The sequence below is a fragment of the Leptospira stimsonii genome, from assembly GCF_003545885.1.
Lineage (GTDB): Bacteria > Spirochaetota > Leptospiria > Leptospirales > Leptospiraceae > Leptospira > Leptospira stimsonii.
Genome location: NZ_QHCT01000002.1, coordinates 558014 through 646375, shown reverse-complemented (window position 1 = coordinate 646375; position 88362 = coordinate 558014). Strand labels below are relative to the sequence as shown.

The following is an 88362-nucleotide window of genomic DNA, read 5'->3' as shown; positions in this document are numbered from 1 at the left end:
TTGAACGTTCGCATCGTACTGATAAATCTGAGTTTTATCAGCTTTTTGAATATAAGGATGATGTTGATTTGAGTAAAAAATTATCGGAATGGGAAGACTATTACAATATGCTCAGGCCACACGGAGGACTTTTCGGAAAGACCCCTTATGAAGTTCTGAAAAATAAATTGCATTTAAAAGAAAAAGTAAAGATAGTTGGACGAGGTCGCTAGTAGTACAGCTCATGTAACAAAGGAATTCGTTTCTCCCGATCGCGTTCCTTATTCAACTCCTAAAAGGCCTTCTAAATTATCAAAATCACCTAAGCCTAAACCAAAATCACTTACTTCTAAAGATCGTTTTAATTCTAAGTTTCCTCATATTAACATTAATTATTATACTGATTTAACTAAATCACTTCTAAGCACTTTTTATCCTAAATATTGTCCTTCCTGTAATGTAGTTCTTACTAAAGAGATTTCTACCAGAGAGAATTCGATACGTTGTCCTAAGTGTAATTATCAGAGTTCAAGAACTGTAGGAACGCCGTATCACCAATTAAAAATCCCTTTGTGGACTGCTTCGTATATTTTAGTAGAAGCTATTCAAAGGTTTCCATTGGGATTATCCGCTTCTGAGATTTGTCGTAAGCTCTGTGTATCTAAGAACACCGGAACTTTATTGAAAAGAAGACTTCAAGTCTTTTTATCTGATATGATTCCTTCAGTAAAGGCTCTCATGGTAGAAGATATTAAGAAAGCCTGGAAAGGTGGTAATTTACCTGAATCAGGCGATTTAAGCGATTGTATTAAAGGTAAACCAGTAGTTCACGTGGATACCTTGGCTTTATTTTCCGCTACACAAAGAAGTAACGGTTTTTTAGCAAGAAGGAAGCACTCAGGTCAAACCTCTTCAATATATCTCATAGACAAGGTAGCAGAGAAGAAAGGTAAATATCAAATTGGAAGTTTATGTTTTACTGCAGCGAGTAAAGGAAAAGGTATATTACTTTTCTCTGTTCCAGATCAAAAACAAAGTACGATTCAACCTCTATTAGATTTTTTGCCTAAAAACACTCCCTTATTTAGTGATGAAGGATTTCCTTTCTTATCGCGGAGTTTCAAAAATCACAAAACCATCAATCATTCGGCTAGGGCCAAAAATGGTAAGAGGAACGTATGGGCTCGGGATCGATGGAGTAAAAATTCTGTTTCAAATGCCGCTTCGGACGGAACTCAGCGTTCTGTTAAATACTCTTTTTTAGCTTCTTACAATTATTTTAGACCGGAAAGTTCTCAGCTCTTTTTAAATGAATTCAGTGCTCTAAAGGCTATTAGGGTATATGGGCTTGAGAGACTTCTTAGTGTTTGGAAGGACCTTGAAGATAGTTCTAGAATTGGAAAAAAAGGGAAATTGGCAAATGTAGGAATTAAATAGAAACGACTACGGGGATCCTGTCCATTCGGTTTCGCACGGAATCGTCAAGTTTGCAAGAGAAGAAGGTCCGGGTTGGGGAAACGTGATCGTACTAACACATAAACTTCCCGATGGAAGATGGATCAATTCCCTCTACGCGCATCTTTCGAAGATGTCCGTAAAAAAAGGAGACCGATTTCGGAAGGGAGATAGAATCGGAAAAATCGGAGATGCAAATCGACGCTACGGACCCCATCTTCATTTTGAACTTCGAGAGGACTTTGATCTTCCCACCGGAGGGGGATACGGAAAGGAGCACGACGGTTATCTCAATCCGAAGGAATTCATCCGGGCAAACCGTCGTTTCGCAAAAGATCGCAAACGAAAGAACAACTAACTCTGATTTGGCGTTCTATCGTTTTTCCTCGGCTTGTTTTCGAAGACGATCCAAGGAGAATCTACCGGTGCCTGCAAGAAACAAATAGACGAAACTTAAAAGTTGTGAATATTCCGATCGAATTTCGTGAAGCACAGCCCAAATTCCTTGAATCGGAGGAGAGGCCGGTGGTGCGAGCGGTGAGGTTCCAAAATACAACGGAATCTTAGTCAGGATCATTGCGACGATCATCTCAAAAATAAATAGAAGGCTCCATTGTTTTGTGGCGAGTCCCAGGATCAAAGAAAGGCCGCCGATAATTTCCAGAACTCCGATATCCCGCACGAGTTCCGGTTGTGAGAAGCCGCGTTTTGTAAATCGCCAATGCCTTGGTTTCCGAAGGGGAATTTGATCACATCTTCCCGAAAACACCGCCGGCTAAAATTCTGATCAAGACACTCCATCGATTTTCCGTATCTTCGATTCTTAAGATGGTTTTAAGTGATTCATTGGATTCTCTCCTTCTTCTCATCGCAGTTTTCAAAGAACAGGAAGTAAATTCTTACCGACTGAGACCATGCCCCTCTCAGATTACGGGGATAAAGGATTCAGCACGGAATGAATTACAAAGAACCTTCTCCGGTTCAATTTTATATCCGTTCGCAATCATTTCATTGGAAGAAAATAATTTCCATTTTCGACAAGAGCACAATCCGTAGGATTCACCCGCTCGGCCGGTTTAACTCGCACCCACCGATTCTTCTCGTGAAAAAGGAATGCTTTGAGCAAAGATCCAACACGGTTGTATTCAAATCGAAATTCACGGCTCCTTTCTCAGAAATTCGAAAGTCGTATCGGCTCGTCGACTCTTCTCGATACAAAACGAAATACGTTTGAAATCGGAACGTCATAAGGGCAGAATCAGGACGCGTAAAATATTATACCGAATGTTATAAAAAAGGTCATTGAGACCCAAGATTTACTAACGTATTTCCAAATTCTTGGAAAAATCCTATTGACAGTATGCGCCTGAACAGTTTCCGTTTTGATCTGAAATATAGAAACAGGAACTCCATGAAGAATTTTCTGAAAATCGTAAGTATTGCAGTATGTTTGATCATTCTGCCCACGACGACGGGGATTGTGTACGGACAGGCTAAAGAGGACTGTTCAAAGCTCGCCTTTGTTGATTATAGTTCTCGCACACCGAGATCGGATTTGCCCTTTCCTATCTCGGAGATGAGACGACTCAGACCCGAAGACATCTGTAAAAAGAAGGAAGGCTGGTTTCCAACAGGTCTTCCTCTTTTGAACTCGGACCCGAACGTCGGAGTCGGTTATGGGATTCGAGTTTTCTTGATCAACAACGGAAAGAAATCCGATCCTTTTTTCGAATATACTCCGTATCGTTTTCGGATGTTTGCGCAGTATTTTAATACGACCAAGAATAGACAGTATCAAGATATAAGTTTTGACGCACCCTATGTGTTTGATACACAATGGAGAATGCGCGGGGATTTGATCTACGATACGAACCCGAACACGCTTTATTACGGGATTGGTGAGAAATCTCTCCAACCGCTTTCCTATCAGGAAAGAAATCAACCCGGTGGCGAAATAGTTAGAAACTCTACTTACCATTCTCGTGAGCAGAATATCTTTTTTACGAGACCGGGTGGTCCAGGAGATCCGGTGGATTTTCAAGGAACCAACTATTCTGGTTTTCCTGCAAACGATGCGTTTCGTGTAACGGATAGAATGTACAACCGTTATGATATTCGTTCCCCACAGGCAAACTTAAGCGGAGAAAGAAACTTTTTCGGCGGCCTCGTTCGTATGGTTGCCGGCGTGAGAGTTTCGCAAAACATCATTAAGACGTTTGACGGTCAGTTTGTTAAGAGCACGGACCCTCTTACGGAAGGAACTCCTTTTAGTAATACCGGCACGGTGCCAAACGCAAAAACGAAAGTTACGGAAGATGCAGAGGCAGGGAAGATCATTGGAGCGAATGGAGGAAATGTAAACTCTGTACGTTTTGGTCTCGTTTTGGACACAAGGGATTTGGAGCCGGATCCGAACCGGGGGATTTTCTTGGAAGCAACCTACGAGAAAGTTGCTAAGTCTTTGGGTTCGGACTTTCAATATTCCAAGTATTTTACGCAGATGAAATTCTTCTATAGCCCGTTTCCTAAAACCTTCGATAAACTGGTATTAGCCGGTCGCGGAGCTTTCGGTATGACGGACGGAGACGCTCCGTTTTTCGAATACAGGAACCTTTGGTCGACTGAAGGTGGTATTACGGGGCTCGGAGGGTTACGGACCCTTCGCGGTTACAAACAAGATCGTTTTTCGGGAAGAGCGATGGGTTGGGGTAACTTAGAAATACGGTGGAAGTTTTTTGATTTTAACGTAGCCGGACAACATTTCGCATTAAATTTGGTTCCGTTCGTTGACTTCGGTCGCGTTTGGGACGACGAACACAATGTGGGATTAAAGGATTATAAATACTCCCGAGGTTTGGGATTTCGAATCGCCTGGAACCAGAGTACGATCCTGATGTTGGACTACGCGGTCTCCAAAGAAGACAAACAAATATTTATGAACTTTAACCACATATTCTGAGGAAATCATGAAAAAATATAAGAATATTCTAATACTCAGTATTGCACTTTCCTTCTTTGCCAATTGCGAAGAAAAACCTGACGATACGACTCTCGGCTTTATCAACGAAGATTCGAAAGTCCTCCTGGCCGGGATGATATTTTTTAGTCCCTACGTTGCGGATACTGCATCCGGAACGGTCACGAATACGACGAGCGGTCTGATGTGGAAGATCTGTTCTCAAGGACAAGTATTGAGAGTCGGTGCAAACGGTACTTACGATTGTGAAGGAATTAACAATAGTTCTACGGTGATCGGAAGATTCGGAGCTACGTTGCACCAATATTGTTCCCTAAACCTAAACGATTGTAATACGATCTCACTTCCTGCCGTCTTGGTGGGTCAAACTCCGGGATTTACAGGGACGAGTGAGGCCTTTACTTCCTGCAATCAAGATCGCACTGGCGGTCATTCGGATTGGAGAGTTCCTTCTTTTCCAGAGCTAAAGGCGCTGACCGCTTCGGGAAGTTTAAACGCACTTCTGTTGAAATTTCCGAATACTGTGGAAGACAACTACTGGAGTTCCTGGGCGAAAGAGGGCACGGTCGATACGGCGCGTGCAGTGAATTTTACGGCGACTCATTTCGGTGATGAAACCGGTTTTGCGAAGACGAGTAGATACTTTGTCCGTTGTGTAAGGAGTCTTCCTTAATTCTCTAATTGTTTTCTTTCTCCCGAGAAAAAATAGACACTCGGGAGAAAATTCCATTCATTCTTTCTTTCCGTAAATGTGAGTATTCTCTCATATTCGGTTTGACATCCAAAAAGGGTTGGTTAGAAATTCGTAATCTTCTCGGTGTTATATGATGAAAAAAAGAACCCTTCTTCCGATCTTGATTCTTTCTACTCTAATCTTTTTTGTTTCCGAGGTTTCTTCTCAGGAAAACTTTACCGGATGTGATAAACCGGAGGAAAGAAAGGACCTTCCTTTTCGGATCGATCGAGTAAAACAGATGTGTAAAAAGGATTTGGAGAATAAGAAAGAGGGTTGGTATCCCACCGGTTTGCCTCTGATCAACTCGGATCCGAATGAAGGGATCGGTTACGGGGTTCGTGTTTACGGTTATAACAACGGAAAGAAGACGGATCCATTTTTCGAATATACTCCTTACCGACTTCGGTTTTTCGCGCAATATTTTAATACGACTAAGAATGCGCAGTATCATCAGCTGAGTTTGGATATGCCTTATATCGCGAACACACAGTGGCGATTGCGTGCGGACGCACTTCTTACGATCACTCCAACGACTCTATATTTCGGAGTGGGCGAATCCACTCTCAGACCTTTGAGTTACCAAGAAAGGAATCAACCGGGAGCTCCTCAGGTAAATAACGCGCAATACAGCGCACAAGAATCGACATTTATGTATCAAAGACCGGGTGGACCCGGAGATCCGATTGAACTCGGCGGAAGGATGTATTCCGGAGTTCCAGCCGGTCCCGCGTTTAACGTGACGGATCGTATGTACAACCGTTATACGATTCAAACCCCACAATTGAACTTCAGTTCGGAACGTTCGTATTTTCACGGAACCGTTAGACTCGTCGCCGGTTTTCGTTTTTCGAATAACATCGTTCAGGCGAATGACGGTAAGTTTGTCAAAGCAGTGGATCCGATCTTCGACGGAACACCTTTGAGCACTTCCGGAGAGGTTCCGAACGCAAAGACCCGATTGACCGAAGACGCGGAAGCGGGAAAGATCAAAGGATATCACGGCGGTTATGTGAACACCGCAAAGGTCGGTTTGGTGTACGATACAAGGGACTACGAACCCGATCCAAACTCCGGAGTTTTTTTAGAAGCAACGTATGAGAAGGCAACGAAGACGATCGGTTCTAATTTTGATTTTCAGAAATATTTCGGTCACGCTAAATTCTTCTATAGCCCCTTTCCAAAGACGTTTGAAAAGTTAGTCTTAGCCTCTCGTTTCGGTTTTGGAGTTTCCGACGGGGACGTTCCATTTTTCGAATATAGAAATTTATGGGGAACCGAGAACACCGTTTCCGGTTTAGGCGGTCTTCGAACTTTAAGAGGATACAAACAAGATCGATTTGTTGGACGCGCCATGGGTTTTGGAACTGTGGAAGTTCGTTGGAAGTTCTACGATTTCTCCGTGGGTGGGGAATACTTCGCGCTCAACTTGGTTCCTTTCTGGGACTTCGGTCGAGTCTGGAACGACGAGCATAAGGCCGGGCTTACGGATTACAAGTATTCCCAAGGGATGGGTTTGCGGATTGCTTGGAATCAGGCCACGATCATCATGATCGATTACGCGGTTTCAAGAGAAGATAAGCAGTTGTTCGTTAACTTCAGTCACGTTTTTTAATATTAGAATATTCTTAAATTATCCTTTCTTTGACGTTTTCTATCGCGTCGGTTTTATTTCCGAGGATGGAGTTGTTTTCGTTTCAGATTACGGGCTTTGTCTTAGAGTTTGTTTTCTCGGTTTGAAGCGTGCCGGATTGTTTTCATTCCTAAATCGATATTTTGCAAGATCAGAGGAATGTTCTCGTTTTTGCTTCGTTTCTCTCGAAGGAAGAATGAGATATATTCTTACATTCGAATATTGATATTTCCGACAAAGGGAGCACTCGTAAAATTTGCTTGCAATCGGACTGGAAGTCCGATTCGGATAAAGTGAGGGTTTGTGAAAAGCCGAAAGGACTCACCTTGCAATACGGAGTCCTTTGTTAGAAAATCGGGGAGTTCCCACATTTTCATTCTGAGCGTTTTCGAACCGACGGATTCTCGCTCCCTCCGTATGTGAGTTTACTCCATTCGGGGGAACTACTAGAAAGCGTAAAAATTCCTCTTGGACGGGAGACAGCAACGTCACAAAATCCGATCGAGTTACGGATTACAAAGGAACCTTATCGTTTCGGATTTCCGTATCGACTCTGGAAGGATTTCGGTTTTCGGGATAATCCGTGGAAAAGTGCAAACCTCTGCTTTCCTTTCTCGAAAGGGCAGAACGGATGATGAGTTCCGCCACGAGCACCAAGTTTCTGAGTTCGATCAAAGGATTTGTGATGACCGTACGGTTGTAGTAGTCTTTTACTTCTTCGTAGATCAAGTCCATTCTTCTCTTGGCTCTTTCCAGTCGCAGATTAGAACGAACGATTCCCACATAGTTGCTCATCGTACTTTTGATTTCGTTTAAGTCGTGTGAGATCAAAACCCATTCTTCCGTATTGACCATTCCCTCTTTGTTCCAAGACGGGATTTGGTCGTGGTCGGCTGTGAAGTCCGGTTTTTCCTTTTCGATTCTTTTTGCGATTCGATTGGAGAATACGAGACATTCCAAAAGACTGTTGGAAGCAAGGCGGTTCCCTCCGTGAACGCCGGTGCACGCGGTTTCCCCCGCTGTGGAAAGATTGGCGATCGTCGTTCTTCCTTCCAAATCCGAAGCGACTCCTCCACAGAGAAAATGCGCCACGGGAACAACGGGAATGAGATCCGTCGTGATGTCGATTCCGAGTTCTTTGCACTTTTCGTAGATCGAAGGAAAGGATTCTCGGATTTCCGTGGATGGGAGATGTGTGATGTCCAACCAGACGTGTTCTTCACCGCGCTTTTTCATCTCCGAATCGATCGCTCGCGCGACCACGTCTCTTGGCGCAAGATCCGCCATCGGATGATATCGCTTCATGAACGGTTCCTTGTCCAAGGAAAGAAGAATTCCACCTTTTCCTCGAACCGCTTCCGAAATCAAAAAAGAATCTCCATCTTCGTGATAGAGTGCGGTCGGATGGAATTGATAGAATTCCATATTCTTGATGAGCGCCCCGGCTCTGTAAGCGGAGGCGACCCCGTCTCCCGTCGCGATTTTAGGATTGGTCGTATGCGAGTAGACTTGTCCGGCTCCTCCCGTTGCGAGAATCGTTTCTTTGGCCAGGATCGGAAATACTTCTCCGCTTTGGTTCGAGAGAACATACGCTCCGTAACAAACGAGGCCTTTTCGTTTCAAATGATGGGGAGTGATGAGATCCACGAGCGTATGATATTCTAAAATCTGAATATTCGAATTCGATTTTACTACTTTGAGCAACGTTTTTTCGATTTCTCTTCCGGTTCTGTCGTGCGCGTGTACGATCCGATTCTTACCGTGTCCGCCTTCCCGGGAAAGGTCGAACTTTCCGGAAGCCTCTAGATTGAACGGGACCCCGTAGTTTAAGAGTTCTTTTACGAGAGGAGGGCCTTCTTCCACAAGGACCTGGACCGCGGCCGGATCGCAGAGCCAGGCTCCCGCTTCCAGAGTGTCCTTTATGTGGTCGGAAAGTTTATCACCTTCCGCAAAGACGGAAGCGATTCCGCCCTGCGCATAGTTTGTGTTGGATTCGTAGTCCGATTTTTTGGTTACGATGATGACGGAGCCGAAGGGAGCGAGCTTCAACGCGGCGAAAAGGCCGGTGATTCCGCTCCCTAAGACTAAAAAGTCCGTTTTGATACGGGGCATACTATTTCTTTTTTTGTGTGTTGATGAGAGCTTCGATATAATCCAAAGAGCGAATCAGTTGATAGTCCGGTTTGATCGGATCATTCTTATGTTCCGCGATAAAAGAAGCCGCCTTTCCGTTTTTCTGAACCCAAGATTCAAGCTTCTTTACGTCGAACGCACTTCTTTCTTCCGCCGCCGCGGGAAGCTCCGAAAGGTGATTCCACATATTCTCTTCTCTGAATCGGAACGGGAACGATCCGTCTTCTTCGGAAGAAATGTCGATATCCGGTTTTACACCCACGACCTGGATCGTGTTTCCGGATGGAGAATAGTAACGCGCCTGGGTAAGTTTGATCAGATAGTCGTTTCCGAGAGGCATCAGTTTTTGAACGGTCGCCTTACCGAAAGTTCTTTCTCCTAAGATCAATCCTCTTCCGTGGTGTTTGATCGCGCTTGCGACGATCTCCGATGCGGAAGCCGACTTCGCGTTGATGAGAACGGCTAACGGTAAATTGGTGATGTCCTTATTCTTCGCGTAGGCGTCTTCGGGACTTCTGTTCGGGCTTTTTGTGGAAACGATCAAACCCTTTTCGATGAACATATCTGCGATATCGATCGCAAGATCCAGATAACCGCCTGCGTTGCTTCGAAGATCCAGGATCACAGCCTTGAGTTTGGTTCCCTTTGCTTGGGCTTCCTTTTCGAGTTCCTTGTATTTATCCATCAACTCTCGGTCGACCGAAGGACCGTCTTCCGATTTTACGAAACCGGTGAGTTTGATATAACCGATGTGCTCGTGACCTTCTATGAGTTTGCTACTTAAGTTTTTGATTTCAATCGTGTCTCGTACGACTTCGATGTTCAGAGTTCCGGGAACTCCTTTTCTTTGGATCGTAAGCGCGACCTTGGAACCTTTTTTTCCTTTGATCTTTTCTACGACCTTATCCAGAAGAATTCCTTTGATCGATTTTCCGTCCACTGCGAGGATCACGTCCCCGGAGCGAATTCCTGCGTTGACGGCGGGTCTTCCTTCGAGAGGATTTTCCACCACAACTTCTCTGTTTCCTCCACCGGAAAGAATGGCTCCGATTCCTTCAAAACTTCCGTCTTGAATTTTTGCCATGGATTCTTCCCAAGCGGAACGAAGGAAAACGTTGCTGTGTGGATCGAGAGAGGAGAGATATCCGTTCGCCGCGGCGAGAAGGACGTCGTTCATCGTAAACGGTTCTTTGGATTTTTCTTCCGCTTCTCCGAACGGATCTTTGAGAGGAGAGTCCTTGTATTTGTCAATATTGGTTTCGATAAAGGCAAGAATTCGATCAAAGTCTTTTTTGCTAAAACCGGTTTGTTCCCATTTTGCAGAAAGGACGTTTTTACGAACCTTTTCTCTTTCTACGAGTTTTTTGACTTCGTCGTCGCTGACTTTGGTTTTGTTCGCGTCTTCTTTGAGTTTACGATCTCGGATTTTTTCCACTTCCGCGTAGTCGGGATCAAAGAGAACGAATGAATCATCCGTGGAAATTTTGAAAGTTTTCCCCGGAAACGTTTCGTCCTTTTCCTCATATTTCTCTCTTTCCTTGAAATAACTTTCCGGATAGAGATAGATGGAATGGGGAAGTGATAAGAGGGCGTAGATCGCGGCCTCTCGATAGGCTCGGTTTTTATCGATATTCTTATCGATGTAATACCGAGATACGGTGTTCACCACGTTATCAAAGTCTTTGAGGGTAAAGTCTGCCTTGACCGGGGACTTGCCGGATGTAGGCTCGCAGTACAGGATAAATATGGTCAAAAGAGTGGAAAGTAATAACGAAAGCGCGGCGGATCCTTTTTTCAAACTCGTGTCCCTCAGATTTCAGGAAATTTTCGGTTCATTCTCTATTCAAATCTCAAAGTGTCAATCCCTTTGGGGCGGAAGTTCAGTCTTCCTTCTCTTGATTTTACAATTCGTATTCTCTTGTTCGACGGTTTCTTTCCCCGGCTCGGGAAGATTCGCGCTCGAAATGATACAAGAACAGGCGATTTTAGAATTTTACGGAACCCCCGAAGAAAGAGAATCCGCGATCAAACTTTTAAAATCGAGCTGTCGTTCCTTGAGACCCGATCGAGCCCTTTCTTGTTACAATCTCTCCGTACTTTTTGCATCCACCAAAAATTATCCGGACGCTTTGGAATACGCGCTCCGAGCGAGAAAGGCCGACCAAGAAGATACACTCTACAGAGATCAGGTTTTTCAAATCGCGTATTCCTTAGAGTTGGAACAAGGGGAGGCGCTTGCGATCGACGAAGTGGAAAAAAGATATTTCCGAGCGATCAAAAACTGCAAAGAGGGAAAGAAGAATGAAACCCTCGCGGATCTGATGGTTCTCGCCGAAATGAAAGAGATCGGAAAAGAATCTCTCAAAAAAGGAATTTTTTCGGAATGTGTGGGAGAATCCGAATCCCTTCTCAATCTCAAACCGAATGCGGTGAATTATACGAAAGAATATTATAAATTTCTGGAAAATTCGCATCCATATAAGGAAGTCTGGGACGTGACCGGGGTGGTGCGAAAACAAACTCTGGAAAAGACGGAGAATCCGAACCAGGAGATCACGAAAGTTTGGAAAGAATTCCGTCAGTCCGTGAGATCGAAAAACAAACCGAAGGCTCTTGAACTGGTGAAAAAATTTAGAACGAGTTTAGAAGAGATTTCGAAGAAAAATACGAACTCGAAAATTCTTGCGCTTCATCTCAAAAAAGCGGCATTCTATCTAATCCAAGGAGATCCTACATTCGAAGGATTTCGAGAACTCACAAAAGAGCTCGAAGATACTCCTTGACGCTTTTTTCGATTCCGACTTCCAGAGCGTAGGAAATCAGGCGATGCCCGATCGAAACTTCCAGAAGACCGGGGAGTTTTGAAAAGAGGAAAAGATTGTTCTGATCCAGATCGTGTCCCGCGTTGATTCCCATCTTTTGCAAAAGAATTTCTTTTGCCGCGGGAACATACAACGTTTCAAAGGATTTTTTTCCTTCTTCGGGAGAACGATCAAATTCTTCCGCAAATGGTCCCGTGTAAAATTCCACACGGTCGGCTCCGGCAAAAGAGGCGAGTTTGAGATTTTCTAGATCGGTTTCCACAAAGAGTGCGGTTCTGATTTTTTCCTTCTTTAGAATTTTAGAATATTCTTGAATTGAATCCAGATCTTTTCGGAAATCGAAACCGTGATCCGATGTGATTTCCCCCGGAGTCACGGGAACCAAGGTCGCTTGATCCGGTTTTACCGCGAGGACCAATTCGATAAAACGGGAAGAAGGTTCTCCTTCGATATTGTATTCGATCGAGGTTCTGTTTTTTCGATTGTAGTCGGTAAGGAATTCCTTAAGGGAGAAGACGTCGTCTTTCCGGATATGTCTTTCGTCTTCTCTCGGATGGACCGTGATTCCCTCCGCGCCCGCTTTGAGAATCAATTCCGCAAAATGGATGAGATCGGGAATATTCCCACCTCGGGAATTTCGCAGAGTCGCGACTTTATTGATATTAACGCTCAGCTTGGTTTTCAACGGATTCTCCTAAGATAACGGGTTCTTTTGCTAAAAAGAGGATTCGCTCTCATTCTGGAAATTGAAAAAAAACCGAGTTTCAAAGGATTCTTTCCTTGCAATTCTTTTCAAAATCGGTTAGGGTTGCGCCCCGTCCGAGTTGGCAGATTCTTACCCGCCAATGGAGAATAAGAAGGAAAGGAAAATACTTTCGAGAGACGTTTTGAGGAGTTCCTACAGGCAGACTTTTGCTTGCAAAATTACGATTTTGTGATAGAGAAAAGTCCTCCGAAACTTCCACCACCCACCCCTCCACCCAAAGTCAGGGTGGGGCGCGCGAAGTTTCACGATGAGTCGTAGCTCCGACGGTTTTCTCTTGAGAATGGAGCGATTTGTGAACAAAGAAGATTTCTCTCTTGGACGGAGAATAATAATATTTCTGCTTGAACGTGAATACCTCTCGCAGAGCATGGTCAATTCCGATGGCAACCAGTAAGAAGACCCCTTCCAAAAAAACTGTCTCGGCCGCGGCTAAAAAAAAGGCTCCGGCTAAAAAAGCCGCGCCCAAAAAAGCTTCTGCTTCGACAAAGAAGAAAGAAGAAATTATCAAAAAGGCTCTTTCGAGTCCGGCATCCAAAGCCGCGGGAACTAAAAAGGCCTCGGGGTCCAAGGGCGTAGCTCTCAATCCCCTTGGAAAAAAATGGACCTGCCATACTTGTTCCACGAAATTTTACGACCTCAATAAAGAAGAAAAAATCTGTCCTAAATGCGGGGCAGATCAAAACAAACGTCCGGTCACCCGTACTCGAACCGTCCGTCCGAGAGTGGTCGAAGAGGAAGAAATCATCGACGACGACGCAATCGCCGAAGACGAGGATTTGGAATTCGTCGAAGAACCTCTCGAAGAGGCTTTGGAAGAAGAGGAAGAGGCGGAAGAAACCGAAGAGTAATCTTTCTTTCTTGTCTCATCCGATTCTCATCCTGTCTGCTCCCACGGGAGCGGGCAAAACTTCTCTCATCACGGAACTCGATCCGGAAAGGTTCGAAATTCTTTCCTTTGATTCCAGACAAATCTACCGCGAGATGCCGATCGGAACTGCGGCTCCTACAAAAGAGCAACAATCTATAATTCGCCACCATCTTGTCGAAGTCCTTTCCCCTTCGGAAAAGGTAGACGCCGGTCTTTACAATCGTCTCGCGGACGAGGCCTTACGTTCAGTCTTAAATCAAAACAAGATTCCCGTTTTTACGGCGGGAACCGGATTTTATCTAAAAGCGTTCTTGTTTGGAATGTTTGCCGTTCCCGAGATTTCGCAAGAAGTGAGAAACAAAGTTCTTTCGATGAGTCCGGAACAAAAGAGAAATCGTCTGCAAGAATTGGATCCGGATTCTTTGGAAAAGATTTTTCCAGGTGATGACTATCGTCTGGGTCGCGCTCTTGAGGTAAATCTGATGGGAGAACGTTGGTCTGCTTTGAAAATCGATCCCAAAACTTCTGCGATTCAAAAATACGATTTGAACATTTGTTTGGGCGTGTTCCTCGATCTGGATCGGAAAGAACTTTATGATCGGATCAACGTTCGCGCCAAAGAAATGATCGATCAAGGAATGGCCGATGAGGCTTGGAAGATTCAAGAACTCTACGGATCGAATTGTCCCGGACTCAAATCCCTCGGCTATAATTTTGCACTTGAAATTAAAAAAGGAAACTCCAATCTAGAGACATTCCTTATGGATTTGAGCCAATCTCATAGGAATTATGCCAAACGACAGATCACCTGGTTTCGAAAGGAAACATATCTCAAACCAATGGGTCGGACTGAGGCACTGGAAACAATAAAACATATAAAGTAACGGAAACAAAAAAAGATGTCTGCTAAAAACAACATACAAGACCAACTCTTAAACACTGCCCGGAAAGATAAATTGGATCTTACCATTTATCTATTAAACGGGGTTCCCTTGAAAGGTAAGGTAGTCAGCTTTGATAATTTTACGATCGTTCTGGAGCAGGAAAATAAACAGAGTCTTGTTTATAAACACGCGATCTCGACGATCATTCCCGCGAAGATCATCAAGCTTTATACCGAGGAAACCAAAGACGCAGCCCAAGGATAATGCGATTTTGGATGAAACTGTTCTGGATTCTTATTCCGGGACTATTTGCAACTCTTCTCTATTTTTGTCTGATCCCCCTCAAGGAGGGGGACGCCCTTCTCGTCGTGGACGGTTCCGAGGAAATCTTAGAATATACGGGCGGACCGGGCTATGTCTTTGAATGGAAGACCCTTTTTCCTTGGAAATTTCAGGTTCTTCGGTTTACCCTAAGCAATCGAGTTTCCAACGTCCATCTGAGTGTGGATCTTTCTTCCGGACTTTTTCCGGAATCTTCTCCCGAAGGAAAGATCAAGATCAAACTCGAAGTCAAGTATTCCCTCGACGGACAAGAGGCGACCGAATTTCTGGAAATCGCAGGAATTCGAGATGAAAAGATCAGCAATTATATTAGTAAATTATTGTATTCTATTCTTCGTAAGAAGATTGAAGAATATCAAATCAATCCGGCGCTTCTGAAAGCGAATCTGGAAAACTATATCAAAAACGAACTTTCTTCCGATCTTCTCAAAGAAGAAAAGCCGCTCAAAATGTTGAATTTAAGAATTTTGGATTTGCAGGTTCCGGACGCGACACTCGTAAACGGAATTTATCGAAATCAAAATCTTCTCTTACAAAGAAAACTTGAGCTCGTGGCGGCGCTCGGAAAAGCGGAAGCTCTCAAGATCGAAGAGGACGCCAAAACAAGCGCGCTCCTAAAACGTCTGGAAAAAACGAAAGACTTCGTAATGAAAAATCCGGACATGAAAGAATTCGTTCTCTATGAAACCTTATCCGATCACGTGGAAGTGATTCTTCTTCCATCGGAAATGATCTTGGGAGAAATCCCGACTTCGAAAAAGAAAAAGAACGGCGCAGTAAAAAGACCCAAAGAGGTAGAATGAAACAGGACAAACCCGTAGTATTGATTATGGCCGGAGGAAAAGGAGAACGTTTTTGGCCGCGTTCCAGAGTTTCCACACCGAAACAATTACAGAAAGTTTATTCCAACAAAACTCTTCTCAAGGAAACCTTGGAAAGAGCGCTTACGATCACGACGATCGATCGCATTTATATCGGAACCAACGCGAGTCTCAAAAAATCCATCCTTGCTCAGGAGAAAAATTTTCCTGAAAAGAATTTCATCATCGAACCCGAAGGCAAAAACACCGCTCCCATCATCGCACTTGCGTCTCTTTATTTCAAAGAACAATACGGAGATCCGATTCAGGTCGTCCTGTCCGCGGACGCATGGATCAATCCGGTAAAAGAATTTACAAAGACGATTTCCAAAGCCCTCGAACAGGCGGAGAATCATCTGGTTCTTCTCGGAATCAAACCGAATCGTCCCGAAGTCGGATACGGTTATATCGAAGCCGGAAAATCGACTGACGGTTGTTTTGCGGTAAAATCCTTTTATGAAAAGCCGGACGTCAAAACCGCGCTCAAATACATCAAAAAGAAGAATTTTTACTGGAACCCGGGAATCTTTCTCTGGAAGACTTCCACTATATTAGAAGAATTTAAAGCACATTCTCCGAAAATTCTCGGACCTCTCGAAGAAAGATTTCCGTTTAAAAAGGCGGGCGAGTTGGGCGCGGCGTTCAAAATTCTTCCTTCCGATCCGGTCGATATCGCGATCATGGAAAAGAGTTCCCGCATAAGAATGGTGGAAGCGAGTTTCGGTTGGGACGACGTGGGCTCCTGGACTTCTCTGGAAAGAGTGATGCCGGGAGATTCTTCCGGAAACAGACACATGGGGAACGCGATTTTATTTCATAAGTCATCCGGAAACATCACTCAAACAAGAAAAGAATTCACCGCCCTTCTCGGAGTTCAGGATCTGATAGTGGTTGAAGAGGAAGACGTCCTCTTTATCAGCACAAAAACGGGAGTAGGTGACATCAAAAACCTCGTCGCGGAACTCCGTAAAAATAAAACTTTACAAAAGTACACAGAATAGTTTTCTGACATGAGGAAATCTAAGGAGTTCTGAATGCCTTCAGGTAAGAAAAGAAAGCGCAGAAAGATCGCTACTCATAAAAGAAAGAAAAAGAGAAGAGCGAACAGACATAAGAAGAAAAAGTAATCCATAGATCCTCCTTCCTTCTCCGGGATTCCCGGAATCAAGCTAGAGATATCATAGGACTGTTAAGCCCATTTCCGAATCGACCGATACAATCGGTATGGGCTCATTTCAGGATTATTCAATTTTTCGCAGGTGGTGGAAGAAAGAGTCTCCCCCTGCGAGAGGTTACACAAAATCTTATTCCGCCACAACCCCATCCGGTGACATTCTTCAGGCGGATCTCAATTTTCACGAAAAGAAAGTTCGTATCACCTTAGAAATCGCGGGTGAGAGCGGGCGTATTTATATTGCAACGATCAAAGACGGAACCGTACTCCAGGAGAAAGATCTTTCCAGTGGTAGAATGGTTCCTATCTATCAGAAACTTGCGCCGTTTCAGGAAATATTCTCCTGTTTACCGGACCCGGATCTTTTAGCCACTCTCGGTGGACAATACGGAATTTCAAAATCTCCGCTCGGTCAAACCGAAACAAACATTCCACGACCTTGGGAAACTTCGACTCGATACGATCATATCTTCGGGATCCATCATCAGAAAACATTTTGGCAAAGAATTTTTTCGAGAGACCGCGAATACAAAGAACCTTGGATCGTTCGTGTTAAGAAAAGATTTTGGAGCGAATTTCAAGACCTTCTTCTCGGAGCTTGTTCGGCGCTCGGAATTTATTACGCGTACACCGATTTCTATCTCTTGGGTTTTTCTCTCGCCGTTTTCGGTTTGCTTTTTGGCGGATTAGACTGGATGCTGAGAAAAAGAAATCCGCTCTTCGTAAAAGTCCTCTTGTTCATGAGTCTGGGATCTTACTTTTACTACGTCGGATATACCCGGTATTGAGGTAAATCATGTCATCCGAAATCGACCACCAGTACATTCTATTCAGTTTGGGGGACGAGGAATACGCGATTCCCATTTCCTTGGTAGACGAGATCATCAAGATCGATAATTTAATCCGAATTCCCAAAGCGAAAGCGTACTTTGCCGGTATCATGGACATTCGGGGAAAGGTCGTAAAGATGGTGGATCTCGCGGTAAAACTTACCGTTCCAAGAGAAGGGGAACTTTCCTATGATCGAGCCATCGTGGTCAAGGTCGGAGGTCATTCGGTCGGAATTATCGTAGACAAGGTGTCTAACGTGGTTCTTTTTCCTCCGGAATCCATCAACCCTCCGCCTCCTTCCGTAAAAGGAATTTCCGGAAGATACATCACCGGAATCGGCAAAAAGGACGATCGATTTATCATCATCATCGACGTGGAAAAGATATTGGGAGCGGAAGAATTGGCCGAACTAGGAAGCAATGTCGGATGAACAAACTCAGTTTCGAAATCGGCAACGATTCTTTGTAGAACGCTCTGCCTTTCCCATAGAAAAAATTCTACTTATCATCGGCCTCGTTTTCTTCGGGGCGACTTCCATTCTTTCGGACGAGCAGGACAGAAGATACGATTCTAAAAATCTCTACGATCCTCCCTCGGTAAAAATCACAGAACAAGACCTCAAGAACGTAAGAGAGGCGGTCGCCGATCCTACAAAGGATCCCATTTCCGAAATCCAAAAAGTTCTCAACAACTATTACAGTCAGTTTATCGATTCGAGAAGAATCGAAGAGGAAAAACGTCTCGGAAAAATTTTCGACGAAAATACGAACCGAAATACGATCCGACTTTTGATTCTGAACATGTTCTCTAAACTTTCCCCCTCCGGAATGATGAGGGATTCTCCTATTTTATACGAATTGCATCTACTTCTCTCGAAAGTTTACAACGAAAAAAAACAGAACGCAAAAGCCATCGAGGCCGCTCTTGCCGCGATTCGTTACAGGGATTTCAGTCATACCGAAGAGGAGTTCCTCGACGAACGAAGATTAGTCGAAATCTTCGATCCCGAGGAGAAACAAGCGGCGGCTTCTCACAAACAAGCGTTGGAGAATTTGGAAAAATCCAAAAAACAAAACAAGGAAACCAAAGACTTCTTTCATCTCGTAGAATCGAACGTAATCCGTGGAAGGGAAACCAAGGCGACCGAAAAAAACGCAGACGGATCGAACGGTGAAAGAACCTATTTCGCAAAGGATCTTCCCGCTTTGAAGGAAAGAATCGTGTCTTCCGAGAACGACCTCAAAACGAAGGAAAAAGAATATTCCGATTCCAAGTCGTCTGCATATGAAAACTTCCGAAAGAAAAAATCAAAAGAAGACGCGGCCACCGTCTATTATCTTGCGAATCTGATCAAACAAGCGGAGAACGAAAACAAGGAACGACTGAAAGTTGTGAACAATCTTTCCGTGAGTGGAACGGGGATTTTTGTGCTCTTCGATTACAAACGAAACACGGATTTTTTTGCGACGGCAGGACTTTGGGAAATGGTGACCAAACTCGATCCGGAAGCCAAGGACGCATTCTTAGATTTGGCAAAGGAGCTCAAAGCCTCCGGTAAAAAAGCGAAAGCGATCGATTTCTTTCAGAAGTATCTCGAACTTGCTCGAAAGGATAAAACGGAAGAATCCAAACTCGCACCCGTATATATTTCGATCGCGTCCCTTTATACGGAACTCAAACAGAACGTCCTTGCTTCTTCCTACTACGAACTCTACTACAAAGCGGAAACCGATCCCAAAAAAAGAATCGCGTTCTCTTATGAACTCGGTTCGTTTTTTGAAAACAGAACCGGCGACTTGGAACGGGCGGCGTTGTATTACGGAATCTGGTTGAAGGAACGTCCCAATCCGGAAAATGCAAACCTTGCGTTTGCGGACTTCTGCGAATCGTATCGTCAGGATTTTCTCGCTCAATACGGTAGCGCCAAATTCTACGCGTATCAGAGAAAACCGAAGGAAGAAAAATCCTTTCTCCGTGACGGAGTGAAGTCCTACGAAAAACTCAAAGAGATCTATCAAATGGAAGAATCTAAAAATTCTGCTCTAAAAAAGGAAACGCTTGCGATCAAAAAAAGTCTCTTGGAAAAAACGGACGATTCTACGATGGCGCAGTATCGACTGAAGGATTTGGATTTTCAGGAATCCACGAGCCGCCTGGGTGTTATCCGCACCAAGCTGAATTCCACTCCTGTGACTTTGGCGATGAAGAGATGGTCCGTTCTTTTGGAAGAGGAAAAGGATTTTCTTTCCGCGCGAAAACTCTATGAGGATATCGTAAAGATAGGAAACTCGATCGAGATCAATCTTTCCCTGAAAAACATAGATCGGATCAATAAAATTTTGGAAGACGGGATCAAGAGAGAACCTCTTTAGTTCACTTCATCGCTTTTTCGATATCGTCATCCGCTTGCGAGGAAGCCTCTTCACTGTAAGAACCTTTCGGTGTTCGCACCAAAAATTCCACCTCGTCGATCACATCTCCTTCATACGCGACTTTCAAAAGATACTTTCCGGGTGTCAGCCCTTGGAACGATCCTTCGATCGTTTTCGAGATCGGATTCGGTCTTTTGCGAAGCACGTCGAGTTCGTTGTAACCCAATTGAAAGCGGCTCAAACTTACGTAGGTTTCCGCGGTCTCCGGAACAGCGCGCGAAAATCGATAGATGTAGTGAATGGTTTTGTCATCGGGAAAGATGAGATTCTCCCTCGTGATCGTGTATTCTCCAACGGTCATGATTTTTTTTTCGATCACGTTGAACTTTTCCTCATCCATAACGGCCCAACCGAATTCTCCCGTGGGCTTGAAACACGCGGTTAAAAAAAGAAGAATCGAGGATAAGAAGATTCTTACGATCAAAGAAGACAATCTCATTTTTCGTTGAGGGAAGCGGAGTCGATGACTCTCGCCTTTTCGGAAATATCTTTTTCGCGAGGAGGTTGATTCGAAGGTGGGACATTCGTATAAAACGTCTTCCATTGTGTGGAAGACGGATTTTCTTTCGGGTTGGTAAAAAAACGAGAAAGAAAACGATAAACCAAATAGGTCATTAGAATGAAAAGAATGAGTTTCATATTTCTACTTCTACTATGACCCGGCGTTTGTTTCCTGCAATCTGAAAAAAGAGAAAAAAAGAAAGAATCGGTTCAGATAAACCCGTTTTCGTTGTACATATATTGTTTTAGATTCTTATTTTCTTCTTCGGTTTTTTCGATCTTGGCTTTCACCGCGTCGCCGATCGAAATGATTCCGATCAAAAGTCCGTCTTCTAAAATAGGCATGTGCCGGATTCTTTTTTTGAGCATGATCGATAGCAGTTCGTCCACGTCGTCTTCCGGAGACATGGTGGTGAGTGTAGTCGACATTACCTCGGAAACGGATTTTTTAAAAAAATCCAATCCGAGTTCTGCGGAAAGATGAAGGACGTCTCTTTCCGTAAAAATGCCCTTCAGTTTGCCTTCTCCCAGAATCATTACCGAGCCGATATCGTATTTGGTCATAAATTTGACCGCATCCATAACCGAAGAATCCGGATCTACGGAAAGGAGTTTTCTGTCTTTTTTTGCAAGGATCTGTTTTACGTACATATCATCTCCATCTCTCTTTCGCCTCAGTCCCTCGAAATACTGAAAAGAAAACGTCTATTACTTCAGGAATTCTGGGAGGGAATTCTCCCAAGAAGTCGAACCACTTTCGGGAGGTTACCGTATGCTAGACGTTTTTTGTCTCAGGTTCAAGAATTTTTCCAAGGAAAACGGAATATCTTTTCCAAGAAATGGCTCTCTCCGGCAGAATTCTTTTCTCCGAGGTGAAAAAAGGTTTTCAATTCACGTATACTTTTAGATTTTTTTCGCCAAAGGCAACCCCGTTCCAGAATGAATCCAAATGACCCCATTTCCGCCCCTTCGATCCTGATTGTGGATGACGAATGGCTCATCGCCTTCAATCTTCAAGTCTCTCTCCAAAAATTGGGTTATAGCATCGCCGGAACGGCAAGAACCGCGGACGAGGCCCTCGAACTCGCCGAACGCACAAAGCCCGATTTGATTTTGATGGATATTCGAATCGAAGGAGAATTGGACGGAATTCAAGCGGCGGAAAGAATTCAGAAAAAGATGGACGTTCCCGTCATCTTTATGACCGCCTTTGCGGATGAAGAAACCTTCAATCGGGCGGTCGATCGGGCTTCGATGTTCGGTTATATTTCCAAACCCTTTCAACCCACGGCTCTCAAAAATTCGATCGAGATTGCGCTCAAACAACAACAGAGATTCGGAAAGGCGAGGGAAGAAGGAAAGGAAGCTCGTGATGTAATTCAAAACATCAGCGAAGGTGCGATTTCTTTGGATCGAGACGGTAAAATTCTTTTTATGAACCGTACTGCGGAATCGCTCACCGGCTGGCTTCTTTCCGATGTGCAAGGAGAATCCGGCGAGAAAGTCTTGAGTCTTTCCACCGACGAAGGCGTGAACATTCGAACCGGAGTCGGTTCTGTAAAACCCAGTCATCTCAAATACATTCCTTCTCTTCTCACGCGCAAGAATGGAACTCGGATTCAAGTCGCGTTTCGGGTTTCCCCGGTTCGAGATGAAGAAGGAAGTATCGCAGGTTCCATCATCACACTTTCCGAACTTGCGACTCTCACCGTTTCTGAGAAAGAAATTTCAGAAATGGAAAAGGTCATCCAATCGGAAAGAAGACTCGATTCCATCCAAAAGCTCGCGGCGGGTCTCGCGCACGAAATCAACAATCCTCTCATGGGAATCATCAATTACGGTCATATCATCCGAAATCATAAGGGCGGGGACGCGGATACAAAAAACTACGCGAGACTCGTCATAGAACAAGGGGAACGAATCGCTTCCATCATTCGGAATCTCGTTTTGTTTTCCAGACAGGACGCAGAACAACCGATCAGCACGAACGTAAGAAAGCTTGTGAGTTCCGTGGAAGGGATGATCTCCGAGATGTTGAAATCACATGAGATCCAACTGGAGATCGAAATTCCGCAAGACCTGGAAGTTCAACTCCGTCCCAATCAGATCCGAGAAGTTCTCTACAACATTCTCTACTATTATACGGAGAATCAGAAAAAGGCAAAGATTCAGATGAAGGCTACGTTAGACGGAACCGAAACGGCCCAATTGAAGATTCTCGTTTCCGGGAAACTCAATATCAACGTGGATGAAGAAAGCCGTTTTGAACCGTTCGAAAATTTTCGTTCGAATGATGCTCGGATTGGAATGGGGCTTTCGGTCTGTTACGGAATTCTTCAGGCCAATCGAGGACAACTCCTCCTCAAAAAGACCGGAGCCGGTTGGGATTTTATCATCCAAATCCCGGTCTGATCTCCTTTCTTGGGAGTATCGAACTCCAAATTGAGACAGAAAATCGATGGAAAATCCAAGAGGAGTGAAAAAACCTGTATCCAACATTCAAAACGAGCAAGGAACTTAGGAATGATTGATAAAATCAAAGCCGCCCTGGGCGGAGAAGCGGATTCTCTTTTAAACCATACCTGTAAGACGATTCCAAAAGAATCTTTGAGCCTCCCCGGAGCCAACTACGTAGACGAGATTCTGTCCAAGAGTGACAGAAACAATACCGTTCTTAGAAACTATCAGGCCATCTTAAACACAGGAAGATTGTCCGGTACCGGTTATACTTCCATTCTTCCCGTTGACCAAGGAATCGAACACAGCGCGGGTGCTTCCTTCGCTAAAAACCCTGCCTACTTTGATCCGGAGAATATCGTAAAACTCGCGATCGAAGGCGGTTGCAACGCGGTCGCTTCCACTTTGGGAGTGTTGGGTCTGGTTTCCAGAAAATACGCTCACAAGATTCCGTTTATCGTAAAGATCAATCACAATGAACTTCTCTCGTATCCGAATAAATTCGATCAGATTCTTTTTGCGAACGTGGAACAGGCTTTTGATATGGGCGCGGTTGCGGTCGGAGCGACGATCTATTTTGGATCCGATGAATCTTCCCGTCAAATTCAGGAAATCACCGAAGCATTCCACAGAGCTCACGAACTCGGAATGGTGACGATCCTTTGGGCTTACTTGAGAAACGACGCGTTCAAACCCGACAAAATCGACTATCATTTAGCGACCGATCTTACCGGTCAGGCAAACCATTTGGCGGCGACAATCCAAGCGGACATCGTAAAACAAAAACTTCCCGAAGTTTACGCGGGCGGTTTTAGAGATCTGAAGTTCGGTAAAAAAGACGACAGAATGTACACAACTCTTACCGCCGATAACCCGATCGATATGGCGCGCTACCAAGTCGCGAACTGTTATATGGGAAAAATCGGTCTGATCAATTCCGGAGGAGCTTCCGGAGAAAACGACCTCGGAGACGCGGTAAAAGCCGCCGTCGTCAACAAAAGAGCGGGGGGAATGGGAATGATTTCCGGAAGAAAGGCTTTCCAGAAACCTATGAAAGACGGGGTCGCACTTTTAAACGCGATCCAAGACGTTTATCTCGCGAAAGAAGTAACGATCGCTTAACAAAAAACAAAAAAAAGAATATCTCTTTTGGAGAATATTCCAAAAGAAGAATATGGAAAATACTCCGCCTGGTCGCGGAGTATTTTCGTTTCAGGGTCATGAGAGAAGATTAGAGCATTCTAATATACAAACGGAAGGCGCTATGAACGTTAAAAAAGATTTTTCAAACGCGGTGGGAAATACGCCGCTGATTCTACTTCGCAGTTTTAGCGAAGAAACGGGATGTAATATCTACGGGAAGGCCGAATTCTTAAATCCTGGGGGTTCCGTAAAAGACCGAGCCGCTCTTTTTATCGTGGAAGACGCGGAGAAAAAAGGACTTTTGAAACCCGGGGGAACCGTCGTAGAAGGAACTGCCGGAAACACCGGAATCGGTTTGACTCATATCTGTAATTCCAAGGGATACAAAACCCTGATCGTGATTCCGGATACACAATCCCAGGAAAAAATCGATCTCTTAAGAACGCTTGGTGCGGAAGTAAGAACGGTTCCCGCAGTTCCTTATAAAGATCCTAACAATTACGTGAAGGTTTCCGGGAGAATCGCGGAAGAACTCGGGAATGCCGTCTGGGCGAATCAGTTCGACAACGTCGCCAATCGAAATGCTCATTATGCGACTACCGGACCGGAAATCTGGGAACAAACCGACGGTAAAGTAGATGCTTGGATCACCTCTCTCGGAACGGGTGGAACGTTTGCGGGTGTTTCCCTTTTCTTGAAGGAAAAAAATTCTAAGATCAAAACCATCGTCGCGGATCCGTACGGTTCCGGGATTTATAATTTCGTAAAAAAAGGAGAAGTTCTCGCTGAAGGAAGCTCCTTCACGGAAGGAATCGGGAACGGAAGAATCACCGAAAATATGAAAGGTGCACCGATGGACGACGCGATCCGGGTGACGGATGAAGAATGTCTAAAAGTCGTTTATCAACTTCTGCACAAAGATGGTTTGTTTTTGGGCGGATCCTCGGGGATCAACGTGGGCGCGGCCGTCAAATTGGCGAAGGAGCTCGGCCCTGGTCACAATATCGTCACGATCCTCTGCGATTCCGGTGCTCGCTATCAATCTCGAATTTTCAATGAAGAATGGTTATCGTCCAAAGGACATTCTATTCCGAAATGATTTCGATTTTCATCCATTCTTCCGAAGTTGTTTTTGAGAATGAGGATATTCTAATATTCTTTCGTTTTTAAACGAGCGGTCTTTATCGAATTAAGAATCGCCTGTTCGAAATGCGATGGCGATCCGGAAGAATGGATTTCGGAGTGGTGGTGAGGAATTTTCTATTTGGTAAAATCCGGTTTTTCGAAAGAAAGATTGTCGTATTTCCGACCTTCTTTTCAGAGATTCGGCTTCTTGGGACGAAGATCTGCATCTTCAGGACCGAACTTTTAGTCCGATTGAGTTTTTTTAGCGAAGAAAAAAATCGGAATAAAACGTAATGTCGTTCTTCGAGTGTTTTTTTGAAAATTCGAATGGAACGTGAGAGTTCCCACACCTTTTCAAACCGGTTGATTTGTTGAAGTTGGAATCTTTCTTTCTGCTCAAAAGCGTGTGAGAGTTCCCACACTTTTTCAAACCGGTCGATTTATTACAGTTGGAATCTTTCTTTTCACTCAAAAGCGTGTGAGAGTTCCCACACCTTGCGATTTAAAAAAACTCAGTAAAACATGGAATAAAGAATTTGTCCACCCACGTCGATACTTCGAGTTCCGCTGGAGAGATCCTTGCTGACCAATGGATTTCCGCGAATTCCGAACCCTTCGGAAACGGTTTCTCCCGTAGGAGTTTGAAGGACGTTGTTCTGAGCCCAGGTTTTTCCGGAAAAATACGAATGGGTCAATTGGATCAGATAAATCCCCACGGCAACGATCGCCGCGGAATGTTTGGCGTGTTTGTAAGCCGATTCGTCCGAACGAATCGAATTCAGTGAATTCAAATTTTTGAATGTATTGATTTGATAGTATTGCTCCAAAATTCCCGTAGGAAGGCTCGAGCTGGAAACGAGGCTACTCGTAAACTGTTGTTCCAAAATCTTTTCGATCTTCTTATCGTAGGCTTTTGTTCTTTCTTTTTCGGCGGCGTCTAACCCGAAATAGGCGACCAAGGAAACGAAGAAGAGTGTGGAATACGTTGAACTCCAAGCTCCTTGTCTCATAAAACTGTGACCCCAACCCGGAAGTATCGCCGATTTCCAGACAGGTTCCCAAGGATTTCTTTTGGCGGAAATATACGATTCCCAATCACCGTCTCGTTCTTCTAAATACTTTTCCATCAGCGCCAGACGTTTTTGAACGATCTTATAACTGTTTTCTTTGATCATCTGCTCGAGATAGAGGGTATCGAGTTGCTCTTCCTTCTCGCTTTTTATTCCTTCTTTGTTGAACTTTTTCTTCTCTGCTTCGAAGATTCTCGCGATTTCCTGTTCGTCCTTGATTTCCTTAAAGATGATTTTAAGAATTTTTGATTTTCCGATTTTTTCTCTCTTTCCGTCTCGAATGATCGTAACCGAGTTTGAATCCTGATCGATCACGGTCGCGTATGTTCTTTCCCCAGTTTTAAAGAGGATCGTTTCTCCAAAAATCAAGGAAGGAAAAAGAAGAAGAATCAAATAGAGAGTGACGTTTTTTAGCTTTCGCATCGAGTGAATAGAGATTGAAAAATTCATACGTTTGGGATCCTATACAAACTAGATATTGTTTGAATCTGATTCCTGAATTCAAAAAAGCAAATGAATTTATCATTGGATTCGAATTTGTGATTCCGTTTGAAAAAACGATCTCTAGATGGAGAAGAAAAATTCTTCGAAAATTTCTTTACGAATCGTTTGTTTTCTTAGAAAAAACAATAGGAATGAAGATTTGGATTAATAAAATGCAATCTTACAAAACGGAAAGAGAAAAGACATTGTTTCTTCTGGTATTTCGAACCGAAAAAAGAGAAGAAACCTCGAAAGGAAATAACGATGAATGTATGGAAGTTGGTTTTAATACTTATTTTTGTCTCCGGTCTTTTGTTCGCGAAGGAAGAAAAAAAGAAATCGGAGAAGGGTGCGGATCCTACGAACAAAACTCCGGTATCAGGTTGTTGTAGAATCAAAACGGTCGGAGGCGGTTACGACTATTTTGTCGCAACGGAAGAAGAATGTGCTTCTCACAAGCAGTTTCATTCTTTTCTAAAAGAAAGGACTCTTTGTTTTGAGTCGTTTCCCGAGTAGTTCCGTTTTTGGATTCTTCAATCGAAAACGTTTTTTTTTTTTTGATTTGGATCGTTCTTAGGGAAAAAAACGAACTCTTACAAGAAAACCGTTCTTCTTTTCCACTTCCAATTCTCCCCGGAGTTGTTGACAAAGCGCTTCGATGAGACTCATTCCGAGAGAAGAACTTTCGGAGGATATCTTTTCCTCGGAAGCGTTTCCGACTCCATTGTCCGCCACTTCCAGAGTCAAAAATCCGGAATGCGATTTTTGGAATATTACGGAAACTGTACCTTTTGCACTTTCCGGAAACGCGTGTTTAAACGAATTGGATAAAAGTTCGTTGATAATCAGTCCGCAAGGTATCGCTTTTTCCATCGGAAGATAGATTTCCTCAATTTCACAAGTGGATTGAATTCTTCCATCGCTCGGACCGTAGGAAAGAAACAGATGACGAACCAAAGAATTGAGATAGTCTTTTGCGTGTATGACCTTATACGAGTCCTTAAAAAAAAGATAATCCTGAACCATTGCCATGGAATGAATTCGATTCATCGCCGAAGAGATCGCTTTTTTGGCCGGTTCCGATTTTGTTTTCTCTTGCTCCAAAGCCATCATCGAAAGAATCAGCTGAGTATTGTTTTTGACTCGATGTTGAATCTCTCGGAAAAGAGTTTCTTTGTCGTTCAGAGACTCCGTTAATTTCGCTTCGGCTTCCAATCGAATCGCGATTTCGTTTTGAAGTTCCGTGTTCGTTTTTCTATGAAGTAGAATGAGTTGTTTTTGTTTTCGAATACTCAGCGCAAGTCCTCTTAGAATTGCGATCACGGAAAAAGTGATAATTCCGCAAAGAAAGGAAAAGTTAGCGCCTACGACCAAAATCTGAAACGGAGTTTCGTTTCCGATCCAGATTCTATAATGAGCGAGAAGAGCTCCTCCGAAAACCGCAAACGTAGAAATCACCCATCCCCAAAATGCAAGAGTCGGATTGAGAAAGATTCCGCAAAAAACAGGAATCAAAAAGAACCAAAGAATTCCCGCGCCGGCAAGTCCGATCTTCGTATAAAGCAGAGCGGCCATCAGGGAAACGAGCGCGAGAAGAAAGTAGGACTTGGATTTATAATAACGGTTCGGAAGTAAAAGGAGAAACCAAATCAAAAGGAGCGCGAGCGTGTCGACGATCACGACTTCTCCCAAGCCTTGTTTTGCCGCAAGATAAACGCTCGGGATGTAGACGATCAGTCCGAATATCGAAGATACGATCAGAAGAATGTGAATGATATTTCGTTTCCAAGCGTTCGGGTGCGTAGAATTGGGAGAATGAACTCGAAATAATTCTTGAATGTTGGAAGTTAGGCTCATCTGTCCAATCGATCCCTAAACAATCCCCGTTCTTCTCTTAGAAAGATAACGAGTGTTCGAATATAATTCTGGAAAAATTTCTCTCATCAAATTTTTGTCTTGAGTTTTAAATAAATATGTGAGCAAATGCTCATTATTCTGAAGGTAGGTTTCGAAGCCAATTATAGATTGCGAATGGTCTATTTTTTTCTTTGCAACCACGAAGAATAGGGCTACAAATGAGCATTCCAATTCCTATCAAACTTCAGTATAAGTATACAATAAAATTCCGGAAAACCCGGGGGTTCAATCAAAAATGAAAAAACCAGGTTTCGAAATCAAAAAAGTTCTCTCTCTCTTCATTCTCCTTCTTGTAGGAGTTCTGTTTGGGATTTTCGTTTCGGCTTGTTCCGGCGAGAAAAAGGATGAGATCGAGGGTTTCGCTCATGTTCTTATGATCGATAACTCCTTTTCTCCTCCTATGCAGAGAATTCCTGTCGGAGGAATCGTTGAGTTCGTGAACTCGGGAAACAATCCGCACAACGCGATCGCAGTGGATAAGAATTGGTCCACGGAAAAAACCTTCGGCAATATCGCTATGCCTAGAGGAACAAAAACAAAAGTAACCTTTCCCAAGGAAGGTGTGTTTGCCTACTTCTGTTCTTTTCACGCAACCCCGGATGGGAAGAGCGGAATGGTCGGAGACGTTGTCGTCGGTGATGTTCCTTACAATCCCGCGGCAAAAGCGGGAAAATCCTGGAAGAATGTGGACAAGTTTTCGGGAACAATCCGTAAGGTGCCTTCTCAATATCCAACGATCCAAAATGCTGTGGACGCCGCGGCTCCCGGTGATCTCGTTTTGATCAGCGATGGAGTTTATTTTGAAGAAATCACCGTGACGACTCCTTCGATCACGATCCGCGGAACCAATCGAAACAAAGTGATTATCGACGGTCAGTTTCAGAGAGGAAACGGTATCATGGTGGTCGCGGCGGACGGGGTCGTGATCGAAAACATGACCGCAAGAAATGCAACCCTGAACGGTTTCTATTGGACCGGTGTAAAAGGTTTTCGCGGTTCTTACCTGACCGCGCATAACAACGGAGACTATGGAATCTACGCGTTTGATTCCATGAATGGAGTCATCGAACACAGTTACGCTTCCGGTTCTCCCGATTCCGGAATTTATATCGGACAGTGTTATCCTTGTAAGGCGATTCTCTACGACGTCGTTTCGGAACACAACGCTCTCGGTTATTCCGGAACCAACTCGGGTGGGGAGCTTTATCTTATCAGTTCCGTCTGGAAGAATAATATCGTCGGTCTCGCTCCAAATACTCTGGATCGCGAGCTCCTTCCGCCGGAAAGAGAAACAACGATCATCGGAAATCTTGTTTATAACAACAATAACCCGAAAGCCCCGATCGCGGCTCTGGAATATCCGTCCTTTGGAAATGGAATTCTAATCGCGGGCGGTCTTTCGAATATCATTCGTAAGAACGTCGTTGTCGATCACCAAAATAATGGAATCGTAATTCTTCCGAATCTGGACGAGAAATTTTGGATTTCGCATAACAACGTTGTGACGGATAATATCGTTTACAATTCCGGAAGAGCGGACTTGGCACTTGTCGGACCGATGAGCACCGGAAATTGTTTTTCGGGCAACGAATATAGAACGGAACTTCCGGCTTTCTTGGAAAAATGGAACGGTTGTAATTCGTTTATTCGTCTTCCGATGGGCGGGGATCTTTCCATGATGCTCGGAGCTCTCGGTTTGATGGTCCAGGCTTCCGGAGGAAGATTCCCTTCGGGAAATTACAAGGAACAACCGATTCCGGGACCTCAGCTCAATCTACCCGGTGGAAGTTCAGCTCCCGTAAAACCGGCTTTGACAGCATTCGAAGATTTCAATCTGGATGTGGATAAAATTCAACTTCCAAAAGAAGCCGAGGAAATCCTAAAATCGGTTCCGAGAAAACCGGCTCCTACCACCGGTGCGATCACCCTTGTAAAACCGGTGAGCCTCTTTCCATTCTTCTATCATTGGCTGGGATTTTTACTCCCGTTCGCGATTTATATCTGTTGGACTTCGATGTCTCTTTTCGATCTGAAAGATCGTTCCGATCTGGATGAAAAGAAAAAACTTTCTTGGATCGTTGCCATTACTCTGGTTCCGATCTTAAGTTCAGCGATCTATCTCCTCGGAGGAGGAAACAAATACCCGACTTGGTTCAAAAGGACCTTGGTTTGGGGAGGAATCGTCGCGTTCTTCTTATTACTTCTCTACACGGGAATCTCTTTGATGAACGGTGTGGGAACGAAAACAATTAGTTAATAAGTTTAGAATATTCAGAAATTATCATAGGAGAAAAAATATGGAACAAACTGTCATCGGCGGCCCCGGCTTCTTCGCTTTACTCTTCAACTTTTACGGATATTACTTTCCGTTTATACTTTACACTTTGCTTGCGCCCATCGCGCTTGCAGACCTCGTCAAAAGAGCGGACGTGGATCCGAAAACGGGCTCCATCTGGACGGGCGCGATTCTTCTTGTTCCGATCGTTGGAGCGGGAGCGTATTTGATTGCGGGCGGATCCAAGGTTCCGAATTGGCTGAAAAATTCCCTCGTTTACGGGGGAGTGGGGTTTTTGGCGTTGATCGTTTTGATCACATCGGTTGCCAAATTCTAAAAGATCTTGAATCGAAAGCAGTTTCTCAAATGGATCGGACTCGGCGGCGCGGGATTGGCCGCGGGTGCGGGACTCAGCACGATCGGAGATTCGGACGGAAACGGAGGAATTCTTTGTAAGGTCCGTCCGGGAATCGTCGGCGTCAACAAAGAGGCTACGATTCCGGGAAATCCGGGGAACAATTCTTATGGGAGTATGGTACATCCTCCCTTTCAGATCGATCCCGCTTTTCTTTCTCGGATGGATTTGAAGAATCATCAAGGAGCGTCTAACGGACCGATTCTCAAACAACACCTGAGCATCGTAGAGATGCCTTTGACGGTCGCACACAACACAGTCGTAAAGGCTTGGACTTTTAACGGAATCGTTCCGGGCCCCGTCGTGCGAGCCAAACTCGGTCAGAAGATGGAGATCACTCTGAGAAACGATTCGGAACATCCTCATTCGATTCACTTTCATGGAAGTCACGATCCAAACGAGGACGGTTGGGAACCGATCGTTACCGGTGGAGAAAAAACATACAAACTCACTGCGGGTCCGATCGGATTCCATCCGTATCACTGCCACGTTCCTCCTCTTGCGAGCCATATGGCGAAAGGTCTTTACGGTGGTCTGATCGTAGATCCTCCCGGAGGTCGTCCGCCGGCTCACGAGTTTATGCTGATTCTTTCCGGATGGGACTTGGGAGATAAGGGGAAGAATGATATCTATTCTTGGAACGGGATGGCCGGATTTTACGATCGTTATCCGATCAAGGTTCCCGTCGGTGAGAAGGTTCGATTCTACATCGCGAATATGTGCGAGTACGAACCCGTTGCTTCTTTTCACTTACACGCTCAGACGTTCGACGTTTTTCGGACCGGAACAAGATTGAATCCGGACGATCATACGGACGTCGTAACGCTCGGACAAACGGAAAGGGTCATCCTAGAGTTTACGCTTCCTAAAAGAGGAAGATATATGTTTCATCCTCACCAGACGAAGATGGCCGAGAACGGCGCGATGGGTTGGATTGTCGCGGTTTGATTCGATGACGTCTAACGTATTCTCGTTGTGATTCCTTAGGAGAAAGGTTTTGAAGGAAAAAATTCTTTTTATCGCAGTTTTGGTTCTCGGAGTCGGTCTCGGTTTTTTTGGTTGGAAAGAATGGAAGAGTCGTTCCAATATCGAACCTGTCTTCGTGGAAGAATGGTCCAAGGCTTCTCTGAGAGATACAAAAAATCGTGAAATTCTTCTCGGTTCCATTCCTGGAAAACTAAAGCTCGTTTACTTCGGCTTCTCTCATTGCCCGGATATGTGCCCGAGAGCTCTCTTGGATATGTCCGCGGCGGTGAACGAATTGGGGGAAGAAGGAAAAAATTTGACTCCGATTTTTATCAGCGTTGATCCGGAGAGAGATTCGCCAGAACTACTTGCAAAGTATGTAAAACAATTTTCAAATCAAAGTCTGGTCGCATTGACCGGAGACAAGCCTACGTTAGACGCTCTTCAGGGTGCCTTTGGGGCGATTTCAAAAAAGGTAAGCAATCCGTCGGTCGAAGGTGGTTATACCGTGGACCACACCGTGTTCTTGTATATCGTTGATGAGAAGAGCAGAATCCTCGCGACTTTCCCGGGAGGAATGGAAGGAAAGCTGATTGCAAAAGAAGTGAGGCGGTTTCTTTGATTTGCAGTTCAAAGTAGGAACTCACACTTTTTTAAGACTTCAGCGGGATCTTGTTTGATTTGCAGATCTAAGTAGGAACTCATACTTTTTTAGAACTTCAGCGGGATCTTGTTTGATTTACAGTTCAAAGTAGGAACTCATACTTTTTTAAACTTCTGGGGGATCTTGTTTGATTTACAGTTCAAAGTAGGAACTCATACTTTTTTAAGACATCAGCGGGATCTTGTTTGATTTACAGTTCAAAGTAGGAACTCATACTTTCTTAAAACTTCAGTGAGATCTTGTTTGATTTTCAGTTCAAAGTAGGAACTCATACTTTTTTAGAACTTCAGCGAGATCTTGTTTGTCAGAAATTCTAAAATTCGATCTCCACCAATCCTTCCTTCGTCAATTTCCTCGGACCGAGCGCTGATTCATCTTTTCATTCCATAAAAATTTCTAAACGACGGGCTTGATAACGAAGCATAGACTCCCAAGAATCCGGCCAAGCTTTAGAAATTCTTACTTTCCTTTCAGATGAGAATTGCAATCGTCGCGCCGATCTTTCGGCCTTTTTTGGCCCAGGAAAATACTACTTTCGGCCAGAAGCGACTTTCTTTTGCTTATTCTTCTTTGGGGATGATCCTCGATTCGTCTTTGGAAATCAGAGAAAGTAGTTATTTCTGAGAGGGGATATTCATTCCGTCTGAGACCCATTGCGAATTTTTTTATTTCAAAACTGCGCCAGTTTTACTTTCGTCTCGCCTAGGAACGAACGGTTTTCCCAGAGTTCACCAGAAATTTGATTGGTTTTTCTGGATTGTTTTCTCGGTTCTTTGAATGCCGGCTTTAAAAAAACGCTTCCCTTCTCCATCTCATTGAGAAGGGGCTTTGTCATAGAAGGCGAAGGCGACCGCTCCCAGGATGAACAAAAAGCTAACAACGTGATTCCACTTTACTTTTTCTTTTAGGACCAAGGAGGCAAAGACGATAAAAATCGAAATCGTGATTACTTCCTGTAAGATTTTTAATTGATAGGCGCTGTAACCTTCTTCTCCATATCCGATCCGATTTGCCGGGACCATAAGAATGTATTCGAAGAGCGCAATTCCCCAGCTTAGAAGAATGGTGAGAGGGAGACTCCATCCGTGAAAAAATTTCAAATGCCCGTACCAGGCGAAGGTCATAAAAAGATTAGAGCACAGGAGAAGAAAAAAAGTTTTCATAAGAATAGGTTTTTCCGATTGTAAGGGCGGTGACAATCGGAAATCCGCTTCTTAGGAAGGAAATCCTTTCAAATAGAATTTTTACAGAGCCGAGTTTTCAATACTTTTTTTTTAGATCTGTCCTCTCGATAAAAAATTCCCAATTTCGATTTCGCAAAGGGATAGAGAAAATTCAATTTTCCTTATGCACTTTAAAAACCTCTGGAAATCAAAAACGGATTCATACGGATTTTTTAGAAAAGAAAACCCCGTCTCCGGGGTGTAAAAGGGTATTAGACTTCAGGTAGTATAACAAAACCCCTGCGAAGAGGAGGCTTTCGAAATTCTATTTTAGACCGAGATTCCACCGGCGGATTCCGAAAAGAGAATCCAAACCGGTGGGAAGAAAAATCACTCGGAGCGAACTTCTATTTTTTTAACCTGAGGTTTTCTTTTCGGAAGAGTCAGGCTTAACACTCCATTCTTATAGACCGCGGAAATTTTATCTTCCTCAACGGCTTCCGTAACCGTGAAGGATCTTTTGTATTCTCCGGTTCTGTATTCGGAATAACGGAGTTCTCCGGGAATGCTTCTTTCTACGGTTTTTCCGGAAATCGTGAGCTGGTCCTTTTCCATTTGAACCTGAACGTCCTTTTCTTCCACTCCGGGAAGGTCGGCTAAGAGATAGATGTTCTCTTCGTCTGAATAAACGTCCACTCTCGGAGTCAGGATTCTTACTTTTTCTTTTTTCACTTCTTGGGAAGTGGGATGTTCGTGTTTTACGGTTTCCTTATTGAGCACTGCGTTGGTCATCTTTGCTTCTCCTTCGACTTAGATTTAGTTGGTCTGAATTTGGATCTTACGAGGTTTAACGCTCTCTCGGATCGGAAGAGTCAGAACCAAAATTCCATTCTTAAATTCTGCCGTTGTTTTTTCGGGATCGACTTCTGTCGGGAGTTCGAGAGTTCTCTGAAACTTTCCTTGAAATCGTTCCACACGATTTGCTCCAAAATTCGTCTTCGGTGCAAAAGTTGGGGCTTCTCCACTGAGCCGAAGCTGGTTTCCGCTTACCGTGATATCGAGCGAGTCCGGAGTAATTCCTGGGATCAGAGCGGTAATTGTCACCGATTCACTTCCTTTGTGAACGTTTAAGGAAGGATACGCGCTTCCTCCCGCGGACAGGAACGGGTCCCAGAGGCTCGAAAACTGATTTTGGAGTTTATGTAGGTCTTCAATCATTCTAAATTCGTGAATCATCTTACTTTCCTCTTTTTGGCAATCTGAAACTTAGAGTGCCAAAACTGAAAAAAAGTTCAAGAAAAAAATTTAAAAATTAGCACTCTTTTTTATTGAGTGCCAGGTTGTTGCTGAGGGAACTGGGAACGAATTCTCTTCGAAAGATCCTCTAAAACGGGGTTCGAAATGCCTAAAGTTAAAACCCGTGGATGTTTTGATTCGTAGCTCTTAACCAAATGGAAACGGACTTCGGAAAATATGTGGGAACTCTTACGAAATAAGTTGTTTCTCCGGGTAGATTCGTTTCCGAAATATTGACACACAACTTTAAACGTCAAGATTTCGGAGATCGCCTAAACTTCGATGTCTTCACAAATCGAGGAATCGAAGTAACTTATTAGCCAAGGAGTTTGCACGGATGAATCCAATGAAATCCGCCTATCACGATCTCAAACCGCAGAGAAAGGATTGGGTTTTGACAGGAATCTCACTGATATTTGTTATAATCGGAGTTTTTATTCTTCCGAAGAATGGGAACTTAGGAATTGTCACGATCGCGTTCTTCGGAGTTTGCTTTGGAACGTTTCTCGCGACGATCCTTCGGAAAATGCGTGAGAGTCAATTTCAAAGCCTTTCCATTGACGTCGTCGGAGGCGTGGACATTCAGCCTTCTCGAGCGCGAATTTGGGTGATGGCTTGTTTGTTGATTTTTCTCGGTTCGATTCTGATCGTTTTTGGAGGCAATGATCCATTCTTAATCAGATTGATTTCGTATTTTATCGCAGGTTCCGGATTCTTCTTAGCCGTTCTGGTTGCACTTGGAAAAATCCCTTCGGGGTTTCTTCGCTTTGATTCTGACGGGTTTCGTATCGGAAGGAAGAAGTGGACGGTCTTTCTCCCTTGGGACGAAATTGCGGAGGCGAGAGCAGGTGAATTCAATAGCAATGCGGCAGTCTTTCTCACGCTCCGATCATTCGACCTAATCAAAACCGAACCCGAAGAGTTCTATAAAAATGCGATCCAGGAGATTCTTTCCAGTGAAGCGTGGGTTGGAGCTCATTTTATGATTCTGACTTCAAATTACGGAATGTCCTCGCCGATGCTCGCGGAAGCGATCACACAATACACAACGCAACTGGAGGCTCGAGAAAAATTAAGTCGAGTGAGGATCGAAAAGGGAAGTTGATCGAAATTTCCTTGAAGCCGTTTTTGGATCGAAGACGGCGGCTTCAAGGAATTTGAAAGCGAAATGATAAACCGAAACTTGGTTATCTCTTTTTTGCTTTTTTCTTAAGCGTTTTCTTTTTCGCGGCTTTTTTCTTTGGGGCGGACTTGCGAGTTACCTTCTTCTTTGCCGCTTTCTTTTTGGGGGAGGCCTTTTTCTTTGCGGTTTTTTTCTTCTTCGCTACCGCTTTCTTTTTAGAAGCCTTCTTCTTGGCGACTTTCTTCTTCGCGGCTTTTTTTGTGGCCGCTTTCTTTGCAGACGCTTTTTTGACGACGACCTTGTCTTCCACATTGGCACGGAAGAATGTCTTTTCAAAATCCCGATTCTTAAAAGAAACAAGGGCGCGTCCGATCAACTCATCCACATCGCTCGTTTCCATACCTTCGTTTGAAGATTCGATAAAATCGTAAGAAAGATGAGCCAGCCCGCATCGGAGATAGCTCGTGAGTTTGTCTTGAGAGGCGCCTTGACGGGCAAGTCCATGCAACCATTCTCTGAGAATCTTTTCTCCGAGTTCGAAGTTCGCTTCCGGTTGAGCAGACCTTCCAGTCTTATGAAATTCCTCGTTTAGTTTTTGGTGAACGAGAGAGTAGTCTTCTAGGAAGGCGCTATCTAAGATACCATCTTCGATAAGCCTGAGGTCCAGTTTGCGGACAATAGCAGAGTCGGCCATAATGTTAGAATCTCCTGAAATCTATGGGGCAGAAATTGGATATACTTTGCTCGAAGAATTCTTAATGCAAGAAAAAACTGAATCGTCGATGAAAATGATCTTCTTATAATTTCTTCCGCTTCACTCAATACTTCTTCTTTAGAAAGAATGAATGAAGGAAATTCATTCTCTTTGTTCTGAGATGGAAAGTGGAATCAAATGGACTTCTTGGATTTTGGAAGAAGGTGATGAAAGGAATTTATCTTTTTCTCCATTCACTTTGTCTTTCGGGGATCGTTGCGTTCATAACGTTTCTCTTGATTCTTCTTCCTTGACGGAAAGGTTTTGTTCGAAATGGGATCTCTCTTGTTTTTGAAGGCAGACGATTCATCACCGTTTGGGTCGACTTGCGGAAGTTAGGTTCTGGAATCTCTTCGTTTTTTTTTTCGAAGAATTCTCCGCTTCGCGAAACTCTTCTCTTAAATTCTCGCCTTCTCGTTATTCTTGGGAGAATCCCGGAATTCTCCTCATTTGAGCCGGAATTTTTGTCTGTTCAAGAGTTGAACAAATTTTCTTGACAGGAGGTAAATATCACCTTTTTATGAGACCAGATTTTCCAATCCTGGGATTGACCCGGCGAAGCTACGTCCGGAGATCCTTTGCGAACCTTCGTTTTGTCGAACTTTTCCCTCTTTTTTGGCGGCTCTTATGGATGATGCACTAAGACACAAACTTCTGAGAATCCTTGAAGAAAACCCGGAAGTGAATCAAAGAGAAATCTCCGAAATCCTCGGGATCAGCTTGGGAAAGGTGAACTATTGTCTGAAGGCTCTTATGGATAAGGGTTGGGTCAAAGCGCGAAATTTTAAGAACAGTAAAAACAAATTGGCCTACGCCTATTTTTTAACTCCGATGGGCCTTGAAGAAAAGGCAAGGATTACCGTTCGCTACCTCAAAGTGAAGATGCAAGAATACGAACAGATTCAAAAAGAGATCGAAGAGTTAAAGAAGGAAGTCGAGGAACAGTGATGGAAAAGTCGGCAAAAATTTATATCGCCGGTCATAAGGGTCTTGTAAATTTCCAGTTTCTATTTAAGAGATAAAATCATTTATGAAAAAAATTCTTATCACTGGTGCCGATGGATTTATCGGGTCACATCTAACTGAATCTCTTGTTCGTCAAGGGTTCGATGTAAAGGCTTTCGTTCTTTATAATTCTTTTAACTCTTGGGGTTGGTTGGATTCTTGTCAATCTGACGTAAAAGGCAAATTTGAAATTTTTTCCGGCGATATTCGAGATCCGAATGGCGTTCGTACGGCGATGAAAGGTTGCGATGCAGTTCTACATCTTGCGGCTCTGATTGCGATTCCATACTCTTACCATTCCCCGGATACTTACGTCGATACGAACGTGAAGGGTACTCTGAATGTCGTCCAAGCCGCAAAAGATCTGAACATATCTAAAGTTGTTCATACCTCTACAAGCGAAGTTTATGGAACTGCTCGGTTTGTTCCGATCACGGAAGATCATCCTCTACAAGGCCAATCTCCTTATTCAGCTAGTAAGATTGGCGCTGACCAGATTGCGATGTCTTTTTATTCCTCTTTTGGTACCCCTGTTTCGGTAGTTAGGCCGTTTAATACCTATGGTCCTCGACAATCGGCTAGAGCAGTAATTCCTACTATCATTACGCAAATTGCAAATGGAAAACGTAAAATTAAGTTAGGCGCGATTCATCCAACGCGGGATTTTAATTTTGTAAAAGATACGGTTTCAGGCTTTATCTCCGCTTTGAACTCCGATTCTTCGATTGGAGAAGTCATTAATATCGGAAGTAATTTTGAAATTTCTATTGGAGATACGGTTAAGACTATCGCTGAAGTTATGAAGGCGACTATTGAGATTGAATCGGATGATCAACGCCTTCGTCCTGAGAAAAGCGAAGTAGAAAGACTCTGGGCATCCAACGAGAAGGCAAAAAAACTTTTAGCCTGGGAACCTCTCTATGGAGGTTTGACAGGGTTTCAGAAAGGGTTAAGTGAAACCGTCGAGTGGTTTCTCGATCCGAAAAATCTTTCTCAGTATAAAACCGATATTTATAATATTTAATGAAACAAAATTTCGATACATTGCCCAATCGGATCGTAGAAGCAATTCGTAAGGTGGTCGGAAGTTCGCCGGTCGCACTCCATGAACCTACGTTTTCCGGAAATGAATGGAAATATGTAAAGGAATGTATCGATACGAGTTTTGTTTCTTCTGTAGGGAAGTTTGTCGATCGATTCGAGTTGGAGCTTGCTCAATTCACCGGGGCAAAACACGCGATCGCAGTCGTCAATGGAACTGCGGCCCTTCATATTGCCCTGAAATTAGCCGGTGTCAATTCGGGGGAGGAAGTTTTGATTCCTTCCCTTACATTTGTAGCGACAGCGAACGCGGTCACTTATTGCGGCGCTATTCCTCACTTTGTGGATAGCGAAGAATCCACTCTCGGTCTTGATCCGATACGGATTCGAGAATATCTTTCTCTTATATCCGAGATTAGAAATAGTCAATGCGTCAATAAAGCTACGGGAAGAATTATTCGAGCGATCGTTCCTATGCATACTTTTGGTCACTCGAGTGATCTTGACGGAATCCTAAAGCTTGCAGAAGAATTTCATCTAAAGCTCATTGAGGACGCGGCCGAATCCTTAGGAAGTTATTATCACGACAGGCACACTGGAACTTTGGGATTATTTGGAACGATTAGCTTTAACGGAAATAAGACAATTACTACGGGCGGAGGCGGAGCGATTCTTACTGACAATTCTGAACTTGCTAAAAGGGCGAAACATATAACTACAACAGCGAAGGTTCCCCACCGCTGGGAATATGTTCACGATCAAATCGGTTATAATTTTAGAATGCCTAATATCAATGCGGCGCTTGGTTGTGCTCAATTGGAACAGATGCCGGAATTCTTAAAATTGAAACGAGAACTCTTTCTGAAATATAAAGACTCCTTTTCTTCGATTGAAGAAGTTTCTCTTTTCGAGGAACCAAATGGAACTCGCAGTAATTATTGGCTTCAGACCTTAGTCTTGGCGGATCACGTATCCCATAAAAGAGACGAGATCTTAACTGTAACAAACGACAACGGCGTTATGACCCGACCTTGCTGGGGGTTGATGCATAAGTTAATCCCTTTTTCCGAATACCCGCGGATGGATCTTTCCGTTGCTCTTTCTTTGGAAAAAAGGCTGATCAATATTCCGAGCGGATCAGGGCTTCTCGTTTCCAAAAGCGAATGAAAGAGAAAATTCTTTTGATTGGAGCGGGAGGGCATACTCGTTCCTGCATCGACGTAATCGAATCGGAAGATCGTTTTTCTATTTTAGGTTTGATTGCTTCTTCGGAAGAGATAGGTCAAACCGTTCTGGGTTACGAGGTAATCGGTACGGACAATGACTTAGGGAGATTTCGAAAAGAGTGTAAGAATGCCTTTGTTACCGTTGGGCAGATTTTAAACCCGGAACCGAGGAGGAAAATATTTGAACTTCTAAAAAGTTTGGGTTTTGAGATCCCTTTGATTGTTTCCCCGATCGCTTACGTTTCCAAACATTCTAAAATCGGAGAAGGTACCATCATAATGCATCACTCGATGGTAAACTCGAATGTGCAAGTCGGAAACAATTGTATCATTAATTCCAGAGTTTTATTGGAACACGATGTAAAAATCGGAAACCATACTCATATTTCCACTGGAGCGCTATTGAACGGTGAGGTTTCAGTAGGAGATTTTTCTTTTATAGGAAGCGGTTCTGTAGTAAGGGAAACCGTTCGTATCGGCTCCAATTGTATCGTAGCGATGTCGAGCAAGGTTTTCCGGGATCTTCCCGATCATTCCACGTATAAAATCTTAACTTGAAACATATGAAAACGCTTATCATTGCCGAAGCCGGTGTAAATCATAATGGCAATATGGAAATTGCACATAGATTGATCGACGTTGCGACGGACGCCGGAGTGGATATTGTAAAGTTTCAAACTTTCGAGGCGGCGAAACTAACAACGAAGTTTGCTAAAAAGGCTGACTACCAAAACGAGACGACAGATTCAACGGAGTCTCAATTGGAAATGTTAAAAAAGCTGGAGTTGTCGAAACAGGATCATTTTTCCTTGATTGAACATTGTAAAAAAAGAAGTATCGAATTTTTATCCACCGCTTTCGATCTTCAGAGTCTAGCGTTTTTAGAAGAACTTAATTTGAGCCGGTACAAAATCCCTTCCGGTGAAATTACAAATTATCCATATCTGAAAAAAATAGGAAGTTTTGGGAAACCCATTATACTTTCCACCGGAATGGCCACGTTAGGCGAAATCGAATCCGCAATTCTAATTTTAGAGAAAGCCGGTTCTAAAAGAGAGGATCTAACTGCTCTACACTGTAATACCGAATATCCGACACCGTTTTCAGACGTAAATTTACACGCGATGGAAACTATAAGACAGAGTTTTAAAGTTTCAGTCGGTTACTCCGATCATACTTCCGGTCTTGAGGTTTCGATAGCGGCAGTCGCTTTGGGGGCGTCTGTCATAGAAAAACATTTTACCTTAGACAAATCCTTACCCGGACCGGATCACAAAGCGAGTCTGGAGCCGGATGAGTTGAAGGCGCTGGTTCAATCGATACGAAACATAGAACAATCCTTAGGAGACGGAATCAAACGTCCGAGTTTAAGCGAATCAAAGAATCTCGGAATCGCACGTAAATCGATCGTAGCAAGTTCTGCTATTAAAAAGGGTGAAGCTTTTTCATCCGAGAATCTTGCCGTCAAGAGACCTGGAATTGGAATATCTCCTATGCGATTTGATGAGATCATCGGTTTAAAGGCGAAAAGAGATTTTGATGAAGACGAACTAATCGAATTATGAAAAGAAAAGTATCCGTCGTCACTGGAACACGCGCCGAATATGGTTTGCTTCGTCTCCTGATAAAAAAAATTCAGGATTCTAAACATCTGGAGTTACAGTTGGTCGTAACTGGTATGCATCTTTCTCCAGAGTTTGGATCCACATATCAAGAGATCGAGTCCGATGGTTTTTCTATCGATAAAAAAGTGGAAATGCTTATGAGCGCCGACACTTCCTCTTCGATTTCTAAATCCATCGGACTTGGAATGATCGGATTTGCGGATGTCTGGAGGGATCTTGAACCCGATTTAATTATCCTTTTAGGTGATCGATATGAAATTTTTGCGGCGGCTTCCTCCGCTATGGTTTCTAAAATTCCAATCGCACATATTCACGGCGGCGAAAAAACGGAAGGAGCGTTTGACGAATCGATTCGTCATTGTATTACGAAAATGTCTCATCTTCATTTTGTGGCTACGGAAGAATATAGAAAAAGAGTGATTCAATTGGGTGAAAGTCCGGAACACGTATTTAACGTGGGTGGATTCGGTGTGGATGCAATCCGTAGTTTAAAGCTCATGACCCGATCCGAACTTGAAACCTCTCTTAATTATAAATTCGGTGAGAAGAATCTTTTAGTTACCTTTCATCCAGTCACTTTAGAAAAATCTTCATCCAAAGTTCAAATGAAAGAATTGTTAGATGCATTAAAAGAACGCTCTGACGTGCATTACATTTTCACGATGCCCAATGCTGACACAGATAGTAGTGTCATCTTTACTATGATCGAAGAGTTCGTTAATTCTAATTCCAATGCGGTCTCGTTTTCATCCTTAGGCCAATTGAGGTATTTTTCAACTTTAGCACAAGTTGACGGAGTCGTCGGAAATTCTTCGAGTGGAATTCTGGAGGCACCTACTTTTCTTAAAGGAACGGTCAATATTGGAGACAGGCAAAAAGGACGTTTAAGAGCTGAAAGTGTAATCGATTGTGAACCGGAAAAAAAATCGATCCTCTCGGCCATTTCTCGATTGTATTCCCAAAATTTTCAAAATCAATTGGAATCAATCGTCAATCCTTACGGATTAGGTGGAGCAAGCGACCGAATGATTCAAATTTTAGAAAAAATGGATTGGAAGGATCTTTTAAAAAAAAGATTCTATGATATGAATTTCTAGAATACTCTTCGCGTTTAATTTTTTTTAATTAATTTCTTTCTGTTTATAAATATAGGTTCTTCTTCATTGGAAAATTGGAAAAATAGTAAACTTTCTTCCGGGCAAACTTTGCTCGAAGCGATTCGAAACATGGACGCCTCCGGAATTCAACTTATTCTGGTTTCGAACGAAGATAATATTTTGGAAGGAATTTTGACGGATGGTGACATTCGCAGAGCTATACTAAAAGGATCCGGATTAGACATTAAAATTCAAGAAGTAATGAATCCGAAACCAATGACGGTTCTTGCGGAAACTCCTCGTGAGGAAATGCTTTCCATCATGAGACGGTACATGTTACATCATTTGCCCGTTTTAGATCCTGCCGGAAAATTGGTAGAGATTGTAACGTTAGATGAATTGATCGGAGCCGTTGAACGACCCAATTGGGTCGTTCTTATGGCAGGGGGACTTGGTAAGCGTTTGCGTCCTCTTACCGATCAAATTCCAAAACCATTGTTATCCGTTGGTGGGAAGCCAATTCTAGAAAGTATCTTGAACGGTTTTTCGGAACAAGGGTTTAGAAAATTTTATATTTCTGTGAATTATAAGGCAGATATGATTCGAGACTATTTTGGAAACGGTGACAAATGGAAAGTCCGTATCGAATATTTGGATGAGGATAAAAGTTTGGGTACCGCCGGAGCGCTGGCTTCCATTCCGATCAAACATGAATTTCCACTCGTTGTCATGAATGGAGACTTGCTAACACGGGCTAATTTTTATTCTCTTTTAAAATTTCATGAACAAGAAAAATCATCTGCGACTATGTCAGTAAGAGAATATGATTTTCAGGTTCCTTACGGAGTGGTAAACGTCGAAAATCAAGAAATTCTAAGTATTGAAGAAAAACCGATTCATAAATTTCATGTCAATGCTGGGATCTATGTACTATCTCCGGACACTATCGAGCTGATTCCCAAGAATACTTTTTTTGACATGCCTACATTGTTTGAAAAATTGATTTCATTGAAAAGAAAAACGTCTGCCTATCTTTTGAAAGAGTATTGGTTGGATATCGGTAGATTGGAAGAATTTGAAAGAGCTCAGAAGGAGTGGGGGAATCATACCCGTTGATCTCAGGTCAAACAGTTTTAGGACTGATTACCGCCAGAGGGGGATCCAAGGGGGTTCCTGGTAAAAACATTCGTACTCTGAGCGGTAAACCATTAATCGCATGGACGATCGAGAGTGCAAAAGAATCCAAATACCTCGATCGTCTGATTCTATCGACCGATGATGAAGCAATCATTTCGGTGGCAGTACGCTTTTCTTGTGAAACCCCGTTCATAAGAGATGAGCATTTGGCAAGCGATTCTGCCTCGAGTTTGGAAGTTGTAGTAGACGCATTGGAAAAATGTCCGGGATATGATTGGATTGTTCTCTTACAACCGACGTCACCTTTTCGATCGGCATCCGATATCGATAACGCTCTTGAGCTCTGCATAGAAAAAAAAACAAATGCCTGCGTTTCCGTTAGTGAGGCGGAGGAAAGTCCTTACTGGATGTTTAATTTAGAAAATTCTAAATTGAGGCCTGTCATCGACTTACCTATAGCAAAAAGAAGACAGGATCTACCAAAAGTTTATTCTCTTAACGGCGCGATTTATATTTCTAGAGTGGACACGTTCCTACAACGTAGAGCTTTTCTTCACGGCGATACCGTGGCTTATGAAATGCCTCAACGCAGATCTATCGATATCGATACCGAGGCTGACTTTGAATTTGCGGAATATTTGTTACAAAAAAAAGATCATAAGTATTGATATCGTAACTACATTCGAAATTTACGTTGTCTGTTAAAGAGTCTATTTAATTTGATTTATTTCAAATTGGATAAGGTCTTTGATTTACAGATTTTTTTTTATTCTCAACAACGAACGAAGAACGATCAGATAAAATGGAAAAAAATAGTAAGATTTACATCGCGGGTATCTATGGAATGGTCGGTTCCGCTATCAAGCGAGTTCTCCTTGAAAAAGGTTTTGAAAATATCGTAGGGCATAGCTCGGAAGAGTTGAATCTTCTTCGCCAAGAAGAAGTAGAAAAGTTCTATAAAGGATATAGACCGGATTACGTTTTCATTGCTGCGGCCAAGGTTGGAGGTATTTATGCCAATAATACCTATCCCGCTGACTTTATCTATAATAACCTTCAAATTCAAAACAACTTGATTCATTCTTCTTACGTCTATCGAGTAAAAAAACTTCTGTTTCTCGGTTCCTCATGTATTTATCCTAAGTATGCGGAACAGCCGATTCGCGAAGACTCTTTGCTAACAGGTCTCTTGGAGCCAACCAATGAGGCCTATGCGATCGCTAAGATTGCCGGTGTAAAAATGTGCGAATTTTATAACAAACAGTTTCACACTCAGTTTATCTCTGCAATGCCTACGAATTTATATGGAATTGGGGATAGCTATAATGCAATGAATTCTCATGTTTTGCCTGCTTTAATTCGGCGTTTCCATGAAGCAAAGGTAGCAGAAAATAAAGACGTCGTCATGTGGGGCACCGGTACCCCACTTCGGGAATTCTTGTTTGTCGATGATTTGGCCGATGCTTGTGTCTTTCTTATGAATCACTACTTTGCAGATGAAACCATTAATGTTGGTAGCGGGGAAGAGGTCAGTATTCGCGAGTTAGCCGAAATCGTAAAAGAGGTGGTTGGTTTTGCTGGAGAGATCGTCTTGGACTCTTCTAAGCCGGATGGTACTCCGCGTAAGCTTTTGGATTCAACAAAGTTGCATTCGCTAGGTTGGAGAGCTAAAACATCCTTAAGTGAAGGAATTAAAGTTGCTTATGCTGATTTTTTGAGCGGAAACGTTAGGAAGTAGGCGATCATATTTATAAATTATAATATTACTTGCGACGATATTTAAAAACTTGATTTTATCTAAATTGAATGAAGAATGAAAATCTAAAAATCCTATTGTTCAGACTTTGGCAACACTTGACTCCGCGTCGGCATAAGCAATACGCATTTTTACTTGCGTTAGTCGTTTTTGCCTCGTTTGCGGAAGTGATGAGCATTGGAGCTATTATTCCTTTTTTAGGAATTTTGACTTCACCTGGACAAATCTTTCAATTGGCTTCGGTTCAAGCGGTCGCGAAGTACTTTCATCTTCAAAAACCTGAGGATTTAGTCCTACCTGTAACCGGAATTTTTGCGTTTGCGGCGATCGTAGCAGGGGGTACTCGTCTAATTTTGCTATGGGTTAGTACCCGTTTGTCGTATGCTACTGGCGCTGATTTGAGCATCAGCGTATATCATAAAACGCTGTTTCAGCCATATATTGCTCATGCTCAACGAAACAGTAGTGAAGTTATTAGTGGAATATTAGGAAAAGCGAACGGGTTGGTTTCTTATACAATTCTTCCGGTAGTAAATATTATCAGCGGATTATTCATTCTTGTTTCCATTTTAATTACTTTGATTGCTTTCGATCCATTGGTCTCCATTTCCGCGTTTATTGGAATGGGATTCATTTATGCCATAATCGGTTATACTGCGAAAGACAGGCTTGTTAAAAACGGTAAAGTATTATCGGAAGAATATTCGAAAGTTGTTAAGATACTGCAAGAAGGTCTAGGTGGAATTCGAGATGTCTTGATTGAAGGAAATCAACAAGCCTATTGTGATCTCTATCAAAGTTCGGAACAAAAATTAAGAAAAGCATATGCAGACAATAACTTTACCGCGTATGGTCCTCGGTTCTTAATGGAAGCGTTAGGGATGGTTCTTATCGCGGCGTTTGCCTGCTTTTTGTTTCGTTCAGAAAATGGTATTTCGGGCGCACTCCCTTTTTTGGGCTCGATGGCTCTTGGGGCGCAAAGATTGTTACCGGTCGTTCAGCTTGGTTATCAATCCTGGACCAGTTTGAGAAGTAGTAAGAGCCTTTTGACCGACGTATTGGATTTATTAGATCAAAAACTTCCGGATTACGCTTTTTTACCGAAACCGAACCCATTGCCATTTTCAAAATCGATATTGATTAAAGATTTAGAATTTCGTTATGAAGAGAATGGATCATTGGCTCTGAAAGAAATAAATCTTGAAATTCTGAAAGGACAGAGAATTGGGATCGTGGGTCATACGGGAAGCGGTAAGAGTACCTTCTTAGATATTTTTATGGGATTACTCGAACCGAACGCAGGTTTTATATCAGTGGACGGGCGAATCATTCAATCCGAATTAACTCGTTCCTGGCAAGCGAATATCGCTCATGTTCCGCAGAGCATTTTTTTAGCGGATACAAGCATCGCGGAAAATATAGCATTCGGTATCCCCTTAAAGGATATTGATATGGAGAAGGTTAAACTTGCGGCAGAACAAGCTCAAATCGCTGATCATATTGAAACCTTAAAGGAAGGTTATTTGTCATTTGTTGGCGAGCGGGGAATTCGACTTTCCGGCGGACAGCGACAGCGAATCGGGATTGCTCGAGCACTTTACAAAAATTCCTCGGTTATCGTTTTTGATGAAGCTACAAGTGCTCTCGATTCGGAAACAGAAAAGGCAGTGATGGATTCTATCGACGGGCTTAGAAAGGATCTAACGATTCTAATGATCGCGCATAGATTGACTACGGTTCAAAATTGCGATCTGATTGTTGAACTGAAAAACGGGAGTATCTATAGAAAGGGGACTTTTGCGGAACTGTATCAATCTGCTCCTACACAATGAAAGATGAATCTGTTTTAATCACCGGCGCAAGCGGTCTTTTGGGTCACTATCTTTGTTCTTTTTTTAAGGAAAGGAATTTTAAAGTCACTGGCATTTCATACGGACATTCGATCCAAATTTTAGGAATCACTGAAATACAATGCGATCTAAATGATCATGCAAACTTTACGAAAATTGTGGAATCGGTAAAACCAAAATATATTCTTCATTGTGCCGGTTTGACTAACGTGGATGAATGTGAGAAAAATGAGGTTTTGGCTACTCGTATTCACGTGGAAACGAGCGGACTTATTGCCGAACTTTCTCGCACTCTTTCAATAAAGATGATACATATTTCAACAGATCATCTTTGGGATGGTTCGATCGCGAACGTAACGGAAGACACTCCAGTGTCTCCCTTAAATGTATACGGAAGAACGAAATGGAACGCTGAAGTAGCAGTCCAGAAAAGGAACCCGGATGCTTTGATTGTTCGAACTAATTTTTTTGGGGTCGGGCTCCCATGGAGAAAATCATTTTCAGATTGGATTGTCGGAACTTTAGAAACCGGCAATGTTCTGAACGCTTTTCAGGATGTTTATTTTACTCCAATTTCGATCCCTCTTTTAGCTGAACTTCTTCTGGATTCAATTGAGAAGAACCTTTTCGGAATTTATCACATAGTAGGTCGAGATAGGATTTCAAAATTTGAGTTTGCATTCAAGTTAGCCAAAGTTTTCGGACTTTCACAAGAATTGATTCATCCAATTCCATATAAGAATGCAAACCTTGTTGCAAAAAGACCCATGGATATGTCCCTAAGTGTAGAAAAAATCGAGAGAGCATTACAGAAAAAAATGCCTTCCTTGGACCAAAGTCTTTTTAGTATTCGCGGTTAATCTTCGTATTCTTTTTAGTTTTTCCATTCATAAACGAGTAAGGTAAATTCAATGTACATTTTAGGTATTAAATCTAGCGGCCATGACACTGGAGCCGCATTGATAACGGATCGTTCTGGGTCGGTCGAACTTTCGGCAATTTCAGAAGCGAGGTTGAACCGTCGGAAACATTCTTATTCTTATCCACTTTTGTCTATTCGTTATGTGATGGATCATTTCGAATTAAAATCTCTGGATGAAATCGATTTGATTTGTATCGATAGACATGGTGAACTTTGGCCGGAAAAGAATTCTCAATTTGGACGGCTCTCGGCAAGAAATCAACGTCCTCATCAATATGACTTCGATGCTCGTTTTAACTATTTGATTGAACAATCTATTCGATTCCCGAAGGAAAAAGTGCTTTATATCAATCATATAGACGCGCACGCGGCAAGTACCTATTACGTATCGGGTTTTGAAGAGGCATCGATCTTAACGATTGAGGGTGGTATTGGAAACTATATCGGAAAAGGAAAAGATATTTCTATCATAGATAGAACTGGGTATGGAGGAGATGAATACCAAAATGGAAAGATTACTCACAGCACAAAAGTAAGTTGGCCTCCTCATAGACAAAATATATCAAATCTTTATGATTTAATCACGAGTAAGTTAGGTCTGGATAAATTTGCGGCGGGAAAGACGATGGCGCTTGCGGCCTTTCGCGATCGTTTTCCTCAGAAAAACTATCTGAACATTCCGAAAGATCGACATGATGGTTTCATGTCTGATTATACTGATTTAGTAAATAGACTGGGAGTGGAGGTTAGATCATTCGTCGCCACTTCAAAAGCAACAAAAGACGTCGAACTTCAGGACGAATATTGGGTGAATATTGCTAGAGAGGCTCAAGATGCGCTTGAGGAAGATGTCCTGTATCTTGCGAAACTCGCGGCAAATAAATCGAACTCGAGAAACCTTTGTTTGGCGGGCGGGGTTGCGCTTTCATGCGTTACCAATAGAAAAATACTGGATCTAGGTCTTTTTGATAACGTTTTCGTTCAGCCGGCGGCTTCAGATGAAGGAATCCCCTTGGGTTGTGCGTTATGGGGTTATTACAAAGTTATGCATGGAACGGCGCCAGCGAAAATGGAACACGCATATCTTGGATCGGCGAATCAATCCGAAACAATTCCTGCTCTTTTGGATAAGTATAAGTTTGTTGGTCGCAAGGTTAGTTCTGAGGATGTGGCGAAAGTTCTCGCAAATGGAAGCATTATCGGTAGAATTTCCGGCGCTTCCGAATACGGACCGAGGGCGTTAGGGAATAGAAGCATTCTCGCGGATCCTAGGATTGCGAATATGTTAGAAGTTGTTAATACCCAGATTAAGCATAGGGAAAGGTTTCGTCCTTTTGCGCCGTCTTGCCACGCCGATAAACAAAATCGATATTTTGATATTCCTTGCCCTAGTCCGTTTATGCTGATGGCTTGTGCCGTTTATCCGGATGCAAGGTCTAAGATTCCGGCAGTTATTCACGTAGATGGAAGTAGTCGGGTTCAATCAGTAACTCCTAGTCAAAATAAAGCATATTATGATTTAATTGAGGAGTTCGGAAAACTTTCCGGCGTATATACCCTCCTGAATACTTCTTTTAACGACGACGGGGAACCGATCGTAGAAAACTACGAGGATGCACTGCTTTCTTTTGTAAGAACTGGCCTTCATTTTCTTTATATGGAAGATTATCTTGTGGAGCGACCATCGCCTGAAGCTTGTGCAAAACTACGGGAGGAACTTTCGGTCCATATCAAAAGAAGAGTTGAAAACGAATATGCGATTGCAGTTTCAACTTTCTGCAATGAAGAACTCTATAAGAAACTTGATTCGTCTATAGATCATTTTACATTTAGCGACCTTCTTACCAACATGGTTCATTTTGTTAGACGATCAAAGAGATTAACGTTTAACACCTACGGCTCTAAAGGATTGAATCAATTGTTAAAAAAAGGAATCAATAGACTTAGTCGCGTGGCTCGTCACGGAAGGTCCGGAATCGTTTCCCGCTTAGCAACGCTTCCGATGTTAAGTTTATATTCTCTGTACAGATTATTTTTCATTAATAAGAATAAGGATTAGTTTTTCTTTATTTTAAAAGCTAAGAAAAATGGAAGAGAATTCGGTGAAAAAGCTTGCCCTTCTTGTTGCAATTCGTGCGCACTTTCCAGAGATGTTTCGAACTGCCAGTAGCATACTGAGAAATGGTAAGTTTGATCCGATTCTTGTTTTTTTGGGGGATGAGGATTTCACAGACGAATCGAATCGGTGCAAAAGGGTTGGTCTTCGTTATATTTCAAACGTGGTAGAAGAAAAGGAAAAAACAAATTCATTAAACAGTGGAAGCTCGATAGAATCTCCGTCGATTGTTGGCGTTGGCTGGAAACAACGAATCAAAGATATGCCGTTTTTCGGTTTTCTTTTTAAAAAGATATTGAAGATCTATGTTTCGATTTTTGTTACGAAATCGTCGTTATTTTCCTTTTTTTGGCACCTTTCCGTTATTCGAAGTCGAGGATTTATTGCGCAGAGGATTGTCGAAAAGATAAAGCCAGACGTATTCATTTTTCCCAATATTGAAATCAGGGGAATACTCGGCCAAATTTTTTGGACCGCTCGAAAGTTGGGAATTCCTACTGTAGTGGTTCCTTATGCTTGGATTATGCGTAGCGAGTTGCAAAGTGTAGTTACGGGTAAATCTGAATATCAGGTACGTGGAATCCTAAATCGGATTATTTCAAAATTGTATCCGCAATGGGTCTTCAAGAATTATCTGGGAGCTACAGCAGTGGAAATCCTTGCAATGGAGTGTTCCGGATTACCAACGAGTAATCCGTGGATGTCAGATGATCTCGCAGATGTTCTCGCATTAGAAAGCGAGGCGATGTTTTTATCCTATACACAGGATGGGGTGGATCCGAAAAAGTGTTATGTAACCGGTAGTGCCTCGCATGATATTCTTTACGCTTCTGATTTAGATAAGAATCCGAAAAAAGAACAATACATAGTCGCTTTCCTTCCGCCCGATCAGACAGGAAATCATTTAGTAGGCTTTGAGTTTTCTGACTATTGGGAAATGATTTGTTTTTTTGTTGGAACGTTAGTCTCCAAAAGTCAAAACCCTGTTTATTTCAGTATCCATCCTAGAATGAAATATATTAGGAACGCCTTGTTGACTAAGTTCCCTGAAATCAAAATTTATGATGGAGATGCCTGTGAAATCATTCCCGGCGCTCAATTTTGTATTGGGACACTGAGTGGAATGTTGCGGTATGTTCTATCTTGCGGAAAGCCTTTATTGTATTATGATGTTTTTAACTATCGTATGAGCGAATATGCTTCCGTTCCCTCCGTAATCACGGTGAATCAAAAAGTTGATTTTGAAAATTCAGCTTATAGGATGTGCAATGACTTTGAATACTTTTCCCAATTAAATTCAATTGCAAAAAAATATTCGAGCATCTGGGGAAAGGTCGACGGTCATGCAATGGAACGGATTGAAAGTTTGATTTATAGCAAATTTCTGAATACAAGTGCATCACCGGCTATTTGAAAATGCTTTTGTTTCTTTGAATTATTTCGAATAATTTATAGTTTTAACATGTAAGGAAATTACTATATTATGAATTTTGATAACTACGTTGAAAGGGGCGGCTTGAATTGAGGATTGGGATTATCGGTGTCGGACGTATGGGTCGTCGTCATATTCAAGCGGTTCGGCGATTGGGTTGGGACTTGGTTGGGCTTTACGATGTAAGTAAGGATTCTTTGAATATGGCTCAGTCTGAGTTTTTGATCGATTCAGATAAACTTTTTGATGATATCAATCTTTTTTTTGCTCATGCAAAACCGGAATGCCTGATCATTGCAACGACCGCAGATTCTCATTGTAAATTTACCTGCCTTGCGACGGAGAATGGTGTGAAGTTTATTCTCGTTGAAAAACCGATGGCTGTTTCTCTCGCGGAGTGTGATCGGATGATCGAAGCGTGTAAACGGTGCGGAGTCAAGTTGGCGGTCAATCATCAGATGCGTTTTATGGAACAGTATACCGAGCCAAAGCGTCTCTTTAAAACAAAAGAATATGATGGATTAATGAGTATGACCGTTGTCGCAGGGAATTTCGGTTTTGCGATGAACGGCAGTCATTACTTTGAAGCATTTCGTTTTTTAACCGAAGAGGACATTGCCGAGGTCACGGCATGGTTTTCGCCAGAAATCGTCGCTAATCCGAGGGGACCTCAGTTTCAAGACCGTGCAGGTAGTATTCGAGCTGTAACGACTGGTGGAAAAAGACTCTACATGGAGATCGGTTCCGATCAAGGTCACGGAATTCGAGTAGTCTATGCCTGCAGAAATGGAATGATCACCATTAACGAACTTGACGGAGACTTAATTGCGAACGTTAGGGAAGAGCAGTACCGAGACCTCCCGACTAGTCGATACGGAATGCCTTCGGTAGATTCTCGGATTAAGATTGCTCCTTGCGAAGTCGTGGATACGAGTGCGGCAGTGTTGCGTTCTTTAATCAACAACGAGAATGTAATTAGTGGGGAAGATGGGCGTCGCGTCATTGAAGTTTTAGTTGCCGCATATCAATCCGCTGGAAATGGAAACAAAGTCATTCATCTCAAAACAGGGGTGGATCGCAGTGTTGTCTTCCCGTGGGCATAAGATAATTCTAATATATCTGAAATTTAAAAGTGATTTTATTAGATTTCGGATTTCATTAGATTTGGCCGGTGATGGAAGTCATTGAGGACTAAGGAAAATCTATAAAATGAGTTCAAATTCTAAAGCAATATTTTGCAAGGTTGCTTTCGTCGGCGCCGGCTACATGGCTACCGAGCATATTAAGGCTTTTCGGGATATTTCAGGAGTGGAATTGTGCGGAATTTATAGCCGTACGAAAAGTCGTGCCGATATCCTTGCGAAAGAGTTTGGTATTCCTAAAGTCGTTGATTCGGTTGCTTCTCTCTATAAAGAAACGAATGCGGATATAGTCGTCGTTTCAGTTCCCGAGTTATCCGCGAAATCGGTCATTTTGGAATGCTTTCAATTCCCTTGGCTCTCTTTGATAGAAAAACCTGTAGGATATAATTATGGAGAGGCGAATGCTATTGTGAAGGTCGCACACGAATTAAAGAGAGAGGCTTACGTTGCTCTTAATCGAAGGCACTATTCGAGTACATACAATACTCTTCAGGAATTAAATCGAATAGATGAACCGAGATTTATTCACGTTCAAGATCAGGAAGATTTGATAGCGGCTAAAAATTTCGGTCAACCCGATTTAGTCCTAGAAAATTGGATGTATGCGAATTCAATTCATCTAATAGACTATTTTTCAATTTTTGGTCGGGGAAGAATTATTCAAATCGATCCTCTATTTCATTGGGATAAGGACAATCCCACTTTTGTTGCCGCAAAGATTTTATTTGATTCCGGCGATCTCGGAATCTATCAAGCGGTATGGAATGCTCCTGGGCCTTGGGCTGTTTCAGTAACCACTCATTCGAAACGATTTGAGTTGCGGCCGCTTGAACAGGCGTCGATACAGTTAAATGGTCAGAGAACTTTGGAATCAATTCCTATACACGAATGGGATGTACAATTTAAACCTGGATTGCGAAGACAGGCTGAGATGGTAGTCAAAGCGTTCAAAAACCAAGAACACTCTCTCCCATCTCTGGTGGATGCCTTGGAATCAATGCGAGTAGTCCATGAAATCTATGGAGTAGAATAGGAATATGCACATAATTCGTTTTTTGAAAGCAATCATTAGTTTCATTATGCAATCTAACTGTTGTTGAATTCGAAAAATGAATGTCGTTACACTTGCACAATCTTAGTCGCCGATTCGATTCCCTTTCATAAATTTATAGTGGGAATCAGATGAAATTATATCAAATAGAAAAAACTTAGGTTTAAAGAATGGAAAAGAAAGATTTAATAAAAAAATATAATTTACCTTCGGAAGTAAAATTTTGCGTAAAATGTACGGTTTCAAATCAACGTCCTAGAATTACGTTTGATGAGAAAGGAGTTTGTTCCGCATGTAATTACGCGGAATATAAAAGAAAGCACATCGATTGGAATCTCAGAGAGAAGGAATTGCATGAGCTTTGCAACCGGTACAGAAAAAATAATGGTGAGTATGATGTAATTGTACCTTGTAGCGGTGGGAAGGATGGCAGTTTTGTCGCGCATCAGCTGAAATATAAGTACAACATGAATCCGTTAACCGTCACATGGGCCCCACTAAAGGCGACAGAAATCGGTCGTAAAAACTTAGACGCATTTATTGCATCAGGATTTGATAATATTCTTGGTACACCGAACGGGAAGGTCACACGTAGATTAACCCACCTTGCTTTTCAGTTTTTAGGTGATCCTTTTCAGCCTTTTATTTATGGGCAAACAAATTTTCCATTACATATGGCAGTAAAGTATAGTGTTTCGTTGATCATGTATGGAGAGAATGGGGAAGTTGAATATGGCGGAGATATGAAGAATGCGTTTCGTCCGGACCGTGATATTCAGGATCACGATAAACATTATTTTTCCGGACTTCCTCCTGAGTTTTGGACTGAGCATGGCGTAAGCGAAGTCGATTTAAAGCCGTTCGTAGCGCCAAAATTTGATGATATCAAGAAGAATAATACTCAAATTCATTTCTTTGGTTATTATAAATTTTGGGATCCGCAGGAAAACTTTTACTATTGTAAGGAGCATACTGGTTTTTCTCCAAATACTGAGCGTTCGGAAGGAACTTATTCGAAATACGCTAGTTTAGATGATAGCATAGACGGCTTTCACTATTATTTGAGTTATATCAAATTTGGAATCGGCCGCGCCACATCTGATGCGGCGCATGAAATCAGAGACTCAAAGATTACCCGAGAAGAAGGAATTGCATTAGTTCAAAAATATGACGGTGAGTTTCCTAAAAAATATTTCAAGGACTTCCTTGAATATTGTTCTATTACCGAAGACGAATTCAATGAAGTCATTGATAGCTGGCGCTCCGATCACATTTGGAAAAAGCAGGATGGTGTTTGGAATTTGAAAAAACCCGTATGGGTTTAAAGATTCAATTTCGGCAAAAGAATGAGAAAGGTAAGATTAATCGCGCGCTTAGATATCAAAGGACCAAATTTGATAAAAGGGATTCACTTGGAAGGTCTTCGTGTGATTGGATCTCCGAGTGAATATGCTATACGTTACTATGAACAAGGTGCGGATGAACTAATCTATATGGATTGTGTGGCAAGTCTTTACGGTAGAAATAACTTGAGTGATATAGTAAAAAATGCCGCACACAATGTTTTTGTTCCGATTACCGTGGGTGGCGGAATTCGTTCAGTAGAGGACGTTACTCATCTACTTCGGTGTGGAGCGGATAAAGTCGCAATAAATACTGCGGCCGTTGCGAATCCAAATTTGATCAGTGATGTTGCGAGACGTTTTGGAAGTCAATGTATGGTACTATCCGTCGAGGCAAAAGAAGTAGGTGCCGGAAAGTGGGAAGTTTATACAGACAATGGCCGAGAGCGTTCCGGTCTTGATGTAATCGAATGGATCAAACGAGGTGTTTCACTGGGTGCAGGTGAAATTCTTTTGACTTCTATCGATCGGGAAGGAACTCGAAAAGGATTTGATATCCCACTTATAAGTGCGGTCACAAAAGACGTAACTGTTCCAGTAATCGCGAGCGGAGGAATGGGCAAGCCGGAAGATCTAATTGACGCGGTGAAACTTGGCGAAGCGGACGGCGTAGCAATGGCTGATATTCTTCATTATGATCGATCGACAATTGGCATTATTCGCAAAACGGCAGAGCAGGCAAATATAGAAGTGAGACATTATGAAAATACCTGATGTTTCCGTAATCGATTATGGCGTTGGAAATCTCCTCAGTGTTTGTAGAGCCTTTGAATACTTTGGAGCTAAGGTAGAGGCAACATCCGATCCTGAAATTATTCTTTCTTCTCCTCACGTTGTATTGCCTGGAGTGGGCGCGTTCGCTGACGGCATGAATGAATTAGAGCGTCAAGGTTTGGTTCCAATCGTTAAAAAAGTAGCTTCAAATGGGACGCCATTGTTAGGGATTTGTTTGGGAATGCAGATGTTATTGGAGGAAAGCGAGGAGTTTGGAATCACTGCCGGTCTTGGTTTGGTTGCTGGTAAAGTCGTCCCGGTTCCCGATAAAACGATCGATGGAAAAATGCAAAAAATTCCGCATATCGGTTGGAACGAATTAAAATTCGATATTGATAGCGATAATGAAAAACCGAATCTACTCAAGAACGTTCAGCCCGGTGATTCAGTTTACTTTGTTCATTCCTTTATGGCGATGCCGCAAGATCTGACGAACATAGTAGCTCATTGTAATTATGGAGGTCGAACGGTGACTGCGGTGATAAGAAATAAGAATGTTCACGGATGTCAGTTTCATCCCGAAAAAAGTGGGGCAGTGGGTCTTAATATCTTAAGAGGTTTTTTAACCTTATGATTAATTCTAAAAGAGTCGATTTTATATTTCTTTCTTCTTTTCAACGGAAAAATTGAAACTAAATAGTAATCATTGTAATCTTTCCTTCGACCAAGAAATCCAAAAAGTTTTCGAACAATTCCTTTCTCGATTACCTTCTTTTTTGGTGTATTCTTCTCAAGTATTGTCGGAGCGTCTAACGCAGAGAGTTATAGAGATCGGGCGTCTTCCGTTTACATTGACTTCTAAATACTTTTATGAGAAAGAGGAAAAATCGATTCCCATCGGATTCAAATTAGATTGTGGTCGAGCCGAAATCGAGATCGGTTCGGGAGTTGTTTCAGTTTCTTGGAAGCAATGGCTTTATAATCAAGCTGAATTTATTCTACATTGGGGGTATTGTTTTCTCAATATATTCAGAATTGGTTTCTATAAGAATTCTCCACCTGCAACCCTAATCTTTGGAATTGGGGAAGAGAGCCTTTTTATAGAAAAAAGTGATCAAAGATTCGTTGAATATTGTAGGTCAGGACAAATTCCGCCACTTAAGAATGGGAAGTGGTTCTTGATTCAATCTTTTTCAGGTAATATCTCATCCAACCCATCTGAATTTTCTTACGTTAAAAATCCTTTATTAAGTCTTCTTTCTGAAACCCGATTGGGGTTTTTAGGTCGAGTGGAGCTTCTTTTAAATCATAGTATTCTTATATTTTTGTATTCTTATTTAGTTTTTCGTTTTCGTTCTCTCTCCTTGATTGCAAAGGACTTTGCCTACATTGCCATTTTGGACTCTCTAGATAAACGTCAAAAAATTCAGGAAATTTATTTGACCTGTTCATCCTTCGGTATTCAGCCTCTTTGGATGAGGTCTCTGAAGAATGCCGAAACGAATATGATTTGGTATGCCCAGAACTGGCAACCGATTGTAAAGCTTCCAGAGAAGAAAAAATCTAATATTCCATTTTTGCGTTGGATTCGAGTGGATCGAAATTGGGTTTGGACTCACTCCTTTGCAGACTATTTAAAAACACTTTCTCCTAAAGCAAAGATTGAATCAGTCGGACCGATTGTTTGGTATTCTCCTAATGCTTCGGTAAAACCGCCCGTTGATGAAATACAGATTACCGTGTTTGATATATCACCTTATTCCGATGAAATTGCGCTTGAATACTGTGAATTTCCAAACTATAATCGCCCGGCTAATTTGAATCTATTTATAGAAGATATACTTTCTTTGAAGACGGATTTAGAAAAGAAGTATTCGTTACCCGTAAGAGTAAGACTTAAAACGAAACGAGGTTATCGATCATCGTATGACAGACAATATTTCGATACTTTGGAAAAATTAGATAGAAAAGGAGGAATAAACTTATTATATCATATGGCCGACGTTTTTAATGTGATTTCGGAAAGTCACTTCATTATCGTTTATCCTTTTTCATCTCCGGCTTATATTGCCGAACACCTAAAGATTCCTGCTATCTACTACGATCCAACGAGTTCGATTCTAAGATGGGATTTCGCAGATTCGGAATCCTGGATTCACTTTGCACATTCACGCAAAGAATTGGAATCTTTATCTGTTAGAGAACTCAATAAGTCATTTGCTGAAGATTTTTCATAAGATGAGCTCAATGAATCAATGAAGACAGAATCTACTTTTCCAAAAATAATCTCGTATCCGAATGATCAATGGATTGAGTCTGTATCGAGGGAAATCCAAAATACGATTCTTTCAACCATTGAAACGAAAGGAAGCTGTGATCTGATGCTAACCGGAGGTAGAACGGCTGGGTTACTTTATAAATATTGGAAGGACTCTGCTTCTTTACCGATCAAGAATATCCGATTTTGGTTTGGAGATGAACGTTGTGTGCCCCCTGACCATCCGGAAAGTAATTACGGCCTTGTGATAAGAACCCTATTGTCGGATTCTCCGGACGCAGTGATCGCAAGAATGGAAGGAGAAGATCCGGATATGGACGCCTCTGCCCTTCGTTATGAACGATTGCTACCTATTCAAATAGATGTTATGCTTTTAGGATTGGGCGAGGACGGCCACATAGCTTCGCTATTTCCAAATGACGACGCGTTAAATTCAAAGAATCGTTCTGTACTTCATGTTGTTGGTTCGAAACTGCCAAAAAATCGAATAACTGTTACGCCGCGGGTCATTCGGAATACTAAGTTTATATATGTCCTTGCTTTCGGCGAAGAAAAAGGAAAAGTTCTTTCAAAAGCTTTGGAGGATTTGGATGATTATCGATCTCTTCCAGTCAGATTAACTCGGAAAGGCACTTGGTTGTTGGACGAATTTGCAGCAAAAAGTATCCGAATAGAAAAATAAAGTTCGAATCCGCCTTCAAATCAAACAAATTCATTTCTTATAATATGTATTTAGGAGTCAAACTTTGAAAAAAGTTATCAAATCCGTACTAACCTTTGCGGTAAACTGTTTACTTGCTTTTTTTGAAAAGGGGAAGCTGGGCGGGTATATGCAGACTGAGATTCTTAGGAATTTGATGGATCGCAAAAAAGAAGTAAACTATGGAAGTTTAATTCTCAGTTTTGCTATTCCGAACGCCTTAAATCGTTATCGAGCCGATACGTTTGTCACAAAAGAACCTGAAACCTTAGAATGGATCGATAGCATTCCTAGTGGATCAATTTTTTGGGACATCGGAGCGAACGTTGGGTTATATTCTTGTTATGCGGCAAAAAAAAGAAACTGCAGAGTATTTTCTTTTGAACCGTCCGTATTCAACTTAGAATTATTAGCGAGAAATATTTATTTGAACGATCTTGGTGACCGGGTAACAATCATTCCGCTTCCACTTTCGGAGAAACTTTCGTTTAGCAAGCTCAATATGACTACGAAGGAATGGGGAGGTGCGCTTTCCACATACGATCAAAACTATGGACACGACGGAAAGCCTATGAGGACAGTTTTCAATTTTCCAACGATAGGTCTATCCATGGATGAATCCGCTAATTTACTTAAAATCCCTCAACCTACGTACATCAAAATGGATGTAGACGGAATCGAGCATTTAATACTAAAAGGCGGTAAAAAAGTTTTATCAAAGGTGAAAGGAATCTTAATCGAGATCAATGACAGTTTCGACGAGCAAACGAAAGAATCTCGTAAGTATTTAGAAAAAGCGGGATTTCAATTAAAAGAAAAACGCCATGCCGAGGAATTTAATACGGGTATGGCGCAATTTACCTTTAACCAGATATGGATTCGAAAAATGAAAACGAAGGCATAAATCTTTGAAAGAAAATTACAGCATAGAAAGCGAGATTTATCAAATGAAAAAATTGAGAGTTGGGATTGCCGGTTTCGGAGTAGTCGGAAAACGCCGAAAGGAATATATCGATCGTCATCCGAATTTGGAAGTTGTCGCAGTTTGTGACAAAAGCTTTGGTAAAGATGGAATTTTAGAAAACCACATTCGATATTATCAAAATTATAAAGATCTTTTAAAAGAAGAATTGGATGCTTTGATCGTCTGCCTCACGAACGACATCGCGGCGGAAGTTACGATTGCGGGCTTGGAGGCAGGTCTTCATGTGTTTTGTGAAAAACCACCGGGACGAAATGTTGAAGATATCGTTCGGGTTATTGAACACGAGAAAAAGAATCCTTCATTGAAATTGATGTATGGTTTTAACCATCGATATCACGATTCTATCCAGGAGGCTCTGAAGATACTGCGTTCAGGGGAGCTAGGCAAAGTAATCAATTTGAGGGGACTGTATGGAAAATCGAAACTCATCACTTTTAATCAACCGGATTGGCGCACAAAACGCGAGGTTGCAGGCGGTGGGGTTTTATTAGATCAAGGAATTCATATCGTTGATTTGATGCGTTTATTCGCAGGTGAGTTTGAAGAAATTCATAGTTTCATTTCGAATGGACATTGGAAATACGATGTCGAAGATAATGCTTACGCAATCATGAGGACAAATGACGGGGTTGTTGGGATGTTGAATTCTTCGGCGACACAGTGGAGACATCGTTTTCATCTTGACATCAATCTCGAGAAAGGAAGTCTAATTTTAGGGGGAATTCTCTCCGGAACAAAAAGTTACGGTGCAGAAACGCTTACCATCGTTTACGCGGATCCCGATAACGATGGCGGTGATCCTAAAGAACAGACGATACGTTACAATAAAGATCCGTCTTGGAATGAAGAGATTATCGCTTTCGCCGACTGTATCTTGAATGACAAGCCGGTTCAATTTGGAACGTCAAGCGATGCTTTACAGACGATGAAGCTCGTTTTTAAAATATACTATTCCGATCCAATCTGGCAAAAAAAATACAATATAAAGGAACCGAACTAAGATGAATAATATAGATCGTTTTTTCACAACTGATCCCGTAAATTTTGCGGCCGCTTATATTCAGTATCTCCAAACCGTATTACAAAATGTGAGTACTGTTGAAATCGGAAGATTTATTGAAACATTGTTGGATGCAAGGAAACGAGGAGTCACAATTTTCTTTATCGGAAACGGAGGAAGCGCGGCGACAGCGAGCCACTTTGCAAACGATATCTCCATTGGAACGAATGAATATGAAACCCCATTTCGCGCGCTTAGCCTGACGGATAACGTTCCTATCATATCTGCAATTGGAAATGATTTTGGTTACGAGGATATATTTGTAAGACAACTTAAAGTATTAGGAAAAAAAGGAGATGTTTTGGTCTCCATTTCTGCTTCCGGGAATTCTCCTAACTTAATTAAGGCAATGGAATATGCCCATAGTGTTGGAATAAAGACAGTTGCTATTACTGCGTTCGACGGTGGAAAGATGAAACCTTTAGCTAATGAAGGAATCCACGTTCCAACGGATCCGAAAGAATATGGTCCGGCTGAGGATGCTCATATGGTTTTGGATCACCTGGTAGGCGCCTACTTAATGCGTATTATCAAACAAAAATAAATTCTAAGATGCGTTTCGAAGGTAAGAAAGTTTTTATTTCCGGTGCAAGCAAGGGAATCGGAAAGTCAATTGCAAATGCATTCTTAGAAGAGGGTGCTTTTGTGTTTGGTTCCTCTACGGGAGGTAAAAAAGAAACCAGTGACTTACCAAATTGCCAGGAATGGTTTTTCGCAGACTTCAACGATATTGATCAAATAAAAAAATGTGCTAATTTTTTAAGAAAAATCGAACCAGATATTTTAATTAATAACGCCGGTATTAATAAGATCGCTCCTTTTGTTAGTATCGAACCTGAGGATTTTCTTTCCATTCACCGAGTAAATGTCTTTGCTCCTTTTCTGCTTTGCCAATCCGTACTTCCTTCTATGATCTTAAAAAGCTGGGGAAGAATAGTAAATATTTCTTCCATTTGGGGAAAAATTAGTAAGGAACAAAGGGCTTCTTACTCTTCCAGTAAGTTTGCGATCGATGGGATGACTATCGCATTGGCGGCTGAGCATTCTATGAATGGTATTCTTGCAAATTGTGTCGCTCCAGGATTTACCGATACTGAATTAACAAGACGCGTGTTAGGTGAAGAGGGAATCCGGAATTTAGTAGCTAATGTCCCGCTTCGGAGAATGGGGACTGTGGATGAGATTGCTCGTTTAGTCTTATGGCTTTCGAGCGAAGAAAACAGTTATGTAACCGGTCAAAATATTTCTATAGATGGTGGTTTCACTCGTGTCTGATCAGATACAAATTCAATCTCATAAAGGGCCCTATTCGGTTCTATTCAACGAAGACTTACTTTCTGATTTTCCTTTGTTCGGGGGAAAAGAACTTCATTTTTTAATCGATTCTAATATCGCCAGGTTGTATGCGTCGCAATTTGAGTTTGTCGTAAATCATCGCAATTCAATTCAAATCGACGCGAAAGAAGACAATAAGACGTTGGAAAAAATTATTCCAGTCATTGAAACGTTGGTAACTAATGGAATTCGTAGAGACCATATTTTAGTTGCGATCGGTGGTGGCATTGTTCAGGACATTACATGTTTTATTTCTAGCGTTTTATTGAGGGGGGTATCCTGGAGATTCATTCCCACCACACTTTTGGCGCAAGCGGATTCATGTATCGGTTCAAAAAGTTCCGTCAATTTAAAAGATACTAAGAATATTATAGGTACATTTAATCCTCCGACTGAAATACATATTTGTACTCAATTCTTAGATACATTAGAAAAAAAGGATATTCATTCGGGTATCGGAGAAATTATCAAAGTTCATGCTATCGACGGAATCGATTCTTTTAATTCATTAGCGAAAGACTTTGATCAATTGTTTACGGACCGCTCCCTTCTTCGCAGATATATTTGCGAGGCGCTCTTGATTAAGAAACGTTTTATAGAAGAAGACGAGTTCGATCAAGGGATTCGCAATATCTTTAATTATGGACATAGCTTCGGTCATTCTATTGAATCTGCTACTGATTACGCAATTCCGCACGGAGTAGCCGTAACGATCGGGATGGATATGGCAAATTTTATCGCCGCTAAACGAGGCTTATTGCCTCGTAGGGACTTTGAGAGAATGCACGAAATATTAAATAAAAATTATTCCGATTTTTCCAAAGTCAATATTTCGATCGAAAGGGTCATGGGTGCTCTTAAAAAAGACAAAAAAAATACCTCCTCGATGCTAGGCCTAATTTTTGCAGTTGGTGACAAAGCCGATATTCAGAGAATTCAAGTTCCTCCTGATTCGGAATTTCAATCCCAATGCGAAGAGTTCTTACAGGAGCTGAAAGCTTGAATTCTGTGACTAAAGTGGCTGTCTGTTCGCGTTCTTTTTCAAATAACACGATTCTTAGAAACGAGTTACTTCAAAAATATCAAAATGTTACTTTTAACGATAAAGGACTACAGTTAAAGGGAGATAGTCTGGTTAGTTTTTTGTCGGGTCACGAAAAGGCGATCACCGCGTTGGAAGTCCTGGATGAGTACGTACTTTCTAAATTGCCTGAACTCAAAGTAATAGGGAAATATGGAGTAGGCTTAGATATGATTGATATGTCTGCAATGAGAAAATACGGTAAAAAATTGGGTTGGACCGGAGGTGTAAATCGAAGATCCGTTTCCGAGTTGGTAATAGCCTTTGCAATCTCAATGCTTAGAAATATTCCGCAAGCTAATCGTGAGGTAATCTCCGGAGCCTGGAGGCAGCATGTAGGTGGATATCTCTCCGGTAGAACCGTAGGCATCATTGGTTGCGGACATATAGGTAAAGATTTAACTAAACTTCTTAAGGCATTCGGTTGCAATATTCTCGTAAATGATATTCAAGATTATTCTGACTTCTACAGTGAAAATGATCTTTCATCGGTTACCATTGAGCACCTATTAGAAAATTCTGATATTGTTACATTGCATGTACCTTTAAATGATAGTACGCGTAATATTCTCGATTCTTCAAAACTTTCTTTAATGAAATCGACCGCGATACTTATCAATACTGCTAGAGGTGAGCTGGTTGACGAAACGGCGCTCAAACGATGTCTAAAAGAAAATAGAATTGCCGCCGCCGCCTTTGACGTTTTTGCGGTAGAACCTCCGAAAGATCAGGAGTTATTATCTTTACCTAATTTTTTAGCGACGCCACATATTGGAGGTAGCGCGGCGGAAGCAATTCTCGCGATGGGAAGGTCCGCTATCTTAGGTTTGGATGAAAACTATATTCCGAGTTTTACCTAACCTAAAGAAAGGAAATTCATTCGATGGCAATACGTCCTAAAAAATCTTTGCTGAATCCGAATCTATTTCGGCCAAGCGCGTTAAAATCTGTTCCAAGAAGTCGGGAACCAATTTGGCTTGATAAGAACGAGAATTTAGATTCTATCCTAATGAATCTTAATCATTCTATTCTTTTAGAGTTGCCTTTGGACGCGATCGCTACCTATCCTGAAGCAGGTGAGACATATCGAAAACTCTCTGATTATGTTGGAGTAGAGCCAGAATCACTGATTCTAACTCCCGGGAGTGATGGTGCAATTCGATATGCGTTCGAGGCTTTCGTTGATCCAGGGGATTATGTAATGCACACGTCTCCAACGTTTGCAATGTATTCGGTTTATTGTCAGATGTTCGGTGCGAACGCTATAACCATTGAATATACTAGAAAAGAAGAAAAACCGTATCTTGATTTGAATCAGATCAAAGATAATCTTAAAAAGTATAAACCGAAGTTGCTATGCTTACCGAATCCTGATAGTCCAACAGGTACTATAATTGCCGCTGGAGAATTATCTGAAATATTAAATCTGTGTGAGCAAACAGGAACTGTTTTGCTCTTAGACGAAGCTTACTTCCCTTTCTACGATTGGACGGGCGTTCCATGGACAAAAAGATCTTCTAATCTCGTAGTTGCTAGGACGTTTGCAAAGGCTTGGGGGCTCGCAGGATTGAGAGTGGGTTACGCTGTCGCCGCTCCGAACACGATCGACTTATTTCATAAAATTCGACCAATGTATGAAGTGAATACATTGGCTGTTGAATTCCTTTCCAGAGCTCTCGATAGAGAAGTAAATATGAAAGAATCTGTTGTAAGAATCAAAGATGGAAAAAAGTTTTTTGAAGATAAAATGCGATCTTTCGGATTCGGAGTTTTACAAACGGAAGGGAATTTTACGCACGTTGATTTTGGAAGATTTGGCAAATCTGTGCATTCGACTCTTTTCAATAAAGTGTATTATAGACAAGCATTTGAGCAACCTTGTCTTAAAGGGTATAGCAGATTTTCCGTGGCACCGATATCGGTGATGAAAGAAGTGGTGGAATTAATTGAAGAAACGGTGAAAGCAGAATGAGTATGAATCAGAATGTAAAGATAGCAATCATAGGGTGTGGCCGGATCTCAGGTCACCACTGTCGATCCATTATTGAAACCGATGGAGTCGAGCTCGTCGCTGTATGCGATCTTGATATTGAAAAAGCAAAAGCTTACCAGAATGATTTCGGAGCGAAAGCCTACGACAACTACCATCAGATGTTGATTGAAAATAAAGATATCAGTACGGTTGCGATCGTGACTCCTTCCGGAATGCACTATGAGCATTCGTTGGATATTATTTCGAAATATCAGAAAAACATAATCGTGGAAAAACCCACGTTCATGAGGCCGTCCCAAGTAAAAGAGGTTTATGATGCCGCCGCAAAGGCAGGAGTCAAAATCTTTGCAGTTTTCCAAAATCGCCATAATCTTGCCGTTCAACGAGTCTTACTTGGTTTGCAAAAAGGGGAACTAGGTAAATTACGTTCCGCGAATGTTCGCGTTCGCTGGTGTCGCCCTCAACGTTACTATGACTTGGCTCCCTGGCGCGGAACTTATTCTATGGATGGGGGATGTCTAACAAATCAAGGAATTCATCATATTGATTTACTTAAGCTATTGGGTGGTCAAGTAAAGCGTGTCATAAGTATTCATAAAACCTTAGGTGCAGATATCGAAGTGGAAGACACTGCGACTGCCATTTTAGAATTTGAAAGTGGCGCCATCGGTTCTTTAGAAATTACTACTGCGGCACGGCCAATCGACTTTGAAGCAAGTTTGTCTTTGGTATGCGAGAACGGTTTGGCACAAATCGGCGGAATCGCAGTCAACGAATTACAAATATATTCTCCGGATCCAACTGCTTGTGAAAGCAACTCCGAAGACTTTTCCGGAAACGTCTACGGAAACGGACACGCAAAAATATACGAGGAAATTGCTCAAACTTTCAAAGGGAATCGTGAATTTCCAGTAACTTTTGAGGATACGTTCTCTACTATTCAGCTTCTAAATGCCTTTTACATTGCAGACGAGAGGGACGAATGGGTTGACGTAAAAACGGCAAATGACAGCGCTCGCTTAGGCAGAGAGAATGAAAAAATAGCAAATCTTTATAGAACAAAGCTTCCAAGTGTTTTGAGTTAGAAAGCTCCGCTCTTGTTAGATTCAACAAAACAAATTCAAAAGGAAACTTTAGATGAAAGTGATAGGAATTATACCTGCAAGAATGGCCGCTTCCCGTTTTCCTGGAAAGCCCCTTTATCCAATACATGGTAAACCAATGCTTGAGCATGTTTACTGCAGAGCAAAGATGTATTCTGGATGGGACCATTTAGTTGTCGCGACGTGTGATCAGGAAATCGAGCAATTTTCAAAGTCTAAAAGTTTTCCAGTGGTAATGACTGGAAATCACCATACTAGAGCACTGGATCGAGTTGCGGAAGCGATGACCCTTCTTGACACGAAAGTAGCGGATGATGATATCATCGTTTGTGTTCAAGGCGACGAACCGATGATGAGACCCGACATGATTGAAGCGGCCGTTGCGCCGCTATTATCTAATTCTAATATTCCCTGTACAGTATTAGCAATGCATATTGTAGATAAGGAAATCTGGCTTAATCCGGATACGGTAAAGATTATTCATAACGCCGCGGGGGAAGTATTATATACCTCCCGTGCACCGTTACCATATTGTAAAGGAGAGTTTTCTCACGAGCTGATGGCGCGACGAATCTATGGAATCTTTGCGTTTCGCTCAAAATATCTGAAGCAGTTTACTGAGCATTCGGAAACAAGATTAGAGCAGTTAGAGGCCTGTGATAGCAACCGAATCTTAGATATGTCTTTTGCACAGTTTATTGCACCGTATCCTAATATTGAATCTTTTTCGGTCGATAGTCCAGAGGATATCCAGCTTGTAGAAAAATATATGCTATCCGATTCTCTTTGGAAAGAATACAATTAAATCACGTTAGTAAAAATTATAGGATAGTAATATACTTCGATGAAAAATATACCATATCAAACGGAAGAGCTATCTCATTACTTTGACAAGAACCGAATAACATGGTCTCAGTTTTACGAATCGGAGAGAGTGATTATTAGTCAAATTAATCCGAATTCCTCTCAGTCGATTTTGGATATTGGTTGCGGGTGTGGAGGATTGGGGCTCGCACTAAGAGATCAGTTTGGTGTTAATCAATATACTGGCGTTGAGATCAATGAGGCCGCCGCAAAAACAGGGAGAGGAATGAACCCGAATGCAAATATTTATTGTGGCGACATTCTAGATCTGACTAAAATGGAGCTCAGTGGCAAACAATTTGATATTGTGTTTTCGCTGAGTTGTGTGGATTGGAATGTTCAGTATTTGGACATGCTACTTTCTGCTTGGAAGCACGTTCGCGCTGGTGGATATTTTATTTCTACTTTCCGCCTGACTGATAAAGAAGGCTGTATCGATATGAAAAAGTCTTATCAATTTATTAACTACGAAGGGATTAAAAAAGGGGAATTGGCTTCCTACGTTGTTCTCAACGCTAAAGAACTTCTGAAGCAAATTGAAACTTTTAATCCTTTAAAAATCAATGCTTATGGATATTGGGGTGATCCTTCGTCGACAGCGGTTACGCCCTATAAACGACTTTGTTTTGCGGCATTTTCGATTCAAAAAAGATCGGACAAGGATATTCAACCAATAGAATTTGATTTGAAAATGCCTACGGAAATTCTATCTAATATCTCTTCACCCGAATAAATTTAATTTAAGAAAAATTAAGGTTTCTGTTAGTTTTTTTTCTTTCAGACAACACTATCAATGAATAGATCCATAACATTATGGTGTCATGACGAGGAACCGACTCAAAAAGAAAATATTTGGTATTGGGCACGATATAATCAAGATCGAAATGAGGTTTCGATTCCAGCTTATTTGGAAGAAAACTCGGATCGCCTTCGATCGGAATATATAACGTTCATATACGATTTATCCGAAGCTACCGTTAAAGGAGTTGGAATTAGGCAATGGCTTGATTTGGGGGATGGATTTAGTTATTGGTGGATGACCTACCTTTCGGAAAAAAGTCCATTTAAGTCTCCTACTATTTATGATTGTTTGAGAATCCTTGCCTTTGAGGAATTACTCTTAATTCGAAAGCCGATCGAAGTGATTTTAGAGAGTTCTGATTCCTCACTTCATAAGAGTATTCGTCAACTCTGTAAGGAACTGAAGATACAGTTCAAACGCGGGTCGTCAAAAAGAGGAAGAGTAAAATATTCTTTAAAACGTATTTACTACGCACTTCCATTTTTTCTTCAAGCAATTTTGAGCCTGAGGCTTCTTTTTGTAAAATGGCCTTTGCGGAAGATTCAAACACCTAACTGGTTTTCGGGCGATCGGAATGTATTTTTTTGCTCCTATTTTTTTAATCTGGATCGCAAAGCGAGCAACGAAGGACGATTCCATTCTCACCAATGGGAAAGTTTACCAAAGCATATATTAAAGAATGGCTTTCATTCTAATTGGCTTCATCATATTCTTTTCAGCCCGGGAATGCCGAGCGTAAACATTGCAACAGAATGGGTAACAAAATATAACGTAAATAGCGAAACTGAAGGCATCCACAGTTTTATAGAGACATACTTGACTTGGAAGATTCTTTTCCGAGTTTTCGCAAAATGGATACTACTGAATATTCTTTCCTGGAGATTGCGAAGCATTTCTTCGTTCTTCTACTCCAAAAATTTTAAAGTTTGGCTCTGGCCGCATTTAAAACGCGATTGGCAAATCAGCATGACTGGTCCAGCCGCAATCAATAATTTACTCTGGTATGAACTTTTCGATAGCGTTCTCAAGAGTATTCCGCATCAGAAAATCGGTTTTTATCTTTGGGAGAATCAAGGTTGGGAAACTGCATTCTTACGGGCATGGAAGAAATACGGACATGGAAAAATTATCGGTGTTCCCCACGCGACAGTCGTCTATTGGCATTTGAATAATTTCGATGATCCTCGAAGTTTTGATAAAGGAAGAAAATTACCGAAACCGGTTCCTGACTATTTAGCAATAAACGGACCGGTTGCTAAAAATGCTTTTTTGAATTCTGGTTTTCCTAAAGAAAGACTTTTGGAAGTTGAGGCTTTGCGTTTTCAGTATCTATCCGATTCCGAAAACTTGAAACAAAAGAAAAGAAAACCCAAAAACAAGGATGCACTTCTTAAAGTTTTAATTCTAGGTGATTTTACTTTGGAGAGAACTCTGAAAATGCTACGTTGTATGGAAGAAGCGCTTCTTCTGGCTAAAACTTCAATCGTAATAGTTCTAAAGCCTCACCCATTTTGTAAGATTGATGAGAAGACATATCCAACTCTCACTTTTGAAATTATCGAAAAGCCAATTTCGGAAATTTTACCAGATTATGACTTTGCATTTTCAAGCAATACCTCCTCCGCAGGTTTGGATGCATTGTTGGGTGGAATCCCATTAGTCGTTTATATCGACGGAAAAGATTTTAATCATAGTCCACTCAGAGGCTTGGATGGAATTCGATTCGTCGGTAATCCAAAAGACTTGATCGATTCCTTTCAAGAAATGAAAGTTAAAGGAGTTTCTTGGTCAACGACTGATTTTTTCTGGTTGGATTCGGACCTTCCGAGATGGACTCAGGTTGTGAATCGATTTGAGTCAGAGAAGGTAAATTAGAATATTTATATGTTCAAGTTGTCTGAATTTATTTAAGTATTTTTATAAAAAATTCCTGATATATTCTACGTCGCTATCAACTGTAATTAATATAATGTCTCAGTTTTTTAATAGTAAAGATCTCTGTGTGCTTACTCCGACAAAAGATCGTCCGAATAAGATTGTAAATTTACTCAATAGCCTCACGAAACAGACTGCACCGGTTGGCCGAATTATTGTCGTTGCTAGCGGTCAAGACATCAGGGACGTCGTCGAAAAATATTCAAAACAACTTCCGCTTGAATACTATTTTTGCGAACCGCCAGGACAAGTTCGGCAGAGAAAATTAGGTGTCAGCAAATTGGATTCTCGTACAAAATTAGTAGCGACGTTGGACGACGACATTGTTCTTGAACCTGATGCAATCGAACGAATAGTTCAGTTTTGGAATGTAATAGAACCAGAGACTGCTGGCGTGGGCTTTAATATCGTAAATATTGCAGGTCACAAGTTTAGCTTTTTTAAAAGTCTTTTCTATTGTGATTCTAAATTTCCAGGGCTTGTATTAGAGAGCGGTTTTCCAACGTCGATCACGGATGTTAAAGAGAATGTTCGGACGGAATGGTTGAATGGAGGCGCAACGATTTGGAGACAGGATATTCTCATAGAAAATATACATAAGAAAGATTTGAACGCGAAGTGGGCTCCCTGTGAAGATTTGATTTTCAGTTATCCAATAGGCAAATTATTTCCGCTATATGTTTGCGCAGATTCAAGAGTCATACATGATGACATTGTGGTAAATAATCTAAGTCAGGATGAGCTGTGGTATAGAGGACGATCATTAGCTATGTGGATGATTTATTTTGTTTCCCAAAATCTAGATACTCTGAGCATTGCGAAATCGTCTGTGGCTTTAATCGCTATGTCCGTTTATAACTTATTCAAATATTCCTTTACAGGCAATTTAAGACTTCTCTCAATGGAAGTTGGTAGATTGAGTGGCTTATTTGGTGCAGTAATTCAAATATTAAGAAAACGAGATGTTTCTGAACTCCTTCGATAAATGCATCATCGTCAATTCGTTCGCATCCCGGATTCTTAATTTGTAATTGCAAAATGAACTTAGCTATTTGCCGAATTGCATCAAAAATAATATTTTAAACTCCATAGCTTAAATGCTTAAAAAATAATGAAAGTTGAAAAAAGATACTTAGACGGAAGTTATATAAAAAATAATCCAAATTGGGATCGTGAGGATTCGCCTTGGAAAGCAGAGAAAGTAGATTCGATTCTTAAGAAGTTTAAGATTGAGCCTAAATCAATATGCGAAATCGGATGTGGAACTGGCGATACCCTCGCGTATTTAGGAAATAAATATCCTTTCTCAAAGCTTGTTGGTTACGATGTTTCCCCCCAACTCCGATCTTTTTGGAATAGCATTGTTAAAAACCCCAGTTACCGGAACCGAATAAAATTTTATCTTGGAGACTTTGTATCGTTAAATAAAAGAAAACATGATGTTTTACTGATGCTGGATGTATTTGAACACGTAAGGGATCCGTTTACTTTTCTAGAAAACGCCTCTAAATGTGCAGAATTTTTTGTCTTTCATATTCCGCTTGATCTAAGCGTTATTTCTGTTCTGCGGAATACCCCTTTGATGAATGTACGTCATAAAGTTGGGCATTTACATTTTTACAATAAAGATTTAGCTCTTGAAACTCTTATAGATTCAGGTTTTGAGATTCTGCATTGGGCTTATACCCGAGCATCGCTGACTTCTCCGAATCGTTCTTTGAAGACTAAACTTATGAGTATTCCAAGATATTTACTCTATTTAATTAATAAAGATATCGGAGTAAGAATTTTCGGAGGCGAGACACTAATCGTTTTAGCAAAAGCAAAATGATAGGTTTATATTATGGTATTGGGGATTGACGCTTCAAATATTCGTATCGGAGGTGGGGTGACTCATTTAGTTGAGATTCTTAAGGTTGCAAACCCGTCTAAATTTGGAATTTCAACAATTCATGTGTGGGGAAGATCAAAAACCCTAGATCAAATTGGAAACAAGGTATGGTTAATTAAGCATTACGAGCCTTTTTTGGAAAGATCCTTATTCTATAGAATCTATTGGAGTAAGTTTATTTTACCAAAACGTTTGAAACAAATGAGTGTAGAGGCTCTATTCATACCTGGAGGAACTTATTTAGGAAATTTTCAACCTTTCATAACCATGAGTCAAAATCTCCTTCCTTTTGAATGGACTGAACTGAGACGTTATGGTTTTTCGCTGGCGACGTTGAAGTTAATGCTTCTATTTGTGACGCAAAGCATGACTTTTCGCAAAGCAACTGGCGTAATCTTTTTAACTGAATTTGCAAGAAACGCGGTCTTAAAAAAATGCCGTTTAAATCTGAATAAGACGACCATCGTTTACCACGGGATCAATGAAAAATTCTTTCAGGTTCCGCGTGAACAAAGAAACATCCAGTCGTGTTCCACAAAAAAACCATTTCGTATTCTTTATGTTTCTTTTATTGGTCCGTACAAACATCAATGGAATCTCATTCGCGCGGTAAGCAAGATGAGGAAGGCCGGATATCCGTTACAATTGGAATTGATCGGTAGTCCGGATGATAAGAAATCCATGAGAAAACTTACAAGTGCGATGCAAGCAGAAGATCCTACGAATGAATTTATACATTATTTTAAAGCGATTTCATACGCAGAGATCGAAAGAAAATACAAGGAGGCGGATTTGTTTGCTTTCTTGTCATCCTGTGAGACTTTTGGTCAGATTGTTACGGAAGCGATGGCCGCCGGATTGCCAATCGCCTGTTCAAACCTTTCTGCTATGCCTGAAATTTTAGGATCTGCCGGTCATTATTTCGATCCATTAAAGATTGACTCCATTGAAATTACGTTAAAAGAAATGATCGAGTCGGTAAATTTGAGAAAAGTGTTAGCCGAGTCTGCGTTCCAATCTGCTAAAAAATATTCTTGGGAGAAAGCGGCAGATCAAACATTCGAATTTATTGGAAGAATGATTCGCAATTAGAGATTTAATCTGCATCTAAGTATTGAACTCATTTTCTTAAGAAAGGATTCGCTATTTCTATCTGAAGAAATGGATCTTAGTTTAGATTTAAATTTGTTGTTCGGATTGAATTTGCGAATCTCTTTAGTTTAATTTCTATTGATAGAGATATTTTAAAAAGAAAGGTAAAATGAATTCTCCAAAGAGAGTGTTGATATTAGGTGTCTCGGGAATGCTAGGAAGCGCCATTTTTAGAATCCTTTCTAAAGATACACATTTGCACGTCGAAGGCACTTGTCGGCAATTAGAAATTTTAAAGTATTTTTCCAACGAAGAACGAGTGAGGATTCATGCCAATGTTGATGTGCTCAATAACGACGACTTGGTAGCGTTGTTCTCTAAATCGAAACCAAATATTGTCATTAATTGTGTTGGAATCATAAAACAGCATGGTAGCGCTAAAAATCCGCTCGAAGTATTACCCATTAATTCCTTATTGCCTTATCGTCTTTCGAATCTCTGCAATTTATCAAATGCAAGGTTGATTTTAATCAGCACTGACTGTGTTTTTAATGGAAGGAAGGGGAACTATACCGAAAGTGATTTACCAAACGCGGAAGATCTGTATGGGAAATCTAAGGAAATCGGGGAAATCACTGACCAAACGAATGTGCTTACGATAAGAACTTCGATCATTGGTCATGAACTCAATTCTAATTATTCCTTAGTTAATTGGTTCCTTTCGCAGAATCACGAAGTGAAAGGATTCACTAAAGCGATTTTTTCGGGTCTTCCTACATGTGAAATCGCAGAAATTATCGGAAAGCTCATTCTTCCGAACGATGCGCTTCACGGTCTCTATCATATTTCTTCGAACCCTATTTCTAAATTCGATTTGTTGAAGCTCATTGCAGAAATATATGGAAAGAAAATAAACATAATCCCGAGCGACGAACTCATTATCGATAGATCTCTGGACTCGAGTAAGTTTAGAGAAGAAACCTCTTACTCTCCGAGGTCCTGGGGCGATTTAATTTTTATGATGAAAGCTTATAAACAAAAATATTTGGATACGATCAATGTTTGACAATAAAGTTTTAATGATTACCGGCGGCACTGGCTCCTTTGGAAATACCGTTCTAAAACGTTTTTTGGGAACAAACGTCCGTGAGATTCGGATCTTTAGCCGTGACGAGAAAAAACAGGAAGATATGCGGATTTCTTTGTCAAACCAGAAGGTAAAATTCTACATAGGCGACGTAAGGGATTACGATAGTATCTCTCAGGCCATGGTTGGTGTGGACTATATCTTTCACGCGGCCGCCCTAAAACAAGTTCCCTCTTGCGAATTTTATCCAATGGAAGCGATCAAGACAAACGTAATCGGAACCGAGAACGTACTTACTGCGGCAATCGCAAATCAAGTGCAAAGAGTCGTATTGTTGAGCACGGATAAGGCGGTTTATCCGATCAACGCGATGGGAATTTCCAAAGCGATGGCGGAGAAACTTTTAGTAGCCAGATCGAGAACCGTGAAAGAAGACGGAACGGTTCTTTGTGCAACTCGTTATGGGAATGTGATGGCTTCCAGAGGTTCCGTAATTCCTCTGTTTGTTGAGCAGATTAAGAAGAATTTACCTTTGACGGTAACGGATCCGAGTATGACCCGATTTCTAATGTCTCTTGAGGATTCCGTGGACCTCGTCCTTCACGCATTCGTTCATGGCCAGCAAGGGGATATATTTATTCAAAAGTCGCCTTCATCGACCGTTCAAGATTTGGCGGAGGCTCTATTAGAAATTTATAATAAAAAAAATCCCATTTCAGTCATAGGGACGAGACACGGAGAAAAACTTTACGAATCCCTAGTCTCTCGCGAGGAGATGGCCAAGGCGGAAGATATGGGAAGATATTTTCGAATTCCTGCGGACAATCGAGATTTGAATTATAATAAATACTTTATAGAAGGTGAGCAAAAAGTTTCCGAGTTTGACGACTATACTTCGCATAATACGAAAAGATTGAATGTACCGGAAATCAAGGAGTTGCTCCTCAAACTGGATTATATTCAAGAGACTCTCAATGCTTAAGGTGATGACAATCGTAGGAACTCGGCCCGAACTGATCAAGATGAGTAGGGTGATCGCCGAGCTGGACCGAAGTTTTCATCATATTCTCGTTCATTCCGGACAGAATTACGATTACGAATTGAACCAAGTATTTTTTGAGGACTTGGAGATTCGGAAACCGGATTATTTTTTGAACGTTGCGGGCGAGACTGCGACAGCGACGATCGCTCAGGTTTTACTCAAAGCGGACGAGATTTTTGAAAGCGAAAAACCGGACGCTCTTCTTTTATACGGTGACACGAACACTTGTCTTTCAATTATATCGGCGAAGAGAAGAAAGATTCCTGTGTTTCATATGGAAGCCGGGAATCGTTGTTTTGATCAAAGGGTCCCTGAAGAATTGAATCGAAAGGTGGTGGATCACCTGAGTGATATCAATCTCGTTTTAACGGAGCACGCAAGACGTTATTTATTGGCGGAAGGAATTCGACCGGAAACAATAATAAAGACCGGATCCCACATGGACGAGGTTTTACAGTATTATCGAGAAAAAATCGATCGTTCCAAAATTCTTACTGAACTGAAATTAGAAGAACGACAATACTTTATCGTAAGTTCGCACAGAGAAGAAAACGTAGATACAGTTGAGAACTTGCAAAATCTTTTAGAATCTTTGAATGCGATTTGCGAAGAATATAAACTTCCGGTTATCGTATCAACCCATCCGAGAACTCGAAAACGATTGGAAGGTTTTAAGGAATTGAAGATGAATCCTTTGATCACCTTCTTAAAGCCATTCGGGTTCCTGGATTATATACGTTTGCAGATGTCTGCGTTTTGTATCCTTTCCGATAGCGGAACCATTACGGAAGAGGCTTCTCTATTGGAACTTCCCGCCATTACGATTCGAAACGCGCACGAACGTCCCGAGGGTATGGACGTAGGAACTCTCATTATGAGCGGTCTTAAGAAGGAAAGAATCCTGGATTCGATCCGGATCGTAACGAATCAAAATAAGTCGGGCTACGGTAAGAAGAAAGTCGTAGAAGATTATCCCGCGGGTGAAGTTTCAAAGAAGATTGTGAGCATTGTTCAGAGTTATACGGATTATATCAATCGAACCGTCTGGCATAAAAGTTAACCGATTCCTATGAGAATTTGTATCATCGTTGACGACTATCTTCCGGAAAGCACAAAGGTGGCCGCGAAGATGATGCACGAACTTGCGGTAGGATTTCGCAGGAAAGGTTACGAAGTTATGGTTGTAACGCCGGGTGCGAACTTGACTCGTTCGTTTGAACTTTCGGTTCTTGATGAAATTCGAATCTATAAATTTCGATCGGGACGGATTAAAAACGTTCACAAAATCAAAAGAGCATTCAATGAAATTTTACTCTCTTTTCGCGCATGGAAAAATCTGCGCGATGAGTTCATTAGAAGCGAACACGATCTGATTCTTTATTATTCACCGAGTATTTTTTGGGGACCGCTTGTCAAAAAATTAAAAAAAATCTGGCGAGCTCCCAGCTATTTGATCTTAAGAGATATTTTTCCCCAGTGGGCGATCGACAACGGAATCTTAAAGAAGAATTCGTTGATAACAAAATTCTTTCAATATTTTGAAAGAATCAATTACGACAACGCTGATACGATCGGTCTTCAATCGTATAAAAACAAAGAATGGTTTGAACAACGATATCCTATATACAAGAATCTTCGGGTTCTATTCAATTGGGTTGAGAATGCACCGGTAAAATTAGAGACCACTCCCTATCGAGAAAAGCTCGGCTTGAAGGAGAAAGTCGTTTTTTTTTATGGAGGAAATATCGGACATGCGCAGGATATGCGTAACATTCTAAGATTGGCAAAAAATCTGAGAGAATATCCAATTGCCCATTTTGTTTTGATCGGTGCGGGAGACGAGGTGGATCTTGTCAAAGAAACCGTAATAAAAGATTCGCTTCCAAATCTAACTCTATTAGAACCGGTCTCTCAGAATGAATTTAAAAATCTATTGGCCGAGTTTGACGTCGGTCTTTTCTGTTTAAATCGGAATCATCTAACACATAACTTTCCGGGAAAGGTTTTGGGTTATATGGTACAATCGATGCCGATTTTAGGTTGTGTGAATCCAGGAAACGATCTAAAGGAAGCGATTGAAAATGCGAACGCTGGCTTTGTTAGTATAGCCGGAGACGATTTGCTTTTTAAAGAGAATGCGATCAAACTCTTGGACAAGACATCCAGAGGAAGAATGGGTTTAAATTCAAAAAAATTAATGGACGAAAAGTTTTCCGTCCAAGCCGCAATCGATCAACTCTTTGTAACCAGACATTGATCTATTCAATGATTTTACTTTACTAAAAAAATATCCATGAATTACGAGCGCCGACATTCTAAAATTTACGAACAATTCTTTCTCAGTCTGTCGTTTCAGATTCTTATAGGCTGGTTGCTTTTGATTTCCGGGATCTATATCACCCTAGGATTTGTCTTAGGTTGGAATAAAGAAATCCTCTTTTATGAAAATAATTTCAATACGATCGTTGCTAGCATATTTTCTTTTTCTTTTTCTGTGATTTCTCTGCGGAAAATTTTTAAATTTCCGGTCGCTCAATCCTCTGGTTACATTTTTCCGATCGTTACCTTTGCATACGCATTGATTATCGCTTATTTCTTCTTCATTCGCAAGTCGTATAGTAGTCAGGTTCTGACCGCGGCTTATGTGATCACTTTGGCTTGGTGTTTTTCCGGTTATTTTATCGGACATCGTTATAGAATTCTCAAGATCGCATTTATTCCTTTGGGTTCTGCAAAGACGATGGAGAATACACACGGCGCGGAATTCTATCCTTTGGATGAGCCCTCGTTAAAGAACCAAGAATACGACGCAGTGGTTGCAGATTTGACTTCGGATGAATTAACTCCGGAATTTGAAAGGTTTTTAGCAAAATGTACACTTTCCGGAATTCCAGTCTACCACACAAAACAGATCAAAGAAGCGCTAACGGGAAGAGTAAAGATCCATCATCTTTCGGAGAATGATTTCGGTTCGCTTCTCCCTTCGCAGTTTTATGGGTTTCTGAAAAGAACGATCGATCTGTTTGCCTGCCTCATCCTAATTCCATTGATCCTTCCTTTTTTGGCAATCACGGCGCTGATTATTAAGATTGAAAGTTCTGGACCTGCGATCTTTCGTCAGAAAAGAATGGGTTACAGAGGTAAAATTTTTACCATGTATAAGTTCCGAAGTATGTATTCGGATATAAGAGGGCAGAAATTTACGGAAGGCCCGGCTGATCCAAGGATCACGAGATTTGGTAAATTTATTCGAAAATATAGAATCGATGAATTACCGCAGTTATTCAATGTATTGTTTGGATCAATGAGTTTTATTGGACCGCGACCGGAATCATACGAACTTTCTCAATGGTATGAAAAGGAAGTACCGTTCTTTAGCTATCGACACATTGTGCGTCCCGGTATCACTGGTTGGGCACAAGTGGAACAAGGATATGCCGCCGAAGTCGAAGGAATGAACGTAAAGTTGGAATATGATTTTTATTATATTAAGAATTTTTCATTTTGGCTCGATATGCTTATTACTTTTAAAACGATCAAAACGATTGTAACAGGCTTTGGCTCTCGATGAATATTAAAAAAATAAACAAATGCTTTAGAAATACGGTTTGGAGTCTATGTCGCTAATCATTTTCGCTTTCGGAATTTTAAATATTACCCTTTCATACCTCTTACTAAAGAAGACCGGCTTGGTTCTCTTATTGGTTCAATCCTATTGGTTTTTTTGGATGTTTATTTCCTCGCTTTCTTTGACGGGATTGTTTATTCCTTCGGATTTCACGTATTATCTTTATATAATGCTTTTGTCCTCGCTTACGATCGGGGCTGGTCTGTATAGATTCTCGAGTTCGAGGATCATATTTCGGCGTCCTTTGAGTAGATTTCGGATTTTACTTAAGCAGAAAGAAAGGTTATTTTTTCTATTTTTGCTTTTTTGTATTTTTCCGATCGTTTTATTTCTTTTTCTGAAATCAGTTTATCTAAACTTGCGGCCGGATGCTTTATCACCGGCCCTTTTTAGGTCGGCGGCATATGGCTTAAATGGGGAATCTATTTTATTCGGAAAAAATAAGTATCTTTACTACTACTCTTTGCTGATTACTCCGATTGTTTTCGCTTCCTTATTTCTTGGGACTGCTTTCTATTTGCGTTTGAAAAAGGTTAGGGTTCTTTCTTTGTCTTTCGCGTTGGTGGCAATGGAAACGTTGATGTTCTTAGGGCGGTTTGGGTTTTATTATATTTTAATTTCACTTCTTTTTATTTTATTTATAAAGACCTTTAGGGATATTAGGTCGGTTTTACGTTCCTTCACTTTCGGAAGAGTGTTCGCTATTTTAGCGATTTTTACTTTAATATTTTTCGTGGGTGCATTGAGGAATAAAGAGCGGAAGTTCGATTTCAATGAATTTGTTAATACATACGTAATTGATTATCATACGGAATCTTTTTCGATATTTGATTCCGAGTTAAATAGTAGGGAATCAATAATCCACGAACGAACCTACGGGAGGGCGTCTATAGGAGGTATAGAAAGCACGGTCTCATTTTTAATGGCATTAATTAGAATTCCTTATCATTTTCAAATACAGGCAGATTTGATCGGGGGGTATTTGAGTAAAAATAGATTGTTAGGTTATGGCGCCGATGGGCGAGCAAAAGAGTATAATGCTTTCGGCTCTGTCTTATTTACACTCTATAAGGATGGTGGAATTCCTTTTACGGTATTTATGGGAATCCTCTTCGGATTTTGTGTAGCTAAGTTCTCCCGATCTTTTATTTCCTTAAATCCGTATCAATTGTCCCTCTTGTCTTCTCTCTTGTTTATTGGAATATTTGGTCTTTTTAAACCGGTCTTAGCGGAACAGGTTCCACAGACGATTCTCTTTCTTTTCATTTTTTGGCGTTTGTAACTTCCGCAATTGCTTATCTAGTTCCTCGAAAGGTTAATGATCCTATATTTTAAAGTGATTAAAGTCAAAGAATGAGTCTGCTTAAGAAAGTTTATTCTAAATATCCTAACCTGGAAAAAATTTTAAAGAACAGTGGCTGGCTTTTCTTTGATAAATTCTTTAGAATGGGGATGGGGATGTTATTAGGAGTTTGGATAGCTCGTTATTTTGGTCCGGATGATTATGGGAAGTTGAATTATGTGATCGCGTATATTGCCCTCATCGGTAGTTTTACAAATTTGGGTTTGGATGGTATCGTAGTTCGCGAATTGATAAAGGATCAGAATTCAAAAGCGGAGATTATTTCTACATCTTTCGTTTTGCAGTTTTTTGCAGGAATAGCGGCTTACGGAATAAGTCTTATTTTAATTCTTTTCCTAAGACCGAATGAGTCTGATGTTTTTTGGATGGTGTTTTTAGTGGGTTTTACGCTAAGCCTTCGAGCGATAAGCGTTGTTAAATATTGGTATGAAGCGGAGGTTATAACAAAATATTTCGTCTGGTTGGAGAATTCTCTTTTCTTTGTATTTTCTGGATTTCGGGTTTTGTTGATTTTGAAAGGTTTCGGGATCTTTGCCTTTATATGGCTTGGTCTTATCGAATCACTCATTAACTTACTCGGTTACTATTTTTTATACAATCTTCATAACCAGAGATTCTCAGTAAGGCACGCAAATTGGAAACGTGCAGAATCGCTTCTTAGAAATAGTTGGATGTTGTTGCTTTCTGGTCTTGCCGTTATCGTTTATATGAGGATCGATCAGATTATGATCGGACAAATGATGGGGGACGAAGCCGTGGGGGTCTATACTGCGGCCGTTAAGATAAGCGAAGTATGGTATTTTATCCCCATGACAATCGTTTCATCCATTTTCCCGGCAATCTTAAAAGCGAAGCAATTCAATCAAAACCTGTATTTGGATCGGCTACGACTCTTGCATTCTTTCATGTTTATCTTATCACTAATGATTGCGATTCCGATGACTTTTTTATCGGATCCGATCATACAGGCTCTTTTTGGTAAAAAGTATTCGGAGGCAGGTATTATCTTATCGATTCATATATGGGCGGGAGTTTTTGTCTTTTTAGGCGTTGCAAGTAGTCGTTACTATTTAACTGAAAATCTTCAAAGAGGAGAATTGTATAAAAGTTTATTGGGTTGTTTTTCAAATATTGTTTTGAATTATTTTTTAATTCCTGTCTATGGGATAAAAGGAGCCGCGATCGCGACCGTTATATCTCAGTTTATCGCAAGCATGTTATTTAATTTATTGTTCAAAAGAACTCGTGAGATATTCTTCATTCAATTAGAATCAATGTTCTTTTGGAAAATTTTCTTCCAACTGCATAACTTTAGGAAATCTTTATCTTAATCTCTTCTGATATGATAAACCTCGCACCGATCGCACTTTTCGTTTATAATAGACCGAATCATACAAAGGCGACGATTGAGTCACTGAGTCAAAACCGTTATGCAGATCAATCTGAATTATTTGTTTTTTGTGATGGGCCTAAGTCAGAAGGACATCTTGAAAAAGTAAATCAAGTTAAAGCCATAGTGAAGAGTATCAAAGGATTTAAGAAGGTTACGGTTATTGAAAAAGAGTTCAATGTAGGTTTAGCAAATTCGATAATTGCGGGAGTGACGGACCTTATTGAGAAATTTGGTAGAGTTATTGTCCTAGAAGACGATATGGTAACGTCGAAATATTTCTTAATGTATCTGAATGAAGGATTGGAAAAATATGAACGCGAAGAAAGCGTGATTTCGATTCATGCTTATCGTTTGCCATTAAAGGGTAAAACCCCTGAAACCTATTTTCTAAGAGGTGCAGATTGTTGGGGATGGGCTACATGGAAACGAGGTTGGGATCTCTTCGAACATGATGGAAAAAAACTTATGACCGCTTTGGTCTCTCAGAATCTTACGAAAGAATTCGATTTCGGCGGTTCGTATCCGTACACTCAAATGTTAAAAGACCAAATCGAGGGGAGAAACGATTCATGGGCAATCCGATGGAATGCTTCCGCGTTCCTGTTAAATCTTCTAACTTTATATCCCGGTCGATCGCTTGTCCAAAATATTGGCTTAGACGCCTCCGGAATACACTGTGCCACGACTGACGAATATGATGTTGTTTTGAGTGAAACCCCGATTGAAATTGAAACGATTGCTTTTAAGGAAAATTCCAAAGTCAAGAATTTATATAAGGATTATTTTCGAAATCTGAATAAACAAAATTATAGTAAAAGGATATTTGGGAAACTAACCCGTATTCTTCTCAGGATTCTACCATTCGTTCGGAAATTGAAACGTTGATTGGTGGGACGATTAACCTCTTTTGGAATTAACTTTCTTTTGAACCTAAGAATCATGATCTGCATCATTCAGATTAATAACAGGAAATGTATTTAATAAAAATTTTAAGAAAAGTAGTGCCCCCCATATTTTTCGATTTTGGGAAGATCATATTCAAGCTCGCCCGGAAACTGATGGGACAAGAACGTTTACGTCACGCAGGCTTTGAGGGTGTTTTCGATCGTTGGGAAGAAGCCGCAAAGCTCTGTGGAACCTATGATTCTGAAAAGATTCTCGAAAAATGCAAAAACGCAATATTAAAAGTTAAGAATGGAGAGGCGGCGTACGAACGAGATTCGGTCTTGTTCGATAAAATTCAGTATTCTTGGCCGCTCGCTACGACTTTACTTTATGTCAGTAATCGTTCAGATGGACAATTGCATGTTCTGGACTTTGGTGGTTCGTTAGGGAGTAGTTATTTTCAGAATCGAATATTTTTGGAAACTATTAAAGATCGATCCTGGAGTATTGTAGAACAAGCTGATTTCGTAAGAGAAGGAAATTTATTCTTTCAGGATTCTACTTTAAATTTTTACGATTCAATCGAAGTATGCGCGAAAGACCATAAAGTAAATTTATTCTTAGCGTCTAGCTCGTTACCCTATATCGAGAATTCGTTTGCGCATATCGATCGGATATTAGAATATGATTTTCCTTTCATTCTAATCGATAGAACCTATTTCATTGATTTACCGAAATCGATCGTTTCGGTTCAAAAGGTACCTCCGGAAATTTACGACGCATCCTATCCTGCTTGGTTTTTCAATATCGATGAATTCCTATCGCGTTTTGAAAAAAAGTATAATTTATTGTTCGATTTTCGGAGCCATTTGCAAGCAACCGATGCTATAAATGGAATTCCAACCAGGGAGATGGGCTTTTTTTTCGAGATCAAGAGTTAGAAAATTATGAAATATCTTTGCACATTGTTCGATTACAACTACCTGCCTCTTGGACTAGCGTTGTATAAATCGATTCGTCGTAATTTTCCGGATTTTCATCTTTGGATTCTTGCGATGGATTCTAAGGCGTTTCATTTTCTTCAAAAAGAATCATTGGAGAATGTCACAATAATTTCATTGGATGATATCGAAGACGAAGAGGTTTTGATTGCCAAGGGGAATCGAACATGGCAAGAATACTGTTGGACTTTGTCGCCGGTCTTGCCTAGTTATATTCTCGATGAGAACCCTGAAATCGATCATATAACATATTTAGACTCGGACATCTATTTTTTCTCCGATGTCCAGCCGATTTATGAAGAGATTGGAAATCATTCTATAATGATCATTCCCCACCGTTTTCCAAAACGGCTTGATCACCTCAAAGCGAACGGGGTATATAATGTTCAAATGGTATATTTTAAAAGAGACGAATTAGGAATGAGTTGTCTCTCGCGCTGGAAGAGTCAGTGTTTAGAATGGTGTTATAATAAGGTAGAAGAAGATCGATTAGGTGACCAAAAATATTTGGACAGGTGGCCGGAAACTTATGAAAACGTATGCGTATTGAATAATGAGCAAGCTGGAGTCGCCCTTTGGAATATCGAGCAGTATGAAGTAAGGGTCGAGGATTCAAAGATATATATTAACGGAAAGCCCTTAATATTCTATCATTTCCATTTATTCAAATTATTCTCAAATTTTATTTATGGAACCGGCGTTTCTGATTATAGTTTAGATTATTCTAAAATCAGAAAGATTTATGATGAATATTTGGGTGAGTTATTCGAGGTGGTTACGCATTTCGATTTAAAACTTAGGCGGCTTGGTGTTAAGGGAATTTTTAAATTCATGGAAAGGAATGATTTTTATTCCTTCAATTATTTCTTAGGAACTTTTTGGAAAATTTCTCTCTTCGGATTCTTGCTAGGAAAGCGAATTCTAATATTTGGTAGAAATTATTTTAGAAAGACACTCTTTTTATTCTAATATTATTCAAAATCTCATTCTCGATGAATATTCTTAATTCCTTTCTCGGTGTCTTAACTTACTCGAAGAAAGCGTAATTCTTCAATGCTCTTTGCTTTGTTTGGCGAAACACGACGCGCAACGTGACAAGATATCAAGATAAGAATGTAGATCGAAATAACAATATTTTAAAGTAACTGATATTTAGATTTATTTGAAGGAACCTATGGACGAAATTATTGTTGAAAATTCAGGTTATGTTGTTTTAAAAAAAATACACGATAGCAGGGATGGGAATCTAATTATAATGGAGGAACTGAAAGATATCCCTTTTGAAATTAAACGTGTTTACTATATAAACAATTTAGAAAATTCAGTTAGCATACGAGGTTTACATGCACATAAACAAATCGAACAGGTTATTTTTTGCATTAGCGGAAGCTTTATACTAAACCTCGATGACGGGAACGTGAAACAAAGCATTATGATGAATGCGGATAATATCGGCGTAATTTTAGGAAAAATGCTTTGGCATTCGATGGAAAACTTTTCCGCAGGTTGCGTTCTCTTAGTAGTGGCATCCGATTACTACAGTGAAAACGATTATATTAGAGATTACTCGGAATTTCTAATTCTTAGTCAGAAAAATAAATGATGATCGATTACGAAAATTTGCGATTTGTAAACGCTCCGTTCTTTGAAGAGTTGAAGGAATCCCTCTCAAAAGTTATCGAGAGCGGATGGTATGTTTTAGGTAATGAAGTTCAAATCTTCGAAAAACAATTTGCCGAGTATAATGGAAATCGATTTTGTATCGGTGTTGCGAATGGACTCGACGCACTTACCATTTCGCTCAAGGCCTTGGATTTGGAGGAAGGATCTGAAATCCTCGTTCCCTCCAATACTTATATCGCGTCCATTTTAGCGATATTACATGCGGGTTTAAAGCCCGTATTAGTGGAGCCGGATATTCGAACATACAATATCGACCCGGCTGAAATTTTACAAAAGGTAAACAAAAAAACTCGGGGCATCCTCGTTGTTCACCTTTATGGTAAACCCTGTGAAATGGATTCTATACTTGAGATTAAGGAGCGAAATGGTTTAGTTTTAATCGAAGATTGCGCTCAATCACATGGGTCCAAATACAAAGGAAGAAATACGGGAACTTTTGGTGATCTCAGCGGATTTAGTTTTTACCCAACAAAGAACTTGGGTGCGCTTGGGGACGCCGGAGCGATTGTTACGGATAATGAAAAGTACTATGAGATTGGGAAAAAGTTAAGAAATTACGGATCCGGTGTTAAGTACATAAACGATCTTGTTGGTTATAATTCGCGCCTTGATGAATTGCAAGCCGCCTTTTTGAATATCAAATTAAAAAAACTCGATAGCATGAACGCTCACAAAAGAAAATTGGCTCAGGTTTACCTTGAGAATCTAAAAAGTGATTTTATTAAACCGATTACGACGAAGGATACTTTTGATGTTTATCATATTTTCAATATTCGACATGAGTCTAGAGATAAATTAAGGGATTATCTTTTGTCGAATGACGTCAAGACGGAGATTCATTATCCAATTCCCCCGCATAAGCAGAAGGCGATGTCTGGTATACTCAATTACTCGAATGATGAATTTTTAATATCAGAAGAGATACATAGAACTACGCTAAGTTTGCCGATTTCATCTTTTCATACTATTGATGATATTTCGCACGTAGTTGAACTTATGAACTGCTTTTAGAAATGAAAAATACATTAGTTTTAACAGGATTATGAAAAAGAAAAAAAAGATCATCGATATCGTGATTCCTTCCTTCAATGAAGAAGGCAATGTAAGAGCGCTTCATGATCGTCTAGAGGCGGTAATACCGGAGAGGTACGATTATCGAATCATCTTTGTGGATGACGGTAGCTCGGACGGAACATTGGGTGAAATACGAAAATTATCTGCACAAAATTCAAGGATTCGGTTTTTATCCTTTTCCAAAAATTTCGGTCACCAGATTGCTCTGAAGGCTGGTCTTGATCATTCTGACGCTGATTGTGTTATTTCTTTGGACGCAGATCTACAACACCCACCGGAATTAATTCCAGCCCTAATTCAAAAATGGGAAGAAGGGAATGATATCGTTTATACAAAACGCTTAGACAATGAGAACGTTGGTCTATTTAAAAAGGTAACTGCAAAAATATTTTATTCCCTTTTGAACGGTCTTTCCGGGTTAAACATCGATCAAGGTGCGGCGGACTTCCGACTCCTGGATAAAAAAGTCGTGAACGTTTTAAAAAAATTTGAAGAAAGAAATCTTTTTATTCGAGGGATGGTTACTGGAATCGGTTTTCAAAAGAGTTTTCTAGAATATCAACCTGAAAAACGAATCTGGGGTAAAAGTAAATATAGTCTGAAGCGGATGTTTTTATTCGCGTTAGACGGAATCACTTCCTTTAGCGTAAAACCATTGCATCTTGCGACGATCGCGGGTGTGGTTTTTTCCTTGTTTTCGGGGATCTATGCACTTTATGCCATTATAATATTCTTCACTTCTGATAAAGCGGTATCGGGCTGGACTTCCGTTTTGGTAAGTGTCTTGTTTATGGGTGGAGTTCAATTGATCGTCCTCGGAATTTTAGGGGAATATATTGGGAAAATGTTTCTTCAGACAAAAAACCGCCCCAATTATATCATTAAGGATTCGAATTTATGAAATCAACTTTAGATAAATCCGAGATTCAACGAGAACATTTTAATAAAATTAAAGATAATTATAATAAGGCTAGGTCCGGCGCAAACCATTTGGCTTACAAGAAGGTTTGGTGGGATCGTTTGCTTAGCTCTCTTTCGAATAAAATCGATAAAGAGAAGAAATTAACCGGACTCGAGGCTATGTGCGGACTGGGCGAAGGATCTACTTTTCTGAAAGGGAAATTTCCTCTGATACAGTTTGAAGGCTTCGATTATTCGGATGAAATGGTGATCGCTTGTAAAAAAGAAAATGGCGCGATGACTCGGGTATTTCACCAGGACATCTTAAAGTTTAATGAGAAAGAAAAATATGATATCGTAATTCTTCTTGGAGGTCTTCATCACGTTCCGGATAACGTCGATGTTGCGCTGGCGAAAATTTATGCTAGC

84 protein-coding genes and 1 pseudogene (1 of these 85 running past the window's edge) are annotated in these 88362 nt (G+C 41.2%); 72 read left to right on the top strand and 13 right to left on the bottom strand.

Annotation, left to right across the window (positions count from 1 at the left end):
* The 3 genes and pseudogenes from DLM75_RS11225 to DLM75_RS11215 form a co-directional block, all read left to right on the top strand.
* The coding region (locus DLM75_RS11225; RefSeq protein ID WP_167731748.1) for an integrase core domain-containing protein at positions 1-212 on the top strand (212 nt) is incomplete at its 5' end.
* Entirely contained in the window at positions 196-1416 is a 1221-nt protein-coding gene (locus DLM75_RS11220; protein ID WP_241547886.1) for a transposase, read from the top strand. The genes DLM75_RS11225 and DLM75_RS11220, both read left to right, overlap by 17 nt.
* Positions 1409-1792, top strand: a pseudogene (locus tag DLM75_RS11215) (M23 family metallopeptidase); the annotation flags it as partial. The gene DLM75_RS11220 and the pseudogene DLM75_RS11215, both read left to right, overlap by 8 nt.
* 15 nt (positions 1793-1807) lie before the next feature.
* Here DLM75_RS11215 and DLM75_RS24670 read toward each other — a convergent pair.
* Positions 1808-2116, bottom strand: a complete 309-nt coding sequence (locus DLM75_RS24670; RefSeq protein WP_241547884.1) for a DoxX family protein — start codon at positions 2114-2116, stop codon at positions 1808-1810.
* Positions 2117-2845: 729 nt separating this feature from the next.
* Between DLM75_RS24670 and omp85 (DLM75_RS11200) the strand changes: the two genes are divergently transcribed.
* The 3 genes from omp85 (DLM75_RS11200) (at position 2846) to omp85 (DLM75_RS11190) (ending at position 6759) form a co-directional block, all read left to right on the top strand.
* Complete coding sequence (omp85, locus tag DLM75_RS11200) at positions 2846-4393, top strand: Omp85 family outer membrane protein (protein ID WP_167731747.1); 1548 nt, start codon at positions 2846-2848, stop codon at positions 4391-4393.
* Between the two features lie 7 nt (positions 4394-4400).
* Entirely contained in the window at positions 4401-5084 is a 684-nt protein-coding gene (lsa25, locus tag DLM75_RS11195; protein ID WP_118968555.1) for a surface adhesin Lsa25, read from the top strand.
* 151 nt (positions 5085-5235) lie between these two features.
* Positions 5236-6759, top strand: coding sequence for an Omp85 family outer membrane protein (gene omp85, locus DLM75_RS11190; protein ID WP_118968554.1), 1524 nt, complete (start codon positions 5236-5238; stop codon positions 6757-6759).
* Between the two features lie 531 nt (positions 6760-7290).
* On the opposite strand, the gene nadB is transcribed toward omp85 (DLM75_RS11190), so the two are convergent.
* Positions 7291-8889 carry an L-aspartate oxidase gene (nadB, locus tag DLM75_RS11185; protein WP_118968553.1) on the bottom strand — a complete coding sequence of 533 codons (1599 nt, stop codon included), beginning with the start codon at positions 8887-8889 and terminating at the stop codon, positions 7291-7293.
* A gap of 1 nt (position 8890) precedes the next feature.
* On the bottom strand, positions 8891-10708 hold the full coding sequence (locus tag DLM75_RS11180) for a S41 family peptidase (RefSeq protein WP_118968552.1): 1818 nt from the start codon (positions 10706-10708) through the stop codon (positions 8891-8893).
* Between DLM75_RS11180 and DLM75_RS11175 the strand changes: the two genes are divergently transcribed.
* The gene (locus DLM75_RS11175) at positions 10656-11693 is read left to right on the top strand and encodes a hypothetical protein (RefSeq protein ID WP_118968551.1); all 1038 of its coding nucleotides are present in this window, start codon (positions 10656-10658) and stop codon (positions 11691-11693) included. The genes DLM75_RS11180 and DLM75_RS11175 overlap by 53 nt on opposite strands.
* Here the strand turns inward: DLM75_RS11175 and DLM75_RS11170 are convergent.
* Positions 11665-12417 (bottom strand): pyridoxine 5'-phosphate synthase, encoded by a 753-nt coding sequence (locus DLM75_RS11170; protein WP_118968550.1) that lies wholly within the window; start codon positions 12415-12417, stop codon positions 11665-11667. The two genes, DLM75_RS11175 and DLM75_RS11170, sit on opposite strands and share 29 nt — an antisense overlap.
* 461 nt (positions 12418-12878) lie before the next feature.
* Here DLM75_RS11170 and DLM75_RS11160 point away from each other — a divergent pair, with 461 nt between their 5' ends.
* The 8 genes from DLM75_RS11160 (at position 12879) to DLM75_RS11125 (ending at position 19829) form a co-directional block, all read left to right on the top strand.
* The gene (locus DLM75_RS11160; RefSeq protein ID WP_118968618.1) at positions 12879-13346 is read left to right on the top strand and encodes a TIGR02300 family protein; all 468 of its coding nucleotides are present in this window, start codon (positions 12879-12881) and stop codon (positions 13344-13346) included.
* Positions 13347-13356: 10 nt separating this feature from the next.
* Entirely contained in the window at positions 13357-14250 is an 894-nt protein-coding gene (gene miaA, locus DLM75_RS11155; protein ID WP_118968548.1) for a tRNA (adenosine(37)-N6)-dimethylallyltransferase MiaA, read from the top strand.
* Positions 14251-14265: 15 nt separating this feature from the next.
* On the top strand, positions 14266-14514 hold the full coding sequence (hfq, locus tag DLM75_RS11150; protein WP_003009702.1) for an RNA chaperone Hfq: 249 nt from the start codon (positions 14266-14268) through the stop codon (positions 14512-14514).
* Entirely contained in the window at positions 14514-15395 is an 882-nt protein-coding gene (locus DLM75_RS11145) for an SPFH domain-containing protein (RefSeq protein WP_118968547.1), read from the top strand. The genes hfq and DLM75_RS11145 overlap by 1 nt, the downstream gene beginning before the upstream one ends.
* A complete protein-coding gene (locus DLM75_RS11140) occupies positions 15392-16453 on the top strand; it encodes a mannose-1-phosphate guanylyltransferase (protein WP_118968546.1) in 1062 nt (353 codons plus the stop codon). The genes DLM75_RS11145 and DLM75_RS11140 overlap by 4 nt, the downstream gene beginning before the upstream one ends.
* A gap of 223 nt (positions 16454-16676) precedes the next feature.
* Positions 16677-17414 (top strand): hypothetical protein, encoded by a 738-nt coding sequence (locus DLM75_RS11135; protein ID WP_118968545.1) that lies wholly within the window; start codon positions 16677-16679, stop codon positions 17412-17414.
* 8 nt (positions 17415-17422) lie between these two features.
* Positions 17423-17887, top strand: coding sequence for a chemotaxis protein CheW (locus DLM75_RS11130; RefSeq protein WP_100785514.1), 465 nt, complete (start codon positions 17423-17425; stop codon positions 17885-17887).
* Complete coding sequence (locus DLM75_RS11125; RefSeq protein ID WP_118968544.1) at positions 17877-19829, top strand: tetratricopeptide repeat protein; 1953 nt, start codon at positions 17877-17879, stop codon at positions 19827-19829. The genes DLM75_RS11130 and DLM75_RS11125 overlap by 11 nt, the downstream gene beginning before the upstream one ends.
* Position 19830: 1 nt before the next feature.
* Here DLM75_RS11125 and DLM75_RS11120 read toward each other — a convergent pair whose 3' ends face one another.
* The 3 genes from DLM75_RS11120 to DLM75_RS11110 form a co-directional block, all read right to left on the bottom strand.
* Complete coding sequence (locus DLM75_RS11120; RefSeq protein ID WP_118968543.1) at positions 19831-20328, bottom strand: LIC_12238 family plasminogen-binding lipoprotein; 498 nt, start codon at positions 20326-20328, stop codon at positions 19831-19833.
* Positions 20325-20528 (bottom strand): hypothetical protein, encoded by a 204-nt coding sequence (locus tag DLM75_RS11115; RefSeq protein ID WP_118968542.1) that lies wholly within the window; start codon positions 20526-20528, stop codon positions 20325-20327. The genes DLM75_RS11120 and DLM75_RS11115 overlap by 4 nt, the downstream gene beginning before the upstream one ends.
* Before the next feature lie 72 nt (positions 20529-20600).
* A complete protein-coding gene (locus tag DLM75_RS11110) occupies positions 20601-21041 on the bottom strand; it encodes a CBS domain-containing protein (RefSeq protein ID WP_118968541.1) in 441 nt (146 codons plus the stop codon).
* Between the two features lie 288 nt (positions 21042-21329).
* Between DLM75_RS11110 and DLM75_RS11105 the strand changes: the two genes are divergently transcribed.
* The 3 genes from DLM75_RS11105 to DLM75_RS11095 all read left to right on the top strand — a co-directional run bounded on the left by DLM75_RS11105 (position 21330) and on the right by DLM75_RS11095 (position 25089).
* The gene (locus tag DLM75_RS11105) at positions 21330-22802 is read left to right on the top strand and encodes an ATP-binding response regulator (protein ID WP_118968540.1); all 1473 of its coding nucleotides are present in this window, start codon (positions 21330-21332) and stop codon (positions 22800-22802) included.
* Positions 22803-22913: 111 nt separating this feature from the next.
* A complete protein-coding gene (locus DLM75_RS11100) occupies positions 22914-23969 on the top strand; it encodes a class I fructose-bisphosphate aldolase (protein ID WP_118968617.1) in 1056 nt (351 codons plus the stop codon).
* A gap of 142 nt (positions 23970-24111) precedes the next feature.
* On the top strand, positions 24112-25089 hold the full coding sequence (locus DLM75_RS11095; protein WP_118968616.1) for a cysteine synthase A: 978 nt from the start codon (positions 24112-24114) through the stop codon (positions 25087-25089).
* Positions 25090-25627: 538 nt separating this feature from the next.
* On the opposite strand, the gene DLM75_RS11085 is transcribed toward DLM75_RS11095, so the two are convergent.
* Positions 25628-26608, bottom strand: a complete 981-nt coding sequence (locus DLM75_RS11085; protein WP_241547908.1) for an LA_0442/LA_0875 N-terminal domain-containing protein — start codon at positions 26606-26608, stop codon at positions 25628-25630.
* A gap of 324 nt (positions 26609-26932) precedes the next feature.
* Here DLM75_RS11085 and DLM75_RS11080 point away from each other — a divergent pair, with 324 nt between their 5' ends.
* Complete coding sequence (locus DLM75_RS11080) at positions 26933-27184, top strand: LIC_11321 family protein (protein WP_118968537.1); 252 nt, start codon at positions 26933-26935, stop codon at positions 27182-27184.
* A 57-nt stretch (positions 27185-27241) separates the two neighbouring features.
* Here DLM75_RS11080 and DLM75_RS11075 read toward each other — a convergent pair whose 3' ends face one another.
* Positions 27242-28525, bottom strand: coding sequence for a sensor histidine kinase (locus DLM75_RS11075; protein ID WP_118968536.1), 1284 nt, complete (start codon positions 28523-28525; stop codon positions 27242-27244).
* A gap of 295 nt (positions 28526-28820) precedes the next feature.
* On the opposite strand from DLM75_RS11075, the gene DLM75_RS11070 reads away from it, so the two are divergent.
* From DLM75_RS11070 to DLM75_RS11060, 4 genes are read left to right on the top strand one after another with little or no spacing between them, the layout of a single operon-like run.
* Positions 28821-30842, top strand: coding sequence for a right-handed parallel beta-helix repeat-containing protein (locus DLM75_RS11070; protein ID WP_118968535.1), 2022 nt, complete (start codon positions 28821-28823; stop codon positions 30840-30842).
* Between the two features lie 40 nt (positions 30843-30882).
* Complete coding sequence (locus DLM75_RS24545) at positions 30883-31197, top strand: PLDc N-terminal domain-containing protein (RefSeq protein ID WP_118981886.1); 315 nt, start codon at positions 30883-30885, stop codon at positions 31195-31197.
* Between the two features lie 6 nt (positions 31198-31203).
* Complete coding sequence (locus DLM75_RS11065) at positions 31204-32223, top strand: multicopper oxidase domain-containing protein (RefSeq protein ID WP_174715083.1); 1020 nt, start codon at positions 31204-31206, stop codon at positions 32221-32223.
* A gap of 49 nt (positions 32224-32272) precedes the next feature.
* A complete protein-coding gene (locus DLM75_RS11060) occupies positions 32273-32863 on the top strand; it encodes an SCO family protein (RefSeq protein ID WP_118968534.1) in 591 nt (196 codons plus the stop codon).
* An 854-nt stretch (positions 32864-33717) separates the two neighbouring features.
* Here DLM75_RS11060 and DLM75_RS11055 read toward each other — a convergent pair.
* The 3 genes from DLM75_RS11055 to DLM75_RS11040 form a co-directional block, all read right to left on the bottom strand.
* A complete protein-coding gene (locus tag DLM75_RS11055; RefSeq protein ID WP_118968533.1) occupies positions 33718-34068 on the bottom strand; it encodes a DMT family protein in 351 nt (116 codons plus the stop codon).
* A gap of 390 nt (positions 34069-34458) precedes the next feature.
* Complete coding sequence (locus DLM75_RS11045; protein ID WP_118968531.1) at positions 34459-34860, bottom strand: Hsp20/alpha crystallin family protein; 402 nt, start codon at positions 34858-34860, stop codon at positions 34459-34461.
* A 24-nt stretch (positions 34861-34884) separates the two neighbouring features.
* A complete protein-coding gene (locus tag DLM75_RS11040) occupies positions 34885-35301 on the bottom strand; it encodes an Hsp20/alpha crystallin family protein (RefSeq protein WP_118968615.1) in 417 nt (138 codons plus the stop codon).
* Positions 35302-35701: 400 nt separating this feature from the next.
* Here DLM75_RS11040 and DLM75_RS11035 point away from each other — a divergent pair, with 400 nt between their 5' ends.
* On the top strand, positions 35702-36469 hold the full coding sequence (locus tag DLM75_RS11035; protein WP_118968530.1) for a hypothetical protein: 768 nt from the start codon (positions 35702-35704) through the stop codon (positions 36467-36469).
* Positions 36470-36551: 82 nt separating this feature from the next.
* Here DLM75_RS11035 and DLM75_RS11030 read toward each other — a convergent pair whose 3' ends face one another.
* A complete protein-coding gene (locus DLM75_RS11030; RefSeq protein ID WP_118968529.1) occupies positions 36552-37181 on the bottom strand; it encodes a hypothetical protein in 630 nt (209 codons plus the stop codon).
* Between the two features lie 687 nt (positions 37182-37868).
* Here DLM75_RS11030 and DLM75_RS11020 point away from each other — a divergent pair.
* From DLM75_RS11020 to DLM75_RS10785, 48 genes are all read left to right on the top strand, one after another.
* Positions 37869-38189, top strand: coding sequence for a MarR family EPS-associated transcriptional regulator (locus DLM75_RS11020; RefSeq protein WP_100785494.1), 321 nt, complete (start codon positions 37869-37871; stop codon positions 38187-38189).
* Between the two features lie 82 nt (positions 38190-38271).
* Positions 38272-39270: an NAD-dependent 4,6-dehydratase LegB gene (locus DLM75_RS11015; protein WP_118968527.1), complete on the top strand. Its 999-nt coding sequence runs from the start codon at positions 38272-38274 to the stop codon at positions 39268-39270.
* On the top strand, positions 39270-40454 hold the full coding sequence (locus DLM75_RS11010) for a LegC family aminotransferase (RefSeq protein WP_118968526.1): 1185 nt from the start codon (positions 39270-39272) through the stop codon (positions 40452-40454). Before DLM75_RS11015 ends, DLM75_RS11010 begins: the two co-directional genes overlap by 1 nt.
* A complete protein-coding gene (locus DLM75_RS11005; RefSeq protein ID WP_118968525.1) occupies positions 40451-41071 on the top strand; it encodes an acetyltransferase in 621 nt (206 codons plus the stop codon). Before DLM75_RS11010 ends, DLM75_RS11005 begins: the two co-directional genes overlap by 4 nt.
* Before the next feature lie 5 nt (positions 41072-41076).
* Positions 41077-42078 (top strand): N-acetylneuraminate synthase, encoded by a 1002-nt coding sequence (neuB, locus tag DLM75_RS11000; protein WP_118968614.1) that lies wholly within the window; start codon positions 41077-41079, stop codon positions 42076-42078.
* The gene (gene neuC / locus DLM75_RS10995; RefSeq protein WP_118968524.1) at positions 42075-43235 is read left to right on the top strand and encodes a UDP-N-acetylglucosamine 2-epimerase; all 1161 of its coding nucleotides are present in this window, start codon (positions 42075-42077) and stop codon (positions 43233-43235) included. The genes neuB and neuC overlap by 4 nt, the downstream gene beginning before the upstream one ends.
* A 66-nt stretch (positions 43236-43301) precedes the next feature.
* Positions 43302-44351, top strand: coding sequence for a nucleotidyltransferase family protein (locus DLM75_RS10990; RefSeq protein WP_118968523.1), 1050 nt, complete (start codon positions 43302-43304; stop codon positions 44349-44351).
* Positions 44348-45040 (top strand): acylneuraminate cytidylyltransferase family protein, encoded by a 693-nt coding sequence (locus DLM75_RS10985; protein ID WP_118968522.1) that lies wholly within the window; start codon positions 44348-44350, stop codon positions 45038-45040. The genes DLM75_RS10990 and DLM75_RS10985 overlap by 4 nt, the downstream gene beginning before the upstream one ends.
* A 134-nt stretch (positions 45041-45174) precedes the next feature.
* A complete protein-coding gene (locus DLM75_RS10980; protein ID WP_118968521.1) occupies positions 45175-46110 on the top strand; it encodes a GDP-L-fucose synthase family protein in 936 nt (311 codons plus the stop codon).
* A gap of 68 nt (positions 46111-46178) precedes the next feature.
* Entirely contained in the window at positions 46179-47960 is a 1782-nt protein-coding gene (locus DLM75_RS10975) for an ABC transporter ATP-binding protein (protein ID WP_118968520.1), read from the top strand.
* Positions 47957-48838 (top strand): SDR family oxidoreductase, encoded by an 882-nt coding sequence (locus tag DLM75_RS10970; RefSeq protein ID WP_118968519.1) that lies wholly within the window; start codon positions 47957-47959, stop codon positions 48836-48838. The genes DLM75_RS10975 and DLM75_RS10970 overlap by 4 nt, the downstream gene beginning before the upstream one ends.
* A 51-nt stretch (positions 48839-48889) precedes the next feature.
* On the top strand, positions 48890-50959 hold the full coding sequence (locus tag DLM75_RS10965; protein WP_118968518.1) for a carbamoyltransferase family protein: 2070 nt from the start codon (positions 48890-48892) through the stop codon (positions 50957-50959).
* A gap of 220 nt (positions 50960-51179) precedes the next feature.
* Positions 51180-52430 carry a glycosyltransferase family protein gene (locus DLM75_RS10960; protein WP_147456626.1) on the top strand — a complete coding sequence of 417 codons (1251 nt, stop codon included), beginning with the start codon at positions 51180-51182 and terminating at the stop codon, positions 52428-52430.
* A gap of 107 nt (positions 52431-52537) precedes the next feature.
* A complete protein-coding gene (locus DLM75_RS10955) occupies positions 52538-53551 on the top strand; it encodes a Gfo/Idh/MocA family protein (RefSeq protein WP_118968516.1) in 1014 nt (337 codons plus the stop codon).
* A gap of 106 nt (positions 53552-53657) precedes the next feature.
* Positions 53658-54623, top strand: coding sequence for a Gfo/Idh/MocA family protein (locus DLM75_RS10950; protein WP_118968515.1), 966 nt, complete (start codon positions 53658-53660; stop codon positions 54621-54623).
* Positions 54624-54811: 188 nt separating this feature from the next.
* A complete protein-coding gene (locus tag DLM75_RS10945) occupies positions 54812-55966 on the top strand; it encodes an N-acetyl sugar amidotransferase (protein ID WP_118968514.1) in 1155 nt (384 codons plus the stop codon).
* Between the two features lie 21 nt (positions 55967-55987).
* Positions 55988-56758, top strand: a complete 771-nt coding sequence (hisF, locus tag DLM75_RS10940; protein WP_118968513.1) for an imidazole glycerol phosphate synthase subunit HisF — start codon at positions 55988-55990, stop codon at positions 56756-56758.
* Positions 56745-57392 carry an imidazole glycerol phosphate synthase subunit HisH gene (gene hisH, locus DLM75_RS10935; protein ID WP_118968512.1) on the top strand — a complete coding sequence of 216 codons (648 nt, stop codon included), beginning with the start codon at positions 56745-56747 and terminating at the stop codon, positions 57390-57392. The genes hisF and hisH overlap by 14 nt, the downstream gene beginning before the upstream one ends.
* 145 nt (positions 57393-57537) lie before the next feature.
* A complete protein-coding gene (locus tag DLM75_RS24665) occupies positions 57538-58995 on the top strand; it encodes a polysaccharide biosynthesis PFTS motif protein (protein WP_346725259.1) in 1458 nt (485 codons plus the stop codon).
* Positions 58996-59013: 18 nt separating this feature from the next.
* A complete protein-coding gene (gene pgl, locus DLM75_RS10925; RefSeq protein WP_118968510.1) occupies positions 59014-59718 on the top strand; it encodes a 6-phosphogluconolactonase in 705 nt (234 codons plus the stop codon).
* A gap of 64 nt (positions 59719-59782) precedes the next feature.
* Positions 59783-60640, top strand: coding sequence for an FkbM family methyltransferase (locus DLM75_RS10920; RefSeq protein WP_241547882.1), 858 nt, complete (start codon positions 59783-59785; stop codon positions 60638-60640).
* Between the two features lie 43 nt (positions 60641-60683).
* Positions 60684-61721 carry a Gfo/Idh/MocA family protein gene (locus tag DLM75_RS10915; RefSeq protein ID WP_118968612.1) on the top strand — a complete coding sequence of 346 codons (1038 nt, stop codon included), beginning with the start codon at positions 60684-60686 and terminating at the stop codon, positions 61719-61721.
* A gap of 1 nt (position 61722) precedes the next feature.
* Positions 61723-62325 (top strand): D-sedoheptulose-7-phosphate isomerase, encoded by a 603-nt coding sequence (locus DLM75_RS10910; RefSeq protein ID WP_118968509.1) that lies wholly within the window; start codon positions 61723-61725, stop codon positions 62323-62325.
* Positions 62326-62333: 8 nt separating this feature from the next.
* Complete coding sequence (locus DLM75_RS10905; protein ID WP_118968508.1) at positions 62334-63056, top strand: SDR family NAD(P)-dependent oxidoreductase; 723 nt, start codon at positions 62334-62336, stop codon at positions 63054-63056.
* Positions 63034-64119, top strand: coding sequence for an AroB-related putative sugar phosphate phospholyase (cyclizing) (locus DLM75_RS10900; protein ID WP_241547881.1), 1086 nt, complete (start codon positions 63034-63036; stop codon positions 64117-64119). Before DLM75_RS10905 ends, DLM75_RS10900 begins: the two co-directional genes overlap by 23 nt.
* Before the next feature lie 5 nt (positions 64120-64124).
* Complete coding sequence (locus DLM75_RS10895) at positions 64125-65057, top strand: phosphoglycerate dehydrogenase (protein WP_241547904.1); 933 nt, start codon at positions 64125-64127, stop codon at positions 65055-65057.
* 23 nt (positions 65058-65080) lie between these two features.
* The gene (locus DLM75_RS10890; protein WP_118968507.1) at positions 65081-66169 is read left to right on the top strand and encodes a pyridoxal phosphate-dependent aminotransferase; all 1089 of its coding nucleotides are present in this window, start codon (positions 65081-65083) and stop codon (positions 66167-66169) included.
* 2 nt (positions 66170-66171) lie between these two features.
* Positions 66172-67275 (top strand): Gfo/Idh/MocA family protein, encoded by a 1104-nt coding sequence (locus DLM75_RS10885; protein WP_241547880.1) that lies wholly within the window; start codon positions 66172-66174, stop codon positions 67273-67275.
* A gap of 52 nt (positions 67276-67327) precedes the next feature.
* Positions 67328-68098, top strand: coding sequence for a 3-deoxy-manno-octulosonate cytidylyltransferase (kdsB, locus tag DLM75_RS10880; protein ID WP_118968505.1), 771 nt, complete (start codon positions 67328-67330; stop codon positions 68096-68098).
* 129 nt (positions 68099-68227) lie between these two features.
* Positions 68228-68890 carry a methyltransferase domain-containing protein gene (locus DLM75_RS10875; RefSeq protein WP_158586466.1) on the top strand — a complete coding sequence of 221 codons (663 nt, stop codon included), beginning with the start codon at positions 68228-68230 and terminating at the stop codon, positions 68888-68890.
* Between the two features lie 60 nt (positions 68891-68950).
* Positions 68951-70834: a TIGR04326 family surface carbohydrate biosynthesis protein gene (locus DLM75_RS10870; RefSeq protein WP_118968503.1), complete on the top strand. Its 1884-nt coding sequence runs from the start codon at positions 68951-68953 to the stop codon at positions 70832-70834.
* A 94-nt stretch (positions 70835-70928) separates the two neighbouring features.
* Entirely contained in the window at positions 70929-71879 is a 951-nt protein-coding gene (locus DLM75_RS10865) for a glycosyltransferase family 2 protein (RefSeq protein ID WP_118968502.1), read from the top strand.
* 126 nt (positions 71880-72005) lie between these two features.
* On the top strand, positions 72006-72725 hold the full coding sequence (locus tag DLM75_RS10860; protein ID WP_118968501.1) for a class I SAM-dependent methyltransferase: 720 nt from the start codon (positions 72006-72008) through the stop codon (positions 72723-72725).
* A 12-nt stretch (positions 72726-72737) separates the two neighbouring features.
* Entirely contained in the window at positions 72738-73877 is a 1140-nt protein-coding gene (locus DLM75_RS10855; RefSeq protein WP_118968500.1) for a glycosyltransferase family 4 protein, read from the top strand.
* Positions 73878-74046: 169 nt separating this feature from the next.
* Entirely contained in the window at positions 74047-74943 is an 897-nt protein-coding gene (locus tag DLM75_RS10850; RefSeq protein WP_118968499.1) for a dTDP-4-dehydrorhamnose reductase family protein, read from the top strand.
* On the top strand, positions 74936-75946 hold the full coding sequence (locus DLM75_RS10845; RefSeq protein ID WP_118968498.1) for a nucleoside-diphosphate sugar epimerase/dehydratase: 1011 nt from the start codon (positions 74936-74938) through the stop codon (positions 75944-75946). The genes DLM75_RS10850 and DLM75_RS10845 overlap by 8 nt, the downstream gene beginning before the upstream one ends.
* Positions 75939-77066: a non-hydrolyzing UDP-N-acetylglucosamine 2-epimerase gene (wecB, locus tag DLM75_RS10840; protein WP_118968497.1), complete on the top strand. Its 1128-nt coding sequence runs from the start codon at positions 75939-75941 to the stop codon at positions 77064-77066. Before DLM75_RS10845 ends, wecB begins: the two co-directional genes overlap by 8 nt.
* A 9-nt stretch (positions 77067-77075) precedes the next feature.
* Positions 77076-78263, top strand: coding sequence for a glycosyltransferase family 4 protein (locus DLM75_RS10835; RefSeq protein ID WP_118968496.1), 1188 nt, complete (start codon positions 77076-77078; stop codon positions 78261-78263).
* 36 nt (positions 78264-78299) lie between these two features.
* Complete coding sequence (locus DLM75_RS10830; protein ID WP_118968495.1) at positions 78300-79577, top strand: sugar transferase; 1278 nt, start codon at positions 78300-78302, stop codon at positions 79575-79577.
* A gap of 46 nt (positions 79578-79623) precedes the next feature.
* Positions 79624-80916, top strand: a complete 1293-nt coding sequence (locus tag DLM75_RS10825; protein WP_118968494.1) for an O-antigen polymerase — start codon at positions 79624-79626, stop codon at positions 80914-80916.
* A 77-nt stretch (positions 80917-80993) separates the two neighbouring features.
* Positions 80994-82328 carry a flippase gene (locus tag DLM75_RS10820; RefSeq protein WP_118968609.1) on the top strand — a complete coding sequence of 445 codons (1335 nt, stop codon included), beginning with the start codon at positions 80994-80996 and terminating at the stop codon, positions 82326-82328.
* A gap of 14 nt (positions 82329-82342) precedes the next feature.
* Positions 82343-83275, top strand: coding sequence for a glycosyltransferase family protein (locus tag DLM75_RS10815; protein ID WP_118968608.1), 933 nt, complete (start codon positions 82343-82345; stop codon positions 83273-83275).
* 86 nt (positions 83276-83361) lie between these two features.
* Positions 83362-84216: a methyltransferase, TIGR04325 family gene (locus tag DLM75_RS10810; protein WP_118968493.1), complete on the top strand. Its 855-nt coding sequence runs from the start codon at positions 83362-83364 to the stop codon at positions 84214-84216.
* A 6-nt stretch (positions 84217-84222) separates the two neighbouring features.
* Positions 84223-85245, top strand: a complete 1023-nt coding sequence (locus DLM75_RS10805) for a glycosyltransferase family protein (protein ID WP_118968492.1) — start codon at positions 84223-84225, stop codon at positions 85243-85245.
* A gap of 205 nt (positions 85246-85450) precedes the next feature.
* Positions 85451-85879, top strand: a complete 429-nt coding sequence (locus DLM75_RS10800) for a sugar 3,4-ketoisomerase (RefSeq protein WP_118968491.1) — start codon at positions 85451-85453, stop codon at positions 85877-85879.
* Entirely contained in the window at positions 85879-86970 is a 1092-nt protein-coding gene (locus DLM75_RS10795; protein WP_118968607.1) for a DegT/DnrJ/EryC1/StrS family aminotransferase, read from the top strand. The genes DLM75_RS10800 and DLM75_RS10795 overlap by 1 nt, the downstream gene beginning before the upstream one ends.
* Before the next feature lie 31 nt (positions 86971-87001).
* Positions 87002-87934, top strand: coding sequence for a glycosyltransferase family 2 protein (locus DLM75_RS10790; RefSeq protein WP_118968490.1), 933 nt, complete (start codon positions 87002-87004; stop codon positions 87932-87934).
* Positions 87931-88362, top strand: the 5' portion of a protein-coding gene (locus DLM75_RS10785) for a class I SAM-dependent methyltransferase (RefSeq protein ID WP_118968489.1). 354 nt of this gene lie beyond the right edge of the window; 432 of the gene's 786 nt are visible here — the first part of the coding sequence; the start codon lies at positions 87931-87933; the stop codon falls past the right edge of the window. Before DLM75_RS10790 ends, DLM75_RS10785 begins: the two co-directional genes overlap by 4 nt.

Bases quoted from the DNA above. Each gene is read 5' to 3' on its own strand.
- omp85 (WP_167731747.1), top strand. From the start codon at position 2,846: ATGAAGAATTTTCTGAAAATCGTAAGTATTGCAGTATGTTTGATCATT.
- lsa25 (WP_118968555.1), top strand. From the start codon at position 4,401: ATGAAAAAATATAAGAATATTCTAATACTCAGTATTGCACTTTCCTTC.
- omp85 (WP_118968554.1), top strand. From the start codon at position 5,236: ATGATGAAAAAAAGAACCCTTCTTCCGATCTTGATTCTTTCTACTCTA.
- nadB (WP_118968553.1), bottom strand. From the start codon at position 8,889: ATGCCCCGTATCAAAACGGACTTTTTAGTCTTAGGGAGCGGAATCACC.
- DLM75_RS11175 (WP_118968551.1), top strand. From the start codon at position 10,656: ATGGTCAAAAGAGTGGAAAGTAATAACGAAAGCGCGGCGGATCCTTTT.
- DLM75_RS11160 (WP_118968618.1), top strand. From the start codon at position 12,879: ATGGCAACCAGTAAGAAGACCCCTTCCAAAAAAACTGTCTCGGCCGCG.
- hfq (WP_003009702.1), top strand. From the start codon at position 14,266: ATGTCTGCTAAAAACAACATACAAGACCAACTCTTAAACACTGCCCGG.
- DLM75_RS11145 (WP_118968547.1), top strand. From the start codon at position 14,514: ATGCGATTTTGGATGAAACTGTTCTGGATTCTTATTCCGGGACTATTT.
- DLM75_RS11140 (WP_118968546.1), top strand. From the start codon at position 15,392: ATGAAACAGGACAAACCCGTAGTATTGATTATGGCCGGAGGAAAAGGA.
- DLM75_RS11135 (WP_118968545.1), top strand. From the start codon at position 16,677: ATGGGCTCATTTCAGGATTATTCAATTTTTCGCAGGTGGTGGAAGAAA.
- DLM75_RS11130 (WP_100785514.1), top strand. From the start codon at position 17,423: ATGTCATCCGAAATCGACCACCAGTACATTCTATTCAGTTTGGGGGAC.
- DLM75_RS11125 (WP_118968544.1), top strand. From the start codon at position 17,877: ATGTCGGATGAACAAACTCAGTTTCGAAATCGGCAACGATTCTTTGTA.
- DLM75_RS11120 (WP_118968543.1), bottom strand. From the start codon at position 20,328: ATGAGATTGTCTTCTTTGATCGTAAGAATCTTCTTATCCTCGATTCTT.
- DLM75_RS11115 (WP_118968542.1), bottom strand. From the start codon at position 20,528: ATGAAACTCATTCTTTTCATTCTAATGACCTATTTGGTTTATCGTTTT.
- DLM75_RS11110 (WP_118968541.1), bottom strand. From the start codon at position 21,041: ATGTACGTAAAACAGATCCTTGCAAAAAAAGACAGAAAACTCCTTTCC.
- DLM75_RS11105 (WP_118968540.1), top strand. From the start codon at position 21,330: ATGAATCCAAATGACCCCATTTCCGCCCCTTCGATCCTGATTGTGGAT.
- DLM75_RS11100 (WP_118968617.1), top strand. From the start codon at position 22,914: ATGATTGATAAAATCAAAGCCGCCCTGGGCGGAGAAGCGGATTCTCTT.
- DLM75_RS11095 (WP_118968616.1), top strand. From the start codon at position 24,112: ATGAACGTTAAAAAAGATTTTTCAAACGCGGTGGGAAATACGCCGCTG.
- DLM75_RS11085 (WP_241547908.1), bottom strand. From the start codon at position 26,608: ATGCGAAAGCTAAAAAACGTCACTCTCTATTTGATTCTTCTTCTTTTT.
- DLM75_RS11080 (WP_118968537.1), top strand. From the start codon at position 26,933: ATGAATGTATGGAAGTTGGTTTTAATACTTATTTTTGTCTCCGGTCTT.
- DLM75_RS11075 (WP_118968536.1), bottom strand. From the start codon at position 28,525: ATGAGCCTAACTTCCAACATTCAAGAATTATTTCGAGTTCATTCTCCC.
- DLM75_RS11070 (WP_118968535.1), top strand. From the start codon at position 28,821: ATGAAAAAACCAGGTTTCGAAATCAAAAAAGTTCTCTCTCTCTTCATT.
- DLM75_RS24545 (WP_118981886.1), top strand. From the start codon at position 30,883: ATGGAACAAACTGTCATCGGCGGCCCCGGCTTCTTCGCTTTACTCTTC.
- DLM75_RS11055 (WP_118968533.1), bottom strand. From the start codon at position 34,068: ATGAAAACTTTTTTTCTTCTCCTGTGCTCTAATCTTTTTATGACCTTC.
- DLM75_RS11045 (WP_118968531.1), bottom strand. From the start codon at position 34,860: ATGACCAACGCAGTGCTCAATAAGGAAACCGTAAAACACGAACATCCC.
- DLM75_RS11035 (WP_118968530.1), top strand. From the start codon at position 35,702: ATGAATCCAATGAAATCCGCCTATCACGATCTCAAACCGCAGAGAAAG.
- DLM75_RS11030 (WP_118968529.1), bottom strand. From the start codon at position 37,181: ATGGCCGACTCTGCTATTGTCCGCAAACTGGACCTCAGGCTTATCGAA.
- DLM75_RS11020 (WP_100785494.1), top strand. From the start codon at position 37,869: ATGGATGATGCACTAAGACACAAACTTCTGAGAATCCTTGAAGAAAAC.
- DLM75_RS11015 (WP_118968527.1), top strand. From the start codon at position 38,272: ATGAAAAAAATTCTTATCACTGGTGCCGATGGATTTATCGGGTCACAT.
- DLM75_RS11010 (WP_118968526.1), top strand. From the start codon at position 39,270: ATGAAACAAAATTTCGATACATTGCCCAATCGGATCGTAGAAGCAATT.
- DLM75_RS11005 (WP_118968525.1), top strand. From the start codon at position 40,451: ATGAAAGAGAAAATTCTTTTGATTGGAGCGGGAGGGCATACTCGTTCC.
- neuB (WP_118968614.1), top strand. From the start codon at position 41,077: ATGAAAACGCTTATCATTGCCGAAGCCGGTGTAAATCATAATGGCAAT.
- neuC (WP_118968524.1), top strand. From the start codon at position 42,075: ATGAAAAGAAAAGTATCCGTCGTCACTGGAACACGCGCCGAATATGGT.
- DLM75_RS10980 (WP_118968521.1), top strand. From the start codon at position 45,175: ATGGAAAAAAATAGTAAGATTTACATCGCGGGTATCTATGGAATGGTC.
- DLM75_RS10975 (WP_118968520.1), top strand. From the start codon at position 46,179: ATGAAGAATGAAAATCTAAAAATCCTATTGTTCAGACTTTGGCAACAC.
- DLM75_RS10970 (WP_118968519.1), top strand. From the start codon at position 47,957: ATGAAAGATGAATCTGTTTTAATCACCGGCGCAAGCGGTCTTTTGGGT.
- DLM75_RS10965 (WP_118968518.1), top strand. From the start codon at position 48,890: ATGTACATTTTAGGTATTAAATCTAGCGGCCATGACACTGGAGCCGCA.
- DLM75_RS10950 (WP_118968515.1), top strand. From the start codon at position 53,658: ATGAGTTCAAATTCTAAAGCAATATTTTGCAAGGTTGCTTTCGTCGGC.
- DLM75_RS10945 (WP_118968514.1), top strand. From the start codon at position 54,812: ATGGAAAAGAAAGATTTAATAAAAAAATATAATTTACCTTCGGAAGTA.
- hisF (WP_118968513.1), top strand. From the start codon at position 55,988: ATGAGAAAGGTAAGATTAATCGCGCGCTTAGATATCAAAGGACCAAAT.
- hisH (WP_118968512.1), top strand. From the start codon at position 56,745: ATGAAAATACCTGATGTTTCCGTAATCGATTATGGCGTTGGAAATCTC.
- pgl (WP_118968510.1), top strand. From the start codon at position 59,014: ATGAAGACAGAATCTACTTTTCCAAAAATAATCTCGTATCCGAATGAT.
- DLM75_RS10915 (WP_118968612.1), top strand. From the start codon at position 60,684: ATGAAAAAATTGAGAGTTGGGATTGCCGGTTTCGGAGTAGTCGGAAAA.
- DLM75_RS10910 (WP_118968509.1), top strand. From the start codon at position 61,723: ATGAATAATATAGATCGTTTTTTCACAACTGATCCCGTAAATTTTGCG.
- DLM75_RS10905 (WP_118968508.1), top strand. From the start codon at position 62,334: ATGCGTTTCGAAGGTAAGAAAGTTTTTATTTCCGGTGCAAGCAAGGGA.
- DLM75_RS10900 (WP_241547881.1), top strand. From the start codon at position 63,034: ATGGTGGTTTCACTCGTGTCTGATCAGATACAAATTCAATCTCATAAA.
- DLM75_RS10890 (WP_118968507.1), top strand. From the start codon at position 65,081: ATGGCAATACGTCCTAAAAAATCTTTGCTGAATCCGAATCTATTTCGG.
- DLM75_RS10885 (WP_241547880.1), top strand. From the start codon at position 66,172: ATGAATCAGAATGTAAAGATAGCAATCATAGGGTGTGGCCGGATCTCA.
- kdsB (WP_118968505.1), top strand. From the start codon at position 67,328: ATGAAAGTGATAGGAATTATACCTGCAAGAATGGCCGCTTCCCGTTTT.
- DLM75_RS10870 (WP_118968503.1), top strand. From the start codon at position 68,951: ATGAATAGATCCATAACATTATGGTGTCATGACGAGGAACCGACTCAA.
- DLM75_RS10865 (WP_118968502.1), top strand. From the start codon at position 70,929: ATGTCTCAGTTTTTTAATAGTAAAGATCTCTGTGTGCTTACTCCGACA.
- DLM75_RS10860 (WP_118968501.1), top strand. From the start codon at position 72,006: ATGAAAGTTGAAAAAAGATACTTAGACGGAAGTTATATAAAAAATAAT.
- DLM75_RS10855 (WP_118968500.1), top strand. From the start codon at position 72,738: ATGGTATTGGGGATTGACGCTTCAAATATTCGTATCGGAGGTGGGGTG.
- DLM75_RS10850 (WP_118968499.1), top strand. From the start codon at position 74,047: ATGAATTCTCCAAAGAGAGTGTTGATATTAGGTGTCTCGGGAATGCTA.
- DLM75_RS10845 (WP_118968498.1), top strand. From the start codon at position 74,936: ATGTTTGACAATAAAGTTTTAATGATTACCGGCGGCACTGGCTCCTTT.
- wecB (WP_118968497.1), top strand. From the start codon at position 75,939: ATGCTTAAGGTGATGACAATCGTAGGAACTCGGCCCGAACTGATCAAG.
- DLM75_RS10835 (WP_118968496.1), top strand. From the start codon at position 77,076: ATGAGAATTTGTATCATCGTTGACGACTATCTTCCGGAAAGCACAAAG.
- DLM75_RS10830 (WP_118968495.1), top strand. From the start codon at position 78,300: ATGAATTACGAGCGCCGACATTCTAAAATTTACGAACAATTCTTTCTC.
- DLM75_RS10825 (WP_118968494.1), top strand. From the start codon at position 79,624: ATGTCGCTAATCATTTTCGCTTTCGGAATTTTAAATATTACCCTTTCA.
- DLM75_RS10810 (WP_118968493.1), top strand. From the start codon at position 83,362: ATGTATTTAATAAAAATTTTAAGAAAAGTAGTGCCCCCCATATTTTTC.
- DLM75_RS10805 (WP_118968492.1), top strand. From the start codon at position 84,223: ATGAAATATCTTTGCACATTGTTCGATTACAACTACCTGCCTCTTGGA.
- DLM75_RS10800 (WP_118968491.1), top strand. From the start codon at position 85,451: ATGGACGAAATTATTGTTGAAAATTCAGGTTATGTTGTTTTAAAAAAA.
- DLM75_RS10795 (WP_118968607.1), top strand. From the start codon at position 85,879: ATGATCGATTACGAAAATTTGCGATTTGTAAACGCTCCGTTCTTTGAA.
- DLM75_RS10790 (WP_118968490.1), top strand. From the start codon at position 87,002: ATGAAAAAGAAAAAAAAGATCATCGATATCGTGATTCCTTCCTTCAAT.